The organism is Pedobacter superstes, from assembly GCF_037622515.1.
Lineage (GTDB): Bacteria > Bacteroidota > Bacteroidia > Sphingobacteriales > Sphingobacteriaceae > Paradesertivirga > Paradesertivirga superstes.
On sequence record NZ_JBBJCN010000001.1, the window covers coordinates 1,038,086 to 1,153,428 of the forward strand.

81 protein-coding genes and 3 pseudogenes (2 of these 84 running past the window's edge) are annotated in these 115,343 nt (G+C 39.9%); 10 read left to right on the plus strand and 74 right to left on the minus strand.

Annotated elements, in window-relative coordinates; translation table 11 throughout:
• From WG906_RS04385 to WG906_RS04410, 6 genes are all read right to left on the minus strand, one after another.
• On the minus strand, positions 1–1,191 hold the 5' end (the start) of the coding sequence (locus WG906_RS04385) for a hybrid sensor histidine kinase/response regulator transcription factor (protein WP_339991305.1). Its footprint begins 2,970 nt before the window's first position; only the first 1,191 of its 4,161 coding nucleotides appear in the window; its start codon is at positions 1,189–1,191; the stop codon falls past the left edge of the window.
• 438 nt (positions 1,192–1,629) lie between these two features.
• Complete coding sequence (locus tag WG906_RS04390; protein ID WP_339991306.1) at positions 1,630–3,615, minus strand: retaining alpha-galactosidase; 1,986 nt, start codon at positions 3,613–3,615, stop codon at positions 1,630–1,632.
• Positions 3,616–3,622: 7 nt separating this feature from the next.
• Positions 3,623–4,750 carry a glycoside hydrolase family 26 protein gene (locus WG906_RS04395; RefSeq protein ID WP_339991307.1) on the minus strand — a complete coding sequence of 376 codons (1,128 nt, stop codon included), beginning with the start codon at positions 4,748–4,750 and terminating at the stop codon, positions 3,623–3,625.
• A gap of 429 nt (positions 4,751–5,179) precedes the next feature.
• Complete coding sequence (locus tag WG906_RS04400; RefSeq protein WP_339991308.1) at positions 5,180–6,631, minus strand: glycosyl hydrolase; 1,452 nt, start codon at positions 6,629–6,631, stop codon at positions 5,180–5,182.
• A gap of 320 nt (positions 6,632–6,951) precedes the next feature.
• Positions 6,952–7,104 (minus strand): hypothetical protein, encoded by a 153-nt coding sequence (locus tag WG906_RS04405; RefSeq protein WP_339991309.1) that lies wholly within the window; start codon positions 7,102–7,104, stop codon positions 6,952–6,954.
• Between the two features lie 44 nt (positions 7,105–7,148).
• Positions 7,149–7,853, minus strand: a complete 705-nt coding sequence (locus WG906_RS04410) for a hypothetical protein (RefSeq protein WP_339991310.1) — start codon at positions 7,851–7,853, stop codon at positions 7,149–7,151.
• A gap of 851 nt (positions 7,854–8,704) precedes the next feature.
• Between WG906_RS04410 and WG906_RS04415 the strand changes: the two genes are divergently transcribed.
• Entirely contained in the window at positions 8,705–9,220 is a 516-nt protein-coding gene (locus WG906_RS04415; protein WP_339991311.1) for a hypothetical protein, read from the plus strand.
• Between the two features lie 213 nt (positions 9,221–9,433).
• Here WG906_RS04415 and WG906_RS04420 read toward each other — a convergent pair whose 3' ends face one another.
• Positions 9,434–10,180 carry a hypothetical protein gene (locus WG906_RS04420; protein WP_339991312.1) on the minus strand — a complete coding sequence of 249 codons (747 nt, stop codon included), beginning with the start codon at positions 10,178–10,180 and terminating at the stop codon, positions 9,434–9,436.
• A gap of 74 nt (positions 10,181–10,254) precedes the next feature.
• Positions 10,255–10,719: a hypothetical protein gene (locus WG906_RS04425; RefSeq protein ID WP_339991313.1), complete on the minus strand. Its 465-nt coding sequence runs from the start codon at positions 10,717–10,719 to the stop codon at positions 10,255–10,257.
• Between the two features lie 988 nt (positions 10,720–11,707).
• Here WG906_RS04425 and WG906_RS04430 point away from each other — a divergent pair.
• On the plus strand, positions 11,708–11,881 hold the full coding sequence (locus WG906_RS04430) for a hypothetical protein (RefSeq protein WP_339991314.1): 174 nt from the start codon (positions 11,708–11,710) through the stop codon (positions 11,879–11,881).
• Between the two features lie 9 nt (positions 11,882–11,890).
• Here the strand turns inward: WG906_RS04430 and WG906_RS04435 are convergent.
• The 3 genes and pseudogenes from WG906_RS04435 to WG906_RS04440 all read right to left on the minus strand — a co-directional run bounded on the left by WG906_RS04435 (position 11,891) and on the right by WG906_RS04440 (position 13,552).
• Positions 11,891–12,234 (minus strand): annotated as a pseudogene (locus WG906_RS04435) (DUF6717 family protein).
• Positions 12,235–12,894: 660 nt separating this feature from the next.
• Positions 12,895–13,173 (minus strand): annotated as a pseudogene (locus WG906_RS19420) (hypothetical protein); the annotation flags it as partial.
• Between the two features lie 64 nt (positions 13,174–13,237).
• A complete protein-coding gene (locus WG906_RS04440) occupies positions 13,238–13,552 on the minus strand; it encodes a hypothetical protein (RefSeq protein WP_339991316.1) in 315 nt (104 codons plus the stop codon).
• A gap of 548 nt (positions 13,553–14,100) precedes the next feature.
• On the opposite strand from WG906_RS04440, the gene WG906_RS04445 reads away from it, so the two are divergent.
• The gene (locus WG906_RS04445; RefSeq protein WP_339991317.1) at positions 14,101–14,526 is read left to right on the plus strand and encodes a hypothetical protein; all 426 of its coding nucleotides are present in this window, start codon (positions 14,101–14,103) and stop codon (positions 14,524–14,526) included.
• A gap of 399 nt (positions 14,527–14,925) precedes the next feature.
• Here WG906_RS04445 and WG906_RS04450 read toward each other — a convergent pair whose 3' ends face one another.
• The 3 genes from WG906_RS04450 to WG906_RS04460 form a co-directional block, all read right to left on the minus strand.
• Positions 14,926–16,416 (minus strand): S41 family peptidase, encoded by a 1,491-nt coding sequence (locus WG906_RS04450; RefSeq protein ID WP_339991318.1) that lies wholly within the window; start codon positions 16,414–16,416, stop codon positions 14,926–14,928.
• 654 nt (positions 16,417–17,070) lie between these two features.
• The gene (locus WG906_RS04455) at positions 17,071–17,532 is read right to left on the minus strand and encodes a hypothetical protein (RefSeq protein ID WP_339991319.1); all 462 of its coding nucleotides are present in this window, start codon (positions 17,530–17,532) and stop codon (positions 17,071–17,073) included.
• A 164-nt stretch (positions 17,533–17,696) separates the two neighbouring features.
• Positions 17,697–18,476, minus strand: a complete 780-nt coding sequence (locus WG906_RS04460; protein ID WP_339991320.1) for a hypothetical protein — start codon at positions 18,474–18,476, stop codon at positions 17,697–17,699.
• 213 nt (positions 18,477–18,689) lie between these two features.
• Between WG906_RS04460 and WG906_RS04465 the strand changes: the two are divergent.
• The 3 genes and pseudogenes from WG906_RS04465 (at position 18,690) to WG906_RS04475 (ending at position 20,159) form a co-directional block, all read left to right on the plus strand.
• A pseudogene (locus WG906_RS04465) lies at positions 18,690–19,169 on the plus strand (SOS response-associated peptidase).
• A gap of 68 nt (positions 19,170–19,237) precedes the next feature.
• Positions 19,238–19,711, plus strand: coding sequence for a thermonuclease family protein (locus WG906_RS04470; RefSeq protein WP_339991321.1), 474 nt, complete (start codon positions 19,238–19,240; stop codon positions 19,709–19,711).
• A 196-nt stretch (positions 19,712–19,907) separates the two neighbouring features.
• On the plus strand, positions 19,908–20,159 hold the full coding sequence (locus tag WG906_RS04475) for a hypothetical protein (protein ID WP_339991322.1): 252 nt from the start codon (positions 19,908–19,910) through the stop codon (positions 20,157–20,159).
• 278 nt (positions 20,160–20,437) lie between these two features.
• Here the strand turns inward: WG906_RS04475 and WG906_RS04480 are convergent, their stop codons facing one another.
• Positions 20,438–20,752, minus strand: coding sequence for a hypothetical protein (locus WG906_RS04480; protein WP_339991323.1), 315 nt, complete (start codon positions 20,750–20,752; stop codon positions 20,438–20,440).
• Between the two features lie 872 nt (positions 20,753–21,624).
• On the opposite strand from WG906_RS04480, the gene WG906_RS04485 reads away from it, so the two are divergent.
• Complete coding sequence (locus WG906_RS04485) at positions 21,625–21,855, plus strand: DUF2798 domain-containing protein (RefSeq protein ID WP_339991324.1); 231 nt, start codon at positions 21,625–21,627, stop codon at positions 21,853–21,855.
• Between the two features lie 99 nt (positions 21,856–21,954).
• Here the strand turns inward: WG906_RS04485 and WG906_RS04490 are convergent, their stop codons facing one another.
• The 59 genes from WG906_RS04490 to WG906_RS04775 all read right to left on the minus strand — a co-directional run bounded on the left by WG906_RS04490 (position 21,955) and on the right by WG906_RS04775 (position 112,096).
• Entirely contained in the window at positions 21,955–24,780 is a 2,826-nt protein-coding gene (locus WG906_RS04490) for an endo-acting ulvan lysase-like protein (protein WP_339991325.1), read from the minus strand.
• 13 nt (positions 24,781–24,793) lie between these two features.
• Positions 24,794–26,461, minus strand: coding sequence for a glycoside hydrolase family 43 protein (locus tag WG906_RS04495; RefSeq protein WP_339991326.1), 1,668 nt, complete (start codon positions 26,459–26,461; stop codon positions 24,794–24,796).
• A 605-nt stretch (positions 26,462–27,066) separates the two neighbouring features.
• Positions 27,067–27,948, minus strand: coding sequence for an N-acetylglucosamine kinase (locus tag WG906_RS04500; protein WP_339991327.1), 882 nt, complete (start codon positions 27,946–27,948; stop codon positions 27,067–27,069).
• Positions 27,949–28,043: 95 nt separating this feature from the next.
• Positions 28,044–29,075: a LacI family DNA-binding transcriptional regulator gene (locus WG906_RS04505; protein WP_339991328.1), complete on the minus strand. Its 1,032-nt coding sequence runs from the start codon at positions 29,073–29,075 to the stop codon at positions 28,044–28,046.
• A gap of 377 nt (positions 29,076–29,452) precedes the next feature.
• Positions 29,453–30,304, minus strand: a complete 852-nt coding sequence (locus tag WG906_RS04510) for an Ig-like domain-containing protein (protein WP_339991329.1) — start codon at positions 30,302–30,304, stop codon at positions 29,453–29,455.
• An 87-nt stretch (positions 30,305–30,391) separates the two neighbouring features.
• The gene (locus tag WG906_RS04515; protein ID WP_339991330.1) at positions 30,392–31,348 is read right to left on the minus strand and encodes a DUF5017 domain-containing protein; all 957 of its coding nucleotides are present in this window, start codon (positions 31,346–31,348) and stop codon (positions 30,392–30,394) included.
• A 10-nt stretch (positions 31,349–31,358) separates the two neighbouring features.
• Positions 31,359–33,458 carry a RagB/SusD family nutrient uptake outer membrane protein gene (locus WG906_RS04520; protein WP_339991331.1) on the minus strand — a complete coding sequence of 700 codons (2,100 nt, stop codon included), beginning with the start codon at positions 33,456–33,458 and terminating at the stop codon, positions 31,359–31,361.
• 26 nt (positions 33,459–33,484) lie between these two features.
• Positions 33,485–36,757, minus strand: coding sequence for a SusC/RagA family TonB-linked outer membrane protein (locus WG906_RS04525; protein WP_339991332.1), 3,273 nt, complete (start codon positions 36,755–36,757; stop codon positions 33,485–33,487).
• A gap of 1,492 nt (positions 36,758–38,249) precedes the next feature.
• Positions 38,250–44,072 (minus strand): T9SS type A sorting domain-containing protein, encoded by a 5,823-nt coding sequence (locus WG906_RS04530; RefSeq protein WP_339991333.1) that lies wholly within the window; start codon positions 44,070–44,072, stop codon positions 38,250–38,252.
• Positions 44,073–44,898: 826 nt separating this feature from the next.
• Positions 44,899–45,393, minus strand: coding sequence for a cupin domain-containing protein (locus WG906_RS04535; protein ID WP_339991334.1), 495 nt, complete (start codon positions 45,391–45,393; stop codon positions 44,899–44,901).
• Between the two features lie 4 nt (positions 45,394–45,397).
• Complete coding sequence (locus WG906_RS04540; protein ID WP_339991335.1) at positions 45,398–46,186, minus strand: gluconate 5-dehydrogenase; 789 nt, start codon at positions 46,184–46,186, stop codon at positions 45,398–45,400.
• A gap of 179 nt (positions 46,187–46,365) precedes the next feature.
• The gene (locus WG906_RS04545) at positions 46,366–48,195 is read right to left on the minus strand and encodes a glycoside hydrolase family 97 protein (RefSeq protein ID WP_339991336.1); all 1,830 of its coding nucleotides are present in this window, start codon (positions 48,193–48,195) and stop codon (positions 46,366–46,368) included.
• Positions 48,196–48,641: 446 nt separating this feature from the next.
• Positions 48,642–53,138 (minus strand): fibronectin type III domain-containing protein, encoded by a 4,497-nt coding sequence (locus WG906_RS04550; protein ID WP_339991337.1) that lies wholly within the window; start codon positions 53,136–53,138, stop codon positions 48,642–48,644.
• Between the two features lie 787 nt (positions 53,139–53,925).
• Entirely contained in the window at positions 53,926–54,033 is a 108-nt protein-coding gene (locus tag WG906_RS19425) for a LacI family DNA-binding transcriptional regulator (RefSeq protein WP_431844460.1), read from the minus strand.
• 110 nt (positions 54,034–54,143) lie between these two features.
• The gene (locus tag WG906_RS04555; RefSeq protein WP_339991338.1) at positions 54,144–56,483 is read right to left on the minus strand and encodes a GH92 family glycosyl hydrolase; all 2,340 of its coding nucleotides are present in this window, start codon (positions 56,481–56,483) and stop codon (positions 54,144–54,146) included.
• A 1-nt stretch (position 56,484) separates the two neighbouring features.
• Positions 56,485–57,135, minus strand: coding sequence for a glycoside hydrolase family 3 C-terminal domain-containing protein (locus WG906_RS04560; protein ID WP_339991339.1), 651 nt, complete (start codon positions 57,133–57,135; stop codon positions 56,485–56,487).
• Positions 57,107–58,906: a glycoside hydrolase family 3 protein gene (locus tag WG906_RS04565; protein ID WP_339991340.1), complete on the minus strand. Its 1,800-nt coding sequence runs from the start codon at positions 58,904–58,906 to the stop codon at positions 57,107–57,109. Before WG906_RS04565 ends, WG906_RS04560 begins: the two co-directional genes overlap by 29 nt.
• Positions 58,893–60,044 (minus strand): glycoside hydrolase family 88 protein, encoded by a 1,152-nt coding sequence (locus WG906_RS04570; RefSeq protein WP_339991341.1) that lies wholly within the window; start codon positions 60,042–60,044, stop codon positions 58,893–58,895. The genes WG906_RS04565 and WG906_RS04570 overlap by 14 nt, the downstream gene beginning before the upstream one ends.
• A gap of 61 nt (positions 60,045–60,105) precedes the next feature.
• The gene (locus WG906_RS04575; RefSeq protein ID WP_339991342.1) at positions 60,106–62,022 is read right to left on the minus strand and encodes a glycoside hydrolase family 97 protein; all 1,917 of its coding nucleotides are present in this window, start codon (positions 62,020–62,022) and stop codon (positions 60,106–60,108) included.
• Positions 62,023–62,069: 47 nt separating this feature from the next.
• A complete protein-coding gene (locus WG906_RS04580) occupies positions 62,070–62,381 on the minus strand; it encodes a hypothetical protein (protein ID WP_339991343.1) in 312 nt (103 codons plus the stop codon).
• A gap of 374 nt (positions 62,382–62,755) precedes the next feature.
• Positions 62,756–63,799: a LacI family DNA-binding transcriptional regulator gene (locus WG906_RS04585; RefSeq protein WP_339991344.1), complete on the minus strand. Its 1,044-nt coding sequence runs from the start codon at positions 63,797–63,799 to the stop codon at positions 62,756–62,758.
• Between the two features lie 820 nt (positions 63,800–64,619).
• Positions 64,620–66,380: a RagB/SusD family nutrient uptake outer membrane protein gene (locus tag WG906_RS04590; protein WP_339991345.1), complete on the minus strand. Its 1,761-nt coding sequence runs from the start codon at positions 66,378–66,380 to the stop codon at positions 64,620–64,622.
• 19 nt (positions 66,381–66,399) lie between these two features.
• Positions 66,400–69,678: a SusC/RagA family TonB-linked outer membrane protein gene (locus WG906_RS04595; RefSeq protein ID WP_339991346.1), complete on the minus strand. Its 3,279-nt coding sequence runs from the start codon at positions 69,676–69,678 to the stop codon at positions 66,400–66,402.
• Positions 69,679–70,072: 394 nt separating this feature from the next.
• On the minus strand, positions 70,073–71,350 hold the full coding sequence (locus WG906_RS04600; RefSeq protein ID WP_339991347.1) for a DUF4861 family protein: 1,278 nt from the start codon (positions 71,348–71,350) through the stop codon (positions 70,073–70,075).
• 121 nt (positions 71,351–71,471) lie between these two features.
• Positions 71,472–75,521: a glycosyl hydrolase gene (locus tag WG906_RS04605; protein WP_339991348.1), complete on the minus strand. Its 4,050-nt coding sequence runs from the start codon at positions 75,519–75,521 to the stop codon at positions 71,472–71,474.
• A 131-nt stretch (positions 75,522–75,652) separates the two neighbouring features.
• The gene (locus tag WG906_RS04610; RefSeq protein ID WP_339991349.1) at positions 75,653–76,828 is read right to left on the minus strand and encodes an alginate lyase family protein; all 1,176 of its coding nucleotides are present in this window, start codon (positions 76,826–76,828) and stop codon (positions 75,653–75,655) included.
• Between the two features lie 97 nt (positions 76,829–76,925).
• A complete protein-coding gene (locus WG906_RS04615; RefSeq protein ID WP_339991350.1) occupies positions 76,926–78,536 on the minus strand; it encodes a hypothetical protein in 1,611 nt (536 codons plus the stop codon).
• Between the two features lie 102 nt (positions 78,537–78,638).
• Positions 78,639–80,039 carry a glycosyl hydrolase family 28 protein gene (locus tag WG906_RS04620; protein ID WP_339991351.1) on the minus strand — a complete coding sequence of 467 codons (1,401 nt, stop codon included), beginning with the start codon at positions 80,037–80,039 and terminating at the stop codon, positions 78,639–78,641.
• Between the two features lie 65 nt (positions 80,040–80,104).
• Positions 80,105–82,117, minus strand: a complete 2,013-nt coding sequence (locus WG906_RS04625) for an alginate lyase family protein (protein ID WP_339991352.1) — start codon at positions 82,115–82,117, stop codon at positions 80,105–80,107.
• A 1-nt stretch (position 82,118) separates the two neighbouring features.
• Positions 82,119–84,047 (minus strand): glycoside hydrolase family 127 protein, encoded by a 1,929-nt coding sequence (locus WG906_RS04630; protein WP_339991353.1) that lies wholly within the window; start codon positions 84,045–84,047, stop codon positions 82,119–82,121.
• Between the two features lie 151 nt (positions 84,048–84,198).
• On the minus strand, positions 84,199–85,479 hold the full coding sequence (fucP, locus tag WG906_RS04635; protein ID WP_339991354.1) for an L-fucose:H+ symporter permease: 1,281 nt from the start codon (positions 85,477–85,479) through the stop codon (positions 84,199–84,201).
• A gap of 93 nt (positions 85,480–85,572) precedes the next feature.
• Positions 85,573–85,881 (minus strand): winged helix-turn-helix domain-containing protein, encoded by a 309-nt coding sequence (locus WG906_RS04640; RefSeq protein ID WP_339991355.1) that lies wholly within the window; start codon positions 85,879–85,881, stop codon positions 85,573–85,575.
• A 287-nt stretch (positions 85,882–86,168) separates the two neighbouring features.
• Positions 86,169–88,064 carry a glycoside hydrolase family 97 protein gene (locus WG906_RS04645; protein ID WP_339991356.1) on the minus strand — a complete coding sequence of 632 codons (1,896 nt, stop codon included), beginning with the start codon at positions 88,062–88,064 and terminating at the stop codon, positions 86,169–86,171.
• A 30-nt stretch (positions 88,065–88,094) separates the two neighbouring features.
• The gene (locus WG906_RS04650) at positions 88,095–89,312 is read right to left on the minus strand and encodes a glycoside hydrolase family 88 protein (protein ID WP_339991357.1); all 1,218 of its coding nucleotides are present in this window, start codon (positions 89,310–89,312) and stop codon (positions 88,095–88,097) included.
• 362 nt (positions 89,313–89,674) lie between these two features.
• On the minus strand, positions 89,675–91,180 hold the full coding sequence (locus tag WG906_RS04655) for a glycosyl hydrolase family 28 protein (protein ID WP_339991358.1): 1,506 nt from the start codon (positions 91,178–91,180) through the stop codon (positions 89,675–89,677).
• 1,069 nt (positions 91,181–92,249) lie between these two features.
• Positions 92,250–93,116, minus strand: coding sequence for a hypothetical protein (locus WG906_RS04660; RefSeq protein ID WP_339991359.1), 867 nt, complete (start codon positions 93,114–93,116; stop codon positions 92,250–92,252).
• A 23-nt stretch (positions 93,117–93,139) separates the two neighbouring features.
• Complete coding sequence (locus WG906_RS04665; RefSeq protein ID WP_339991360.1) at positions 93,140–93,778, minus strand: hypothetical protein; 639 nt, start codon at positions 93,776–93,778, stop codon at positions 93,140–93,142.
• The gene (locus tag WG906_RS04670) at positions 93,778–94,572 is read right to left on the minus strand and encodes a DUF4099 domain-containing protein (protein ID WP_339991361.1); all 795 of its coding nucleotides are present in this window, start codon (positions 94,570–94,572) and stop codon (positions 93,778–93,780) included. Before WG906_RS04670 ends, WG906_RS04665 begins: the two co-directional genes overlap by 1 nt.
• 50 nt (positions 94,573–94,622) lie before the next feature.
• Positions 94,623–96,608 (minus strand): type IV secretion system DNA-binding domain-containing protein, encoded by a 1,986-nt coding sequence (locus tag WG906_RS04675; protein WP_339991362.1) that lies wholly within the window; start codon positions 96,606–96,608, stop codon positions 94,623–94,625.
• Positions 96,609–96,630: 22 nt separating this feature from the next.
• A complete protein-coding gene (gene traN, locus WG906_RS04680; protein ID WP_339991363.1) occupies positions 96,631–97,467 on the minus strand; it encodes a conjugative transposon protein TraN in 837 nt (278 codons plus the stop codon).
• Between the two features lie 17 nt (positions 97,468–97,484).
• Positions 97,485–98,669 carry a conjugative transposon protein TraM gene (gene traM / locus WG906_RS04685; protein ID WP_339991364.1) on the minus strand — a complete coding sequence of 395 codons (1,185 nt, stop codon included), beginning with the start codon at positions 98,667–98,669 and terminating at the stop codon, positions 97,485–97,487.
• Between the two features lies 1 nt (position 98,670).
• Positions 98,671–99,087, minus strand: coding sequence for a hypothetical protein (locus tag WG906_RS04690; RefSeq protein WP_339991365.1), 417 nt, complete (start codon positions 99,085–99,087; stop codon positions 98,671–98,673).
• Complete coding sequence (gene traK, locus WG906_RS04695) at positions 99,065–99,685, minus strand: conjugative transposon protein TraK (protein ID WP_339991366.1); 621 nt, start codon at positions 99,683–99,685, stop codon at positions 99,065–99,067. The genes WG906_RS04690 and traK overlap by 23 nt, the downstream gene beginning before the upstream one ends.
• A 68-nt stretch (positions 99,686–99,753) precedes the next feature.
• Positions 99,754–100,893 carry a TraJ family protein gene (locus WG906_RS04700; RefSeq protein ID WP_339991367.1) on the minus strand — a complete coding sequence of 380 codons (1,140 nt, stop codon included), beginning with the start codon at positions 100,891–100,893 and terminating at the stop codon, positions 99,754–99,756.
• 3 nt (positions 100,894–100,896) lie between these two features.
• Positions 100,897–101,673 (minus strand): hypothetical protein, encoded by a 777-nt coding sequence (locus WG906_RS04705; RefSeq protein ID WP_339991368.1) that lies wholly within the window; start codon positions 101,671–101,673, stop codon positions 100,897–100,899.
• Positions 101,674–101,676: 3 nt separating this feature from the next.
• Positions 101,677–102,339, minus strand: a complete 663-nt coding sequence (locus tag WG906_RS04710; RefSeq protein ID WP_339991369.1) for a hypothetical protein — start codon at positions 102,337–102,339, stop codon at positions 101,677–101,679.
• 2 nt (positions 102,340–102,341) lie between these two features.
• Positions 102,342–102,992, minus strand: a complete 651-nt coding sequence (locus tag WG906_RS04715) for a hypothetical protein (protein ID WP_339991370.1) — start codon at positions 102,990–102,992, stop codon at positions 102,342–102,344.
• Positions 102,989–103,651, minus strand: coding sequence for a hypothetical protein (locus WG906_RS04720; RefSeq protein ID WP_339991371.1), 663 nt, complete (start codon positions 103,649–103,651; stop codon positions 102,989–102,991). The genes WG906_RS04715 and WG906_RS04720 overlap by 4 nt, the downstream gene beginning before the upstream one ends.
• A complete protein-coding gene (locus tag WG906_RS04725; protein WP_339991372.1) occupies positions 103,648–106,149 on the minus strand; it encodes a TraG family conjugative transposon ATPase in 2,502 nt (833 codons plus the stop codon). Before WG906_RS04725 ends, WG906_RS04720 begins: the two co-directional genes overlap by 4 nt.
• Entirely contained in the window at positions 106,121–106,429 is a 309-nt protein-coding gene (locus tag WG906_RS04730) for a hypothetical protein (protein ID WP_339991373.1), read from the minus strand. The genes WG906_RS04725 and WG906_RS04730 overlap by 29 nt, the downstream gene beginning before the upstream one ends.
• Positions 106,429–106,740: a DUF4134 domain-containing protein gene (locus WG906_RS04735; RefSeq protein ID WP_339991374.1), complete on the minus strand. Its 312-nt coding sequence runs from the start codon at positions 106,738–106,740 to the stop codon at positions 106,429–106,431. Before WG906_RS04735 ends, WG906_RS04730 begins: the two co-directional genes overlap by 1 nt.
• 39 nt (positions 106,741–106,779) lie before the next feature.
• Positions 106,780–107,106 carry a DUF4134 family protein gene (locus WG906_RS04740; protein WP_339991375.1) on the minus strand — a complete coding sequence of 109 codons (327 nt, stop codon included), beginning with the start codon at positions 107,104–107,106 and terminating at the stop codon, positions 106,780–106,782.
• Entirely contained in the window at positions 107,099–107,443 is a 345-nt protein-coding gene (locus tag WG906_RS04745; RefSeq protein WP_339991376.1) for a hypothetical protein, read from the minus strand. The genes WG906_RS04740 and WG906_RS04745 overlap by 8 nt, the downstream gene beginning before the upstream one ends.
• Positions 107,440–107,781: a hypothetical protein gene (locus tag WG906_RS04750; RefSeq protein WP_339991377.1), complete on the minus strand. Its 342-nt coding sequence runs from the start codon at positions 107,779–107,781 to the stop codon at positions 107,440–107,442. Before WG906_RS04750 ends, WG906_RS04745 begins: the two co-directional genes overlap by 4 nt.
• A complete protein-coding gene (locus WG906_RS04755; RefSeq protein ID WP_339991378.1) occupies positions 107,778–108,413 on the minus strand; it encodes a ParA family protein in 636 nt (211 codons plus the stop codon). The genes WG906_RS04750 and WG906_RS04755 overlap by 4 nt, the downstream gene beginning before the upstream one ends.
• 20 nt (positions 108,414–108,433) lie before the next feature.
• Positions 108,434–109,609, minus strand: coding sequence for a relaxase/mobilization nuclease domain-containing protein (locus WG906_RS04760; RefSeq protein WP_339991379.1), 1,176 nt, complete (start codon positions 109,607–109,609; stop codon positions 108,434–108,436).
• A 3-nt stretch (positions 109,610–109,612) separates the two neighbouring features.
• Complete coding sequence (locus WG906_RS04765; RefSeq protein WP_339991380.1) at positions 109,613–109,978, minus strand: plasmid mobilization protein; 366 nt, start codon at positions 109,976–109,978, stop codon at positions 109,613–109,615.
• Between the two features lie 584 nt (positions 109,979–110,562).
• Complete coding sequence (locus WG906_RS04770; protein ID WP_339991381.1) at positions 110,563–111,528, minus strand: DUF8464 domain-containing protein; 966 nt, start codon at positions 111,526–111,528, stop codon at positions 110,563–110,565.
• A 289-nt stretch (positions 111,529–111,817) separates the two neighbouring features.
• Positions 111,818–112,096 carry a hypothetical protein gene (locus tag WG906_RS04775; RefSeq protein WP_339991382.1) on the minus strand — a complete coding sequence of 93 codons (279 nt, stop codon included), beginning with the start codon at positions 112,094–112,096 and terminating at the stop codon, positions 111,818–111,820.
• 439 nt (positions 112,097–112,535) lie between these two features.
• Between WG906_RS04775 and WG906_RS04780 the strand changes: the two genes are divergently transcribed.
• The 3 genes in view from WG906_RS04780 to WG906_RS04790 are tightly spaced (each overlapping or abutting the next) and all read left to right on the plus strand, a layout consistent with a single transcriptional unit that may run on beyond the window.
• On the plus strand, positions 112,536–113,795 hold the full coding sequence (locus tag WG906_RS04780) for an ABC-three component system protein (RefSeq protein ID WP_339991383.1): 1,260 nt from the start codon (positions 112,536–112,538) through the stop codon (positions 113,793–113,795).
• Entirely contained in the window at positions 113,792–114,502 is a 711-nt protein-coding gene (locus WG906_RS04785) for an ABC-three component system middle component 1 (RefSeq protein WP_339991384.1), read from the plus strand. The genes WG906_RS04780 and WG906_RS04785 overlap by 4 nt, the downstream gene beginning before the upstream one ends.
• A protein-coding gene (locus WG906_RS04790; RefSeq protein ID WP_339991385.1) for an AAA family ATPase crosses the window boundary here: on the plus strand, positions 114,483–115,343 show its start. It continues 1,473 nt past the right edge of the window; 861 of the gene's 2,334 nt are visible here — the first part of the coding sequence; the start codon lies at positions 114,483–114,485; the stop codon falls past the right edge of the window. Before WG906_RS04785 ends, WG906_RS04790 begins: the two co-directional genes overlap by 20 nt.

The window sequence follows — 115,343 nt, forward strand, 5'->3', positions numbered from 1 at the left end:
ATAGGTTGTAAATGTATTTGCCTGTCGATTATAGTATGATAATCCTTTTCCATTGGTAGCAATCCAAAGATTTCCCTCCTTATCTTCTGCAAAGTCATTGATATCATTATAAATCAGGCTATTTGAAGTACTTGAGTGCTTTATTAAACTAAATTTAACAATATCGGGATGAAAATAACTTAAGCCTCTTTTATAGGTACCTACCCACACTGTTCCGAAGTTATCATAGTAAATTGACGAGAGATTATTCTGGCTAATGCCTTTGTCCTTGTCTTCCCGGCTTGATATATAGTCAACTTTCAACTTGTCCTTATCAAGGATATTCAGACCGCCATGATCGGTTGCGATCCATATTTTCTTCTTATCGTCCTGAATAATGCCAGACACAATGTTGGAGCTTAAGCGAAGAGGAGATGAATTTTTATTGAAATTAGTAACTAAACCTTTATGAGGCCGTATGTAAAACACCCCAAGAGAGAACATACTGTCATAAATCCATAAGTCGCCCTGGTTGTCAATAAAAATCTTGTAAGTATCATTTTCAACTCTTACCTGCTTATTTAAGACCTGAATTCTTTGTACCATTTTTCCGGTTTTTCGATCGATTTTTTCCAAAAGACCGTCCGCGTGAATTATCCAAACTTCATTGCGTGGGCCGAATCGCAGATCAATAATAGGGACAGCCGAAATAGAGGCTTCATCTTTAGGAATATGTTTTATATATTTTGTTGTTTCCTTCTCAGGATCATAGTGATAAAGTCCGGTAATAGGAGAAATAAACCAGAATTGTTTCGCCTTATCCTTCCTGACAGCTTTCACCAAACTTTCAGAAATGCCAATTCCCTTTAGATCGTCAATTATTTGTGGGTCAAAGCGATCTATTTTCGGATCATAAATCTGTATTCCGATTCTGCTTTCTACCCATAGCTTTCCAGCGGGACCTTCCGAGATGCTTCGGATATCATTGTCTCCGACAGTTGTTGAGTCGGATGATTTATGTTGATATAACTTGAAAGAATAACCGTCGAAGCGAGCCAGCCCGGCCATGGTACCAAACCACACAAAACCTTTTTCGTCTTTATAAATACAGTTGATCTGATTATGAGGTAATCCATCTCTTACCGTAAGATGTGAAAACTGATACGAAGGTATTTGAGCTAAAACGGGTGTCCCAGCTAAAAAGAGAAGCAAAACAACAATCAATCTTGAAAACATAATTCAGGGTGTACGTCAATTCAAAAATCAGATACTCATCAGATGGAGGTCAAAATTGGTATACGGGAGTTTCTAAAGGTTACTCAATCGCCCTCGCATAGCGAAGGATAAGATAGCAAATTTTCAGTTCACCTGCCACTGGTATTAAACAAAATTAACATACTTTGAGTACCTTTTTGATAAAAAACGAGGCGTCAAATGTTAAGCCCAACATGCGTAGCCGAAAAAATCCCTCCCGTCATTAAACAAAAAAGCAGGACCTTTGGGAGAGGCCTGCTTTATATAACCAATAAAAAAGGGAGGGCATGCAGTAATTATATCTCTTGCAACGGAGAAATTTTAATTTAATTTACGATCAGCTTACAAAGTTATTCAAATGGCCTGATGAGAGCCAAGCAAGATTACCCCACTGGTTTACAATCGTTTTTTAATAATTGCGGTCCAACCACCCCCACTTGACAGATGGATTTTCAGCTTGTCATTTTTTGAAACATCCACGACCTCTAATTTATAATCTTCCGCATTCCGGTCGGCATTCACCCCATCCGCGAATATTTCAGCCTTAAAAACGCCATCTTCAAGAAACGAGCAATCTATCTCAATCTCTCTCGCCGTCCAATTTGTTAATGCGCCCACATACCAAACATTTCCTTTTCTTCTAGCAATAGCAACAAACTCCCCAACTTTTCCTCCCACTGCAACAGTTTCATCGTAGACAGTAGGTATTTGGGTTATATAGCTACAGGTCTCCTGTTCTTTTGCATATGCGGAAGGGCTATCTGCAAGCATCTGCAAAGGCGCTTCGTATACCACATACATCGCTACTTGATGCGCCCGTGTTCCATGACTCATCGGCATAGAGTTCGAAGGGAAGAAATTTCCCTTGGTAGCATTCGTCATTGCTCCAGGGGTATAATCCATCGGACCAGCTAACATTCGAATAAAAGGAATTGTCACGTCATAGAGAGGGACATCATCATTAGGGGTCCATTTGGAGTTTTCCAACCCTTTAACACCCTCGAAATTCAGGACATTGGGAAAAGTACGCTGCAAGCCATCTGGCTTATAAATGCCATGCAGATCAATAAGCAATTTATGTTCAGCTGCCTTTCTCGCGATGGTGTATGTAGATCCAGTCATCAGCTGATCATCTCTATCTAGGAAATCTAACTTAAAACCCTTTACTCCCAGGTTGGAATATTTTTCCAGAACATTATCCAGGTCTTTCCAAATAGCTCGCCAGGAAGCCCAAAGAAAAACCCCAACATTCTTGCCTTTTGCATAATCAATCAATTCCGGAACAGAAATATCAGAGTTTAACTTTCCAAGATCTATCGGATCGCTCCAACCTTCATCCAAAAGAATATATTCGAGTTTATTAGCTGCCGCAAAATCAATGTAATATCGATAAGTAGCATTATTGATCCCTGCAGTAAAATCTACCCCGGTAATATTCCAATCGTTCCACCAGTCCCACGCTACCTTTCCCGGCTTTATCCAGGAAAGATCTTTAACTCTACAAGGTTCAGCAAGCTTTTGTACCATATCACTATTCAGTAACTCCCTGTCGTCTCTGCTAATTATTATAGCTCTCCAAGGAAAATTAACCGGACCCTTCGCTTTCGCAATATACGCGGCTCTTTTCGATGGAACAGAATTGAACAACTTATGACCTCCGGGCTCCTCAGTTACTGGATATCCGGCGAACCGGGCATTTAAAGAGTTACCCGTACCCTTTAGAACGAATAAGCCGGGATAATTTTCGAGATTGACATCAATTATGGCCGCTTTCAATTCATTTCCATAATCTATTAGTAAAGGAAGAAAGGCCAAAGAATCGGGATACAGTTCTGACAATTTTTGTTCATCGTATAATGACTCGAAGGAATTGACATACCTGTCGTTCTTTTCTCTTAGATCATGGACATAGGGTATAAAAACCTTATAATTGGATTCGAAGTTAAAGTCCGCTCTTTCTGAGACGACTTCAAATTCGCGTTGGTCCTTACTTATAAAACGGTAGGCTGCCCCATCGTTGTAAACCCTTACTTGCAGACCGTCTCCGTCGTTGAAGTTCAGGGAAAGAATATTATAGACATCGTCAACACTACTTTTTTTGTACACGGGAGTTGCGAAAGAAGAAACGACTTTCTTAACGGTGGACTTTACAACCCGGACTTCCCTACCCATAATTTTGCCACTACTCAGATGTAATGCAATAACAGAGGGTAAAAGAATAATCTTTCTGTCGGATTTTATACTCCACGTTAATTCATGCCCAACTTTAAGACTTACTACAATCCTTTGATCAGGAGATTTTACCAAATACCCGTTAGTTTTTGAAAATATGGGACCAACGCTGGTCAATAGTAAAGAAACCGCAATAAAAAAACCTTTCATTTTCATCCTACTTATAGATTTTTAATTTCCTCGCATCTTTTTCAAAAAAAGTCTCCGGAGATCTATAAAACCTGACAAAGTCGGGAGCAGAACTGTGGCCCGGGTAAGGCACGTAAAATTCTGTGGATCCGTCATAGGATTTATATCCCGCATTTCGCCACAGGAGTACATAGGCAATCTTGAAATTCCGTAGTGACGGCTGAAGCACCTCAGTAAACCAATGATTATAAGGAATTTGATTAAAACCAATTTCGCCAACTGCAGCAAGTTTATTTCGCTCCCTGGCAACTTCGTCCACTATCGATAAGCACTCCCTCAATTTATTTACAAATGAAGTATCTATCGGTATCTTGCTGTGCTGATAAGTATCAAATGATAAAACATCAACGTAATCATCCCCAGGATAACGATCTAAAAACTCTGCTTTAGACCTAATCTCATTTCCTGTATTATATACGACAATCAGGTTATGCAGCTTTTTTTTGACTCTTAAATAGTCTATAGTAAACCGAAATAATCGTATATATTCTTCGGGGCTGCAGCTTTTCGCTCCCCACCAAAACCAATGACCCGTCAGTTCATGGAAAGGCCTGAAAAGCACGGGAATGGGTTCACCTTTTTTCCCCTTTAAGTCAGCTAAAAAAGCTGCAACCCTGTCTAATTGCTTTAAAAATGTTTCATATTTCGCTCCTCCGGGCAGGATGGATGATACGGTACCAGGAAAAGGATCCCAGGCTGACTTACCAGTGAGAGGATTATCTCCGTGCCAGCTGAGTGAAATAATGCCGCCTTTGGAATACCCTTCCCTGATAAAACTTTTCATCTTATCGAATGGCACGCTATCAAGATTCAAATGAGCACCTGTCTCAAGATGCCCCAGTTCCCATCCATATAATGCAGGGTATTCTCCTACCACCTCTTTTATATCAGATTTTCCTGGAATATACTTCCACTTTACTCCATAAGCCAGGGCATCCTGGTGGCCTACCATATACCCTTTTTCGCGATTTTTTATAAGATTGGAAAAGAGAGCGGCTGTTTTTTTGGTAGCTTCATTATCTGAAAGGCGATGCTGCGCATTCAGTGCTGTACTAATAACCAGCACTGCAATCAATAGTGTGTGTTTTATTTTCATGTTTTTATTTAGGAACTCCGACCTTCGCATTCGAGCCGACACCTACCTGCTGTGGCTAATAGTTCTTTGCTAAAATACAGGCAATCAATAGAGAAAATGTTTAATAGTAGGCATCCAAATGTTAAAAAGAGGGACTGAAGTTTCACATTTTTGGGATTCGATGCATGCACAAAGCTCTCAGCTAGCTGACAAGTCCTAAATACGCGATATAGAGAGTTCTGATACTTTTGGTTACTGATGACATAAATCACCCAGTTTTAAAGGTATGGTCGCGCCTTTTAGAAATAATATTTTTAAATGACTTTGATCAGTCTTGAATGGCTATCGATAAAAATTCATTACGTAAAAACGCCGGTTGTGATCTCACAACCGGCGCAGTTTTTTGACTTACACTCAACCACCACCGTATATGAGTGGATCATAGTTTCTCTATTTCAGAGAAGGCATTTCATCTAGTGTAATAACATATGAATGATTCATGATTGCCTTCCACTGATTTAAAGTATTCCAGGTGGAGTTTCTGGTATATTCACCATCCCAGGTCATAAACCAGGACCACCCAGCGCTATCTGCTACTAATAAGTTGGGATCCGGGTTAGAACCAGTTTCAGTCATTGCAACCATTTTTTTCCCTCCATATAAGCTATTAATATTGTTGAATTCTATAGCTTGAGAAGAGTGATTCCCTTGGCTATAAATGTCTTTTCCAATAATATCAACATAAGCATCTCCGGGATACCATGCTTCATCATTCGGCTCACGCGTCCAAACCCATATAAGGTTCTTAAGTCCATGGTGGTTAACAAGTCGGTCATACATAATCTGCCATAACTTTTTGCATGGTTCAGGCCCTTTCGCTCCCCACCAAAACCAGCCACCTGCTGCCTCATGGAGAGGGCGCCATATGACTGGAACATTTTGTGTTTGCAATGCAGATAATAGTCCTGCCAGATAATCAATGTCTGAAATCATGGCGTTATATTCTGGCGAAGACGGAATCAGAATTTTAGAGACGTCAAATTGCGTATTGGCGGAATAAAATTCCTCTGTTATACGAGAAGGATCTCTCCAATGCCAGGTAAAGGCTGTGATTCCGTTCCGATCCCACCAAGTTTTAGCTTCTTGCACAGGCGTATTATTATCATACCAGGTATAACCTCTGTTAATAAAACCAAAATCATTACCCATCAAAGCTGGCTCTTTGCCTGTTTTCAGTTTTAACCAATCCACCTCAGCCTTGTTCATTACTCCTGAAAGGATCTTCTTACTATAATTATTCCTTAAAAATTGATATAGGTTATTTGCTTGAGACGTTGCGCCGACAGTTACCAACGATGTGTTAATATTAAACCGACTAGCTGGATCGATCGCCTCTAATTTTAAGAGGTCAATCTGAATATAGCCCCAGGAATTATTTATAGCAATGGTATGTGTTCCTGCAGTGAGCTTAATCGACGTTACTATTTTATAGTCAACATAGCTGGCGTTTGCTGGAGTAGTGAAATTAGACGACATGGCGTCAACTGTCACGACATTTGTCTTCTCCCCAAAAGGTGACGCAGCATTAATGTAAATATTGTAAAAAGCGTCTGTAGGGATGCTTACCTGAAAAGATACACTGCCGGAATTTTGTTCAACAAAATAACCTCCCGAGCGGTTCACATCCGCTACTGCTACTGCCCCCCCCGCTAAAGTCCCCATTTCAGCTTCTAAAATTGGTCCGGTAAGGGGTGGCGTTGTAGTTCCTCCGCCTGGTTTTCCAGATATTAGTTGTTCAATTTTTGCTGCAGCTGCTTGTTCTTCTTCCTTCTTACAAGCCGAAAACAAAGTTAGGACAAATAGAAAGGTTAGTAGAAAGTTTTTAAGATTCTGTACTCTCATTGTGTTTATAATTTATAGTTAATTGGTGGTGGTTCTTTTCTGAGCTGCCTGGAGAGACAATTCATTTTTTATCGAAAATTTTGGTTTACTTCTCACAATTTCAGCTATTAGAATTTCGGATAAAAAAGAGGCTCTGCTGAGAGAATCTGAAATCCTTAGGCCTAATTGGTTGTCGAATCAAAGATATATTGACGGGAATGTCCCTTTGTATAAAAAGAGGGGGGATAATGTAAAGGAAGAGTCCAAACGAAGGGCATTTTCAGGATTTAGCCTCCGGGTCTCGGATAGAAATTCGTGTATTAACCTTTAAGAAGTTCTCATTAATTTCTCAATTGTAATTTCATCATTATGTCGATCTGCTCATCATCGCCTAATTTGAAAATATGCTTCTCGAACTCACCCTTTTTATATTGATACTTTCCATTGAGGTTGATCTTAACAACCTCGGCAACTTCGAATAATGTTTGTTCCATAAAAGCCACTGTACAACAGTTGCTATGGTAGAATGAGTCGCGTGTTATATAATAGGTATTTTGTTGAATCTACCCGTAACTTCTGTTCCAGAGCCTCCGCTACCTCCTGCATATGCGCACGTAAACGCCAAGACAAAACTTCCAGAGGCTTTTCCTTCTGATATACTCTCAATTTTTATCCAGGATTTGACTAAAGCGTAGTCAAAGGTTGTCATGTGCTTAATAAGATCATTGTTTTTCTTATGAGTATAAGATACTAGACCACGGGTATTAATCAGGCTGTTCTGAAACATATTCAAGTTATATGTCTTTCCTTGTTGCAGGTTTGCACCGTTAGCAGCACTCGACCAATAAAAATCAATTGCGTACTCATCTTTTCCTTGTAATTGATAGTCCGCATCGCAGAATCTCCATAATGGGAATGATTGATTCTTGATATCTCTACTAGGGCTAAATAGCCAAAAGCATCTAGTTGTGTCTCCACCGCGAGAAGAGACATCTAAACTTCCACTAGTTAGAGGATATGTCCTATACTCAAAATCTTCAGGCGTAGGAAATATGAGATTTCCTAATTGATCTGATTTGCCAACATTAAGAATTATATAAGGGAGGGCTGGGTCTGGTGGAGTTGTTTTATTCTCTTGGGGCTCATCGTTTGGGCCATCATCTGACTTTCCACACATTACCAGAAATAGAGAAAACAACAATACAGAGGATAATGCAATTCGAAGGGTAGCTTTAGTTTTCATAATAGAGGAGTTAAGTAGAACAGATGTCTCAATCGTTATGCATTGTAGAATACCTTAACAATGAGTAGGTTAAATATCTAAATGAGCAACAAAGGGAGTGACTTGAGGTTTGTTAAAAAAAATAAAAGTCTTCCGATGAAGTTGTGTTAAGATAGCTGACCGTTCCTGAGCTAACAGATCGTTGTAAAAGAATGTCCGGGGGCTAATAGAGCTATTCTTTTAAAAGGTTTATTTATAAGCTTAGCCTTTTAAATGCATGTAGTAAATACAACATTTACCTTACCCATAAAAGCCAGTTTTACTTTCATTAAATTGATTTGATGAGATGTCATTCTTAACCGGGACTTCGTACGAACCGTTACTTCTTTTGAAATACATTTCTCGGATTAAAACTATCCATATGAATGGAAGTAGCCAGACCAGGAGGATATGACTGAGCTTCCTGGAGGTTGATAGCAAATCGCTCTTATTAGCTTGAATGAATAAAATCCAGAGAACGCAATACAGGTCAATATGGTGATGAAAATGAATATCTCTTTCATGAACTCTAAGGTACAACCATTAAAACAAACTATGTACTTGATGATCGCATTTCATCATTTCCCTACACTACAGCTCAATTTAGGATCTGTAACCCAAGTTTTACCAGTGTCGGAAAATTATAAAAATCCGTTCAGCCTGCTTTTTTAAAAGCCTGACTTTTAAATAAATGTGTAAATAATTAGATTTAGTTCATTGTTCGTATTCAGCGAACAAGCGCACCCAGCTGCACATCTTTCTACCAGTTCCTGTATCTATATACCCTTGTAAATAAAAATGTGCATGACCTGAAGAATTATATATCTTTAGTTATGAAACAGCCACTTTATCTTCTTCTCTTTCTAATTATTCCATTCCTCTCTTTTGCTCAAGATAAGAATCAAATTATGCAGCAAGCGCTTCTTGTCGCAAAAGCCACGAAAGATAAAGACTATGCTACTGTTGTTAAATATACTCATCCTTCTCTCATTCAAATGATAGGTGGCAACGATGCAATGATGAAACTGTTAGCAACCACAATGAAGACTATCGCTGAACAAGGTATTTCAATCGATTCCGTTAGTCTTGATCCACCAGGAAGTAATTTCAAAGCTGGTGATGAAATACATTGTTTACTTCCCCAAACTGTCATCATGAAGTTTAAAACTGATAAGAAAATTATAGCCAAAGGCTACCTTCTTGCTATAAGTAAAGACAACGGATTGAATTGGAGCTTCTTAAATTTAACAGAAGAACTAAACAACCAAACTATTACAAAGCTTCTGCCAAACTTCAATCAGGCTCTCAAGCTTCCAACTGATAGTAAAATGGAGGTGATCGATAATTGATTTCTATAGAGGCTTATTTGCTACGTTAATTACAAGCCTAGCCTTTTAATTCGACTGCTATAATGCTATAAATGATTCTTACCTCTTAGATATAAAACATACTGTCAAATAATCTCCTCCAGAGGTTGCCATACTTTTGGTCGAGGCCTTGCAGCGGTTCCCGGCTTAACCTTGTCCTATCATAAGTATATGATAACAGGTTCGAATGATAATTTATTCTTTAAACTTCTTCAAAAGCTTTTTAAAATCAATAGGATCAAACTCAAATTCAGGTGGCCTTTCATTGGCTTTATTTACTACCAATGCAAATTTTTTAGCGTTTTCTTTAGGTACAAATAATTTATACCGATATACGCTATCTGAATTCATTTTATATTCCCAGACGGAAATATTATTAATTGTATCTACAATATAAACATTCAATATATCTGGTGAATAAAATTCCCCTGGGATATTATCTTTAGTTTGAATTCTGTACTCATTGGGACTTATTCTTTCAAACTTGTCCATTATAAAATAGATTGGTTCCCACTGATAGTAAATTACAAGGGTATCACTAAGGACTTTTTTGTCATAACCATTTGCTGAATTGTATATATAATATTTGTCTTTATGCTTATATAATGGCACCCATTCATCCGGAAGCATAGAGGTGTCAAAGTGTTTCAAGTGTTTTACGGTATCATTCTCAAAAGCTTCGTTCATGCTTTTACCTTCATAAGAAAAATCCAGAGCCTCGTTATAATAAGTTGACTTTCTATCAGTTTCAATGAAAACTTTGTTCCACACCGGTAATGCCACATTTTCATGATAGAACGTTTTGCTATAATTTCTTAGGAAAATTGTATCTCTGTTACTTTTAAAAGTTTTAAAATTTCTGGAAGGCATAATACAGCCAAAGAGAATGCTGATTGCCAATATTGGAATAAGGCTTTTAACTAATTTTATAATAATGACCATCTAGCAGTTTAACTATGAAGTTATAAAGTTCTTGCTTAATCTTATGTCTATGGGGCTTATCAATTCATCACTCCTTAATGTTGTTCAATCCAAAATTCGATAGCCTGTCCCTGGTCATCTAGCTTTACAACAAGAAAGTTAGGATCAATAGTAGACCAACCAACTGGATACAGCATTAATGTATCTGGTTGTGAGTTGAGGCGCATAAATTCATTTATTTGATTCATAATTCGACCGTTACTGTCAGCCCTAATGTTTTCGGAATTAGTATAGGAGATTGAATCAGGTATCGACATTCCTTTGGGAAGCCGCTGTTCAATTTTATCGCTATATGGTTTACCAAGTAAGGCAATTATAGAGTCTTTGGATAGACCAGTCTTCAAATAATTTTTGAGTAAATCTTCAGTCATATAGGCACGTGGATTTCCTGTGTCATTTACATCGTTATTTTTTAACCAGGATTCTCTTTCAAATTGCTTTGGATGTGAGCAAGATGAAATTAATACAATTGAACATAAGACAAAAAGGTAGCGTAACATAAGTCAATAATATGATGGTGCTGTCAAAGCTAAATGCGCGATCTGGTTGATTATTTAGGTGTGTTTTCTTAACCTGAGCGTTCGATGAGCCTAAGCTTATAAAACTTGATGATCAATGTGAATAATACTGTTTCTAATCTTTGCATGGCGGTATATTCTACTGATGCAATTTTTATAAGCTTTCAATAGATTTTAGTTCCTACACTTCCCTTCATTTTCAAGGTATATATACCCTGAGCCAGGAAATGTCGGAAGTCTTAAACTGATTCTTTACAAGGTAACCTGTTAAACAATAGGCTCAAAGTCTGATTTAGGTTGCACATTTTCGACCAGTTCCTTCATCTACATACCCCTTGTAAATTAAAATGTGCAAATTACTTACTTTTCTATTTTACTTTCGATGTGAGGTATAACTTCTTTATAATCAATCTCTGTTCGTTTACTTTTTTCTAAGGACTCAAGTTCATCTTTTTTGCTCTTCTCATAATCGCTAATTTCATCAGTCCTAAACTTTATAATTGAATCAATCTGCTCCTGTTGAGTTTTTACATATTCATAAGGTATAAGGTTAAGGTGTTGACAATTAACGGATAATCTCCGATATTTCCAATCGTTACGGAAGAGAGAGATGTATTAACTTTAAAATAAATCAGCTCAGGCATCCTTCCAAACAACATGCCTCATTACCACAAATTGAGCTTCTTTATACCCTTTATTCGTAACATATTGATATTTAGATTATCTTAGTATAAACGAACCATGATAAAGAGAAAGCTACCTTTTCCTGGAGGAATTGAATTTTTGATAGCGGCACTTGCATGCCTTATTGCAAGAGAACAAAGTGAAATACCTGAGGTTTATTCAATTCTGATGATATCTGCATTAGTAGCGATAGGGTTGTACTACCTTTTAAAAGGACGAATTTCCTTCACTAACAGAAAATAAACTAAGCAGATCAATAATAGTAACATTTTAATTTAGTAATGCTATGCTAAGCAGAAAACTACCTCTTGTAATGGGCATTGAGCTGCTATTGTTGATGGTTTCCATCGTCATAGCAAAAGATATAAGTGAAATTATTGTAATTGACCTGATGCTAACAGCTATTTTATTGATTGGAGCAGTTTTTCTCTATTTATTTAAAAGAAGGCGGATCGGTTAACATTAAGATTCACTTTACCCTAAAGTAAACAGCTTCAGGCATCCTTCCGAAAATATAGCGTACCCCCTCACAAAGCCACATCTGATGATTGATTTCTCCCCTTGGTAAGTTTCTAAAATATAGTCACCACCACCCTCCTCTCCAGTACATTCTTTTAAAAGCTTTAGATGCTCTGATCCCCCGAAAGGTTCTTCAGAAACAGTCAAAGAAACAATATTTGATTTACCTCCAAGTTTGTCCAGGAAGGTATCAGCGCCTGCAACCATTTGTAAGTCAGCTTTAGGTCCGGGATAATCAGGAAGGTCAACATACCATTCTCCTGTATTTTCTTTATAAAATCTGTAAGTATTCATAAGTATAAAATTAAAAAGTAGTGATTAGCTGTATCGCTGTGCTGGCTATTCATGATTAGAAACATAGGTTACTTATAAGGGGCCTGCGGTATTAATTGTATGAACCGACTAAGCCATTTAAGTAAGAAACATCCATTTGCACTGCTGTTTAGTGCAGGTTATCTATTTATGTGGCTGTGGATTTGTAAAATGTATTATTTCATGCCTACAGATGCACATGTCACACATGGTGAAGCACTTAATTTCTTGATTCTATCCGCTCTTTTCATCTCTGCATGCTGCTTAGTCATTACCATATTACTTGCGTTTTTCTTGAATGATGCTATTTTAAACCTATATATTTCCATTTACATAGCTATTCCGATACTAATTGCTCTTTATTATATGAATGTGTTTTAATGAGTGTGGAAGACACCTTTTACAGATTCATCGATTAAAAATGAAGGGGCATTAGCTCAACCTATTAACGCTAACTTGTGTTAGATAAACTTCACAGTGTTCGATTAAATAAGTAAAGGCTCCATAAGAAGCCTTTTCAATGTTATTAGATAAGCTCGGTTTGCTTAGTTTTCCTTCACAAATCTTAAGGAAAGCAAACCATCAATATTTAATGCGCCAATATCTGACTCAGTATAAGTCGTAGAATTATCTATGTAATTATCAACGTAAAATATATTTACAACAGGTTTGTGATGCAGGCAGATAGGTACTAGTCCAGAAAGATGCGGCTCTCCCTTTATTAAAGAATTCATTATAGAATAAACCTGCGGGATATGCATTAAAACCGCTTGAGTTATTTCCTTGGCTCAGAATCCACGATTCATTAGACATCAGCTTATTAGTAATAACTGCATTGCCTTCTACAGCCCCACCCCAAACATCAGGATTAGAAACAGCTGTGCCACCTAAAGATGTAAGTAGCTTTTCATAATCGCTTTTTGAGGGTAATCTTCAGCCTGAAGGAAGAACAATTGCTTTAGCCTCATCATTGCTCCATGAAATGTCATCGTAAGTTTATTTGTTCTTGATAAGTTCCAATGACATCTATTGCTTCTACGTTATCTGCATAGCCAATTATTAGTTGACCATCTTCGTCAGCTTCCAGTTGCAGATAGATGGAAGGACTTAAGAATTGATGGACTTGATAAGTAGCATCAGGATTGTTTTTGTGATTAACCTGAATAGCTGTTCTGAATTCTGAGTTGAAGCCTTTTGAGATCTCAATTGTTTCTTCAATAATTTGGAAGTAGGCTTTCTCAATTGCATGATTACGAACCTGGCCTTCTAAAGGCAAATTCGCTCCTTGTAAATAATTCATGTGCTTGGAAGAGTAAAAAAGGGTTATTTAAATTGTCAGATCGATGAAAAAAGGTGATTACACAAGGCCAAAGAGATTGTTAGCTTTTAAAAAGGTGGTTGGGAATGGTGGGATTTGAAATGGAAATCAGAAACCTGGAACTTGTCAGGCACTTCTCCTAGAGTGTTTTAGAAGCAATTTGAGATTGCTATTATAGGCGGGAAAATGTGAGAGCTAGGGCCACTCTTACGGTCAATTCATGTAAAATCTTTTCCTTTCATCGGAAGAAAGGTCCGGGGCTTCGTTCTAAGCGCTTTTCTCGCTTAAACAACACACAAAAAATCTCTACAGAAGTTCTAAAATACTTTTGAAGCCTTAATTTAGAATGGGGACGGATCGCAAAGCAGGTTTATTACCTTGTATTTATGTAAAACATAAATATCTTCGCATATATCCTGAATATGTAATTCCATCAGATGAGAACAAGGCAGCTCTTTAGACTATTTTATCATAAAGATTCTTTGATTCTGTTAGCGTCACTAGCTTTCCTTTGGTCAGCAATTAGCCTGTTGTCAGACTCAAACAAATCTGTTACGGATTTTATTGCACATAAAGGTGAGGTTGAAAAGATACGATATGTGTCAGTTCGCAAATTTCTGAGACCAGGTAGGAGAGACGAAGTTAGAGTTAAACTTAAAACTTACCGCTCTTATTTCACGTCAAATAACTCAAAGGACATATTAAGTATTTTGTCTAAAATAGATAGTGGCGATAAGGTCACAATCTATACTAAACCAAAGTTTCTAAATGTCTTTGGAATGAAAAAATTCCTGGATATATGTGAGTTACATAGAGCAAGAGAGACTATCGTCGATTACGAAGAATACAAAAGGTCAATTTATGGCATGGATATAGCCTTTATGACTGCATCTGCCGGGTTCTTTCTTCTATTCTATATCAGAACCAAAAAAAAATACAACGCCGTGCTTATATAGGTAGCGATTATTTACTTTATAGGCTTTACTGTTTTTCTAATTTTTTCAAAGTTTTTGTAAGTCTCCTTATAAAAGTAAAAATTGAAAATTTTTTAGGGTCTAAGGAAATAGCTTATTGATTATAAAGATATTAGGACTACTTTGAGGATTGGTAGAATCAAGCCTCGACCTTTTGCAACGTTTAATAGATATCCCATCATTCTCACTCTTTTAGGAACTAAAGCTTTTGGATCAGAAGGGTTATAATAGAAGATACCCAACTTATAATTGTTTATGTCGTCAATTGGGTCCATAACTGTGTTTTAGCATAAAATATAGTAAAAGCACGTTTTAGCGTTAAAAGTTGCAAATTATGGTTTAGCGGTAAAATGTGCTAGAAGATGGTGAAAAGTTGCGTACTCAATGAGTAGTTTCCCTTATCCACTTTTCAGCAACAAGTAAATCTTCATCCAATTGACTTGCAGAACTAGGAACTAATATGTCTGGATTGATCTTACCTAAGTACTTTGTTTTATTTCTGTCCGCAGCATAGCTCGTGGCGAGCATTAACATGGAGCCATCTGAAAGTTTGAACATGCCATTTGCGGTAGTAAAGCCACCTGACGGTTTACCAATGAACTTAGTATTATTTTTGCCAATAAAAGCAATAGCCGTCATTTCACCACTGCTGCTGGTTTTCGGGCCAATCAGCACTGCTACGGATGTATTTGGTTCTTTTAAAGAATACCGATTTTTCGTGTACATGGAAGAAACCTTGCTTGCGCTTGAGTTATCTTGAGCATTCATCCATGCATTATATTTCCCACTATTGACAAAATAACCTATCGAACCTCCCCCAATAAGCGGACCAAGTCCGGCCACCATTGGCCACATATTGCCTCCTGTATTTCCTCTTAAATCTACAATCCAGCCCTTTACTTTATTCTCAGAATCTAATTTCTTAATCATTAGCTGCACAGAGTTTGAAAAATTCAATGATGCGGTGTCATTTGTAGAAGAAAACCCAGGAATATAGATGTAACCGATATCACTTCCTAGGAGCTTGGAGTGTGGCCTATCGGGATTAAGATTTTTAGAAGCGTATTTCTGAGCAGTTGTTTTTGCTTGTAGAAACGAATGGTTGTCTCCTGCTTTTCGCAGCTCCATTAAGATGAAATCAATTAAAAATCTTGAATCCTCAACAGATTTCACCCCTCTTGAAAGCGATTTTAGATCTAAATCAATTTGCTTCCAGTTTAAGGAATCTCGGAAGATTGATTGTTCCTTAACTATCTCTGTAACTTCACTAATGTATTTCTCTACTTCCTTAGATGGTGGCTCCTTTGTATCATAAGCGTCCAAACTAAAATCATCATACCAGACTGTTCCAGCTCCCTTGAGGTAACCACCTAAGACAAGGCTTTTTGATTGCTCGTCCACGGTTAAGTTGATTGAATATTTAGTCCAGTCGGAAGTTCCATGAATAAAAATATTTTGCATTTGGAGATTAGCAAACCCTATTTGCTTATTGTCCTTATTCCAGACTTGACTCCATAAGCCAGCTTCTCCTTTTATTTCATCCGTTTTAATATATACAGAAATAGAAATTCTCGTTGGTTTAGAAACGATAATAGGTACAACCTGATTGAAAGGTAGGTGGGCTGTTGTATTAGCGTATTGGGTGCTACTTATTGTAAATGACTTATTGTCGGAACGCTTGGTTTTTTCATCAATAGAATATACAAAACCGTCTACCTTTTTAATTGTCCAACTGCCAGGTAATATAAGAAGAGTGTCGCGACTAATTTCGAAGCCAGCGTTTTTTATAGCTCCGATATCGCTTTTAATGATCTGAGCTTCACAGAAAAGCGTATTAGATATAATAGAGATGCAAATAGGCAGGAATTTCATTATACTTATTTTAAAGGTTTCGGTAGACTGGGTCAATAGCAGATAGCTAATATAAAAAAAGTTGGGTAACTGCACATTTTTTTAACCAGGTGTATAAAGATTTAAGAGTAGAATGAATTTTGTGCACCTATGTTGTTACTCAGTTAGCTTGTAAAGAAGTAGTGAAAAACAATGATTTGATCTGAATACTTCCCATCGAACTAGATTCACGTCCCGAGGGCATAATTTAAACTCATATCTGTCTTTATTCTATTTTGCTCCTCGAAATTGCTTCTTCAATGTCCAAATTAAGGCCAATGTCACGGAGATTATTGGTAAGAAAGCGATTATTCCTTGCACGATAATATAACTGTTAGGTAAATCACCCCACCAATAAGTACCAGGCGGTACGAAGGTCTTATAAATTATGAAAGACAAAAGATTTCCCACTAAGGCAGTGATGATCAAGTGTTTTATTGTGATTATAAAAGATATGTACCTGTTTCTTAACGATAAAATAAGCTTTACCAGTCCTACTAGTAAAATTAAAACTGCGAGATATAGTCCAATGATTTTAAAAAGGTCAGCAAGCATAGTAGGTAGAAATTTTATTTAATGGACATAACGAGTCGGATTACGCAGATTTGCAAGCATTTCAAACTCAGCTGCAAAGGTTTATGGGCCGATTTTTTTCAATACAAATTTTGTTTCTGAATCTGTCAATGGCATGTTTAGATAGAGAAGTTTATCTGAAATCCTGAAACTCATTTCGAATGGAGTTTCGTTTCCAAGCGAATTTCTATCTTTTAGGATGATTAGATGACGCTTTTCATCGATTGTATAGGATCTTGATGACGTTTCTAAGTTAGAAGTTTGTGTAACTGCAGTAGAGCTGAATATGAATTTGTTTGGATACATTGTTTTAACTAGCTGAATAAGAAGGTTACTAGATTCGGGGTCTTCTAATCTTTCTTTGAACTCATCAGAAACTGAAACCGAATCTTTTTCCCAATTGTAATAAACCTCTCCATTATCGACGGAAACAACTTTCCATTCACCAAATAATTGTTGTTTGACATCCTGTGAAAATGCGTTTAGCGATATAATAAAAGTGAAAAAAGTAATGAGTGGTTTCATATAGGTCGAAGGGTTTTTAAACTCATTCCTCTAAAGTAATATTTTCAATCGTATTTGGAATAGTTTGCTTTTAAAAGGTATGATGGTAAGTAGCCGTTACAATAGGTCACCCGCCACTTTTGAAAAGCTGGTGTTGGCTGCTGATGTTTTATCATTAATTTCCTTTAACGGTACCAAGCATAATCCCCATTACTAACAAAACTCGGTCTTCCTCCTTCAGCTGAATGGTAGAAGTATGCAAGTACTATTTTTGTCTTTTCGGGAATTACATTTACGTTTTCAGTTTCTATTTTAAGCTTGTCTCGCAGGCGCCCAATTAATTCTTTAGATAGATCTTTGTTGTTGAATCCTTTGAGAGTACGAATGTTTCCAATTGATAAGTCTTGGTTTACAGCTATTTCATACAAAGCAAACCTGTTCCGTTCTGTGTAGCCAGGTAAGCCATCTTGGCTAACATTAAAATCGTTCATCTTTAGATTAAACTGATTAATTGCAGAAATTTTGTACTTTTTCAGAAAAGATAAAACTTCTAATTTCAAGTCTAGGTGTTTTTTGCCTGAGTTTGGATAGGTAATAATCTTGACATCAGGATGAATTTGTTCACTCCCAGAACAAAAACCAAAACTTAGAAATCCTCTGTCATCCTTCGAAGCAAAGATCAGCCAGGTAGTGTTTACAGAAGGAAGAAATGAGCAGGAGCTTCCATACAAACTTCTTACTTTTAGCTTGGTTATAAGTGCTCCCTTATAAACTTTTATCAAATTAATAGTAATGTCATGATAGCCCTCATCATTGCTTTTTTCGACTTTTAGAATTTTCGCAGAGGCTATAAACTCTGAAAGCTGGTAATTTGAAAGTATAGGAATTCTGCCGCATGTGCATGCAATAGTCTCTGCCGAAATAAACATCACAAGACACAATAGCAGCTTTTTAATTGAGGACATAACAGCGTTTTTTTTGATATGGTCAGGTTTGGCTGCAAAATACAATTAAAAGTATATCAGCGAGCATATTGATCTTATTGAACTTTTAAATAGTAAGCTGATTCTTTACAAGCCAACATTTGTTTTTTACTATTTACCAAGCTTTGATAATTCCTCTAACTGCGGAGCGATTTGTTCAAGGAACGTTTCGTCAAGACTATTATCCCCATAGACATGCCAACCGTAATTAATCTTCTATACAAACATATAGTCTTTGCCTTTCGACGGCATTATGTGTATAGCACCTTCAATGCAACTATAGAGAAGTTGGAAGAATCACCTCTGTGGAAACCCTTGATAGGTAAGAAGCACTGTGTTGTGATTACTTCAGGATTTCATGAATGGCAGTATGAAGATCCAATTAAAAAGTAGAACAGCAAACCTCACCTTATAAAGGCAAAGAATAGCTAGTTCACCTATATGGCTGGATTGTGGACTGCCTGGGCTAACAAAGAAACGGGTGAACTGATTCCAAGTTGTACCGTGATCACTCTTCCTGCTAATAGTATGATGGCTAAAATTCATAACACTAAAGGAAGGATGCCAGCCTTTCTAACTGATGAAACTTCGAAGATATGGTTAGATATGGAATTATCGTATCAGGAAGCTTTAGAGCCTGTGCCAAATAAATTACCAGATGTTATCCTGTTATGAAAGTTGGTAATGAAGACGAGTATAAGAATTGATAGAGATTTGCTGAATTCAATTTCTATATTTAGCGTGTGAAAAACCTCGTTTTCAACCTTCTTCTTTTATTCATTACCAGCCTAGCTATTTCTCAAGAGACAATAACGGGAAAGGTCGTTAGAATCGCTGATGGTGATACTTTTACTATCCTTACTGAAGGTAATAAGCAAGTTAAAGTTAGATTTCATGGCATTGATTGTCCTGAGAGTAAACAAGACTTTGGAACTCGGGCAAAGCAGTTTACATCTGAATTAGCATTTTCAAAAACTGTTGATGTTCAAATAAACCATATTGATAGATATGGAAGAACGATTGGTGTTGTGATACTTCCAGATGGTAAAATTCTTAATGAAGAACTGCTTAAAGGTGGTTTAGCCTGGCATTATAAACACTATGATAAATCGGAGAAATATGCGGTTCTTGAAGATTATGCAAAGTCAATTCGTTTAGGTGTGTGGAGTATTAAGAATCAGATTCCACCTTGGGAGTTTAGGAAAGCTGGCAGATGACCAAACCAATTATTTACTTGATTAGAGTTTTACTTACTCTTGCTTCTGTCGCCTCTTTTTTATTTGCAATTGCAGTGCTTGCATCGCCACATAACATTGGATTTGAAATCAGAATAACATTTGCGTTGTTGCCTTTATTGTTATTTGGACTAAAAGTTTTTAGCTTTCTCTTTCCGAAAAGATTTAGAATTGAAATATGACACTATACGAGTTTAATAAACTTAATGAATATGAACAAGCTGAATCTATTTGGCAGAGCCAATTCATTGCTGATAGACCATGTGGAGATTCGACAATCTTGCTTTATTTCTTAGGAGAGTTCTTTGTCGAGGTTATTCTTAACACTAAATTAAATAAGATCACGGGAATCAAACCTTTTAAAACAACAGGATTGCTTGAGCCATACTGGGAAAGTGTTTCTCTTGCAGAAATTGAAGATTTGCTGTAATCCTACTATGAAATTTAAACTATCAACAATCGCAATTATAGCTTTTTTGTTATACTTCTTGTTTTTATCCATCTACTTCTTTGACCCACGAACAAAGTTTTCGACTCCAATAAAACCGCTGTACCTGTTAATTCTCTTTGCTATTATAAACTTGCTCGGATTTTTTAATCTAAAATGGTTCTATACAGCTTATAGTATTGCAATGGGTCTCGTAATTGTTTATTTTCTTATTTATATTATTCATCCGGGGTAAAAGCCCAGCTATTCAAACACGTACGCTATAAACGACTCAAACCTTCAACTTGATTCTTTACAAGTTCACTGGATAAGGGTACATCTTTCTTTTGTAATTTGGCCACAATCGAAGATATGCTGCCCTTAAAAGCCTTTAATGATTCATTCTTTATCTCATGTTCATCATCCAACGTTCTGACTCGGTGGTCCACAGGGTCCCAAGCTTTTAGAGTCACCTGTACTTTAGAGCTTAGAATTAATTTGTCGGTCTTACTAAAGACTACTCGTAAATAAATTGAATACGCTTTCTTTTTCGGATTTGCATCGCGTAAAAAGAACTGATAGGAAACCATCTCCATTGTAATTGGCTTTAGATAGTTTCACTGAAGAAATTGAGAAAACACCTGTGTTTTATCTGTGTTTTAAAACACAGATAAAACACAGATACAACGAAAAAAGCCCTCTATATCACTATAGAAGGCTTGTTCGTGGTACCAGCTGGAATCGAACCAGCGACACAAGGATTTTCAGTCACATTTTCCAGAAATGTATGTTATTAATAATCAACCATTAACAGCATACAAACTTCCTTTCATTAAGTATCTATTAAGGTATTTTCATAAGAGAAACGTACTTCTATGGTTTTTACAGACGATGGCTATTTTTAAAATGGCCAAAGTTTTTATTTGACACTACACTGACCGGGCATCTCCAAAAGATCTCTTGTTGATTAATCTTTGGCGAACGGAGTCCAACTTACCGAGTACATTTTTCTTGCTAAAAGCTTCAGCTCACCCGAACTTAAACTGTTTAGACCATGCCTGTCTTTAACCTTGCTGATGGAGATTATCGAAGACTGCCACTCTCTGATCATTACTTCGCAGCTTCCGGTAAGCAAGTGGCATGAGTAATCGGTGAGGAGAACATGAAAAATATTTTTAAAAGGACAGTATAAATACTCATTAGGATGTGAAATGCGTACTTGTAATCGCAGCAGGTGCGTACCATATTAAAGGAAGGAATTGAAAGTATTTATTGCCCATGGGGTTCAGGACAACACCTTACCGATACATTATGCAAGAGATGCTAAGAAGTATTTAGAAAGTTTTGAAATACGGCTTGATTATCGTGAATATAACATAGGCATCAGATAACTCCGCAAATTTTAGGTGATTTGGACAGGTGGCTAAATGGCTAGTAGCAAAAGAGTAAATTTATTAATTATCAAGATTTGAAAACGAAACGCATAAAACTCATTCAGACCTTCTTTGTAGTGTTACCAATGACGTTAATCATGGCTATGGTTGCAATCGCTCGTAATCATGGATTTGAAAACGGGTGGCTATTAAAAGTTTTTCATTCCTGGTGTGTAATGTCTCCTGTAGCATACCTTGCTGCCTTTTTCATTATTCCCACGGCTGGAAAGGCAACTGTAAAAGTTGTTTCGAAGTTAGAAAAATAGATATTATCAACGGCTGATTGAATAAAACAGCATTTGACAACTCATTAGTTAGAACAAGTCTTAGTATTGGATTTTTACGTCCCTTCTATAACCGTGAGGCTATCGAGATTTTATTATCAAGCTATCTAATTTCATAGGGGGCAGGCTAAATACCACGGTATCGTTTCGCTTATTTCTCTTACCCTTTACAACTAAATCACCATTCTCACCTACAAGTGAAATTTCTTTTACGCTTCTATAATTATCTGGAATAGCAAAAATCACTGGCTTATCGGAAGTAAAGGAAAGGGAATTTCCGTTTATTGTTAAAGATACAGTTGTGGGAGTTATAGACCGAATTGTGTAAGCTCCGCATTCTATTTCTGTCCCATTACCCAAAAACAGTTGCTGCACTCCTTGCTCAGTTACTCTTATCAGACCAAACGTACCCAGTACTTTCAAATCTGCATAAATCATTTTCGTCATTTCAGCTGAAGAAAACAGGTAATCTTTGTTTCCTGAATTATGTTCAACCAGTAAGCCTACTCCAACTTCGCTTGTATTTTCAATAGCAAACGATGCGATAGACTTTATGGATGAGCCCGCTTTATCGGTAGGTTCATAAATTGCTACGAATGGTCGGGTCCAGGCTTCGCCACTTTGGCGAACTACAACTGCCGGCATGGGAAGTTTAGCAATTGAATCTGCTACTAGTCCTCTGCTTACTGCCTTGGATGGAGGAGTTTTAACTTTAAATACTTCCCTGTCAGGGTAACCTTTCATCCACATATTCATGGCCAATGGCTCTTTTCCAGGGAGCTTAAGTTTAAAAATAGCGCTAAAATCATTACTGGTGCTAGCAGAGCTTTTGTCGTAGATATAATCGTAAGCAAAAAGATCGCCATCAGCGAAAGCAAGCTTTTCTGTTGGAGCAAGAGCAAGAGATTTGCCTTGTCTATCATTCAAAATTAATTCCTGGCCGAGATTATGATAAAAATAGTCATGGCGTTTATCTCCTCCCTCTTTTTTTCTTGACCGGAAGATATCCACATAATATCCTGCTGTTGAGTCTATTCTTACGATGCTCATTAAGCGACGTTGATCAGCATTCGTTTCGGGTTCTAAAAAGTAGACGTCCGAATAAGTTACGGTTGGAATTGATACAGACTTCTGACCGCTTGCAGGATATCCACTTTTTAAATCGAATCCATGATTACTTCTCATTTCAGGATAAGAAGAAATGCCATCTACCACAACAGTATTATGAGCAGGAAATTGAGAATAATATTCCTTATAGTCTGGCTGAAAATACGAGGTCCCAATACCTTTCTCAGCTCCCATCACTGTACCTTTTCCGAAAAGTTCCATAGCAATCCCGTTAGCATGTGCGTGATTACCTTCTGATCCGGCCTGAGATATCATTAAACCATAATAAGGGTCAAGGCCACTGCGCTGTACAACGTAACTCACATTAGGCGCATAAAAAGACGAACTTATGAAATCCCCTGGCTTAGCGGCTTTAATATCTTGTTTAAGAACGACAGCTTCGGAAGCAAATAAAGACGTGAAATTACCAGATACCCTATGAGTGCCATTTGAACTCGCTCCACCTAAAGCTTCCATTGTCTTTATAAACTTGGTGTACATTTTTTCCTGTTCTGGTTTATTATTCTTTTGTGCATTGTCAACCAGCTTATAAGCGGATTCTAAAGGAAGCCTGCTGTGATATGTATCACCGAATCCTACCGTATATCCGTTAGGGAACAAATACTCAGGAATAACTAAAACAGCTTTTTTCAAAACAGGCAGCTGCTCAAGCAAATCTATATTCAATACCTGATCAAATAAGGACACGAATTCTATAAAATCTTTCATTACTCCAAAAGCATACCCGGGACTTTCGTTCCAGAAACCAGTATTCATATCATAGCCGTAATTAATAAGTTTGGGCAACGACCACTGCCTGATGGCATTTTTATTGAAGATTTCATTGAGGTAATAGTGAGAGCCTCTTCCGTCTGCATAATTTCCATCATTTTCGAGCACCAAAGCTATAATAGCAACAAAACGTGCTTCGAATAAGTTCCAGTTGTTGAAAGGGACGCCATTCTTAATAATGATATCGGCCCACTTTTTTAAGGTCTCAACATACATACCGTGCTTATCTTTTGCATTCTTTTCAATATAGCTATGCAAGAAATCATACGTACCGGTCAACTCATTCAACACACCTTCATGTATCACTTCAAAAGAAGTTAAGCCCACCAGTGTTTGATTATGGCTATGGTTGAGATCGATAGGCTCTTTTCGGTAATACATCCCGGTCATGTACGTATCAAAAAGATCGAATGCAAATTTCCCGTACTTCTCTTCACCTGTATACCAATATAGAAACGCGGCAGATTGCGCCATTCCCATTATCTGACTATTAATCGATTCAATTATTCTTCCGCTTTTGGACTGTTCGGCCCATTCCATCGGACGACCTGGTTTTGTAGTATTTATCAAATAAATACCTTTAGTGTCGTCCATATACGGTTGCAGATCCTCCAGTTTTGGAGCGGCATAAATCGTTTGATTATCCCTGGTTCCGGTAAAGCGCACGGTAGGAACCGGAGCTTCGCCACTGGCGTGCGAATACACTCCACCTTTAATATAAACATCGGTAGCTTTAGACTTCCAATACATCTGCAAACGGGAAACGATCCATTGCGGATCTGTTTGATGTCGCCTTACGTAAGGATCGATAGTAGATTTAACCTTTTCGAATGTATTTTTCGCCCATTCCTTGTCTGCAATCAGCTTCTCAAGATTTGATTTACCGGTTTTGGCATTCACCAGTAAACGCGGGTGCTCTGAGGACAAAACAGCGGGTATTTTTATTTGCTGCGCGAATGCCGGTGCTGCTAAAAAAAACAAAAAGCCGGTAATTAAAGCCTTACTCATATTATGAAATATTCTATTTTTCTATCCTGAACCAATCCACATCCGCATATCCACCGGTGCGTACATCGGCCTTACTTGTCGCAAACACACCCACTTTCGCTCCGATCCATTTATCCGGTTTCGCCTGAAAGGGAGTACCGAGAGTTTTAAAATTTATTCCATCTTGGCTATAACTGAAGGTACACATAGCATCGGGCGATTTAACGTTTACCCGCAAATACACTTCTTTTTTCGCGAGTTGCGCTTCTGCGATTATTTTTTCTTCCTTATTACTTAATGCTTCCGTACAAACTACATGAGATACCCGGAATCCTTTTTCATTTTTCGATATCGCTAAATATGAGTAATCATTCCCCATAATTAATAAGCCCGCCTTTTTACTTTGCCAGACATCCCATTCAATGTTTAATTCAATTTTTGTTGTCGCGGTAAATTCTGGTGCCGGAAACTTTTGAAGCAATAAGTTTGGTACCGGCCATAGATTAACAGAACCTACAGGTTGCGGAAATGCAAACATGCGTAACACTCCCTCATTTTGAATAGGCATGCTCCATGTTACTTTCGGATTCGCATGCCACTGCCACTGTAATCCCAGGGCATCAGAGTTAAATTCATCACTTTTTATAGGAGTATTTACGGGATATATCTTACCTACGTTTGGCTTTCTAAAGGACAATACCGGCTCACCTTTGCCATCTCCATCTTTATCCATCCCCATTACGGGCCAGCCATTAATCCAGTTTACTGGCTGCAAATGAAGAATTCTTCCGTACGCGCCCCGATCCTGGAAATGCAGGAACCAGGACTCACCAGTCTGGGTGTCAACCAATGCACCCTGATGAGGCCCATTGATCTGGGTACTTCCTTGTTCTAAAACTACCTTTTCTTCGTACGGGCCATAGATGTTTTTAGATCTTAATATTAGTTGCCAACCCGTAGCCACACCACCTGCCGGAGCAAAAATATAGTAGTAGCCGTTCCTCTTATAAATTTTAGGACCTTCAACTGCGTGGTGAAAATCATGACCGCTAAACACATTTCGCCCTTCATCAATTACAGCTGTGCCTCCCGTATTCATCCGGTAAACTGTAAGCAGACTATTTACACCCGCCCGGCTACCTGCCCAGGCTATACTCAAATAAGCTTTGCCGTCTTCATCCCAGTAAGGACTCGGGTCAATAATACCTTTACCCTGAAGCATTAAGAGCGGCTTAGACCACTCCCCTGCCGGGTCTTTAGTTTTGATCATGTAAATCCCATAGTCAGGATCAGGATAATAAATATAAAACTCGCCTTTTTGGAATTTTATAGAAGGCGCCCAAACGCCTTTGCCATGCTGCGGAACATCAAACACATCACTTGGAACTTGCTTCTTGAGTGCATAATTTATGATTCGCCAGTTTACTAAATCTTTGGAATGAAGAATCGGAAGGCCGGGGGTACAGTTAAAACTGGACGAAACTAAATAGTAATCATCGCCAACGCGAATAGCATCAGGGTCAGAATAATCAGCAAATAAAACAGGGTTCTTGTAAGTGCCATCCCCGTTATCTGAAACCCAAACCTGTGATACATAATTTTGGGGAGGGATGAAAGAGTTTTTATGACTAAGAGCACAGGCGTTTAGTAAAACTAGACTAAAAAAACTTAATCTTTTAAAAAAAAGCAATCTGCAAGACATACTTGATATTTGTTATTAGCGACACGAACAAAACCTCTATAGATTCGATAAAAACCCCGACCTATTGTGGGAATACAAAAAGCCGGGGAACTAACCAATTTATAGAGAAAATTTTAATACTATGTCGTTTTATAAAACTCGGTTTACTGAACCAAACATAACAAACTAAATCGATTTAGTAAGATTTATTTTCATTTGAAGGTTTAAAACTTTGACTACCGGCTACCGGAAATAGAAGCTGAAGAAACAAAAGCCTTCTAGAGAATTTTTTCTTAAACTCTTGATCAGTAGGTAAAGCTAAATAAACAAATAGGTTTAGCCGATGTTTCCTGTGTACTGGAAGAAACAAGTCGTGTTACTCGGTGGTTCTGAATAAAGCCACTTCTTCGTTTCACTAAATAAAAACATAGCTCAACAGGCTCAGCCTTTTCACCTATTGTCCCTCGTTTCTCCCCTATTGACCTAAAAGAAACCAACTAATTTAAATACCTGATATTATATAACAATTACATCAAAATTTACTGACTGAGTTGCGATGTCGGACAGGTGCATTAACTCTTGTTTAAAGACACCTTAGAGCCTAAAGTTTCAATTCAAAAACCTCATTAAGAGGCCACATTAGTTCCAAACCCAGTTAGTGACCCTTCAATCATATGATAATTCACCAAATCAGGAAGAGGAGTTTTTATAATTTTTCCTACTTCCATTCCCCACTCTTTCGCGACTTCAGTCAAAATCCCAGAGAAACTATATCCAACAGATCCTACACAGTTAAAAGTATAATCTTCATATTTTGGATATCTTGAGACAATTTTTCTAAAAAAATCATCAAAAGAGCTTTTCACGACATCTCTTACGTAAGTATTACTGAGATTAGCATCATTAATAAACCTACTAAATCCAGCACAATAGCGATTAGCGAGAGGCTTGCTATAAACTGCTTCATGAATATCATCAACTGTTAACTGATAAATTTCCTTAAAGCTAGCAGATATTTCAACAGGCATCTGACCCCGTATATAGTCTATCAATAGTTTTTTACCTATATAAAAACCGCTGCCCTCATCTCCCAGAATATGAGCACCAGAATCGATATGATGTGTTATATTTTTGCCGTTATATAAACATGAATTAGTTCCGGTCCCGAGAATAGCCGCAAACCCTGAATTAACGCCTAATAAAGCTCTGGCTGATGCCAGCAGATCATGTCCAACAAATACAACACTATTAAGAAAGATATCTCCCAGCGCGTCTTTAATCACTTTGGCCTTGCTCTCATTCTGAACTCCTGCACCATAAAAATAAATCCCCCTAATGTCCGACGGGTTCAGTCCGGCAGGCAATTTGCGTGTTAATGAGGCAATGATATATTCGCTGCTTACAAAATAAGGATTATAGCCTTCTGTTTCGAAATAAGATCTTTCTTGAACACTGTCAATCACACACCAACTTGTTTTAGTGGATCCTCCGTCAGCAATTAATATCATGTATGTTAAAATTAAAAAAGTTAAACAAAAATACTAAATCGGTTTAGTTATTTTTGCTAAAAAGCTCCATTATTTTATAAAACCTTTAAAAGCACTTACGCTTCTATGGAAACCTGGCGGGACGAATTTCTTATAATCAAGGACGTAGGAATCACTACTGTGTTTGGCTCTAACGCTTTAGATGGGGAAGAGAGCTTACTTAAAAGAAGTTTTATAATAGTCTCTGATATTTCTTTAATAGGCTGCGATATGGCAGTTATTGAGGGGGTAAATAATCTAAATAGGCGGCAGTCATCAAAAACGATAACACCCAGATCATTAGGAATAGACAGACCCAGATCTCGTATTGCTTCGAGTCCCGCATCGGCAATATAGTTGGTAGCAAAAAAAACCGCGTCAATTCTTTTGTTGGCTTTAAGAAATTCCTCGATTTCATTTACAATCAAACTATGCTCATCATGAAATCCGATCTTCTTAATATAAGCCTTGTCTTTCCTCTCGTTTATCGCTTGCTGATAACCGTTAAGTCGCTCCTTCATCTGTATTTGTTCTGAGGGAAGCGTTACAAAGGCAACATTTTTATAGCCATTAACAAAGAAATGCTGAACAGCATTATAAGATGCCTGGAAATTATCTACCACAATATTGTCTGTTTGCAGATCAGGAAAATATCGGTCGAACAATATTACAGGCAGATTATCATGCATTAACGATTCTATATCTTCCTCAACTCCGGGTGGCGGAGCAATAATATAGCCATCAACCTGCCTGGTGCGATAAATATGGATCAGCGCTTTGGTTCTTTCGGTATCATTTTCTGTACTACTGTAGATAATTCTGTATCCCTTTTTGTCGGCATCTTCCTCAATCATGCGAGCTATACTGGCGAAAAAAGGATCAGAGATATCTTCGACCAACATACCGATAATCTTGGTCTTGCCGGTACGCAACCCCCGTGCAAAGGCATTCGGTTTATAGCCTACTTCTTTAATATAGGTTAAAACCTTCTTCTCAAGACTTTCGCTGATATGCTTCTCGCGAGCTTTTCCATTTAAAACAAACGAAACAGATGTTTTCGAAATATTCAAATGTTTAGCGATATCTCCTATTGAAATCTTTTTTTTCATCTATATTTCTAATTAATAAAACTTTCTAGAATCATATGACACCTGAAAGTGTAAATACTAATCAGCCTTACAATAATAAATAATTCATCTTACATTAATTATTTTTTATCAAATATCTTCAACACGTTTCAAAAAGTCCTTTGGTATTTCGTTCCCCTTTATTAATAATGCAACTGGATCTCATTTTTGTCGTGGATAGATTAAGAATTCCATGATTAATGACCGTAGCACCAGAGAAAGAAATCTGAGGAAATAAACAAGAACTTAAACATGGGTTGGGAGTAACCTTTATTTTTTCGGACTTTTCGATTTAATCTTCAGAGAATTTGATCCCCACATCCTTTTAAGTATGTGGGGAACTTATATTCAAAACATGCTTAAAAGGAACGTACTGCTCTAACAGCAAAATTAAATCTCTCTTTAAATGTATTATTTATCCATACCGTCTGCCCATCATATGCTTTCATGTTTGTAAAATTGGCTGAATCTTTTTTATAGGGATCAAAATATATAAAATATGCATGGCTTATAGGTGTGCCTGAACCAGTATTGTGACTATTATATTCTGTAGAACACCAATAATTAGTTTCCTTAAGCCCTCCAATCTTATCTTTTCTTGAGCGAATTATTGCAAGTTCTTCAACACTTGGAAGATACCAGTCTGTGTATCCTCCGCCATTATATTTTTTGGCCCACCAAGCAGCATAATCACCCTCTCCACCCATTGACGTAATAATCTTATCGGTATTTGCTAACCCTGTTCCAAGTGGAATTGCAGTACCAACAATTACAAGCTTACCGTTACTCCAGGGAGCGTAAGCTACATCCTGATCGGAGATCACCATACCCCCGCCAGTAGCATTTAGATAAAATATTACACCGCCTTGATGCCATTGTCCTATTTCTAACTGTCCTTCAGTAAGTACTTTAAAGGTCGCTTCAACTGCACCAGCGGAAAAACCTCCAGAAGTAGATTGAGTAGCGGTTATAGTTGTTTCTCCAATACCGTTTATCGTGACAGTATTATCTGATATCGAAGCCACTGCCGAATTACTGCTTGTGTAACTGAACGATCCATCACTATCGCTTAGTGGAGGTGTAATAATAAAAGGTGTTTCATTTACCGCCCTGGCATTCACTGTGAACGATAAACTCGGGGGTATCCCTTCTTCTTTTTTACAAGACATTACCCCTAAAATTGAGAGAAATATTAAAGTTAATTTTTTCATATTATTAATATTAAAAATGAAATTGTGATTACACACCTTACTAGGTGCTGAATATAGTCATTGGATTCACTAATGTTAATCCTGACTTTACTCAATAGTAAGTGTCAACCGTTTAACAGTTGACTTTGAACCCCCTTCAACAGTTGAATTCACTGCGACAAAGGTTACATTATAGGTTCCGGGAGAGGTATATTTATACCGGTATGAATTCACAACATCCAATCTCTTCTTTATATAAACTCCCCGATCAAGAATAATACTCGACATCTTAAAAGGCCTTGAAATCAACCAATCCTCATCACTAAGACCATCCACGCCGGTAGGAAAAGTTGAAGTTGCGTCAAGGTTCCATTTTAATGAATCTTTAACAGAACTCCCTTTAAAACTGTATGCATTGAAACCGGCCAACCGGTTATCGTTAGCGGAAGTAACATTATTTGTGGTTATTCCATTGAAGTAAACCAAGCCATTTGAACCTATATTATTGAACTTAAAATTAGACATTTGCCATGCTCTTGCTTTTGAAGTAGCAGATGAAGGACTGCTCTTATATCTGAATGCGACAAAGAACGTATCCCTTGGACTTCGAAAGTCCGAAACGTCGAACAGACTTGTAACAACAGATGTACTTGTTACAGAAGGCCAGGTGACTCTGTTAGAAATGTCGATCCAATTCCCATTCACAACACTGGCGGAATCGTTCCACTTTCCATTAAATTCGTTGGAAACGAATACGCTCAGATTTCTTGGCTGATTGATAGCAGCGTTGGTGAAATTATCATTATACTTAACTGCAAACCCTAGTTGATTTGTGGCTTGAGGATCAGTAATTCTTTCCAACTTATCATATTCCTTTCCTGGCTGCCCTGAATAAAAAGTAATCATATCCGGGTCACCTTTAAGAGTAAATACAATATCTTCTGCCACAGCAAAAGTTGTTTTTTCTACAGTTACATCGAAATCCGGAGCTTCTAGAGCTGCTTCTTTGCAACCATATATTGAAGCCATAAAATAAATTGGTAAAAGAAATTTATAATTTTTCATCTTTTTTAGTCTAATAACCCGGATTTTGTACAATCTTTTTATTTAAGTTGATCTCGCTGGTAGGTATAGGCCAGATAATATTTTGTTCATTAATATTGTCGGATGGCTGCCTCGCAGCCACATCACCTGTCGCATAAATACTTGGGTATGTAGCATTTGAACCTAATACGTCGCTAATTAAACTTCTAACTGTTGCAACTATAATATCCCAGCGTTTTAAATCCTGATATCGCAGACATTCAAAGGCAAGCTCAAGATATCTTTCATTTTGAATAGCCGCTAAAAATTGAGGTTTAGATAAGCCGCTCTGAAGATCAGAAGAGTTAGGTGCAGGGATAAAACGGGTAACTGTAACTCTCGGAGCTTCACCTGAATATAAGAATACTGCACCTGTAGTTGCTGCCGTTGAAGATCCAAAGGTATTGGTGGGTGGCACTGCTGTAGAAGTTCCCGCTGTTGTAACTCTATATAATCTTCCGATCCCTAGAGAAGTAGATGGATCAGGCATAATTACATAATCGCCTATTGCGTAAGCTCTACCAGCAGCCCAATTCCCTCTGCTTATAGTAACTACCGGATTCGAAGTATAATTCATTCCTTGTTCGACAACCGCGATACTAAGCTTATTTGGAAGTAAACCTGTGGGCTCATTAGTTCCCCCAACAAAAGCCCGTAGAACACCGCCGGCGCCTCCTCCTCCCGAAAGCGTTATTAGGGGAATTGCTCCGGTATTGAAAGTAGTTGATGTCGCATTTTCTACAGTGATACTTTCTACCATAGGACTGGTGCTGTAAGCTCTTTTACGGACTAAATTTATTGCATTATACGCAGCAGAAGTAGGACCATTTACATAATTCTCCGCTTCAGCAAACATTAACAAAACGTCTGCATATCTTAATAAAGGAAAATTAGATTCACTATTCCCTCTTTGTCGCCTGCTTATAGGACCCTCTTCCTGTCTTCTCCACTTACCGGGATATCTCCCCCAAACCACCTTATCATCAAAGTAAGTTCTAGCAGGCACAGGAGACGCTGATACTGTAACTGTTGGCCAATGATAATTGGCGACAGTTCTGTTTCTACGCAAATCGCCGGGCAGATATGTTTTATATAAACGTGCATGTACCAGCATATTACCCAGTGCAAATCCAGTATCAATAGCATAAACTCCATTGGCCCCAACGGGCACCGCCTGACCGATCTCGGACGACATTTTAACACCGTTTACATTTCCGACAGGTCCCCCCATATTTTGATTTGCATCAGGACCTGAATACATATAGCCAAGTTCCCAGATAACTTCCGAGTTATATCTGTTTTGTGCCTCGTCAATAAATATCTGCGAAAAATTCCCCAGAGTTGTTGGATAGTTAGTCATTACTTTTAATGCCCAAGCTCTTGCCTCCGCATATCTCGCAACATCATTCACAGGAGCCCCAGCTGCATGTAGGCATACTCTTGCAAGAATACCTTGAACAGCTTCCCTGGTAACTCGCTCTGTATAACCTAATGAGGCACGAGTTTGGTTTTGCAGCAAACCTTCAGCCTCTGTCATATCTGTTATGATCTGATCATACACTTGTTTTGCTGATGCTCGTTCTATTTGACCTTCTTCGACTGTCAGGGGAGGCTCTATTCGTAGGGGAACTCCACCAAACCATTGTACAAGCATGAAATAATAGTAGCCTCGTAAAAACAATGCCTCACCTCTCGCTTTATTTATGTCTTCCTGAGAAACTGATCCACTTGCATTACCAATATTCTTTAAAAAAATATTGATATAATTTATAGATTGATAGCAAGTGTTCCAATGACTATTGACTTGTCCATTCCCTGGAATAGTAGTAAACGCAGTGGGTGAGCTAGCCTGCTGATCTCTGCGATACCCCTCGTCGGTAGGAGCATTAGCAAAGATCATATAATTCTCAGCCAATGCACTACTCCTTAAATTAGAGTAAATAGCTGTAAGAGCATAATCTACCTGCCATTTCTCAGAATAAAACTGACCCGGACTCAGATAATCAACAGGCTGCTGATCTAAATACTTCTTGCATGAACCTAATAGAATGAGGTTACAGATGAAAATCATCAAAATTATATATCGTTTCATAATAATCTTTTAATTTTTAGTTTATACTAAAATGTAATATTTGTCCCGAATACAAGCATCCGTGTTCTTGGATATGGTGAGTAATCGAACCCAGGAGTGGTGGAACTGTTCTGGGTGGAAACCTCAGGATCAGGTCCTGTATAATTGGTCCAAGTTTTTAAATTTTGCGCCGACAGGTATACTCTTGCATTTGCCATTTTAATTTTATTCACCAACCGTTGAGGAAGATTGTATCCTAAATTCACTGTTTTCAAGCGCAGGTATGAAGCATCCTCAATAAATCGTGTACTATAGTTCCTCGGACCAAATGCATTCATCAATGGGCGCCCATATTCAGCGTCATCATTTTCTACTGTATAATAATCTGCATATTGAGCAAACATATTTAATCCCAAATTTCTGTTATCACCTTGGCTCCCTCCCTCCAGTACTGTACGATTTCCATTGTATACCTGGTTTCCGTACATCCATTGTAGAAACACATTCAGATCAAATCCTTTGTAGGTGAAATTATTGGAAACACCACCCATATGCTTTGGGTTAGGATTACCGATGATGGTAAGATCTCCGGCATCCACAACACCGTCATTATTCAAATCTTTAAATTTCATATCACCAGGCTGTACAAGTTGGGTCGCACTGTTAAAAGTCGGCACAGTAGGTTTTAATCTATAATTTGTAAATGCCCCATTCTGACTTACGTCGAAATCTTCCAAACGATATAATCCATCAGATATATACCCAAAGAAACGAGCGATAGGCTGGCCCACTTGAGCTATATATAAAGGATTTGTATACACAGAACTAAATCTTGGAGAAGAACCTAGAACACGTTCATTTCTTGAAAGACTTAAAACTTCATTCCTGGCAAATGTTATATTTAGATTAGTATTCCATGAAAAGTTTTTCTTTTTGATATTAGTTGAATTGAACGATAACTCCAAACCTTCGTTCTGAATATCTCCAATATTTTCAACAATACGCGTAAAGCCTATACTTGTTGGAAGATTTGCATTTAGCAGCAAATCGTAAGTTTTCTTATTATAATAATCGATTTCTAAACTAAAGCGATTATTCAGAAATCCGGCTTCAAGGCCAATATCTAACATTGAAGAAGTCTCCCATTTTAAGAAAGGATTCTCCATGGCTCCTGGTGTTGCACCTGGTAGAATTGAGTTATTAAAAGATGACCGTGTACCACCCACCGTGTTACTAATATTAATAGGTGCAGTGTATTGATAATCACTTACACGATTGTTTCCACCCAGGCCATAACTAGCTCTTAGGCTCGCATTACTCAATACTTTACTTAAACCCTTCATGAAGCGCTCTTCAGAAAGTCTCCATTTAGCTGCTGCGGACGGGAAATACCCCCACCTGTTTTCGGAAGGAAACTTCGATGAGCCATCTGCCCGCATGGTAGCTGTGAGAATATATTTTGATTTATAGTTGTAGTCTAAACGACTAAAAAAGGAAGCCAGATTATTTTGACCTGCAGTAACCGTGGTTGGAAGAGCAATTCCTTCATCAATTCCATTTATACCTAAATTCTCGTTAGGTATAAAGGTCGTTGAAAACAGGTTCCTGTCCGATTTAATAACCTGATTACTAAATCCAACTAGGCCATTAATTGTATGATCTTTACGAATTATTTTCTTGTATGCCAGGGTATTTACATTCTCAAAACTATAAGTTCCGACATCATCAATACTGCCGTTAATCCCGTTTAGCCTGCCCTGAATAGTAAAAGGACTTCCTCCACGTGTATACTGGTTGTTAAATGCGGTAATTTTCCTTGCAACATTGTTAACATTGAAAGTGCTTCGCAATTTAAAATCCTTCAAAAATGTGTATTCCAGAAAAGAATTTGCCTGAAGTGTATTTTCAGCTGTTATATTATTGCTATTTAAAGCCAATAAGTAAGGATTGATCCGATCCTGAGCTCTTGGCGAAGCCTCGTCGGCGTCAGAAAACTCATTCTCGAGTTCACTTAAGTCACCCGAAGCATTCACTGGCCGGGAGCTCCATATCGTAAACATCAAATTAAATTCAGCACTATTCGTGCCTGATCCCGTACCATTGGAAGGAACACCTATTGCTTGTTGGCGCGGAGTATTACCAAACTGCTTGGTTGATGCATAGTTGGCAGTTACACCTGCCTTGAAGTTTTTAGAAACCTGCTGATCAATTGTAACTCGTCCTTGATAGCGTTTAAAGCCACTTTCCACAACAAGTCCGGTCTGGTCCACATAGTTTCCTGATATATAATAATTTGTTTTATCAGCCTGTCCAGATAACGTTAAGTTATGATTCATGAAAGGAGCTGACTGAAACACCTTATCTTGCCAGTTAATACTTGGTGAATTTTTATAGGAATCAAGAGTCCGGCCATTTGTTAAATAAGCAGCCTTTCCATAATCACGATCAATGTCTATCTGCAAGCGAACAAAGTCATATGCGCTCATCACTTTCATTTCTGAAATATTTGATTGAGTGCCCGCATAAACATTGTAGGCAATTTTCGGCGTTCCGCTTGTACCACGTTTTGTTGTAATTACTACAACGCCATTAGCACCTCTTGATCCATAAATAGCTGTCGAAGAAGCATCTTTCAAAACGCTTATGGATTCAATATCATTAGGACTAATTGTATTTAATGCGTTCCCCTCCTGAGCGAAACCATCTACTACGTAAAGAGGGCTTGAACTTTGTGTTATAGACCCTGTCCCACGAACCTGTATGTCCGAAACTGCACCTGGTTGGCCATCTGGTGATATTAACTGAACACCTGCAATTCTACCGGCAAGGGCTTCATCAACCGAAACAACCGGAGCTTTGTTTACATCAGCCATATTAACCACACCGACAGCTCCCGTTAAATCAGGTTTGCGAACAGAGCCATACCCGACAACTACAACTTCAGTAAGAGCTGAAACATTTTCCTTTAAAGCAACAACAACAGTACTCTTTGATCCAACTAAAATTTCTTGGTTAGCAAAACCTATATAAGAAAAAACAAGCACCGAATTATTACCTGTAACCCTGATAGAAAACTTCCCATCACCGGACGTAGTAGTGGCAGTCTGAGTACCTTTCACAACAACCCCAACACCCGGAAGAGTTTCTCCCTTTTCATCTGTCACTGCACCGGTGACCACTTTGGACTGAGCAAAAATTCCATTAGAAAGAATCGTACTCATGATTAACAGTAAGTAGAAACGCCTGCAGGAGCGCTCTAATGACCGCACATAAAAAAACAGCAAGGCATTGCTAGTAGCGCGCGTAGAATTATTCTTCATGCTTCAATTGATTAAATAAGTTAGTTAAGTATTTAGATTTTAATAATTTTTTACTTAGTCGTCATAAGAGGATCGAAAAAGTTCGCAGAGATTCCTGTAATATGTACTCATCAATAATGGTTTAGTTCGTTACCCAAATATAGAATAACTAAACCGATTTAGTAAGTTTTTTTTTCATTTTTTCATTTTTTTCTGACTGCGAAGGCTTTATTAATGAAAATGTTAAGGTTAATTCACTTTTCTTATCAAACTTATTGGGTTCCTCGTGTTTAGACTAATACAAAAGTCCCTTCTTTCTAAATTCTTTTCGCACACTAAAACACCGTTCACACTTGCAAGTGAATCTTTTCTTAAATTTCGTTCTCCAAAATTAAAGGAAGATGTTACTGTATAACAATAGGTGTGTTTCTTTACGAACAGATATGGACTAAGTTTATTAAAACTAAACGTGTATCTAAATGACAATGGATTCCTTATTTCGTTTTCAGTTTCCTCTTCGCTATTAGTTTTTTTGAAGACCACCATCGAAACACGCACTTAATAATAATGAAATTAAATCAAACCCTTTTCTTGTTACTCAAACTTTTTGATAAGGTTATATTATGTCCAAAGCGTCAAAGCACTCATGACTCTAATCTTTTAAAGTAAATGATTATAAATGGAGAAGCAATATAAAGTAGTATTGTAAAAACAGCAAACATTTGCCCCAATTGACTATTTGCAAAAGCATGATCTTTGTACTTCTGGTATATTCGTTCATATCTTTTGTCATATAAAAACAGGCCATAAGTAATAAGCACAGCTCCAAAAATCATTAATAATTTTGTGCCTTTGAATTCGCTACTACCCCGGAGACCCTACAGCGAGATATATAAAAGACGCTCAAGACTCATTAAAACACTAAAAACAACGATTGCAAATTGGGTAAAGCCAGTGAACGCCGGCCTGTCATTTTTATAGTTGCCATGCTTATAATATATATTATAAACCGAATAAAAACATTAAGTCCAGTCTCTCAGTATACTTAAAAACATAACTTCTACTTCAAACTTCGAGTCATATCAGTCCAAGCTTTTAAAATCCGAGCCTCACGGACGAAAGGTATTATAGCCTGGCATCAATTCAGCTTCCCCGTAGTCATACTATTTTTTCAGTTCCAGCAATAGTTACAGGTCCAAAAACCTGATCCAAATAATGGCATTTTATAATCTTTCCTGACTTCATTCTCCATTCCTGTGCCACTTCAATCAGGATCTCGCTAAAGCTATTATAACCAATGGAGCTTATACAATTGAATGTATGCTTTCGATCTTTTTTATTGGAAAATTGGTGATAACAGCTGCCTTTATGATGGCCGAGAAATCACACATCACGTCGATTCAGGCCCCCCTATACTTGCAAGGAGGGAACGGTTTTTATAATAGCAACGGAAGCGGATAGAAACCCTTCCGTTGCTATATGATTGCTTGCGTTATTAAAAAACGATTTCCAATTAATTCTTCACAATTTTCTTAATTACGATTTGTCTGCCGTTCATCACCTTTAAATAATAGAGTCCTGTCGGGAGTTTTTGAACCGGAATAGTTTCAATAAGATTGGTTACTATACCAGAATAGACCAACGTACCATTTGCACTGAACAATTGCATTGTAGCACCGGTTTGAATAGCTGTTACAGAAACTTTTACATTATCAGTGGCAGGATTGGGATAAACAATCACGTTATCTGCAGTCTCTACTTCTACTACGTCTTTAAGCGTTGGATTTTTTGCCGTAGTTGATGGTACACTGCAGAATCCTAATCTGTCTCCATGATTCAAATGTTCCTGTACAGAATTGGAAGCAACGCAGATAACTTTGCCGTTATGACAAATCATCACCTTATCGTTGTTATTTCCGCAGGTTACATCAACTGTCTTAATTGTGATAGATGTCGAAGTACTGCATCCTTTTGCATCGGTTATCACTACCGTATAAGTGCCTGCTGCAGATATAACAATTGCTTGTGTTGTTTCTGTCGTGCTCCATTTGTAAGTATAGGGAGCGGTACCTCCGGTTGGCATTCCTTTAATAGTTAACGTAGCAGGACCATATCCTTTGTAGATGGTATTCTTCTCATCCATGTCAGCATTTACAACATAAACGTCTGGAATGATTACTGTTAGCTGGCGGGGATTGGTATCATCGCAATCATTGTTATTAGCAACACCACAAGCAACAGGAGAACCTGCTCCCAATCCATCCGCATCCATATCTGCATACAAAAGCTTTGTATCATCACAATCAGTATTGTTTTTAGCGTATCCTTCCCGAGCAACCGATGAACAGAACATTACTGTTGTAGTAGAACCAAATCCGTCTTTATCAGCATCCACGTAGAACTGTTGAGGTTCATGTACTGTTACATCATTATCATTGCAATCAGTGTTATTGGTAGAATAACCTTCCGGAGCTTCATTTAGTGGCAATAAAGCGATTGTGTGAGATCCGAATCCATCTTTATCTGCATCTACATAATACTCCTTGTTTACAGTAAGAGATTGGGTGACAGATGCTGCGGCCTTGAAGTGATTGTTGCCTGCTTGTGAAGCAGTAATATTAGTTATTCCTACTCCAACAATATGAATGAGACCATTCACGATAGTTGCTACACTTTCATCAGAGCTTGTGTAGGTTAAGGGTAATCCCGAGGACGTTGACGCACCTGCATTAAAGTCGGCATCCGCTACTTGTTTTGCCGGCAGAGCATTGAACGTAATGTTTTGGTCTTGCTTGGTAACAGTGAGTGTTTGTGTTACAGAAGTAGCAACGTTGTATTTGTTATCTCCTGCTTGTGAAGCTGTAATTAAAACAGTTCCTTCACCAACAATATGAACCTGACCGTTCACAATGGTGGCTACATTCTCATCACCACTTGTATAGGTAATCGGAAGACCTGAAGTGGCTGTGGCACTAAGGTTGAAATCAGCGTCCCCCACCCGCTTTGCTGTCAGTGCATCAAATGTTATTGACTGATTAACCTTTTTTACAACTTGTAATTGAGTTTGGTTAGTAGCTGCCGCGTACGCCGTATCCCCAGCCTGAATAGCTGTAATCGTTGCATTACCCTGTGCAACAATGCGAACCTGGTTACCGTTTACAATGGTTGCTACAGAATTATTAGAACTTGTGTACGTTACAGGCAAACCAGATGAAGCAGTGGCCGTGAGATTGAAGTCAGCATCGCCAACATATTTACTATCTAAAGAATTAAATGTAATAGTCTGACCTGTTTTGACCGTTACCGTTTGTGCGGCAGATGCTGGCAGATAATCGCTGTTACCTGCTTGCGTAGCAGTAATTGTAGAAGTACCTTCTCCAACGATGTGTGCCAGTCCATCAACAATGGTTACAACGGCTGTATTGGAACTTGAATAAGTAATTGGATTGCCTGAAGAAGCAGTTGCTCGTGGATTGAAGTCAGTATCGCCGTTTTGTTTGGTTGTAATGGCAGGGAAAGTAATAGTTTGTGCTAATTGTGGTGCAGCATTCATCACCTTGAAACTACTCACATTTCCAAATTGCGTACTACTTGCACCATTTGCTCCAAAACCCGCATATCTCGTATTCGTTGCGTTAAAGATGTTAACAGTATTCCAGGTGTAAGACACACCATCAAGAACAAAATCGGATATATTGCCGGTTGTTGTATTCACCGTATAGGACATGGTGTGTGTAATCGCATTGTTCCAGGTACCATTGTAAGGCAATATCTGCAATGGCGTTCCTGTGCTGCCTCCGCCGTTCCAAAGACAAAGCTGAACCTGACCCGCTGTAGTCAACGGATTAACAACTACACCACGCATATTTGTTATAGCGTCACCTGAAGCTGAAATAGCCGACCAGAAACCAAGAAATACGCCACGACCAGCACGGGGAGTGGAAGGATTGGTGATATTTCCTAAATCAAACGTATTGGAGATATTGATGTAAGTAGGTTTTATGTACCCAGCTACACTTGCCAAATCAATCATCTCCGCAATATTGGCGTTCATCTTTGCCACGCCATTAATAACTGTTGCAGTGTTAGCAGTAGAAGCAGCAGCAGAGGACTTTTGATAGGTACGGCTGGCAATAGTTGCTACTTCAGGAGTACGGCCTGTAACATTTCCTGTTCCTGATGAAGTGGTAAAATCATCCTGTAATAATAACCTTGTTTCGGTACTTCCATCTTTAGTAACGGTTAGCACACGACTAACAGCAGTTGCCATTTCGTAACTTGTATTACCGGATTGATATGCGGTAATGGTAGCTGTTCCTGGTCCGACAATATGCACTATACCATCGGCAGCAACAGTTGCTACAGATGGCGTAGAGTTTACATATGTTAATGGAAGCCCGGAACTTGCGGAAGCATCAATATTGAAATCGGCATCCCCTATTTTCTTATCGCTAAAGTCAGGAAAATTGATGGTTTGCGAAGTACGAACTACTTCATTCCACACCTTGTTATCTTTTACTTTAAAGCTGCTGATATTACCGTATTGACCTGTGGATGCGCCAGAAGTACCAAAGCCTGCATATTTAGTGTTGGCCTCTGTAAAAATATTTGTCTTGTTCCACAAATAACTGACACCATCCAATACAAAATCGGAAATGTTACCTGTGGTAGTATTGATGGTATAAGAGATGGTATGCTGTGCGGAAGCATCCCAGGTTCCTTCATAAGAAAGTGATTGTACCGGTTTGTCTGTTGAACTACCGCTTCCATTCCAAAGGACTAGTTCACCATCTTCGGGATTTACAAAAACACCTTGCATGTTCTGAAACCCGAACGTAACTGTACTTGAAGCAATGGAAGGCCAAAATCCAAAATAAACACCACGGGCCGGACGAGTCGTCGGTGTATTATTAAGGAGCGTCCCTTCGTTAAAGCTGCCAGAAATGTTAATATAAGTCGGCTTGGTATACCCATCAGCGCTTGAAATATCCACTACCTCCGCCATAACGGTTGATATTTGCGCGCTGCCGTTAACAACGGTGTTGGGAGAAGGCGTTCCTGTAAACGAAGGTTGAAATACACGATTGCCGATGGTTGCAACTTCCGGTGTTCTTCCGGTTACAAGACTACCTAAACCAGTTTCAAAATTATCTTCAACAAGGCTGACAGCATCAGTTGCAGTAGCAGTTGCCTCAGCGGAGTTACCACTTTCTCCCAGCGCATTCACAGCAGAAACGACATAATAATAAGTGTCGCCATTAGATAAACCGATGTTGGTATGAACAGTTGTATCAACGGTGGCAATGGTGATATAAGGCCCACCACTGGTAGTGGCGCGTTTTACTTTATAGCTACCAGCACCGACAGGAGCATTCCAGCTAAGGGCGATTTGACCACTACCGGCTTTTGCCATGAGTAACGAAGGAGCGGCAGGAGCTTGTGTAGGGGCAACTTCAGTGACGCTAATTTTGTTGAGATTAAACGCAGTTTCTGTGCCTCCGACATAAATGCGCATGCTTTGTATACCTGCTTGCAGCGTTACCGTGTTCACAACAAGATCTTTCCAATCATCAGCACCAGTTGAATTGTCGCCGCCAAAAGGTACGGCTACTTCACCGGTTCCATTCACACCATCAAAATCAAATCGTATTTTACCATTTGAATTTATTGAAGAATAGCGAATAGCAATTTTATAAAAGCCGGTTTTTGGAACTGCGACGGTAAAATTCATCCATTCACCGGGCTGCATATTGTTCACAGCATAGCCGCCTTCTGAACAAACAGCAATATCAACGGCCTCGGAAGTTCGATAAGCACCGCCCGTATTTCCATTGTCTAAATCATTATAGGTTTTTCCCTGTCCACCCGAAGTGAAAAAATCATAATTCTCTGCCTCAATTGTAGCAAGAATGTTATTCGTTCCATAAACAGGCTGTCCGTCTACAAACGATTGAACAGGGTCTCCAGGGGACAGCTTTGCTCTGTGAAAGGTGAGGCCACCGTATCCGGGATGATCGGTTTCAAATCCCGGTCCTTCATATCCAAATTCATTTAGTGAAATGTCATAAGCTCTTTGGGTCCATTTGAACTTGTCTGAGGTAAGGCCTATTCTGTCCCGGTAATGAGCAAGTACCATTTCGTGAAAAGGGCTTTGGTCCGATTTAAAAAGTTCCCCTCTTGTCATCCGGGTAAAGTCTCCCTCACTGTACGGATTCATTTTTAATGATGTCCAACGGCCGCTCCGACTTCTCCGGCTTATAAATTCTCCATTTTCTAGCGTCGGTTCCCATGGAGTTGACTGGTCGGGAAAAGAATAATTAAGGGAAACATTATAACGAAACGCATGCTCTAAACCTAAAAGGATACGGTTGTCAAGATAGCTATACATGTCATCCCCCTGGTTCCATGCCATTTCTGCCATTGTGTTTATTATGGATACACCAGTAATGGGATGGCTCTGGTCACGGGAAGCCTCCTCGTTTTGCCCGTTTTCATGAATATAATACTGAATCTGGTCATCATAACCATAATCAGGAATAGTCGTTTGTTGAAATGGAGCTATTGGTGAATACGTGTCAAAATATTGATTTGATGCAGTCTTTGTTTCTGAAACGATAGGCGGGCCGGATACGTAAGGAAGATCGTCTGGACGGTGAGGTTGCGCTGTCAAATATCTATATGCCCTATCATACATAGTGCGGTTATCCATGAAGATACCCATTGCCATAATCCCACGCCAAGCAAAAACACCTTGGTTTCCATGACGCCCGGGGTCTCCATTGTACATATACCAGTAGAAAGTAACGTCAGAACTATTAATAGCTGCCGTTGGCACTAGTGTTGTGGAGTAACCTGGATATACCAGCATTGCTTTAAATTTATCAATATCGGCTTGTTGCCAGCCAGGATACGTGCTTTTAATAATTTCTGCACCTTCAAGCAATTTCCATACAACCCTGCCGGCATTCAATGCAGTGGTACCGTCTGAAACAAATCGCTTGACATTTACCCAAGCATTTAAAATCTCCACCGCTTTTTGTGCATGCCGTACATCGCCGGTGATGTACCACATAAGTGAATTATAGTAAGCAGCTAATCCGTCAAATTTTATTTTACTATACTCGCTGTTTAACGTCTGGTTAATTACAGTATTTGAGCTACTGCCTCTTACTACATAATTGTAGCTTGCCAACGGGCTTAACGCCATGTTGTCAAATGAACTCTTCCACGGTTCTTTACCTGCCCTCACCATCATCTTCATCCTATCCAAATCGGATTGTTTGTGTGAAATACCAGGATGAACAAAAGATTGAGCGTTTGAGGATTGAATTCCCATAAAAAGGAAAATCAAGCAAACCACAAGCAGTTTAACGGGATAAAAACTACAAATTCCAATTGGCATATTGGAAAATCGGAGAACATTTGGCTGTGTAAAAATTTGCATATAATGAAGTAATTAGGTTTATAATTTTTTACCTGAGATCCATAACACTTACACAACCCCGTCTGCTGCATTGAAATGCTTTCCAAGGTCCTAGAAGCCTGGCTTTCAAGATAACTTAACTGTCGACTGCTTAATAGCCTGGTACACCCACGGGTCAAAAATGAAAGCGCAAAAAAAAACTAAAATTTCTCTGTAATTTTTAATTATCGTTCTATAACTAGAATAAAGCCTCCAGCTTCGGTGCATTAGCGCCTACTCAAAATTAGTCACACTAAATCGATTTAGCAATTAATTTTTTAGTTTTTAGGATTTTACAATTTTAGGCTGATTTGTGTATTAAATCTGGAAAAAGCTACCACCTCGTTAATTAAAATCACAAGATTATCTAATTGCCTGTTCAGCAAGCAGCCGCAGCGTTTATACCTGTAATGAAAAATTGTAGTAATTCAATTATAATAAGGAATACCACCAACGCACAGGAACGACTAAAGCAAGCACACAATTTATAGGACTTAACCACACTTAGCCAAGGAACTGTAAGCGACACATACGACTGCATCTATCAGATTATCCACAATTTAACCAAAACAAAACGGGGCAAAATCCTTCTGAAAAGACTTTGCCCCTTAAAGGGTTCTGCCGCACATCGAGCTCCCGTAAAAGACATTTGTCTTTATCAGTCAACAGGATCTAAACATCAACATTTTACAGAACTGAATTATCTTCCAAAATCATCTTGTAGACGTACAATATCCTCCTCGTCAGACGGACTATTTGCATTTGTATGTTGCCATATCTCTGCTATTACGCCCCATTCTTTCAGGCCCACCAATCGATGCCGTTCACCTTGTGTTAGCTCTATCAACTCGCCCGATCCATATTCCTTTAGTTCTGTTTCCTCATCTGTAAGACTTTTTATAACCCCCACTACCCCCTCCAATACTTTCCAAATCTCTGCTCTCCGAAAATGATATTGCCATGAAAGGCGCATTCCAGGTGCAACAAGCAAAATTTTAGGACTTAACTTTCCTGATATATTTAGCTCTTCTATACCCATTCTTGCAAAAAACAATTTGGCAAAGTCAGCGGCCTGGTTTTCGTTTATCACAAAAAAGCCCCCCCACGGTCTGCTTTTATCACTACTGACAATCTCGAAATTCAGTGCTTTTAATTTATTTTCTACCTCGTTGAATATTCTTTCTTTCATTTCCATAATCCTATTCATTTGAAGCTTTTCCCAAAGTTGCTAAGATCCCTCCATCGACATAAAGTATATGACCATTCACAAAGTCGGACGCCTTCGATGATAAGAAGATAGTTGCACCCTGTAAATCCTCCGGTTCCCCCCATCGAGCCGCAGGGGTACGACTTAAAATAAACTCATTGAATGGATGACCATCTACGCGAATCGGTGCTGTTTGGGTAGTGGCAAAATAACCCGGACCAATTCCGTTAACCTGGATATTGAATTTTGCCCACTCTGTAGCCAGATTTTTTGTAAACATTTTTAAACCTCCTTTTGCGGCAGCATAAGCACTTACCGTTTCACGTCCTACTTCGCTCATCATTGAACAGATATTAATCACTTTTCCCGACCTGCGCTCAATCATGTATTTCCCCACATGTTTAGACATAATAAAAGGGCCGGTTAAATCGATTCTTATTACGGCCTCCCAATCGGCTAATTCCATATCAATTACAGGAGTGCGTTTTATTATTCCCGCATTATTTACGAGAATATCAATCGGTCCAACTTCTGACTCCATTTTTCCAATTGCGGCTTTTACAGCCTCTTCGTCGGTAACATCGAACAGGTATCCTTTTACTTCTATTCCATTTTCAGCATACTCCTTCAACGCAAGTTCAAGTTTTTCAGCAGAAATATCATTGATAATAATTTGAGCACCCGCGTTGGCCAAACCTGTAGCCATAGACATTCCCAAACCATGTGTGGCCCCTGTTAAAAGAGCTGTTTTTCCTTTTAAGTCAAAAATTGATAACGACATTATATGTATAGTTTAAATGAAAAAATTTATACGATTCAACCACTAGACTAGTGAATTGTAATTGTCCTTTGGAAATTTTTGCAATTCCCTCGCAGGTAAGAACTTGCCGAGTTCTGCGTTCACGTTATACTCAAGAAAAACTGACATAACACTTCCGGGTCTACCACCAAAATGACCCGTTATTTCCTCTCCCTTAATATTATTGCCTGTCCACCTTTACCCTTAATAATGAATTTAAACACATCTCCTTTTTTCACTTCAAATACTTTTTTTTCGAGGGTGCTATTATTATCTTCATATACAGTAGCAATATATTTTTGCCTAGGCTTTAAAAAATCGAGTTTGATTTGTTCTTTCCAGTCTTCATGCCCGGCTACATTACCTACAAACCATGTTGTCCCACTCCGTCGCGCCACACTTATATTTTTACCTATTTCACCTTTAAGGTAATGCGTATCATCCCACACGGTGGGCACGTATTTAAAAAACTCAATCTCCTCTGAGTTGGTATAGTCTTTAGGCTTCCCATACCAGAATATAGCTTGCAGGGGACTGAAGTAAACAACGGTCAATGCCAACTGCTGACCTTTACTAACCTTTAAATTTTTACTGAAATTATTTTTGGGATTGGGAAAGCAGAAGGTAAAATCTGCTGCACCTGCAAGAAAACGGGTATAGGGTAATGTAGTAGTGTGAAAGGCATCAGGACTATTTTCGTCCCCTCGTATTCCTTCTTGTGATAACAATGCCGGATAAGTTCTGCTTAAACCCGTTGGCTTATAATTATCATGAATATTCAAGACCAAGCCATAATCGTTTACTTTTCTGATTGCAGAGCTAAGCCAGCCGAGTCCTTTTTGACTAAACCCATCTATAAAGCCAAACTTCATTCCGGCAATTCCCCACTTCTTGTATAGTGGTAGAATTTCGTCCAAATGATTCTGCAGGCCAATATAGTTTACATATACGATTACCCCTATACCCTTTTTTTTACCATATTGAATCACCTTAGGCATGTCGATCTGTGGAATAGGAATGCGTGGATCAGACGACTGCGCCCTTTCCGGCCCATACCAGCCTGCATCAAACATAATGTAGCGGAAATTGAGCTTTTCAGCAAGATCGATACAATCAAAACCTGCCTGAGTATTTAACTCCGATCGTATTAATTTGCCAGGCTGGATACTTGAAGGAATCTCTTTGACCGGTGGCGGATTTAACCGTAAAAAAAGATCGCTGAACTGATGCAAGCCTATTGCTGTATTTGAAAAACTGACAGTTCTCCACGGTGTTTGAAACAAACCTGAGAACTTCACTTCTTTATCCCTAGCAAATACCACATTGAGGCTATTTTTCTGGATTCCTTTTCCAAGCTCAGCTTTGGTGTAATCCAAATTTTCTGCTTCGCCTATGCTGATAAAAAATTTTCCGTTTGTTAAAGTAGCTGGAAAATCGCACGTGGTATTTAAGGAATCTATGCGAATTGGACTAAAAACCGTTTCATGATGATACTGAAAAATTCGATAAGAGTGGGATAAGTCGAAAGTCGTTAACTCCTTTTTAATCCGAAAATCATTGCCTTCCGCTTGCTCAGGCACTATATATTTAAATGCGATGCTACCATTAAAAACTCTCGCAAGAAGATTGAAGTTCTGATGATTTGAAGTACAAGATAGATTCAATTCGTTGTAATTATTCTTCACAAACTCCTTTTCTCCAAATTCCCATTTAAAGGTCTCAATATGGCTTTCCCGGGTGGCATTCATGATCCTCGTTTTCTGGCCAAGCGTACCATTGTTCAGTTCTAAGCCTAATGCCGACCAGGCAATTACAGTTTTGTTATTATATTTTACGGTGTATTGAAGATTTCCATGTTTATCAATAGCGAACTTTGCTTCGGTCCGCTTATCTGGAGAGCTGAGTTTTTGAGACCCGAAAGTTTGTGAGATACTTTTCTGGCTTAGAAGCAGCATCGGAATCGCCAATAATATCGTTAATATAAATTTCATTATACAGGTTTTCATTTTATTATCGCTTTACTTTGTTTTTAGGATTCTTATAAACGCCTGTTCTTCCTAATATAGAAAAACGACTTATTTTTAGTAATGAGGCATATTGGATCTCCCGCTGCAGGAATAAAATTACCGTAATCTTCTAGAATGCTGAAATCCTATTAACTGATTAGTCTTAAACAGTAACAGGATAGAAAGTGGTTAATCATAATTTGCATGCGAACTCTTAATTAAATATCCAAGAGGCAAGAATCGAAATCAAATATATAAATACTAAATCGATTTAACAACCCTTAAATGGCTATTTTAATATTTTTAACTGATTTTATCCCCGTAAAAACGTTAGAAAGCGTAGACGCTTGTACGAATAAAATACAAACAGTCTACGCGTTGAGAATAACTCTGGGCATGCACCCAAGTCGGGTGCATAACATCTTAAAAAGTTATTTTTGAATTAAGAGTTTGGATACATATTTATTATTAACTGTAACGATATAAATCCCAGTAGAAATTGAAGCAGGAAAAATAACTTCGATCTGACCCACGGCATCTTTTACGAAATCTCTTAAAAGCATCAATCGTCCGCTCATGTCCATTACTTTGACAGTCAAGTTCTGGTTAAGTAGTTCCGAGCCAACATTGATAAAAAAGCTGCTTCCTGAAACTGGGTTAGGATAAAGACTCATCGGTGTATCAGTATTTTGTTGTGGAAAGTCTAGAATAAGATCAGATTTAAATCTGCTCATTAAGTTTTGAGAACCGCCTCCCCATAACTGAAACCACATATCTTTTCCACTATCACTACTACCCTGAAAATACGTTCCATTCGCGTAGCTATTGCTGCTTGATTTCTCTACGTAAATCGCTTTTCCATTGCTTGCTGAGCACGACATATTAATGTAATAGGTCGTTCCTGCTGTTAGCGGCCCAATAGCAGAAGGAAAAGTTATGGTATACGTCATAAAAGAACTGCCCGAACTGGTATTGGTTATGGCAGAAGGGGAAACAGATACACTGCTTCCGGAAATGGCTCCGCTGTTTCTGCCGGTTCCAATGTTCACCAGAAAATCAGCATTAGGCAGATCGGTTTCCCGTGACAGATGCAAAACCAGCTTTTTAACATAGTAAGCTGCCTGACCTGTTGTTCCGTTCTTAAAGGACTGGGAGCCAGTCTGACCATTTTTAATATCTGCTTTATCGCCCGTTGATGTATTCTGTTGCAGGATAGTAGAAGGTACTGTAGCAACCGGAGTAGCGCTTACCTGGCTGGAGTTTGCTCCTTCGCCTGCAGCACTGACTGCTGATACGACAAAGTAATAAAGCGTTCCGTTGGTTAAACCGGTATTGGTATAACTGGTAGCGGTTACACCGGTAGCTACGGTGGTGTACGGGCCTTCCGTAAAAGTTGCTCTTTTTACATTGTAACTGGTAGCTCCGGAGGATGCTATCCAGCCCAAGGCTACTTCGGCATTGCCTGCTGTAGCTGTAAGGCCGGTTGGCGCTGCCGGTGGCGGAGTTGCCAGTGGTGTGGCACTTACCTGGGCTGAGTTGGTTCCTTCTCCTGCCGCACTTACTGCTGATACGACAAAGTAATAAACCGTTCCATTGGTTAACCCCGTATTGGTATAAGTTGTGGTGGTTACACCGGTCGCTATGGTTGTGTATGGACCGCCTGTAACAGTGGCTCTTTTTACATTATAGCTTGTTGCTCCGGTGGATGCTGTCCAGCTCAAGGCTACCTGGACATTGCCTGCTGTGGCCGTCAGACCGGTTGGTGCTGCCGGTGGCGGGGTTGCCTGTGGTGTAGCACTTACCTGGGCAGAGTTTGCTCCCTCCCCTACTCCATTTACCGCAGATACTACATAATAATAAGGCGTACCATTAGTTAAACCAGTATTGGTATAGTTGGCAGCAGTTACCCCGGTGACTACGGTTGTGTACGGGCCGCCAGTAGTGGTTGCTCTTTTTACATTGTAGCTGGTGGCTCCGGATACGGCCGTCCAGCTTAAGGCTGCCTGGGTATCGCCAGCAGTGGCTGTAAGGCCTGTTGGTGCGGCTGGTAATACAGGTGCTGCGCCATCCCATACTCTGAAGCTACTAATATGTCCTATCTGGCCAGAAGCTGCCCCAGAAACACCGAAACCAGCGAAATTTGTGTTGGCAGTCGAGAATATGGTAGTAGTTGACCAGTCATACGTTACCCCATCTAACAAGAAATCAAAGATATCTCCAGTTGAAGTGTTAATGGTGTATGACATGGAATGTTGTTGTGTTCCTCCAACCCAGGTTCCGTTATACGGAAGAGTTTGAACTGGAGTACCGGTAGTAGAATTGCTGCCGTTCCAAAGTTGAAGCGTACCATCCATGTTAACAAAAACACCTCGCATATTCGCGAATGAATCGCCTGAGGACGCAATTGATGACCAAAAACCGAGATAAACTCCCCGTCCGGGCCGTAAAGGCACATTGTTACCCAGCGTACCTTCATCAAAGGTTGCCGAGATCTTAATCAAAGAGGGCTTAACATAAGCTCCGGCACTGGCAATACTAATAACCTCACCCATATTCATTGTCAAAATGGCTGTGCCACCACTTACGGAATTGACTTGTGTATTCACGGAAGTCGTAACTTGATATACACGCCCCTCTATAGTTGCCTCTTCAGGAGTACGGCCGGTTACGGTAGCAGAACTTGTTGTAAAATTGTCTAAGATTAAACTTACTTCAGTAGTCGGAGTTGCACTCTTTTGGGTAGAGTTGCCTCCTTCACCAGCTGCACTTACTGCTGAAACCACGTAAAAATATGTTGTACCATTAGTCAAACCAGTATTTGTGTAGTTAGTTGCAGTAACACCTGTAGCTATAGAAGTGTATGGTCCACCGCTAACGGCTGAACGCTTTACATTATACGTTGCTGCACCAGTAGATGCTGTCCAATTTAATGTTACCTGCGCATTTCCAGCTGACGATGTTAAACTAACTGGTGCTGCCGGAGGCTGTGCTGCACTCATTGCCAGATTTATTTTATTCAGATTATAAGCACTGGCACTACCTGATACATATACCCGCATGCTTTGTACACCTGCTTCCAAGAGTACTCCCGAAGCTACAGTAAAGTCTTTCCAATCCTGCAAGCCAGTTGAACTGGCACCTCCAAAAGGAACAGCCACATCGCCCGTTTTATTTATACCGGCAAAATCAAACCGTACTGACCCGTTGGCATTAGCAGAACCATATCTGATCGTTATATCATAATTTCCCGTAGTGGGGACGTTAATTGTATAGTTGAGCCATTCTCCAGGCTCCATGACAGCCACGTTAAAACCTCCCTCTGCACAGGTTTCCACATCCACCCCTTCAACAGTTCTGTACTGTGATCCGGTATTGGTTGACGTAAGATCATGGTAAGACTTCGCTTCACCATTACCGGCGAAGTAATCATAATCCTCCGCCTCAATAGTACCAGGCAGTACATTCATCCGAAATACAGGTTTTCCCCCTGAAAAATAACAGGGATCTCCGGCAGACAGAGCCGGCCTGCGGTAAGCTAACCCGCCCCATCCCGGATGATCCATCTCAAAACCGCCCTGTTCATATCCAAATTCTGCTTCTGATATTTCCTGTCCTCTTTTTAGCCATTTTACATCGGTTTCTGCTAATCCTAAACGTCCCTGGTAATGCGCTAGAGCCTGCTCATGTATAGGAGATGTGTTAGACTTCTGATTTTCGCCTCTAGTAAGCCTCGTTAAGTCATTTCCATTCCATGGATTTATCTTCTTAGAAAACCACCGTCCGCTTCGGTCTCTTATCTGAATAAACTCACCAGAGGCTACTGTAGGCTCCCATGGAGCCGGCTGATCCGGAAAAGTATAGTTATAAGACAAATTGTATCTTAATGAATATTCCAATCCCAATAATATTCTATTATTCAAAGTTCCATACAAATCATCGCCCTGATTCCAGGCTATTTCACCTATCGAAGAGAGCAAGCCAACTCCTCCAAATGCATGACTCTGGTCACGGGAGCTTTCCTGGCATTGGCCGTTTTCAAAAACATAATTTGAAATCAATTCATTATAACCATAATCCGGTATAGTAGTGCTTTCCCCGGTACGGGTATATTCATCATAATATTCATTGGATGCTGCAGCATTCGGGGTTGCATTTACAATAGGCGGTCCCGATGGATAGGGAAGATCATCTGCACGGTGCGGCAATCCCTGCAGGTAACGTAGCGCCCGGTCATACATGACTTTATTATCCAGAAATATACCCATTGCCATAAGACTTCTCATGGCAAACAAACCCTGATTGCCGTGGCGTCCCGAATCCCCGTTATACATATACCAATAAAACGTGGCATCCTTGCTAGCGATAGCCGCTGACGGAACAGTGGTGGTTGAATATCCCGGATAAACCAGCATAGCTTTAAAACGATCCATATCTGCCTGAGCCCAGCCCGTATAGGTAGTTTTAATAATCTCGGCTGCCTCCAAGAACTTCCAGATGGCCCTGCCTGCCTGAAGTGCTTTTGTGCCATCATCATTAAACCTGGTAATATTTGACCATGCATTAAAAATCTCAACTGCCTTTTGCGCATGTCGGGTATCTCCGGTGATGTACCACATCAGGGCATTGTAATAAGCTGCAAGTCCATCGAATTTAACTTTATTATACTCGGCTGCAATAACCCCATCAATTACGGTATTGGCGCTTGCGCCTTTCACAATGTAATTATAACTGGCGTATTGATTTGCTGATAAAGTTGTAAACGATGTTTTCCAGGGCTCGATCCCTGCCTGCACCATATATTTCATACGCTCAAGATCAGACTTCTTGTGGGAAATTCCCGGATGAGCAAAATCCTGTGCGGATGAAATCACGGGTACGGCCATTAACATCACTGTTAAAGTTATACAGAGTGTAAAAATCTTTTTCATTTAATTTTAATTAGGATTAATAATTAGTTAGTGCATTCCCTTATGGCATTTAAGGATTCCGGACCTTGTCCGTTCCCGGATATATTTCATACCGCTTAACGTTATCAAACAATCTGCCTTTTTTGCTTTTTCTTTATTTCATTAGAAAAGAATTAATTATGGACTTATTTTTATTAATCCCTGCGGGTAAAGTCGAGCTTTAACAACAGGCGGGGTACGCAGAAAGGAATAGATAGAATGTGTGGAAACTTGAGTTAAGAATATTTGAGAAGTCAAATTGGGTGGACGTAAATATTTCACAAAGCCGCACCGAGGCATTTGCTGAGAACTTAAATAATACAGAGCAAAAACTTCTATGGCCTTTGCAGTGAAATATGAAGTTCTTTTTTCAGAAAAGAAATGGAGTAATCTTTTCATTTGGTTATAATGGCTAACCGACTTAATACTAAATCGATTTAGTAAATGTATTGATTTTTTTGTCACTCTTACAAATAATTTTTATTTTATTTCAGATATTTAAATTTGGGGTAACTGATTAATCACGAAACAATGATGTCAGATCTTTGTCAGTGGACTTTCATAAAAGCCCGCTAGGTGTGACACGAACACTGGAAAACAAAGTTGGATAATATCTTTAAAATAAAGGCAAAGGAGGGGACGCATTAGCGCGTTCAAAAGACAATACGGTACTATGTTGCATTCCATTAAATTAATAGCAATAAGTTGGTTTATTGATAGCAGGCTATTAGAAATTAATGGTAAATAGAAACCTACGCCTAAACCTGTTTTAATCGGGAAACCTCGTTGATATGCTGATCATTGGCTTTACGTTTAGTACAAATGAAACTGTTGCTTTAGAAACATTTAAATGTTTAGCAATATCACCTATCGATATTTTTTATTCATTATCCTTACAAAAACCAGTATTAGCACTGTTTATACAAACCGACAAAACGTATAAAAGCAGGCGGTCTGGTGAAGAAACTATTGTAGCTGATTTCTAAATTATTTTTTTAGACCAGCCCAGGTTCCAGGTGTGCTACCCATATAAAGCTGAAGTGTTTTGCCTGCATTAATATCACTATGGTAGAAATAAAAGTGAATCAGAGGATTCACACCAAGTTTGGCAGATTGTATATATATGTTCCGATCTGATATATTACTTGCCAGTATAGTGAATTGCTTAGATTTATAATACTTTGGGTTCAGATGAATAACTGTTTTACTAAAAATTGGGCTGCCTATTTCATAAACCGGATCCTCCTCGCAACCTCCTGTCATTTGAAACAAGCCTATTTTCATTAATACATTTAACGCCCCCATTAACCCCTGATCTTCGTCCCCGTTATATCCAAATTGCGGAGATAAATCGCTGTAGGCGCTATCCAGAACCTCGCGGCTCCATTGCTGCGTTAGCCAGGGTGCACCTGCATGATTAAATATAAATACCGTCTGCATATTAGGTTGATTTGAATAATTCACCCAAGTACGCCGTTCCTTTCGAATTACATCCAGATTAAGCGGATGCTCACTTGCAAAGCGATAGGCCCGCGAATCAAGGAACTGCTGGTTCAGCTTTTTCACTGCCTGATCTTCACCTCCTAATAAATTAAACAATCCTTTCATATCGTGAGGAACGAACCAAGTATACTGGGCACCACTTGCCTCTTCAAATCCGTTATCATTTAGCAGGGGATCAAAAGGAGACTTCCATTTCCCGTTCCAATCTTTTGGAACCATATAACCCTCCTTTGCATTATAGAGGTTGCTGAAATTGCCAGAACGCTTTTTAAAGTATTGGTAATCTGCCTCCTTTTTAAGCGACTTGGCTAATTGTGCCAGGCACCAATCCTGGTAAGCGTTCTCTAAGGTAATGGCTGCGCCATCCTGATGCATACCATAAACTGTGTCTGATAAAGGATAAGGAACATAACCTCTTGCTATATATTCCTCAATGCCCCCCCCTCTCGCTGTGTTATGTTCATACCCCACTTTTCCCATCATTCCACCCGGCATATGATTTTTCTTTAAACCTTCATAAGCAAGATCGATATCAAACCCTCGAATGCCTTTAAACCATGCACTTACATAAAATGGGGTTGTTTGTGCCCCGGTCATCACAGCAGTATAATTACCGCCGGATGGCCCACGGGGAATAAGCCCTCCGTCTTTATAATACTGCAGAAAAGAGTTGCAAAAATCTTCAACAACTTCCGGGTAAACCAGCGACCATAACGTATTCAGCGTCCACTGAGCTCCCCAGAACGAATCTGAGTTATACATGTTAAACTTCGGCTTACCCTGAGCATTAAGAGCTACCTGTTTAATCAGGCGCTCATTACCTGTAAAGTCAGAATACTTCCCGTCCACATCATTTAACATCCGTCTGCCTTGTATCGCTTTCCAAAGGTCAGTGTAAAAGCGCCTTTGTTGTTTTAAAGTCCCGCCTTCAACGCTAATGCGACTTAACATGCTATTCCAGTGATTCGATGCCTGGGTCTTCACCTGGTCAAAGTTCCAAGCAGGAACTTCTGCTTTCCTGTTCTTTGCTGCCCCCGTTGCACTGGTAAAGGAAAGACCTACATTCATTGACACCTGTCTGCCTTTATTATCCAATTCCACAAGCATGGTCCCCCCTGCGCCTTTCCATTCTTTTAAACCTTCTGTAAGCTTGCCTTCCTGCAACAGGTAAATCTTTTTAACAGGATGATTGAATACAGCACTAAAATATACCGGTGCAACTTTTGGCCGTCTGCCTGTTTTGCCATTAATCATATATCCTCTTATCTCCGAAGCACTTACCTGTACAAATCCACCTTCAATTAATTCTGATGCTCCTAGTACGCCCTTTAATTGAAAAACAATACCTTGCTTTTCTCCTTCAGGAAAAGTATAACGATGTAAACCTACCCTGTTACTTGCTGTCAGTTCTGCTGTGATTCCGTATCGGTTAAGCACTACCGAGTGATATCCGGGTTTTACAACTTCTTTTTCATGTGAAAAGGGGGAAGAAAAATCGGAAAGAAGGGAGGTTAAGTTTGAAGTTTTAAATGTTACCGGCAGCACCGGAACTCCGGAAAGCTGCCATTCGTGGATATGGCTGAAGCACTTAATTGTATCGACATTATAACGATAACCGCCGTTCCAATCCCCATTTATCTGATTATCGGGAAATAAACTTACCATCCCGAAGGGCCTGCTTGCGGACGAGAAATAGAACCACCGGGAATTAGCCGCATCAAGTAAGGGATAAACAAGATCTACAGTTCTTGCAGTTTTAACCTGGCCATAAATATGCATACATGCACTAAGGAGTACAAGTATGAAAAATAAATTTCGTTTCATTTTATTTAATAATAAAGGTTCCTTTTAATCGAATGTCTTCGGATGAGCTTCCAATACGTACTTCAAACTGGCCGGGCTCAACAGTCCAGTTCATGTCTGCATCCAGTAAGCTGAGATGCTCAGGCTCGAGAGTAAACTTTACTACTTTCTTTTCTCCGGGCATTAAAGAGACACGCTCAAAGCCCCGTAATTGAGTGTCATACGTAATAACACTGCTAAGCATGTCTTTAAGATATAGCTGTACAACCTCATCACCCTTAACATTGCCTATATTGGCAATGTCTATGGTAATTACAATATTAGCTTCCGAAGCTTGCTCTTTTGGGGAAATAGTTAAATTACTGTATTGGAACGTAGTATAGCTCAGGCCGAAACCAAACGGGTATAGGGCCCCGTTCACGCTTGTCTTACCGGCTCCATTGGGACCTTCTGAAGGTTGATCCGCATGCGAGCCTGGTTTAAATGGGAAATTATATTCGATTTGCCCTATACTTTTAGGAAAGGTCATGCTTAATTTACCGCCCGGATTATAATCTCCAAACAAAGACTCTGCAATAGCTTTACCACCGGTATGTCCCGGGAACCAGGCTTCCAAAATTGCAGGGATGTTCTGATTTGCCCAATTAATAGTAAGAGGCTGACCATTGATCAAAACCAGTACCAGCGGTTTTCCGGTGGCAAGTTAGCGCTTCCAATAATTGCTGCTGCCGTCCGGGAAGGTCTAAGGAAGTTCGCGACAAACTTTCGCCAACGGTTTTATCATCTTCACCTAAAACAGCTACAATTACATCAGAGGACTTAGCTTTTTTCACTGCCTTTGCAATGCTCTCCTGCTCCTGCTGACTTAAAGCTGCGGGGATGATCTCGGTACTGGGCCATCCGGGATTAACTACGTCGCAACCTTCTTCGTATGTTACATTAACTGTATTCCCAACATAGGCTTGTATACCTTTTAAAACTGTGGTTACAGGATTATTAGATGGTCCGTAACGGCTTATTGCATATTTTTCCTCAGCTGCTAAGGGTCCTGTTACCAGGATATTTTTCAGCTTTCCCTTATTTAGCGGAAGAAGATTATTTTGATTTTTTAAGAGGACCAGAGATTCCCTGTTTATCTGGAGGGACAGCTCTTCGTCTTTAGTTGTATGTACAATCTTGTCCGCCCGTTTAGGATCATTATTTATAGGTGCATCAAAAAGTCCCACCAAAAACTTAACCCTTAACACATCACGAACTCGGTCGTCCACTGTTTTGATTGAAAGCTTTCCTTCTTTAACCAGTTCTCTGATGTTATTGATGTATGATGCCGGTGGATCGAAGTTAGTCCAAACGTTGAGGCCGGCTTTAATGGCTAGCCTTGTTGCGTCTTTAAAATCTTCAGCAACGTGATGCTTTTCATAAATATATTCTACCGCCCGGCTATCAGATACTACATAGCCTTTAAACCCATATTTTTCGCGTAAAAGTCCAGTTAAGAAGTAATGGCTAGCCGAAACCGGTACGCCATCCCAGTCGTTATAGCTGCTCATCACGCCAAGCGGGTGTGCTTCTTGAATTATCCTTTTAAATGGATACAGAAAGAGCTGATGCATTTCTCTCGGCGCAACATGCGGATCGGTACGGGCATTTCCATCACGCCCCCCTTTTGGAACACTGTAAACAGCAAAATGCTTAAGCGTAGAAGCTACTCCTTGACTTTGAACACCCAATGTCATTTGTTTTCCGAGTTCGGCTATATGAAAAGGATCTTCTCCGTAACACTCAACTACCCTGCCCCAGCGTGGATCACGGGCAGGATCAAGAATAGGGACATAAATATTGGTGTAGCCCAGAGCCTTCCCTTCACGACCTACCATTTCCCCGGCCTGCCTTACCAGTTGTTTGTTCCAGGTACTCCCTATTGAAATGGGTGCAGGTAAAGGTGTTGCCCTGTCGTGGCAAAGGCCGTGAATTCCTTCATTGGTAAAATCAACAGGTATCCCCAATCGGGTTTCTTCGATAAACCATTTTTGAAGGGTATTTATAGCGGTTGCATGTTTACTGAAAGGATATGAATATTGACTTTGCGCCCTTTTATTATTTGGCAGGCTGTTTAAACTCTCATCAATATTTGCGATACCATCTTTCCACACTTCCTTTTTCCAGCCCAGGGTTGGCATCTCGTCTTTCAATACCCGACCATACCCATATAAGGTGGCCATTTGGCACGACTTCTCTTCCAGTGTCATCTGGCTAAGAAGGTTCTCTACCCTTTTATCGACGGGCTGCGATGTATCTTCATAAACGTCAGTCTTCCCATTTTTATTAAAGTCGATCCAGCCTTTGTGGTAAATATTTTTTTGCTGTGCCCTTAAGGATATTGAACTTAGACAAAGAGCCAGCGCTATTATATTCATTATCTCTGTGCGTTTATTTTTTTTCATATCGTGACAATGCTTCCAAAAAATAATAATCAGCATAAATAATTGGCACATCCACTTCAGAATTAATGGGCTTATGACCAGTGCTATGCTTCAACAGAAAAAAGTTATTTGTACCTGCCTTAGCCAGATAGGCGTCAGAACAAAGGCTTATGAGATATTCCTTAGCTTTATTTAAGTAATTCTTCGCAGGTGCATACTTACTCAATTCTATCAATGCAGAAGCAGTAATGGCTGCTGCTGAAGCATCCCTCGGAGCATTCGGAATATCAGGGGCCTGAAAGTCCCAGTAAGGAATATGATCAGAAGTTTTATCGGTTTGCATGATAAAATAATCAGCTGCCTTAACCGCCTGATCTAAGTATCTTTTATCATGGGTCTCCCTGTATAAAGTAGTATATCCATAAACTCCCCATGCTTGTCCCCTTGCCCAGCATGACTCATCAGCATAGCCTTGATGGGTTATTCTTTTTAAAAGCTTACCCGTTTGAGGGTCGAAGTCAAGAACATGATAGCTGCTATTATCAGTCCTGAAACGATATTTGAGATCGGTGTCAGCATGCTGAACGGCGATTTTATAAAAAGTGGAGTCGCCGCTTTCTTTAGTTGCCCAAAACAAATATTCGAGATTCATTAAGTTATCTATGATGACCGGATAAGAGAAACTCGGATTATCCCAGGAACGGATAGCCCCTATCTGAGGTTTGAATCTTGAGGAGAGTGAACTTGCTCCTTGCAAGAGTACTTTTTTATAGGCGGGGTTCTGTGTTAATTGATAACCTGGACCATAAGAATCGAACAACATAAAGCCCAGATCATGGGTACGTGTATTCTTTTTTTGCTCTTCCAGACCCGCTGTCCATTTTTCAGCAGCATTTTTCCATTGCTTTTTCCCAGTAAATTCAAATAAACGCCATAGATTTCCTGGAAAAAATCCGCTGGTCCAATCCCTCGCCCCACTAACCCTTAGGCTGCCATCCGCATTAGTGCTCCTGGCAAATTTAGTGCTGTCGGGATACTTCTCCATGTAGGCCTTATAATGCTTTTCCACTATTTTGATCACCTTTTTAACCGGAATCTTATCCTGAGAAAAAGAGAAGTTAAAAGCAAAGGTTAATAAGGAGATTAAAATATATTTCATATATGTTAAAATCGATGTGTTTATGGTTCTTTGGGCAATAATATATAACTTAATTATCAACTCATTTTGCTTTCAATTGAACGGCAAAACCGCCTGATGCCTGTAACAGGAATGGGAGTATAGTTTTTCTATTTACCGTTTTTTTAGAGATCAATACTTTCTGCACATTTTCATTGTCCTGATAAATAGTAGCTTCATATTTCTTATTTCCATCGAGGAAATTCAGATCCAATTGAAGTGTTCTCGGTGTTTTATTGGTGATGCCCCCGATATACCAGTCGTTACCTTTGCGACGTGCGATAACAGCATATTCGCCGATTGCTCCATCCAGCACTTTTGTATCGTCCCAGGCAACTGGTACCTCTTTCCACAAAGCAAGCTCTGGGCGGCCATGGCATTCTTCATTAAGGGGCTCTCCCCAAAATAAAAACTGTCCAGGGCTATAAAAAATAATCGGAAGGGCTAAACGATGAGTCCAAGTGTTTTGCAAAGTGCTTCTGCAATAACCGGGAGTATAGTCCCCTGCCCCGATTGTATAGCGGGTGAAAGGAAGATTGGTATTATGGTTTGCATCAGGAGTATGCTCATTGCCCCTGATGCCTTCCTGCGACAACAAATTCGGATAAGTCCGGCTTAATCCAGTCGGGCGATACGCATCGTGAATATCAACCATTAAATGATGGTCCGCCGCTTTTTTTACCAGTGTGTCAACCCATTGCTGCCACTCCTGGTTTCCGACGTTGATGAATCCCGGTTTTATTCCTTTAATTCCCCATGCCTCGTATATGGGAAATATCTTGTCCATATACCGTTCAAGTCCCTGTCGATTTACATACAGAAAAATCCCTACACCTTTCGATTTACCATATGAAACTAATTCTTTCATATCCAAACCCGTATGGTCAGGTATTGGCCGCCCCGTGCCCGGATTAACTACATTTATAAATGATGGATCAGAATCTTCGCCGTTTGGCGGCCCGTACCAGCCCCAATCCAATATCACGTGATCGATCCCCTGCTTTTGAGCATAGTCAATATATTTTTTACCTCCATTGGTTGATAAAGTAATATCGCGAATCGCTTTACCCGGTTTGATCCATGAGGGATCGGTAATTTTTGAAGGAGCATTTAAGTTTAGCAATAGATAATTTTGCTCGAGCAGACCGCCTGGCTTATCTGCCAGTGTTATCATACGCCATGCAGTAACATAATTACCTTTCCCTTTTGCCTCACCTCTCAGCGTGATAGAAAGCGCATTTGGGTCTCCTCTTCTTCTGTTTCTTAAGGCTATTGACACCGAATCAAAAGGATTAGCTACAACAGTGGAGTTTTGCAGGTATGCCCGGGGATAATCACTGCTTCCTCCTTCCGCAATTGCGGCATAAATATTATCAGGAGTAAGAATGGTTAAGGGAAGCTCACAATCAGGTTTTACCGCAGAAACCAGAACCTTATTATAAAGCCCTTCGTGGCCATGCTCCGCCCAGACGTAAGTATTAGCCGGAAAAGCAAACTCAGTTACTTCCTTAACAATTGTAAAGTCTTTCATCGCCGGCTGGTCGGGAAATTCATACCTGAAAGCTATTCCCTCATTGTACGCCCGAAAAACTACTTTCAGGATCCGGTTAGGAAGGATTTTTTCCTGTAAAGTAATTTCCATCTGGTTATAATCATCCCGGTAAGTATCTCTTTCCCCGTAAACAGGTCTCCAGCTACCTCTTTGCTCTTTTCTTTTTATGTCAGTTACGTTGAAGAGAGAATAAAATGTAGCCTGTCCGGCAATGTGAAAACCCATTGCCGAAGGGCGCAGGAATTGCCTTCCTCTGTAAAACACCTGGTAGGCAGGCAGTGTAGGTTTCAGACTATCTACTGAAAACTGGATCACGATCCGCTTGTCGGGCGAAACCAGTTTCTGAGCTTGGACAGCTGGCAACAGATTGATTAAGACTAAACCAAGCAATAAAAGATGTTTTTCCATATATGTGTGTGGCGTTATTATATTTAATGAGAGAGTTGTATTCGGCGTTATTGCTTTTGCTGGCGAAGGCGGGAAACCACATACTGAGTATCGGTTTTGTGTCTTTCAACAAGTGTCTGCACCTCCCTTTTTATTCCCTCATAAAGGTTTCCAGCCCATGCTGTTGCTTTTATTTTATCAACTAAAAACCCCTTGTCTTTTTCTGCTGTAAAAATTCGCGGATGCAGTTGTGCAGAAAAATGGCTAGAATTAATCCTTTTCTCGTCTTGACAATGGGCCGGCTGAACGGAGACTAAATTAAACGATACGATTACAGGAAAAGAAATTCTATAGCTATTCTTTCTACCAAAGCGGCTCATAAGGTTACAATGTTTAGAACCAAATATATAATTTTCACTAAACCGATTTAGTAAAAATTATATTACAAATACCTGCCTTGCGGAGTACCCTCTCTCCTCGGGCTAACCAGTCCGTCTTCCATGATGTCACTCTTCAGATAACTTCGGATAAGCTTTAGTATGCGCCCGTAAGAAGTTGCGGTATCTCTGGTATTGATAAAAATCTGACCACACATACGGCCGTCACACCTTCGCTACATCAGTGACGCTGAAAACGACGTACCATTGAGACAGTAAGTGAGATGATTGGTCATAAGTCTCTCCGTACAACTCAAATCTATGCGAAGATTACAAAGAAAGAAACGAGCAATAACATGCTAGATCTGCAGGAATAACTATTTACAAGCGGAGGGCTTAGCCTCACCTTTTAGTGTTGAATTACGAATCATTAATTGTGTTGGTATAATAATGGTCTGCTTCTCCTGATGAAGTTCCGGATCAGAGAGATTGGTCAAGAGCAGGTTAATGATATTTTCCGAAATTTCTCTGAGAGGTTGTGCTACTGCCGTAATTGATGGGGTAAATAATCTAAAAAAATTACAATCATCAAATACTATTACACCTAAATCCTTAGGGATTTTTAATTTAAGATTTTGGATTGCTTCAAGTCCGGCTTCTGCGAGATAATTGGTGGAAAAAAAAACTGCATCAAGTTGTTTGTTCATTTTGAGAAACTGCTCTATCTCTTCCACCAATTTGTCTAACTCCTCATGATAGACTATTTTTTTAATAAAGCACTGAGCTTCATGCTCAGCTAAAGCGGTCATATACCCATCTAATCTCTGCTGCATTTGTATCTGCTCGGATGAGAGTGTAACAAACGCTACGTTCCTATGTCCACTATTGAAGAAATGATTAACGGCTCCATAAGTGCCTTTGTAATTATTTACTACGACATTATTGGTAGAAATAGAAGGAAAGAATCTGTCAAATAAAACTACCGGAAGATTAGCTGCTAAAAGTGATTTTATTTCTTCCTCAATCCCCAATGGAGGCGCTATAATATACCCGTCAACGTTTTGGGCACGGTAAATTTTTAAAAGTTCCTTCGTCTTTTTTGTGTCGTTTTCAGTACTGCTATAAATTATCTTGTATCCTTTTTTATGAGCACTCTCCTCAATCATCCTGGCAATACCCGAAAAAAAAGGATCGGAAACATCCTCAATCATTACAACTATGATATTTGATTTACCCGTGCTCAGTGCCCTTGCGAACTCATTTGGCTGATAACCTACTGCCTCTATATAATCAAGTATCCGCCTTTCGACAACGCTGCTTATACGTTTAGCCCGACCTTTGCCATTAATTACAAAGGAGACGGTAGTTTTAGAAACTTTTAAGGCAATCGCAATATCAGTAATAGACAATTTTTTTTCCATATATTTAAAGCTATACTTCACGTGCTCAGTGCTCTCAGAAGCATCTGAATTATTTGCTGATAATCTTATTCCTGAACTATAAATGGCCGTATAAAATCGGCTGAATAAAAAACAAGGAGGAGCTTAGGAAGTAATCATAGGGGGCAGGAACAATTTCGCAACACAATAAACCTAACTGATCAAAACCGCCGCTATTAGCGCCGAAATTACCTCCCCTACCTTCCTGGCTTTACCTTTTCGGCAAACTTCTGTGACCAAGTAGCTTTTACGCTCTTTACTTTTGCATAATGGTTGTAAATTAATTCGCATGATGGACGCAGCTCTCTACGGCCAACAGCCGAAATCGCTGTTTGTGTGATCTGTGCAGCACTGCAATTTGTATAGGAAAAAAAGGTACAGGCATTACTAAATCGGTTTAGTAAAGATAGAAACATTTCCCACTCTTTTGCAAAGTTTTTTTTATTTCAAAATATTTAAAATTGGAGATGACTCATTTCAGTCACCAAGCTATCATGACAGATCTTTTTTTATTGCATTCGAAAAGAGAATCTCCGAGGAGAGATTGAGCAGGGTTAAAACCCTGGCTTTACAATAGTGAGGCAAAAGACAATGAGCATTAACGCTTTCAAGATAATACTGCGCCTCCGTGTTGTTAGTAACATGAGTGTATTAATCAAAATTGAGTGGTATTAATCAAGTTTGAAAAAATGCAGCCTAGAAGAATTTTATAAGAGATGCCTTTTCAAAGAATCAGATGATCTTGGACGAGAAATTGTAAAAGAGTGAAAAGAGAGGGTGTCTTTTCCACACCCTCTCTTTCTTACCAGTTCGGATTATTTGGAACCAAATTTGGATTTAGTTGAATTTGCTGGGTTGGTATAGGTAGCAAGTAATTTTTTTGCTCCCATTTTCTAGAGCTTTCAATGATAAGGTTTCCTTCCGGATCTAAAGCGTAAGGGGCACTACCATTGGGCTGTTTCCACCTTGACTGAAATTCTGTTCCTGTCCATCTGATACCAAGCAGATTCATTGGCATTTCCACTTCAGCAGTTTTCCACCTTTTTAGATCATCAATTCGGAATCCTTCAAGATACAATTCAATATTTCTCTCTCTTCTAATCTCAGATCTCATATCCAAGCCATTGGCTGAAACAAAACCATTACTCAGCTTAGGCATTGTTTTGTTTACCCGGTTACGAACCAAATTTAAAGACTTGTCAAGGTCAGCATCTGAAATCAGCCCATTTCGTTCAAACTTGGCTTCAGCATAATTTAGAAGCACTTCAGCGTATCTAATCACTGGGTAATCATACCCTTCCTGATTATCATCTAAGCGTCTTTCCGTAGCCCATTTCTGATTTCCGTATCCGGTTACCGTATTTGTTGTAACATTATGGCGTCCTCTGGAACTTGCTCGGTCTGCTGCATCTCCCAGCCATGTGCTACGGGCTCCGGGATTTTCATTATCCCAATGGTAATTCCCATCAATTGTCATGTTATAACGCATACGGTTATCTCTGTTCAGAAATTCGGACCGGGCTGTTGCGTACCCCTGGAAAAGTGATGATTTTTCGATAGGCAAGCCATCCTGTAACAGATACATATTCGCGAATTTTCGGGTTAATGATGCTCCGAACATTGTATGGGTAACATTGTTCCTGATTTGACGAGAAGCGAAATCATAGCGATTTGCAAGAATATATTCTTTATTTGCAGATTTTGTTATCCCTGCAGGATTGGATTTCTGGTCCTCCAAAATAAATAAATACTTCTGTGCCGAATCTCCTAAAGCCACCGGAGCGAATAACTGGTAAAGATTACTGGTTATTACCGCATCGCTAGCGGCTATGGCTTTATCCAATAATAAATTATATCTATTGGCATCACCCTGCCGGAACTTAATCCAGGTTCCTTCATAAAGTGCAACTCTTCCTAAAAACGATTGGGCGGCACCTATACTAATCCTACCTTTATCTGCTGCCACTATCGCATTCTCCAGGTTAAGCACAGGAATAGCCTCCTCAAGATCTTTTATGATAAAATCAACCACTTCGTCGCGTGTGTTCCTAGGAGCTTGAAGTTCAGGCGATGTAGTGGTCAAAGGAGTCTTGATAATTGGCACTCCTCCATACTGTTGCAGCAAGTCGAAATACACATATGCCCTAAAAAATTTCGCCTCTGCTACATATTTAGCAATTTCGGAGGGAGCAGCATACTCGGAAGCTTTTACTAGCAGATAATTTATATTCCGGATCCGCGAATAAGAATTATTCCAGTTGTTATCAGAAGCACTTAAGGTATTAGTTCCGTTGCTGAATGCAGATTTATTTGCCTGAGTTAAAAAATCTGCACGTAATTCAGAATGAGGTCGTGTCCCATCGTCGTAAACCACATCTAAAAATGTGCGCTGATACGTATAAAACTCATTTGCAGCGAGTTTGAAATGATCGGCGGTTTTCCAATAATCTACGTCAGAGATCTCATTAATTGGCTCTAAGTCCGTAATTTTATTACAACTATAATTCGATAACACCAGTACAGCTGCAATTAAGGCTATGTTTATATAAAATATCTTTTTCATTGAACTAAGTTTTAGAGAACTAAAAAGTTACGTTTGCACCAAAAGTTATATAGCGATAGAATGGATAACGCCCACTAAAAGTGCCTATGTTATTATTATTAGGATCGCCTTCATTTGCGACTGTTCTAAGCGCTTCCGGATCCCATCCATCTTTTATATGGCTATTTTCCCACAAATCGTTTCCTGAAAAATACATGCGCATCCTTTGGATTTTAGCTTTATCTGTAATGGACTTAGGGATAGTGTATCCTATTACAAGATTCTTTAAACGCAGATATGAGGCATTTTCGATTACCCAGTCGGATGGGTGATAATTGTAGTTGTTTATGGCGCCAGTTGTAGAGATTCGTGGCAGATTAGCGTCTGTTCGAGTTGGTGTCCACCATTCATTATAAAAGGCATTATTTTGTGCCTGAAAGATTACCTGTGCCGGAATCCTCCAATTACCGGTTCTTGCTAATGCGCGTTTACCAACACCCTGAAAAATGATATTGAAGTCAAAACCTTTCCACTCGGCCCCGGCATTAAAAGAGTAAGAGTAACGCGGGTCATCAGTACCTAAAAATTTTGCATCTTCAGGAAAAGTAATTTTTCCGTCGCCATTTATATCGTTAAACATATTATCCCCCAGAGCCAGTCGTGCATTAGCCTGCGCGGTACTTGCACCACTGGGCATTCCGATGTTATTACCGGGTAATAAGAGTTTATATGCATCGAGCTGCTCCTGGGTTTGAATACGACCAGCATGTTCAAGGCCGAAATAAGAGTTAATCGGGTAACCTTCAACAGCACTATTGAAGCCCTGGTTGGCACTGGAAATCAGTTTCTGACCGCCAAAATTCACCAACTCATTTTTCGAATCTGATAAATTACCGCCAACATGATAACTTACTCCTCCAATCTGCTGTCTCCAATTGATTCCCAGCTCCCATCCTTTTGTTTCAAGTTCACCATTATTTCCTCTTGGTGCTGTAGCCCCGATAACCGCCGGAAATGTGCGGGCAATGAGCATGTTTTTATTCTGCTTTACAAAATAATCAAAGGTTCCGTAAAGCCGGTTTTTCAGCAAGCTGTAATCAAGTCCCAAATTTGCAGTTTGAACTTCCTCCCAGGTTCTGTCGAGTGCTACAAGATTTCCCGGAGCAACTCTTACAACCGGAGAAGTACCTATTATGGGGAAACCGCTTGCTGTTTGTCCTGTGGAGAAATTGAAATTTAAAAGCTGCAAATAATCATATAGATCAATGCCGCTTTGATTCCCGACTTTGCCCCAGGACGCCCGTACTTTCAGCTCATCAACAAAACTGATATTTTCCATAAATTTCTCTTCTGAAACTCTCCAGGCGCCTAAAAATCCGTAAAACAATTTCCAACGATCTTCTTTTGCGAATTTTGATGAACCGTCATAACGCGCATTTGTCTCAAAGAGATACTTGTTCTTATAAGAATAATTAAACCTACTGAAATACCCACTTAGGGCATAATGGTTTTGAGCCTCGATTGTTGTTCTTCCCGCAGCATCTGTTGCAGTGCTATTGCTTAATGAAGGTGGCACCCCAGCTACAACATCTAGAGTTCGCCCTAAAAAACGGTTTGTTTCATCCCGTTCATATTGAGCTCCGAGCATTGCTTTGAAATCGTGATCATTTTTAAAGACTTTTGCCCACTCTAAAAAGCCATTCAGATTATAGTAGGATTCTCTTCTAGCCCCACGCTGATAAGCATTTCTGGTGTTGTTTGTAGAAGTAATATTTGAAATAACTTGAGTTCCGCTGTAATCGTAGAAGGTAATCAGGTTTTCCTGAGTTCTATAGTCAGTATTATGAAAGTAATATCCTAGGGATCCAACAGCCTTAAGATTTTTTAAAACATTGTAGGTAAGATTAAAATTAGTATTAATTCTTGAATTATATTCCTTATTCTCACCACCTAAATCTGCAATATTATTAACAGTCGCATTCCCCAGGCCTGAACCCCACACATATGGTTTTCCGTTTATACTGTTTAAAGGAAGTCCAGGTTGAATACCGTTATTTAATATATTCCCTAAGCCGGTTGGCTGAAATATATTATTCATTTCCAGAGACAAATTACTTTCGACTTTGAACTTTGGGGTCACCTGGTAGTCATTAACCAGACGTAAGTTATACCGTTTATTTTCATTGTTTCCTACCTGCAATAAGCTTCCATCGTTTAGATAAGCTAAGGACACGCGATAACCAGCTTTCTCACCCCGCCCAGCAACACTCAATTGATGCTCCGAAGAAGTGGCATTCCCCCATAAAACATCCTGCATCGTTCCGGGAAAAAATACGAAATCTTTTACATCTGTGAAATTTGTACCATAACCCAAGGCCGTTGCTTCGGCTTTCGAAAGCCATGTTTTGTTATTTTGAACGGCATAAATGGCCATGTCTGCATAATTGTTCCAGATATCGGTTGAAGCAAATCCATCGGCAGTTCTGGCCTCTTTCATCATCGGCCCCCATCCGGCTATGTCTACCAGATGCGGTTGGAGGCCAATATTTTTTTTGGATGCAGCAAAGTTATAATCAATAACAGCTTTACCTGTTTTAGCTTTCTTTGTTGTGATTAGAACTACTCCGCCTGCAGCTCTGGCTCCATAAATCGATGCAGATGCATCTTTTAAGAATGATATACTTTCGATATCCGCCGGATTAAAAGAATTTAGTGCACCAAGATTTGGAATAGGTAATCCATCGACGATTACAAGGGGTTCGGTGCCATTTACAGAAGTTGCACCCCTAACCTGAAAATTCCAGTTTTCTCGCCCAGGTTGCGCAGAGCTTCTTGTAACAGTAACACCTGGAGCCTGCCCTTGCAATGCAGCTAAGGGACTGGCAATTGGCCCTCGATTTTCGAATGTTTTGGCACTAACCTGGGATACCGACCCGGTCAAGGTTGCCTTTCTTTGTGTTCCGTAACCTACCACCACAACTTCCTCAAGATTTCTACTATCTGACGTCAAAATTATATTAAGTGGGACTGACGAGGTTACTTCCCTTTCAATAGTAAGGTATCCTATATAAGAAATTTGCAATATTGCTCCATTGGAAGCATTTATACGAAATTCTCCGTTGATGTCCGTGACGGTCCCAATCGTGGAGCCTTTAACTTTTACGGAAGCACCAATAATCGCTTCCCGGGTTTCAGAGTCACTGACTTTCCCTGTTACAATTCCACTTTGCTGAGAATAAACCAAACTGGAAAATAAAGTAAAGCCGATGAACATTAAGGAAAAGATTTTACGTTGATTTAATGCAATAACGAGGTTCATATTTTTTAGGTTTAATTTAAAAATGCCAGGAAATCATTTTTTAAGATACCACCATTAAGTGCCGATTAAAAATGATTTTAAATAACCTGTTTTAAAATTTATAATCAAATATACAGCTCCTAAACCGATTTAGTAAATTTGATAAAACATTTATTTTTCTCTTAAAGAACAAAGGTATTTAGGGTTAATGTGTTATAAAAAAACTCTTTTTTTTATAATAATTTCAACAGATCCTCGATTATAGCAATAACGCTGCTACAGGCATTGAACATTATCAAGGCTATCAAACTACTTCCTTGTGGAAAGAACCTTTTTATTCTGGGAATTTTCACTATACTAATCATTTCTTCTTATACATTGTATCTCTTATTTCTCTTTCAGGAGGCTCTCGTGACTAAATCTTGTGTCTCCACTTGATGATGATTGGGGAACTGTATTTTTTCGATTCATTTATAAGAAATTTTTTAAAATTACTTTCAGTAGTGAACGAAGAATCGCTTTCACTCCAGCCTGCATAAAACCGAAAAGTTGAATTATTCAGCATGTTTAATGTCATCATATAAGTATCTTGAATGTCACCTGCTTTACCAGAACTTAAACCTGCGCTATTAAAATTCTTTTTAGGAACCATTATGGCCATTCCCAGTTCATCATTATTCTCACTTTGTTTGTCATAAGTATACAGAACGTTAGCATCTTCGATATTTAGGATATGGGAGGCAGCACTTTTCAATTTAACTATTCCGGTGACGAGTTTCGCCCCATTGGGTGCATTCTCAATAGTAACATTACTTTCGTAGAAATACTTGCCGGCCCATATCTTAATCTCTTCAGTCAGCTTTAATGGCGCAACTCCCGGAAGAACTTTCCACTCAGGATAAGTCAATTTTAAAATGCCAAGTAGTGGGCCGTCAGCCACGACGTCGAAAATTACTTTACCCATATTTAGTCCCCCCAGACGGATTAATGTGTCTCTTCCCTTATAAGGGAGCGATAAGGCAAGCGAACCCGCTCCCAATGAAGCGCCTACTTTTAATATATCCATGCCCCATACTGCCTGTTCATGATAGTTTATTTTTGGATTGATGCCCACATTATCCATCATCATTTTGGCTGTAGTTTTGCCCCAGATATCCTTTCCGTTACGAATGTCGAAATATAACCTGAAACCAACTTTGTCGTTTTCCCATGCCGGCCCTTCAGTTAAAAATGGAGGTAAAGGTGTTTTAGTAAAATCAGTTCCTAGCTGACCAGCGGGGATAGAATCATTTGTTAACAAAGGGCCAAATGTATCATCCGCATTTTTTCTGCGATGTCTCACGTGGACTCGTGCACCAGAAGGGCTACTACCAATCTTGCCGATAGAAACAGGCAATTTTATCTCCTCTTTACCAGCAAAGGATAAAAGCAAGTACGCCTCGTCCCATTTGCCGTCTTTATTTGTGTCAATATGCTGAACGACATTCACCCCGGCACTAAGGAACTTATCGGCCGGAATGAATCCAAACTTGTCTTCAAGGATAGCTCTGTTTAGTGTTATAAGTTCATCGTCTCGCTGAGAACTGTGCGGATTTTGGAGTATCAGTGTCTTTCTTGACGTGCAGGAGGCTAATCCCATTACAGCAGAAAGAAGCATGAAGGTAAATTTAAATCTTACAGAGATTCTTTTCATTGAGTACGTATATATCTTAGTTTTACTTTATTACAGGTCATCGTTTCTGGAGCAGAACAGGTTAATGGGTTATGAACAAAAAAATCCCTTTCATCTGTAATCCGGTTAAAGGCTTAAAACTTTATATCAGCTTCTCTGCTGCAATAAGTAAGCGCAGCGGGCCTAACAGTCCTGATTCCAGTAAAGGCGAATCTTTATCAAAATTCTTCCATACGGCGAAACCTATTCGTTCTCCTGGCTTGGGTTGATTATTTACATACCAGTCCGGAAGCTTTTTAATGAACCGATGCTCGCTGTATTCGTGCTCGACAGGCAGGTGCTCATCACCAATCAACCGGTTTTGCCAGAGATTGGTAACTTTAATTTCCAATTGGTTTGGACCTCGCTTTACTGCATCGGTAATATCTGCTATAAAGGGCTCCTTCCAGAGAACATCTACTTCCTTGCCGTTTATCTTTAATTCAGCAATAACCTCTACTCTTCCCAGATCTAAAAACAGCCGTTTTCCCGCTTGTAAATCATCGGCAGAAAGCATCATAATTTTAAAGTAAGAAGCGGTTCCCGAAAAGTGCTTCACATTAAAGTCCGGGTGGTCTTTCAGAGAAATGAGTTCAGAGAGCGTTATTTCCGCAGGGGCGCCTGTACCTTTAGGGAATTGCACTTTCCATGAACCTGAGATGCTTCTCGAATTGCATTGAGTGATCAATCCGATTTCTGTAACGGAGTTTGGGCCTTTCAGAGCGTATTTCCCGTTACTCCAGAAAAGGGCCTTTAGCTTGCCGTTGGGATTTACTGCCACTGAAGCTGAGGGAGTATTTATAGAATCTGGCAGTCCCTTCCTGAAAAGTGCTTCGATTTCTGCCCGAGAAAGTGCTTTTGTAAATAATTCCGGCTTAGTATGATTTCCCTCGAAGAAGCTTGTAAAATGGTCTTGAACCACAATAGTTTCTAATCCGGGATGAACGATAAAGGCTGAAGGAGTACCAGTGGATGCAGATTTACCGTTGATGAATAATGAGGGCTTAGCATTCTGGTAAACCACTGCGATATGTGTCCAGCCGCTTAATGGTTTTGAATACGAAAGGACCTCTCTTGCTCCGGTGCTTCTTTCATATACTCTTACCGCATTTTGTCCGGCTGATAAACCAAATGCAGCATGTCCTTTCCCATATACTTCTTCGCCTGCCGGAGGATGGAACAACATGCTCCTGCCATTATGAGCAAAAGTGTCTGGCTTTGCCCATACTGCTACCGTGAATGCATTTTGAACATCACGATATTTATCAGCATCCGGCTCCTTAAAAGGAGCGACGGATAGTACCTCTTTTCCATCTTTCAACAGAGCATTGTAAGCCGGTTTTGCATTCTTTCTAAAGACTATAAAACAGGAACCTGCGGGTTCCATCTCCAACGGAAGTATGGTTCGCCCATCTGATGTTTCATAAATCCCTGCTTCATAACTGCTGCCGTTGTCGCTGCTCCATATTTCCGGCTGTTTTCCGCTCAGGCGAAAGCTGCAGACTATACTCTCCTTACGCCGCCTGTGGTTTGACACGAAGTAGAACTCGATATCGCCAACAGTCTTATGAATATAATGAATTGCTGCATCCTGATTTTCTGAAGTAAAACTAAAATCCGGACTTATACTTAATTCTCCCAAAACTTCCTCTAGCGGTTTCCCCCAAATGATCCTGCCTTTACCAAAACTTCTTTCAGTGACAGATTCACCATCCAGATTACCATACAATTCCTGAACAATTTCTTGCACTTCTGAGTCTTTGGAGGATAAACCAAACGCCTTAGAAGGCTTGCTGCTCACCATTAGAACCATTCCGTCGGCAACTAAATCTTTAATTTTATTTAGAGATGATGGAAGGATTGCCTGCAAAGGCGCCATCAGGCAGAGCTGATAACTCATACCATCCGGCAAAACGATTTTACCGTTGGAAATTTTAAAACGTTTATGCAAAGCATCTGGCCCGCAGACGTCCCCTGAATAGCCTTTAGGTAATAATCTGTAAACATCAGGAACGCCTGACTCAGGGACATCGCCTTTAAAGTAACAGACGTCGGATACGGTTAAGCCCTGCTGCAATAAATATTGCGAGCGTTTTAGATAGCCGGTCCAGGCATGAGCCTGTTCTGTCCAGGTATTGTTCCTGTCGATATGCATACCGAAAGGCCCCATGGTCATGCCCGGCAACCCTGTTGTATACGGCTGATGAACAAAAGTGTGAAATACAAGCCTGTTAACGCCCAGGGTATAAAAGTAATCGCCTTCAGCTTTTAAAGAGTAAGGATAATCGGTCCACTTTGAAGTTGCCGGCATGGCGGTAAAAGCCTCGGCCGCAACGATCTTCTTTCCATATAAATGAGCGGATGACACAGCCTGCTTCGAATAAATATCACTTCCGTAGATATAGCGGGTCCAGAATTCGCACATCATAATATCAAGGTGCTGCCCAACCTGTAAACTGTCAAAATTACCGTCGCCATAAGGTTCTGCATAGAAATCCAGCCCGCGTTCATGGCATTTATCGGCGAAATGGCCGTAAAAGTTCTCAGCTAAAAGGTCGGCATGGATTTTCCTGATGTCCCATAAAAACCGTTCAGTATCTTCCACGCTTCCAACAATCCTGCCCGTCATTGCTGGCATCCATTTCATTAGTTCATAGTTTTTCCGCTGCTTAAATTCTTCCGGAAAGTTGATTGTCCAATTTTGCTTTCCGGCTTCCCAGCTATCTACAGTAATGCCCTTTAAGCCATTCCTCACACTTGTCTTAATCTTTCCGAGTAGTCTATCCAGAAAGGCCTCAAAATGAAGATCAAGTGCTGCTTTTCTAAACTTATCTAATTCCAGCCCTTTACCAGCATCCGGATGTGCTGCATTTTCTTCGCCCGTTGTGGTATGTCCGATTCTAAGGATGGTCCAGTTTCCTTCAGGCGCCTTCCAGCTTAGTCTCCCGTCCTCATTCATGAAGCGGCTGATGTCAAGTACTGTGTCGGGATTAATAATCAGGTCAGGCCCTAACGCGGGGGTATCGCCACTGAAGGTACCGTGTGTATTACTTGTTTTACCTGGCCAGCCGCCTAATCTCGGCCCATTATGTAATTCGATATCCGACAGCCATGTAGAACTTGTAACGCTTAAACGATAATACTTCGCTGAAACGGCGTTGAAGCTCAGGGCAGTTGGGGTATCCATTTCCCTTAATTCGGGGCTGGCTATCCTGCCAATGGGCCTGAAATCTACACCATCATGAGAAGTTTCCAAAAGAAATACCGGGGGATGATCCCGCGGGCCATCGAATAGATCGCGCGGCACTTCTGCCTTTCTTAATATAGTAATTGCACGTGCTTCAAAGGGCTCCGAAAATTCTAATACAATGGAGGCTCGTCCGGAATTTTCGCCTGTCCCGCCGCTATCTTTATCAAAGACTCCCGCCCCGATATTATAAGCCGTTGGGTCGCTACCTGCTGAGGCATTACTCACCTCAAGGCGGATTTTAGTTTCCGGATTTCTATCTGTTATTATGGTTTTATCTGTTTCTTTTCCATCTAACAGCACCCGAACCAGCCTGTCTTTCATCAAAAACTTTTCGGCCGTTAAAGAAGGATAAGCAATAACCCTCGCATCACGGTAGTAATTCTGCTTTGCGTACGGCCTTGGTAGCTGCCGGGTGATTTTGCCCCTACTACTTACCAAAGTTTCGGTCCAAACCAGTTGCTGCATACTCATCTCGGGAGTAATCCATGGTCCGCCGGCACCAGAATATCCCGGGGAATTATGAAGGTTAAATTCTATTCCCAGCCTTTGCGCCTCGGTAATTGCATGCACAGTAGCATCCATCCAATCCTCTTTAGCATAATCCACCGGACCCCGGGGTATACCAACCGCCGAATTAAAACAGATTGCTCCGCCAATACCCATACGCTTCATGGCTTCCAGGTCTTTTGTTATACCTTCTTTTGTGATATTGCCGTTCATCCACATATAAAAAACCCAGGGGCGGGCGGACTCGGGGGGTGATATGAAATGCTTTTCAAGATCCGAAATCGAGATTTCATCCAAGTTGCTTAATGTATCTGCTACTGCTTTTGGAAGCATTGGCATGAACATCATCCCGGCAGAGGTGATAATTGTGTTTTTTAGAAAGTTTCGGCGTTGCATTGAATTTATAAATGAGTATTCTCTTACCTGATAATAACTCATAAAGGCTACTCCTTGCGAAGCATACCCTTTATGAGTTGTATATTAATAATCTCTAACCATGGTTAATATTGAAGTTAAGAGAACATGTGCTATTTTGTATAAAACAATGTTCCAAATCCCGGATGGTCGGTTGCCTGAGCTCCACCTACAGAACCTTCGGGCCTTTTCATATCAGCCACCTGTTTAGTGTAAGGTGATGATATCCCTTTGCTCTTATAATGATTAAAAACCATTTCAAATATGGGGCGGTAAGTAGTACTCCTGGGCGATATCGCCGGATAATTATTGGCTGTAAGACAGGTTTTCCACGGAGTATAAGGTACAGTGTTTCCTAATTGATATTTGCAGAAATATTCAAACCCGGCAAGTAACCAGTTGTTGCCAATAGCAAATAAATCGCTGCCATTATTATATCCAACAATAGCCGCTTCTGCCATATCGCCCAAAGCTAACTGCCAGTGGCCATTGTCCCGACCTGTTTCGGTTTCCTGGCCGCTGCTCATAATATTTCCCAGAATTGAAGCACAACCATTAGTCATCAAACTTACTGCAGAATTAAACCTGGTTTGATCGCTTGCGAAAACTGCGATGGCTAGCTGACACTTAACGGCTGCCATTCCCCAATTCCCATCTAAAGAACCGGTTGGAGCACCACTGGGTTGCAGCCAGGACCACCACTTATTGAGAAACCAGGCCTGAGTTTTAGAAATATCAGCAGCTTTCCACAACAGGGAATTGTCATAACGCATAATTTCGGCGGCATTCACAAATTTAAAACCAGCAAGGCCTATAATCAACTGAGCGTCTTTGCCGGTAAAGGTGGTATTTGCATTAGTCCAGCCCCGTATGATTGCCAGTGCCTTGTCCCGATAAACTCCCTGACCTGTAATTTTCCACATCAGCGCCTGATGATACGCCGCATTACAGTCGTTTTCGAAAGCCGTTCTGTTAACATTGGTAGTTCCCCTGTCTAGCGTAGAAAAATATCCCTTCGGAACATAGGTGGATTTTGAAAAGCCGTCTGCAGAAAACTTGTCGTAACCTGCTTTCCATGGCGCCGCGTTGGCTGCCACTTTCGACTTCATCCGGGATAGATCGGCGGCAGTGTGTAAAATACCCGGATGTACAAAGGCAGCCGCCCTGGCTACTTCTTCTTTTGAGGATTGAACTTCTGCCACTTCCTGCGAAGCAGCGTTGTTATCTTTTTTACATGCTCCGGCAGATACTACTGCCAGACAACATAAAACTTTTAAAATTTTTTTCATTCTTGCTGGTTTATATGGTTATAAGAGGTTAAAAATTTTACTAAATCGATTTATTAAAGATTCGAAAAATATCCGGCGTATGATATTTTTTTGAAAATCATTTGTGTATGTAGAAATTTCTCTCTACAGGTTCAGCTGATTTCAGTTTTACACCTCCCTTATAACCCCATTGCCAGGCCACTATGGTTACTTTAACCGGAAATTTTGTACGTACCGGAATACGATTAAATTTCAGGATATTTCCAGATAGCTCTGCAGGGCCTTCCTTTACATAATAATACACCGGAACACCTGCACTTGAACTTGCATTTAATGTAAGTGATTTAACGCTATGATTTTGATCCGGGATTTGAGGAAAATCGATCGCCTGCTCTGCACCCTCGACGTTTCTTAAAGGGATTTTAATGTTAGCCTGTTGCACCGCAGACTTATACTTCCTGTCACCCGGATGACTTGCCATTAACCAGATATCGCCGGTACGTTTAGAATTGTTTAAACCCATCCGGTAAAAGCGAATAGTAAAAGTGGTGTCGTTTACCTTTTGGATAGGACCGCAAATGCGTGATATCGTTATCTTTCCCTTAGCATGGCTATTTGTCTGGGGACTACTCTGCGCAGAATCTATGAAAGCCGCGTTAACATGAAATGTGAATCCATCTTCAAGAGGTGTAAAAACCGGGCGGTAACCGACAAACGATCCGGCGCCTGGAAGTAGCTTCCCCTGCTGGGTATATCCTATATATTGGGGAACTTTCCCGCGTGATCTGCAGTAGTACTTTTCTGTCGCCCGGGCCATCTCTTTATCAAATGCCCAGAAAGCTTCGTCTCTATTCCCAGAATAGTGATGGAAAGAATTTGCAGAAGCGCTTAACGGCTCATTAAGCCTCCAGCGATCTACCAGCCAACCTTTTTGCGGACTGGCTGCCTTAAGACTAGCCGGGCCCTCCAATGGCATAATCGAGGGAAGCCTCGCCTTTGCTGCTTTTTTTATAAACATGCAAAGAAACTCAACCATCCCGTCCGAATAATCGAAATGACCGCGACCGGCGTCGGCAAGTAAAGCAATGGTAGACTGCGGATTATCTTTCTTAAACTGAATTGCAGGAAGAATCCGGCCTTCAAGCCATTCATATTCACCGATTACTATCAGACCCGGAATTCCGTCGATAGAACGCTTCCCCCAATCAGGATTAGGGCGACCGCTGCCGGTCATATTGGTTAAAGGGGCATCGCCATGGATGGCTAAAACCGCAAGCGTACGCTCCGGATTCCATGCGGCAAAATTCCAGGGATAGCTGGCAGCAGCAGAATGGCCGATAGGAACAATTGGAGCAAATGCCAATTCAGAATATCCCGAAATATCTGCAAGGCTTTTCATCATTTCATTAAAGTGAAGACCCGCTTTCCCGTTAAAATCGAATACAGGATCCAGAAAAGGGCTTACCCAAACTTCCGCGAAGCCGAGTTGCGTTAAGGTTTTGCGAAATTTTGTATGCTCTAAGATTCCCTCTTCCAACATATTATGCTGACCAACAACTACTCCCCTAACCTGCTTGCAATTGGGAGGTATCCATAGAAAGGCCGTTGGATGATCGGTGGTTTCGTTTGAAATTACGCCTTTTACTTCCACAGACCACTGCCAGTCGGCAGCATAGCCGGAACAAGAAATAAATAATACTGCAAAAAACAATGGAATAACCCGCTTCATAATTGAATATTTACCGAAAAAAACTGAACTGGATACAGGAGAGATCCTTCACACATAATTAATTTGCACAGATCTGTACGAGGTATTTGCGATAGAATCTCCCTATCGATTAAATACCACATCCTGAACATGTTCTCCTATCTTAATGTTCCCGGCTTTCGCATCTAAAACCAGCTTATCATTGATTCTTAGATTTTTGAAGCTGATATTTTTAATGCCGTGTGATGAATCCAAGCCGCTGATTATAGAAGCTGCGAGGTTAGTTCCCTGATAAGAGATATTTGTAAACGAGATGTTTTCAATTCCTCGTCCAGGGCCGGTATTGTATTTGGCATTGTTTACTACGCGTAAGTTTAATAATTGCCCCTCCTGAAAGTCGTCTACTCGAATGCTATTAAATCGGATATTTCTTACCAGATTAAAATCGCCGGCACTGATTGACATACAACCCTGGTAGTTCGGATCATCTTCATCCTGTTCGAGAATATCAATATTATCGAACAGAATATCTTCGATCACTTCCCCTGATGTTTTGGTGTTACCATGAAGTCCAATCTGAATAGGGTGAGCTACATCCGCCCAAAGAATGGAGTTTGTAATCTTATAATTACTCGCATCACCATAGAAGTCCCATCGATGGCCATAAATCGCTATACAATCGTCTGAAGTACGCAAAAAGACATCATCGATTAGTACATTACTGCAACTCATCAAATCTATTCCATCACTCCAGGGATTGGCGCTGAACGATTTGATATTCCTGATAATCAGGTTCGTAGAACCTCCCCCATAAATGGTATAATGTTTTGGATTTAGGACAATGATACCATCCACCTCTACATTTTTTGAATGACGTATTTCGACGCCTCTCATCGGTTGGTCGAGAATCCCTCTACCGATAACTTTAACATTTTCTATCCTGTCGCATACAAGTTTTGCCCGAACCACGGCTCCGCCAGCAATATAAACTGTCTTTCCGCTAGGGATATTAAACTCATCACCGGGAAGATCCGTTGGCTGATGGAGACCTGGACCAAAATAAATGACATTAGGGTCGTTCGGGTCCGGCTTAGTTGTTTCTATTGCATTTCCAAATACATGCAAATTATGCAGCCTGTCACCATCAAATTCAACAGATACTTTCTGAGGTTTATCAAGTGTAAAGAAGGCTGTCTTTCCGACGACTCTTACCGGGATACCATATGAAGAGGGACGCACTTTTACTTCATCAAAATCGCCATTATTCTTTCGTACAGCCACTTCAACAGCACCTGAAAAATCAAAATAAACCATAGAGGCATCCTGAAGCTTATCGAGATCTACCTTTACGTTGTACTCGAATAAGTCCTGCCACTCACCACCGGGCTTGCGAACCCGCACCGTATATTCATCGTTATGCTGCGTGTACATCACACCTGTCGGGGCAGGATAGGTAATTAACTCCTGAGCGTCGCTAATCAAGGCTGACATGATTAAAACATTTAAAACAACTACCTTTTTCATTATTTATAAGTTAAATTCTGTCTCTCCAAAACAACAGCATGGATATTCCTAATTTCATACTTCATCTACTTGTAGACTTTTAAATTATCAAAAAAAACAGTTGTTGTTTTTTCTTTGATGCCTGATGAAACCTGAATTCCGACATACAGAGATTTTTTTAAGGGAATAATTTCTTTTCCGCTTTCCGTCCATGTCTTCCCGTCTGCAGAGCCTGATGCTGTAAACGTGTTATCTTTACGTTCCAGTTTTAACCAGTAGTATCCTGTTAACCTGCCATACGTAACTGTTGGTTCTGACAATACAGTGCCCTGATTAATTATAGCTGAAGGACTTCCAGCAGTTTGACGTGTCATAAATCTTAAGTGCCAGCCAAGTGCTTCGATTTGCGATGTTTTGCCCGGGTAAATAATTAGCGAGCTGTAGGCAGAATTATCAGAGAAACCATCCCGTATCATCACCCCAAAACTCGAGAATTGTGAGCTCGGCTGAGGCACAAATCGTAAAACAATACTGCCGTTTCCTTTGAGCGACTGATATGTATAATGGAACTGATCTGCAAGACTATCTAAGCCCATTCCGGCTCCTTCAATAGTAAACTGTTTTCCGTCAAAACCGGTATTTACAGAGAGTTTACCTGTCCCAATGCTCTTTTGGCTCCATCTGTCAGGGGGGCCTGCACTTACTCCTGTTTCCATTGCATCGGAGCTATGACCTTTTTCGTTGGATGCAGAAACTGTATAATAGTAAACCCTGCCTGATTTAATGGCTTTATCGGTATACTTTGCATTGGCTATATTGCTAGCGATTACCTTATAAAGTCCACCACTTTTCGCGGCTCTTTTTACGGTATATGTTTGTGCACCAATGGATTCTACCCAGGTCAGTTGTATATCTTTCTCTGAGCCTGATGCGATAATTGCCCCAGGCGAAGCAGGTTTTACTTCCCGAGCCTCAGAAACTGCATTCTCTTTGGACCTGGTAAAAAACAAAGTTCCGTACCCGGGATGATCTGCTCCAGGACGTCCAGGACCTTCAGGTCGAATTTTTTCTGCTGCCTGCTGTGTGAAAGAGGCAGGCAATCCAATACGATTTACATAATGGTTGTACACTTGCTCATAAACCGCACGAAGCGGACCTCTGTCCTGCCTCGCTATAGTTTGATGAAAGTATTTACCTGTATGGTCCAATGTAGTAACAAAAGGGACTTCATTGCCCAAGTTGAATTTGGCCACGTATTCGAAGCCTTTCAGCAACAGATTATCAGCATAGCCATATAAATTTAATCCCTGGTGCCATGCAATCTCTGAAGATTCGGCAAGCATACCGATTCCTAATTGCGTATGCCCCTGGTCCCGACCGCTTTCTTGGATCTGGCCATCCTGATTGATTATATAATGACTCAATCTTCCATTGCCATGACCATTAACATAGTACCGTAATGCACGTTCATATATTAATCTGTCATTACAAAAAACACCTATAGCCATCACCGTTTTAATCGCCGCTGCATCCCAGTTTCCGTTGGCAAAAGGTGCAAAATCTTTAATTACCGGGTAGATAACCTCTTTAAAATGCTTTTCAGTTTGCTTGATGTCTGCATCAGACCAACTGGCATTTGTATAACGCAAAATCTCCGCAGCATTTACCATTTTAAAAGGTCCTAATCCGGCCATTAATACCGCATCGCGACCGGTTATCGACTTCAATGTTGAGGACCAGGCGTTGACAATTTCCTTTGCTTTTTCTGCATACGCTTTTTCGCCTGTTATGGCCCACATCACCGCATTTTGATGAGCTGCATTTGCATCAGTATCATAAGTGCCCTGACCAACAGTCGGATTCCTGCCTACCATCGCCATTGGCCCCTGCATTTTATAGGTGTTTTTTGAAACCGGGTTTTCTGCGAAAACTTTAAAGCCGCTGTAAATAGGTTCCTGCTTTTCAGCGACAGCTATCTTCATTCGTTCTAAATCTTCTTTACTATGAAGAATTCCAGGATGACTAAAAGATTGACTTGAGGCAACTCGGGTGATGGTACAAATTGCGAGAGCAATACTAAACGAAACTAAGGTTCTCATATTATTTTTTTAAATCCCAATAAACAACATACCGTTCCCTGTGAATATCATAAAGAGGTCTGAGCAGAACACCTTCCTTTATAGTCTTAAAAGTGAGATTCTGACCTGAAACCGGTTTTATAGCAGAATTTAACTTTGTGGTGTCCAATGTTAAAGATTTGGTAATTCCTGCCGGAACATTATAGTTATATGTATAATAGTCGTTGTATAGAAGCGGATTTGAGTAGGGTGCCTTGTGAATAAAATTATCTGTTCCCATCACTCCTGCCAACACAATCGGGCCGTAAGCAAAAGTAACTTTATCATGGTTACCATTTGCTGCAACTGACTGCAAAGCCATTGGGAAATTTACTTCCACCTTATCTCCTCTTTTCCAAATTCTTGACAAAGAGATGTAGTTGCCAGGTTGAGCACTAACTTTTACAGTTTTTCCATTAACTTTTACAAGTGCCCCGTTCTTCGCCCATGAAGGATAACGGATATTTATAAGAGTATTTCCGGAACTGCTGGAAAGAATAGTAAATTTTGAAACTCCTTCTTGTGGGAACCGGGTTTCCTGTTTTATGGAAATCCCTTTCTCCTTCCAGTTTAATTCGGAAGATATAAACTGATTTACATAAACAGCATTGTCGCTGTGATAATATATCGCTTCACCATATTTAGCATGATTTTCAAAGCCGCTGCCTACGCAGCACCAGAAGGAACTGTCGGGTGTGCTATAAACCTTGTGAGCGCCCGGAAGCATTGGAAGAAAATAGGAGATCATCCCTGTTGCAGGGTCCTGTTGACCTAAAATATGATTGAAAAGAGCTTTCTCGTAATAATCAGCATATTTGACATTTGCTGTATGTGTATACAGATGTCGAGTCAGCTTAAGCATGTTGTATACATTGCACGATTCGCCGGTATAACCTGTTAAATGATTTGTAAGATCATCAGCTTTAAAGAACTTTTCCTTATCGCTGTTACTCCCTGTTACAAAGGAGTGGTGATCTGTAACCGTCTGCCAGAAAAAAGAAGCAATTTTATCACCATCTCCTTTGGCTTCCAGTTCATACTCGCGGGCCATCCCTAAAAGCTTGGGAATATATGTATTAGCGTGTTTCTTTTCGAGGATATCTTGTCCCTCTTTAAGAGGATCCAACATTTCATTATGATAGAAAAACTCTGCAACCCATTTGTATTCCGGCTTTCCTGTAATAGCATAGAGATTATAAAACGATTCATTAATACCGCCAAACTCATTCCTTAGCATTATCACTCTTTGTTCAGCCGTTACAGGTTTCAATTTATTGTAAGCCCATGACCCCATTTTTGAGACCACCTCCAATGCCTGCTTATTATTACAGTAAAGGAATTGGTCTATTAAGCCGGAATAAATTTTATGTAATGTATACCATGGCGCCCATACTCTTTTACCTTCAAGATTCCTATTTATCAGTTCCTGAGGATATGCGCTTAAATATCCGTCCTGATTTAATACTTTTTGAACTTCTGCGAGTCCCGACACCAAGCTATCTGCTTTGATTTTATATCTTTCATCACGGGTGGAAGCATACATCAAAGCCAATCCAGAAAGGATATGACCAGTAGAATGCCCTCTAAGCTCACAATCCAATGATTCCCATCCACCAAGCTTTTTCATGGTAAAATAACCACCTTCGTTTCCACTATAAATTCCCGCATTGGTTCTGAAGCTGTGCAGCAGCTGGTTGGCACCAATGGATAAAAGCCATTTTTGCTCGCGCTCCATATTTTCCTTAAAGCGACCGTCGAGTAATTTTACTTCATCCAAATCAAAGCTGGAAACGGCCGGTTTTAATTTATCCTTTATGATGAATTTACCTTTGTGTTGTCCGGGATAATGCGACTGAGCATTTACTCCTAAAGAAATTATTAATATAGGAAGGAAAAAAACGTATCTTTTCATCAGTATTCAATTTATTTATGCTTTGTCCAAGGCCGAATTATATACCAGCCTCCTCATATAGGTAATAATCGCAATTTAAGAATTATCACTAAACCGATTTAGTAAAAATTTAGTTACGGATGATTAGCTCCTGCCACTCCAAGTTTATATTCTAAATACCATTTTTCTGTGCATCTTTAACTTTATAAAACTTTGCACCAAATGAGAAGATCACGATGTAGCAAATGATAGGCAGATAATATGCTTGGGCTACGCCCACGTTATCGGCAACTTTGCCCATAATAAAGGGAAAAAGCGCCCCGCCTACAACGCCCATCGAGATAAAGGAGGATGCCTGTTGAGTATGCCTTCCAAGATTTTTAAGACCCAAACTGAAGATCGTGGGGAACATAATACTGAAAAAGAAATTTATTAATAGCAGAGCTATAAACGAAGGCCATCCAAAGTCCTGAGCGACGATAATACACATCAGTATGTTCGCAAGCGCAAAACTTGCCAGTAAAGTTGCAGGTGCAATAACCCGCATTAAAAAAGTACCAATGAAGCGTCCTGAAAGCATCATAAACATAAACAACACCATATACTTACCTGCAGTGGCTTCACTAAATCCCATTTGTTCATGACCGTAGTTAATGAAAAATGCCCAGGTTCCGCTTTGAGCGGCTACGTTAAAAAACTGAGCTGCTACCGCCCACCTGAAATGAGTATGTTGGAATAGTTTCTTTCCTGGCGCTCGGTCAATATTTACAGCATCTCCATCAGCAGAAACAGCATGAGGATCAGATGTGGGAGGTACCTTTACAAAAGAAAATGAGATTGCGATTAAGGCGATCAGCCCGCCAATAATTAAGTATAAAATTTTGACAGATGTAAGATCCGTGCTGCCTGGTGTATAATTCTGGAATAAAAAATAAGATCCGATTGCAGGTCCGAGCATCGCTCCCACTGCGTTAAAAGATTGGGCAAAATTAACTCTTTGATCGCTGGTTCGCTGATCTCCTAAAGCTGCCATGAATGGGTGTGCCACGGTTTCAAGAGTAGATAAACCGCATCCCAGGATAAATAGAGCTATACCAAAAAAAGTAAATGAAGCTATATTCGCTGCAGGTACAAAAAGAAAGGCGCCAGTGGCAAAGAGGGTCAGCCCCAATAAAACTCCTTTTTTATAGCCAAATCGTTTCATAAATAATCCGGCCGGAATACCCATGACAAAATAGGCGCCAAAGATTGCGAACTGCACAAATGCAGACTGACTTCTGCTTAGGCTCAGAGTGCTTTGAAAGTGTCTGTTTAAAATATCAGCCATCGTAATAGCGATCCCCCAAAACATAAACAAGGATGTGACGAATATTAAAGTAAGCAGGAATTTCTTTTCAGTAAATGCGGGTTTACTTGGTACTGACGGTTCAATTAAAGTTTTTTCTGATATCATAAGGAATTATTTAGGAAAGTTTTTTGCACTTCGAAATGAAAATCAGCTCGTAAGTACATTTGGTTTACAATAAATTAAATGTATAAATATCGACTAACAAATTACAATTGGTTCTTCATTCTTAATGTTCCTGCCTTTTGTTAAGCTCGAAACTCTAATTTTCTTAACCTTTTCAGATGTCACGAAATAACCTGCCCCCTTAATATACGAAACCAAATCTTCTTTCAACAGCTGCCTGTAAGCCCTTTCGATCGTCATAGCTGAGACAGCATATTCCTCACTCAATTCTTTTACTGAAGGTAAGCGAATGTCCGTATTGTAAATTCCACGAAGTATGTCGTCAACCATTTTCAAATACACTTGCTTATGAGGTGGTGTTTCTGATAAAAAATTCACTTTCATTTTAACTATTTGACAATGTAAAAACTCTGTTCAATTGGCTTTGCAGACTTTAATTCAGGTTCGATATTTCTACCCCATTGCCATGCAACAACAGTTACTTTTAGAGGATATTTTGCTCTAGGGGTAACCTTAGTGAATTGCAAAAGATTATTCTGAATCTCTGCAGGGGCCTTCTTTTAAAACGACGCTTTTAACTTTTACAGACCACTGCCATTCAGCGGCCGAGGTATCGCCCCAAACAAGAAACAGCAAACTTAAAAGGCTTGATGTTTCTGATCATCTTTTGGCTATTTTTTTATTGCATTAAGCCATATTGCCTGTCCACCAGAAGGAAGCAACTTAGCATCGACAACAGTTTTATAATCCACCTTCTTTTTGATAATTCCCACTTTAGTTGCCGATTGGGCTGTCGGATCATCCGAATATATAGTAGCGATATACCTTTCACCCTTTGGCAAAAAGCTTAGGGAAACTTTTAGAGTCCGTGCATCGTTATTGGTTAAAGTACCCACAAACCAATCACGACCTTTTCTTCTGGCTGTTGTGATGTATTGTCCGGGAGTTCCCTGGATAACCTGAGTTTCATCCCAGGTGGTAGGAATCTTATCCCAAAACTCAAGTTCAGGTTCATCTTTAGAAAGAGCAGGCTTATCGTACCAATACAAAGTCTGCAAAGGACTGTAATAAACCGCAGCCATCGCCAACTGATGGGCGTGGGTAGTTTTTATCCGTTCATCGTAATAGCAAATTGTATAATCGGCCGCACCCGCAATGTACCTGGTAAAGGGCAACACTGTATTATGTGTTGCATCCGGCATTTCTTCGTTACCACGAATTCCTTCAGAAGTTACCAGATTTGGCCAGGTACGTTGTTCACCCGTCGGGCGCCAGTCATCATGAATGTTCACCATGATTTTTGCATCAGCAGCCTGTTGTATGGCTTTTTCAATCCAGGTTGTCCAGCGATGAGAACCAACCTGCGCAAAACCAAATTTCACTCCCTTGACGCCCCATTTTTGGTAAACTTTAAACAAAGAATCTGATTGTGCAAACAAAGCTTGCTGATTTACGTATAGCCATACGCCAACATTTTTTTCTTTTCCATATTGGATGATTCCCTGCAAATCGAAATCGGGTATTGCAACATTCGTGGCATCAGAACTGAAAGAAAATGCCGGCCCGTACCATTTCCAATCGAATAAAACATATTGCAGGTTGTGCTTTACAGCAAAATCAATATTTGCTTTGGCATCTGCAGTGGTTTGGGTCATTACCCTGATGATTTTACCGGCTTTAAGCCAGCTTTCGTCTTTAATTTTAGAGCCCTCGTTTAAATTAAGAATCAGATGGTTATTTTCTATCAAATCCCCAGCTTTCTCTGCAACCATTATAACCCTCCACGGAGTTCCAAAAGGAGAAATTAAATCGGCCGGTGTATACATGGATGTTACTATTGTATTTGGCTTTACAGAACTTAATTTAAATTTTGTGCGGGCATAATCAACCATCTGCGCTTCTGCAAGGCAGGCATATAATCCATTAGACAATTCTACAGTTAAGGGACGTTCACTTTCATCAGGCCAGTTATTCAATGGCAATAGTTTGTAAGGCGCTTGTGCCCATGATGCATGCCATACCTTGCTGCCTTCGGGCAAAGAAAACTCAGTGTTCTCTGCCATTATCCTGTAATAGGTCCCTTTTTCATTTTCAGGAAAAAAATACCTTAAGGCTACTCCTTCGTTATAAGCCCTGATTTCGATATTTACCGGATAGATGGGATTGTCATCTTTTACAGCATTTACAGTTAGTGCATTATAATTATCTCTTATGCTCGCTTCCTCTCCATGCACAGGAATCCAGGTAGTGTCTTTTGAAGATCTGACAACTTTACTAATCGTTAAATTTTCAAACCATTTAGTATGTTTGTCCACTTTCAGAGCCATCGCTCTTTCCGACAGGTTATTATCTAATTGCAAATCCAACTCAGACTCATTAATCACCTGCTTGTTTTTATAACTCACCTGATAATACATAATCCTGCTTGCCGGTGTCCCTTTTTGATAAAACTTTACAGAAAGGTTTTTATCTGGAGACAGAAGAGTCACTTCGGAGCTAGCAATAAGGCCCTGACCGAAACACGTAAATACACTTAAGATGGCAATAAAAGAGCAATATAATTTCATGTTCGTCTTTATTCAATGAGAGGTTTATAATTATAATGGAGAGTATAGATTTTTTCCGCTTTTAAGCTTTTTAAGTCGTAATAATGCTTCTATATAATAATAATCGGCATAGATAATTGAAGCATCAATCTCAGAATTATTGGGTTTATGGCCTGTTGAATGCAATAGAAACGCTGAATTTTTATCTTTACTTAGATACCTGTCAGATGATAATTCTTCCAGCATCTTTTCCGCTTTAATCTTGTACATGTCAGCTTTAGTTTTATCCTGGACTAAAGTGGATAATTCGAGCAAAGCAGATGCAGTTACTGCTGCTGCTGAAGCATCTCGCGGGGCATTTGGAATATTAGGATCACTAAAATCCCAGTATGGAATGAAATCGGAAGGAAGCCTTTCCAAATAAACGTCAGAAACCTTTTGAGCAAAATCCAGAAATGCAGGATTTTTGGTCTCGCGATAGCACATTGTATAGCCATAAATAGCCCACGACTGCCCCCTGGCCCACATTGTCTCATCTGCATAACCCTGATGAGTTACCGCTTTAATCTTCTTCCCTGTATTCTTATCGTAAACCACTACATGATACGAGGTAAAATCAGGACGAAATTGATTTTTCATCGTGGTTTCGGCGTGCTTAACGGCAATATCATAAAGTCGTTGACTTCCCCCATTCTTTGATGCCCAAAAAAGCAATTCAAGATTAATCATGTTATCCATGATGGTATTATGTTGAGGCCATTCCATGTTTGGGACCGGTCTGGGCCACGACAAAATGGTTCCAACGTTTGGATTAAACAGGGTAGCAAGCGTATCCGCCGTGCGTAGAATAATTGATTTGTATTCCGGGTTGCCGGTTAAACGATAGCCATTACCAAAACTATTAAATATCATAAATCCCAGATCATGATCTATTGCAGGCATCGCTGAAAGAGGAGTCAGCACCCTACTAAATCTATCAGCTTCCAACTTCCATTTCTCACCTTTGGTAGCTTCGTAAAGATACCATAAGGTGCCTGGCCAAAAACCGCTGGTCCAATCTTGATATGAAACATAGCGCCATGTTGCTAGTCCTTTATTTACATTGCGCGGCAAAATCGAATCTCCTGAAGGTGGAATCGACTGAAGTGTTTTAGCAGCCTGATCTTCCAGATAGCTGAAATGCTTGTTATTAATAAACTTTGCACTGCCACAAGCTGTCAGCAACGGTATTAGCAATAATATTAAAAGTTGCTTACTATTTATAGTCATACTCTGTACTCAATTACTTTTCAAAGATTCTTATTTGCTTTTGATGAAATAACTTTCAAAATTAACGATACTAAACCGATTTAGAAACATTATAATCACTTTTGAAGAATTTTCAAGTAAATTTGGTTGTTAGGTAAAACCTAATAAAAAAGCTGCAACTTTTTATATGAAAATACAAAATATAAGCATCATTAACCTACAATTTGTTAATCAATGTTGTTCCGGAATCTAAGCTTTTCAAGTTAGTTTTTGCTCAATTGAAAGGATTATAATCTGTAGATCCAATATCTGCAGTTTTCGAATGCATTGTACATTTACAAAGCCTTGAATCAGAGGTTTCCATCTAAGAGCCAACAGTAAAATTATAGAGCAGGGCCTTTAAATTGAATATTTTTAACATGTTCGCCTACAATCTTCATCCCGGGAGAGTCTTTTGTTAAGGGCTGTCCATAACGAATGACATTTTCGAAGATGATATTCGAAACATCTTTGGTATTAGAGATACCTTGCAGCCATATTGCACCGGGTTCGCGCTTTTTTGCATCCTCTGTTCCCGTTAGTGTAATATTTTTGAAAGTTACATTATGAATATATGGTCCGTCTGCCTTGATAGGGACAAATCCACCATAACCACGGCTTCCCATACCTCGCCTTCCTGGACCTACTTTAATATTATTGGGCCTAGGAACTTCTATGGGGCGAGTACCCACGAGAGGCTGTTGTGTAAGAAGCTTAAACATGTTTACTCTTCCTTCACCATTTATCCGAATATCTTCAAAGGACAAATTCTCCATTGGCATAAAGCCTGTGGGATGGAGGTAAAATACTTGGACTTGTGGCCGGTCAGGAAAGTGTATTACGTCAATGTTTCTCGCGGTAAAGTTTCTAACACCGGGACTACTGCTCTCAGTAGCAATACGGAATATGTTGGCAAAATCAACCCAAAAAGTACAGTTTTCAACCACAATATTCTCACAGGGCCTGGAGCCTGCCTCCCCTCCGACTCTGGTAGTCCCTTTAGGAGAGATGGCATCATCATCTAAGCGAAAAAAACAATTCCGGATGGTCACATTACTGGAATTGCAGGGATCCACGCCATCGTCATTACCAACCCGTGAACCAGCAATACGTACCCTATCTATTAATACCCGATCGCATCTCTGCGGAACAATTGTCCAGTAATATGATCCTTTTAAAATAACATCCTTCATCTGAAAATTATTGCAATCAGTCGCATTAATCATAAAATCATTTGGACCAGCATTATGTGCCCAGTCTGATCCATCCAAAATGCCACGTCCCATAATGCGGATGTTATCGCCGGTTGCATCGACCCCTGCATTTACTACTGCTCCTCCTGCAATATATAAAGTCTGGTTGCTTTTAAGCTTAATTAGCCCGTTCTGCGGATTATGAATACCTGGTCCAAAATAAATAACATTTGGATCGGACTTTTTGGGAATTTCTTGTTCCAACTCGTTACTAAACAACAGTAAGGGACTATTTTGCCCCATTGGTTCGAAAGAGAGATCCACAGGTTTATCCAAACGAAACGTAGCTTCATTACCGTTTATAACCGGCTTTATTCCAAGTCGGGCTGGCAGAATAATAAGATTACTGAGTGGAAATGCAGATTTTATTTTGACGGTTACCGATCCGTTAAAGTCAAAATATGAAATGGAATATTTCTTGTCATCATGCTGAGTAATAGCAGGATAAACTGGCACTTTTTTACCATTTACTTCGATTGAATAGTCCAGTGATATCGGTTCGCCTTTAGGTGCAGGATAATTTTCAACTTGTCCAAAGACCAACAGATTAATTAGACTTAATACTGTCAATATTATTGAGCTTTTACATTTGTTCATAAAATTAATTATTTAAAAGTGAAGAACTTATCGGCAAAGCCGGACTATCGTTTTCTTTATGTAATCGTTACTAACCAATATATAAACCACAAATAACGCCCTACTTGCCTTCCTAATCCAATGCGTCATACAACAAATCTAATAACCTAAATCGATTTAGCAATAACTTTTCGCTTTTTATCTGATATAATTTTTTTCGAATAATTACCAGGCCAGCTACATTGCATTTTTTTCAAGTTTTACTAAAAGATCCGGATTAGATAGAGAATTATATTTGAGAAGATATATTAATGAACGCTTTATGGAAATCTCCTTCGGATAAATCCGCTTGGTTATGACCTAAAGAGTGACATCTACAAAAAGTTTTTTGAAAATCAGGAATCATCCGAGGACTGGATATTTTAAGTAAACAACAATCTGCTAATTTCTCCCCCTTACCATCAAGTAATAGGCTTAGCGCTATCCAGAGTGTAAAAAACTCAATTAGAATCTGACTATCCCTATTCCGATATATAGTGGGCGACTGGCCCCGGGAATTGTCGTTCCCATTAGATTGAATAAATATGATAGTTATCCGCGGCATCAAAACCTAGCTCAATACAAACAACGTTGTGTTGCAAGTTTTAGAGAATAACGAGAATGGAGATAAAACAGACCGAAAAGCTAAACTTAGTAAAAAGAAATTTTGATCCATTTCACTGTTTTCTTATTTTTATAGTAACATTTTAATGTATGAAAAATCTACTCATCTTTTTTTTTACCTGCATTATTGGCACTGGAGCCCTATGGACAGCACTTCAATCACCTCATCCTTTAATATATTATATCATCGGCTTCGGTGTTTGGGTTCTTTTTTTAAGGAGGATTACAACTACTTCTAAACGATCTACCGAACGAAAAAATCAGGAAAGATTATTTAATGAATGGTACCGAAATCACGGCAGATTCAGCAGGAAATATTAAGATAAATACAAAACATTTATATACGGCAAAGCACCCCTGCCCTTAAAAAGCAGGGGTGCTTTACTATTAAACGGGAGAATACCCGCTTAATAGCAATACATAACACTTATCTCCCAACAGTCTTACTTTTTTCTTCTGAATTATTTTGATCCCAAGGCTTACCAGATTGCTCCTGAGTTACCTTTGAAGATTTATTGTTAGCCACCTTTTTTTCAGTGACAGCAGCAGATTCAGTCGCTGTGGTAGTTTGTTTTTTTTCTTTTGCCAGTTCTGGCCAAATATCGTAATCCCGAATCACCTGAAACTTCTTGTCATACAGATCCACACCCTTCATTTCCGGGTTTGCAGCAATGAAAATCTGGGCTTTCTTTCCTTGCATCAGAATCTCTCCTGGAACCATGTCCCCCTTCTTTAATGCACCCATCAGATCCGCTTTCTTATTTGGATCATCCAGTTCTTTAATCGGGTATTTGGATATCGCTTTATCCAGATCGTATCCAAAGTTTGGATAGAAATATCGGGAAGGAAAGTTCCCGCGGGCATCCTTCACGTCCAGATCAAGCTTTGTCCAGATATTGACTTTCTCAGTATTACCCTCTTTTGTTAAATCCTTATTTACGGAACGCCCTGACAAAAGATTATAAGCTTCCCTTGCAGTGATCCAATTATTTTGACTGAGAATAAAAGTGTGGTCCCGCTCTGGAATTCCAGGCTTTTTCAATGTTGCCTGATAATTATTCAGGAAATACATATCGCTATCCTTGCTTTTACTAAAGTTAAGATCATAGCGAACAAAGTCATGGGACTGGATATTCTCTTTAGATACTCCTGACGGGATTACAGAATTGTTTAAGCTTAACTTAAACTGAGGCATTTCCTGCCTGATCGCATTTTCTAAAACAGAGTTCAGCTTATCACCAAAGCCAAGGTACTTCAGACTATTTTTCAGATAGTCCAGATTTTTTTCGTTCATAAGAAATAGATTATTTTTGATGATTAAATAGAATGAATAAAAAGGATATAGAATGAATTGTGATATTTTCCGGGCTTATAAGTCCTAACTCCTAAACGAAGGCCTGTTTGTTTTTGGAAATTGAATAAGGAGAAATCGGCTTGGGAAATCTGATACAAGCGCCCTTGATAACTTATCTTTAGGATTTCTGCCTCATACATGAATGCAGCATCCTTTCCTTTTAACCAAAGGGCCAATTTGCAATCAGCTACTCTCCCAAGGATATCATTATCAAATACCGCACACACTTCCGCATTAGGGTATTTTCCGTCCAAATACTGCACCTGCAATTTACAGGGAACAAGACCAAGACTGGCTACCGCTACATGTTCAGGCTGTCTCAATTTGCCAGGGTAGAAGTAAAAAAAAGCAATCGCATTAATAGCAGAAGAAAAAACATATACCCTTCTTACCAAAGCAGTGATTTCACCTCCAGCTTCCCAGATTTCCGCGGTCTTTGGCACACGATGAGCTTCCGGACAAAGGATCTCTATGTCTTCGGCATTACCGTTGGATTTATAAGGAAATAAAGCCCTACCCAAAGAGTCGGAGAAGAAAGAATTCTCAAAAAACAAAAGAACTTCTTTTTTAAACCCTGCTTTTTGCAGAATATCAGGGAACATTAGCGGGAAACTGTATGCCAGTAACCTCGGGAATACTGATCCTTTTGATGAATGGAATCCTGCGAATTGAACTCCGTCTGAGAGGGACTAGATTTCATCTCCTGGTAAGCTTTTTCATATGCCTGGGTCAAGCCTTCTTTTTGAATTTCATTATTTCCGATCAGGTTTTTGATTCCACGTAACACTAAGTACGACAATCCTCCATCAAGTAAGACAGAAAGCACCAGCGTCTTATTATCGGACAAGATGCCTTTCGGCTCAGATGCCCTGTGCTGAAGCCGTGCTCCGTTTGAAAGCTCTACTATATCACCGTGTCGGTAGCTTTCCATTTGAGCTTTAGTTAGCTTTTCGCCGTTGACTTTTTGAGGAACTAAAACTTCGTCCGGATCATAAGACACAAACTCCCTCGTTTGCGGATCATATTCGACGATATGGGTTTTAGCCTTACCTTCCGGAGTTTTAAAATCCTTTTCAATATGAGTAAAAACTCCTTGTTTAAGGTTCTCGGATTCAAGCTCAGATAACAGTGCATGCTTCCTCGCTTCTTTATAAATAGGATGAATATTTAGCGTTACACGCCCAGATTCATCTTTGCTTAAGGAAAGCTTGGCATCCAAGTTACTGATGCTAAAGTCGTCCGATTTTAAATTCGTCAAACTAATCAGGTCTGTCCGTCTCCCGGAGAGCAATGCGGTTTTGTCCTCTGCTTCAAGTGTGAGTGTTCCCTTATTGAACAGTCCAATTTTTTGAAGTACCTCTACAGGCAATTCATTTTCATTAAATGTTGTTTTCATAACAATTCAGATGAGTTTAATAGGTGTAAATTTTAAATGAATGTATTAATTCAACCAGAGCGGATTATAAATTCAGCTACCAAATGAGCTACCTCCCCATTGATACGATCAAAGTTTTTCCTTAAAACGGTTTCTTTCTTACCTTCGAAGTCATAATAAACTGGCAGAGCCGGATAATTTTGTCCCTCCTTTTTTATAGCCTTTAAATCCAAGTTTACCCGGCAATTAATGGCTGAGGTTTCGTATTTTCCGGTGTACTCCTCTACATCGCCTGCCAACATCCCGACCATTTCACCAGCTTTGAGGGAAGCTATTTTACCCGCTGGAATTAAAGGTTCTAATTTTTCGCTAAGGGATACAGAGGTCTTTGACCGGTCGATGCTCAGACTTTCACCTATTTGCTTTACTTTTCCAAACAGGCGTTCCAGCCATTCCAGGGTTTCCTTATTCCGAACCGAACCCGCCAATACATTTCCAACTACTGAAGTAATAGTTGTGGCCGTATCCTTACCATATTGCTGCTTAAACTGTGGAAGTTCTTGCAAGCCCATAAGCACTGCCACTTTATTGCTTCTGGCTGTAGCGATCAGGTTTTCTATCCGGTGCATAAACAGAGTGGGGACTTCATCAATAATTAATGCGCAAGGCTTATTTCCTTTTGAATTTATCAGCCTTGTCATACGGTTCAATACCACTGAATAGCAGGCAGAATTGATATTTTGAGTACCTGGATCATTGGCAAGGACTAATACCCCGGGCGTTTTAGGATCACTTATTTTGAGGTTAAAATCATCCCCTGAAAAAACCCAGAAAGTCTCCTTTGTCGCCAGTCGGCTGATAAAAATCTTCAGTGTTCCAACCTGTCCCTCCAGCTGGTCGAATGCTTTTGCCCGGTAAGCAGTCATAAAAGGAGATAATAACGAAGTGAGCTCTGGCTCCGAAAACAGCGTAGTGAAGATTTCTTCGTAGGATAAATTCAAAAATGCCAGCACATGTGGTAAGCTGGAGTACCTTCCTTTTTCGTACCGGCTAAAGAAATAAATACAAGAAGCCAGGAAATTTATGGCCGACTGCGTAAAAAATTGATCACTACCTCCTGACTTGTCCCCCTTCTTTAAAGCTTCGACCAAAGCTTCAGCTGTTTCAGAAGCATCGGATAAGGTTTTTATATAATCACTACGCCATGGGTTAATCCTTCTGCTCTTTTCAACCTCGTTCAGGTTCACTACATGGAATTCATAGTTCTTACATTTCCCCTGTTGTTTTGCCAGCAAAAAGTGATAATAGGCAACCTGCGCCAAATCAGGAAATTTGAAATCATATAAGCAGACAGTAAACTCTTTAGCCAGGAGCTGCCGGATAAAAGGATTGACAATGCCAAAGGATTTACCAGAACCAGGTGTCCCGATCAGCAATGTTCCCCTAAAAATATTGTCCAAATTTATCCAGCCATTGCGAACTCTTCCTTTAAAGTAAAATAGCATTGGGATATTCACCGAGAAATCATTCAGCTTAGGTTTTATGGCTTGCATAAAGGACTCCCCCTCCACATTCCATTTATCCTTGCCTAATTTGGAACTGATAATTTTACTCACATTATCCATTGCGACATGGGTCAGAATAGCTCCAAGAAAAGCACTTAGGATATAGATTAAATCATAGTAGCTGGCTCCAAATCCTATCGATTGTTCAATCTTCCCCTGAAAATAGATACCGGAGAAAAGGACTATCAAACCAGCAACTAATGGATAGACAATGTGATTCTTAGGATTCAAATCCTTTTTCTTTCTACTGAGGGTTCCGATTGAAACCAGGCTAATGAGCAGCAAGGTAAAAAGCTTGCTATTATACAGGTTTCGGTAAAATGGAATCCTGATTAACTTAGATGCGAAGGGAAGCAGGCCATATCTGTCTTCATACCGATGACTTGCAATTCCATCCACATAAAAAAACAGGAAAACCTCCAGAAGGATGGAAAAGTAAATACTGCACTGAAGGAAACGGTGCAGGCTCTGTTGCTCTTTCGTTTCTTCCATATATTGGATTTAGTGATGTCATTTATTGAAATGGGATGATATCAGCATCCAGAATATCCTGGTAAGGAATTTTCAGATCAAGGTTCCGCCCCGAGAACTGCTTTTCCGTAAGAGATACATGAAGGAGCTTATTTCCGGGATAACTAAACTTCCTGAAGACATACACGTTCCGGTAATGCTTTTTAAATGATTGCTTATCAAAAAGCGTAAACACCGGCTTAATCTCTACCGACTGTACATTCGTGGCTTTATTAATCTTTTTATCTTCCACTTTAAACCGTACCTCATCGATATCGAACGGAAGATTGGTTTTATTCTGGTAACTGATGTCCAGGAAGATATAATCGCCGCTGATGTAAACATGACTTAAGCTAGCCTCGAGGTTATAGCCTCTCATTTTTCGATCAGCCCTACCCTCCTTTTTAGCTACCAAGTTAAGGCAATAAGCTTTCAACTGGTTGGTTGTTAAAGAGATCCCGAAAACATCAAGTGGACTCATATGCTCAGGAACGATAGCAATCTTCGTTTCTAAGGTATCTGTCCTCCCTCTCGAACTGGACCGAACCTGGTATTGGGCAATATAGCTTTCACCAACAACGGTAATTATTGTCCCCTCGGGATTTCTGCTAAACTTATAAACTGAGTCAGGTAAAAGCTTTAAGCGCAAAATGTTTTTGAGCGGCAAATCGCCGACCAGGGAACTCGAAGCAATATCAACGTAAGTAATAGGTTCAGGCGAAATCAAGTGGATGGTATTTGAAGAACTGATCGTTATTTTTTGCAAGGCGTTCTGCTGGAATTGCGCAAAACCCAGTTTAGCTGTTAAAAGAAAGCTGGTAATAAAAAGCAGGTATTTCATAATATAGGTTTTTAGTGTTAATAATTTCTTTGCTGGTTTTTTAATTCATCAGGATCTATTAAATAGACCTGGGTATTGTATTTGATCTTTGCTTTGTTTTGACGAATCAGTCTGGTTACCGCAGTAGACGTGGATTGAAACATTTTCTGGAGCATACTCATTACCAGCTGGCTGTTATTCTCGGCCTGGTTCTGTAGGTTTATTCCCTGTACAGAACTCCCGCCCAGTTCCCTGGTAAATTCGCGAAAAGCAGAAGCGGGAACATACAAACCGGGCATCCCGTCCGTGTCATAAATATCAAGTTTGACCGGGAGGATTCGATCCCCGTGTAAAATGGAAGAGATGGTCAGATTTACCCTTTGGGCAGAGAATCCAGAAACCTGGGCATACAGATATGTTCCCTTTTTTACGATAAACTTTCCAGCTGCCAGATCCTCCAGTAATCGGATTCTTAGCCGAGAGCCTGAATAACCCGAAATATCCTGATCGATGATGGCGGTAATAAAATCATTCTCATCTTCCGGCCGTACGGTATTAAATAAAAGGGCAGCTTCCGACGATTTTCTAACAGGGAGCTTAATGCGCTCTTTCCTTTCTTTTTCAGCAAGTTCTAATTGCTTTTGCCGGACTTGTTCTGCTTTAAACTCTGGATCATTGGCCTTTCCCATACTATCGATTAAGGACATCTGCTGCCGGAAGACAGTTATTGGATCCATCTCAGGCGAGGCACTGGGAATAGCATCATATTCCTGTTTTGCCTTTCGGTTGACCTTCAGGACTGCTTCTGAAAAAGCCTTATCTTGATCATCAGGATAAGTGGCCTTATAACCCGGAGAGCCCTTAGCAGCTCCACCATATTTAGCTTTGATACCACGCTCAATTGAATCGAGCATCTGCTTCTCCCGCTGATTGTATAGATCCGGGATACTTTGGGCCTTTTGCTCCTCTTCTTCTAATTCGCCGACAGCAGTATATCCGTCACCTTCTTTGTATTGATTGCGGTAAGCATCCAGCTTATCTGCTAATTCTGTATTCTTTACCTGATCGGATACATCAGCAACGTTTTCCTGCAAAGAATTTGAATCCTCTTTTTTCCGCTCTTCCTTCCCGAAATTACTGTTGTATAAATAGAAAAACAGGCATAGAAAGGGCAGCACAATTAACGGCAGCACATACTTAGGGTGTTTGAAATTAATCTTCATGTTATTGAGGTTTTGATTTGATTTGCGACTGGATTGATTCCAGCTGTTTGAAAGCTTGTTTAAGACGAAGGGTATCTGAAGTTGTAAGCGAATCTTTTTGAAGAATGGTGCTAATTTGAGATTGAAGTTCTAAAACATCACTTAGTGCTTCTCCGGTTCGAACTACTGATCCAAAATCGCTATGCACAGAGGGAGGAAGAACCGGGTTTCTCTTTACTTCCTTATAGCGCATAACCGTAAAAGCAAGCACACCGGAGAATAGCATAACGCCTAACATCGCGACGAAAACAACTTTCGGATATTTAATAAGGCACTTTTCAATTCGATTTCCTGCACTTTCAAAATATCTTCCAAACTCTTTTTTAAGTTCCAGCCAGAGCGATGGCCGGTTCTTCTTAGAATGAATTCTTCTGAACATTTTCCAGGTCTTTATTTTCCAATGTTTTCCAACGGGTAATTAGTACTGCATGAGGGTTATTGTCCGAACGGATCTCCAGGTCTTTGAGATAACCTTCAGTAAGAAGGGAACGGGTAATGGTAGAACTCCTCCTGTCAATTTTCTGCTTCCCGTAAAACCGAAAGTACCTTCTTGGCTCATCGAGGTAAATTGAATCTGTGCGAAGCGTAAGCACCGCACTTGAAGAAAGAATAGAATTAAAAAAACCCTTCTCCTTGAGGTTATTGTATTGCAATGCACCACTTTCATCTACAAGGTACATCGCCTTTTTTAACTGGTACTCGATGAACTTGTCATCAGGTGTTAAAGAAAAGAATAAGGTATGAAAGAGGTTGATGTGTGCTTTATACTCCGCAGCCCGATTTATTTGCACGTCTGATTGCCGGGCAAGCAGAGGAACCGTATTGGCATCAAGTACATAGACCGTTTTTCTGGCATCAGCAACTTGCCGGTAAGCAAAAAAGGAAACGCAAAAACTGATCGCCATTGCTAAAAGGAAGCTTCCTCCTGCCAGAAAAGTGGCCAGCTTTACTTTTGATTCTATATTTTTTATAATCATTTTTTGGTGGTAATAGAAAAGGCAGTCCATTATTGAACAGCCTTTCCAGATGAATAAATCCAAGAAACTTAACCCATCATTTTGGTAGCAATACGGGCCATGTTGGACGCCCCTCTTCCAACAGTTGAAGCGGCAGAGGTGATACCAGAGGTAGAAACCACCCAGGTGCTAATACTGGGAACAGTTAACATAGTAAGCCCCCCTATAATAAATGTGCCTATTACCATTCCAAAAGAAAGTAGTCCATTTCCTGCAAAGGCTCCCAGCTTTTCCAGAGTCGCCCCTGAAGTACCCACCAATTCTTTGTATCTACTAATCTCTGCTTCCATAGCATACTGCTGAAATAAGGAGGCAACATATAAAACCAAAAAACCAGTGCCAGAATACAGGTTCACAGAAATAAATCGTGCAATCCAGGTACTAAAAGAGTCCCTGAAAGCAGGCAGGATACTGATGGCTACTGAGAATGGCCCAAGAATAATAAGGATGGTGGAAAAGATAATCTGGATAATAAAGATCAGGTAAACACATCCTCTTAGCATCCACAAGGACAAGGTTTCCAGTAAAGAGGTGGCGAATAATTGCAAACTAATCTGCATCCTGTTCCTTAGGTCAATAATGGGATTCCAAACATCCGAAAATCCTTCCTTGACTGAGGACTTGACCGATTCCCAGGCATTTTCATACCACGTACCTGCTTCGTGTTCGGCAATTTCTGTTTCAGCCTGAACCTTTAAAAGCTGATCTGCCAGATCAGCCATTAGTTTTGCCCGTTCCAGCCGGAGGTTGTTCACTTCTACCTGACTATCAGCGAACATCGCCTCGGTTTTATTAGCTACCAAATCTGTTGGATATGCCACAACCCTGGTGAATGTCCCCCACCAAAGGATAACCATCACTAATCCAAATGGTCGAAGCAATGGCATTACTTCCAGCTGTTTATCTCCCGACATCATTTCATAAGATCGAATGGCAAAAAAGATCAGCATAAAAATCGCTGATAAGGCTTGGGCATCAGCTATAAAAGCATCATAATGCGTCCAGATGGTTGCCTTCATCGCCTTTAGGTAATACATCATTCCTTCTTCATACACCCCGCTCCCTTGCAAAAAAGTAAATGTATCCTTGAATGAATCTGGAACAGAAGCCGCCTGTATGGGCATAAAAAAACCGGCAGTGCCGGTAATCATATTAGTGAGTAACTCCATAGCTTATAGTTTAGACTTGCTTAAAATGTCAAAGGCAATTTGGTGGTCTGTCCTGTAATGATTCCTGGCAATAGGTTCGCCTTTATTACGAATCCCAGCAGTGACTTTAGTTAAAGTCAGGAACTGTTTTGCATTCCTCTTTTTAGTATCCCAAGTGGAATATAGTTTTCGATATTCAGCCAGCAAACGATGATAGGCAATTATGCGTGATCCCCTATCCAGGGTTGTGTTTCTGGCTGCTCTTAACCTTTCTTCTAAAATGGCAGATTCTTCCATAAACCAATTATAAGCACCGTTTTGTATCAGGTAGCTTTTTTCATTATCCTTGACACCCTTCAACTGATCCCTATTCCGAAACTCCAGTAAGGGTTCAAATTCAAACCGGTAATATAAAATCCATAAAGGATCTGCGTCTGATACCATTCCCGAATAATTAACAGCTTCTGAAATAGCGGTATTTCTAAGGGTATCAGAATGTAGCTTGTAGGAATTAGTCATATTTTGCATCGCTGCAACAAGGGCTAAGCGACTCGTCTGCGGCCCAACAGGGCCAAGCGGACGGAGATCTTTTTTGGGATAGTCGGGATGCCATCCCCAGGTTAACCAGTAAAGCGGGTTTAGCCCAAGCCATCCTTTTGTTGGAGTAAATTTCCTCCGATCCCATTGCTTAAATACCATCCGCTCCTGCTGGTTGGCAATATGAATGTCGCGGATTGGGATCTGTGAAAAGGCATATCCGCTAAGCATTAAAAGAATATTTAATACAATTGTCGTCTTCATAGATTAATTTTTTAGTGTTTTATAATTTCTTGTAATTTCATCGATCAGCCTTTTATCACGGTTGATAAAGTGCCTGTAAGGATTGGCTGTTTTTAATACACCGTTCATCTTAGCCCAATAAATAGATTTGTGCATACTAAAGCATAAAGCACGCATCACCTTCAATTCAAGAATTACTTTTCGGAGAAGAAAATCACGCTTTTCAAAATCCATCAGCACATTATCCCCTTCTTTTAATATAAAGTCAGATACTTCGAAAGCTAATCTCAGTCCTCTGCTTTTGAGTTGTCTGGCATTATCTTCGGCAAAAAGTAACAGGTAGGGTTCCGACCTTGCCAAATCAATCATGTCATTACTTTCTTTAAGAATTTCGGAAGTAATCGATCCCACCTGCTTAACAGCCAAACCGCTTTTTAAAACATTGTTTACCTGTGTTAATGATCCTTTTATCATCGATTGAACGAGAATCACTGAATTCATATTCAGATTGATGTCATTAAGCTTATTTTTAATATTGTTCAGGTAATTATTGTGGCTGGTTTCGGCAGAATAGCGCATTAATCCGTTTTCATTCACGATATTAAAATGGTGCCGGTCGAAAATGACCACCTGGGCCTGAGCAAATAGCGTGGTCAGAATCTGCATTAAGAGAAGTAATGTTTTCATAGCTATTGTTTAAGAACCTTCACCTTTTTCATAATATCGTCCACCAGCCGTTTATCTTCATTTATGAACTGAGAAAATGGATTCAGCTTGGTTTTTCGATTGGAGTTTTGCAGACTAACGGCTAGTCCTTTTGACGTTCCGGCGATTACGCGAAGTTCATCCACCACATGAGTAAAAAGCATTTTACGGTCACTTGCTTTCATTTGATTAATATCGCCAATACTGACTACCAGGCCATAGAGATAATTGAGGAGTAAGCGTGATTTATGAACCAGGTCTTTTTCAGCGTCCAGGGCTAATGGAATTAAGAGGGGATTTTTAGTTGCCTGCTGATAAATAATATCCTGCTGCGCTATAATCTCAGAAACGATGGGGCTAGCCTTAATTCCGATCTGTGCAGCATCAATTGCAAGTCCCAACGTGTGAAAGCGACTTTTTAATTGGCGGTATCGGTCTTTAAGCCTGGCCATCTTTGTTCGGTTCACTTGCTCGTTAACCGTAACTTCCGTTTGCTTATCCTTGGCCGTGCTTTGTACTTTGTGTTCGTTTTTACTTTCCCCTACCAGCTGATGCAGGAGCTGGATATTGATCTGGCTATAAGCATTTGACAAAAAGACGCTTACAATGAATAGCGTCGAAAATACTCTTTTCATCTCTTCAGGTATTTGGCGTTTCTTATTATATCATCTGCTATGCGCTTATCCAAATTGATATAGCCAGCATAGGGATTAAGGGAATTAAGAATACCTCGTTGCTTTGCCCAGAACATGGAACGCTGCATGCCGTAAGCTACTCCTCGCAGGATCATCAGGTCTGAACGGATCCGGTTTAATAACTTTGCCCGTTCGCCGGAATCCATCAAATTCTCCTTACCTCCAAGCAGCACAAATGAACTTACTTCCGCTGCCAGTGACGTTGATCTGGTTTTAAACTCCCTTGCTCCTTTCTCGGCAAACAGCAATAAAGTTGGATTGTCTTCAGCAATTGCCAGCCCTTTGTTTACGTCCTGGATAATATCTACACTTATCTCTGCGATATCTTTTATGGCCGATAATGACCTTACTGCACCTGCAACCTCACTCAGGCCTATATAGATCTTGTCCTGCAAATCGTTTACAATAAGCAGTTGACCGGTGACTGCCAGTTGCCCTTTTTGGATGAGGGTAAGATTCGAGTTGGTTTTATTAAGCTGACTGTTGATAATTGCTGCCTGCGCTGCTGTTGCACCTGCAGTTGCCGGATCGGTATAGATTTGAGCGTTTGCAGACAGGTAGATAAAGGTGATTATGAATAAAATGATTGATACTTTCATACAAAATCAGGTTTAAAGAATTCGGTAGCACTAGGGTCTGGAATGCCTGTTTGATTGATCTGCTTTACAAATGAGTTCAGGGGTAGTCCGCTTTTCTCAAAGTCGGAAACAAATTCCTCCAGTCCTTTTTGATAGCCCCCATATTCATTCACATAAACTTCTACTGCACTTTTTTCTGGTTTCTCGGTCGTGTAGGCGAGATACTGAAACAAGGAAACCTCTATTCCATAGACTTCACCCGAGCTACCGCGCCTGATATACACTTCTTTGAATCTGCCTCTGCCTTCTGTATTGTCCAGCTTGTTAATGGTAAAAATCTTCTTTTGCTCGATTTCAGTGATCGCAAGGAGTTTGGCAATCTCTTTATAGTTCTCTTTGAATTTAGATTGATCGAGTAGACAGACTGTATCTGAGTTGTTCAGAATACTATCTTTCACTACGGCATTCCCTAAAATATCAGATAGCTCCTGGGTTATTACAATCGCTTCTCCCCAAAACTTGCGGACTGTCTTATACAAATACAAAATATAGCCTGCCATTAACGGGGAAGCAATGGCTTTCCAGGCTTCTTCCACGATTAAAGCTTTGCGCTGCTCTTTCCGATGCCTCATTTTCTGAATGAACACATCCATAATAATCAGGGTCACTATTGGAAATAAGATCCGATTTTCCTTCACCGCATCAATTTCAAACACAATAAAGCGTTCAGTAAATAAGGATTGGTCAGATGCTTCATTTAAGATACTGTCAAATTCGCCACCCCGGTAATACTTCTTTAATACATACCGGAACTCATCCAAATCAAAAGGAATGCGTTCTTCCTTTTTAATCTGTGGGACTTTGTACAAAGCATAGTCATAAAAGCTGTTGAAGTTTAATTCGGGAATAGTATGTTCTATCTCGTTACCTGGATCAAAGAAGGTCGCATAATAGGAACTGATTAAACTGGCGATTACATCCCGTTCCACATTACTGACCGTTCCTTCCGCACCTTTCCATAATAATCCGATGAGCGTACATAGAAAATCTTTCTTCTCAATATTGTATTCTTCTTCATCAATCTGAAAAGGATTCATAGTGATGGGTTTCTTTTCAGTATACGTGATGTATTTTCCGTTAAAATAAGAACACAAACCAGAATAGGAATGACCTGTATCGACAATCACCACGTCCATATTATACAGCATATATTGCTCAATCAGGGCATTCATAAAGAAACTCTTCCCTGAACCAGAAGGCCCTAATACAAAGCGGTTCCGGTTATTGATCCGGTTGGTATTCATCGGTAAATCGGAAGGATCAATTCCTACCGGGATGCCCTGTCTGTCTGTAAAGCGAATCAGAAAATCAGAAGGTTCATCTTTTAGCAGTTTCTCTTTAAAAAAGAAGCAAAGTGCTGCATCAGCAGTGGTTAAAAACCAGTCATAGGTTTTCAGCTCAACCGCATTTCCGGGCAAAGCGCAACGGAATAATTCTAACTGATTGTATGCATTCCTTGAGGGAATAATGCCTTGCTGAAATAGTGCTGCTTCAATAAAATTGGCTGCCTTATCAATGCTCTTTTCATCCGCAGATATGACAATGGAATAATGTGCATGAACAAGGAGCTGGTTATCTCTCGCCACATCTACCATTAACTGCTTGATGTCTTCTACACATATCAGGTTGGCAGGATCAGGCACCCCTGAATGACGTTTTTTCTTGAGTTCTAATTTATTCAGGGTAACCTGTTGATGGGGAATTTCTATCACCTGGTTATAGAGAATGACCTGACTGCCGGGAACCTGATGAAGAAAGGACAGATTATCTACCGGAAAATCTCGTAAGCTTTTATTATCCTGCTTCAAAATACATGGCCCAACTTCTTCAGGAAGATCGATAGCATCCGTATTAATCAGGCTGATAGTACGAACTGCTTTATTTCCAATCTGTAGATGTTGACTGCCTGCCTTTATGTTATCCAAAGTAAGATGGTCGGATAAAAAGTCCATACTTAAAAGCCTTGTTAGGTAAGTAACTATGTCCTTTTTTGCCAGCAATACGGGATTTAATCCTGCTCCTTTTAACAGATCAAGTATTTTAACTAGGTGCTGATGAAAATCATGGAGCTTTTTTTTATCATATACATAGAAAGCGCCTCGTTTAACCTGCCGGGTAATTATCAAATAGGTTGTAATCGAAGTAAATTCCCTGCCATCAAAATGCTCGACATACTTCTGCTGAAGGAATTCATTGGAACTTTGCCCCTTGTACCTTTTTCGTATAAAGAGATCCTGTTTTTGAAGGATGTAGCCTTCCCCTAAAATCCGGATGATGTTTAATAACAAACTATGAAAACCAGAATAGCTATCCGGGTCTGCGGAATACTGTAAAGCAGGATTCTGTATTTCAAGAATTGCAGAGAAGTCCCCCTGGCTACTGTACAGAATAGCTAAATCATTATCCGTATCAATACCAGCATACGGAATATTAAATACTGTTTTCTTTTGCTGCCACATACCTTAATTTTAGTTGATTAGAATAAATAAAAACCCCTGTATGCCTTGACTTGGAATGCAGTCCTCCTTTTTGGGAATGAAAGGTATAAGTAAGCCCCCCGGCAATGACCGCAAGCATTAACAAGGCTCCTAAGTACATATTTACCAGGGCAACGGTAAGTCCCCCTATAACTAAACCTGCAATTAAGGACGCAATTCCCCATGCAATAAACTTCCCTTTAAAACCTCTGTATATAAGGGGCTTCTGCAGCCCCCTATAAATTGAATACTTGCGGATCATTAAACGCCGAAAAAAGCTTTAATGACCACCGAAACCAGCACAAGAAAAAGGCAGGAGCCTCCCCATGACATAATCTCCTTGTTGATGTCCTGATCTCCGGAATTCCATTTGATGTACACCCGAACTCCTCCGATCAGACCGACCACTGCACCAATTGCTAGTATCAGAGATGATACCGGATCCACATAACTGGAGAGCGAAGATGTGGCAGCGTTGATGCCGGTTGCACCTCCCCCTTGCGCAAAGGCGGAATTTGCTGCTATTTGCGTGAGCACAGCAAGCACGAACAGTTTTTTTAACTTTTCTTTCATTGTGTTTAAGAAATTAAGGGTCAATAGATATAGGGTTTGTTAATGAACTCCGTAAAGTGCTTTAATTGCTGCACTCAGAATGCTTAGAAAAAGACAGGATAAAAACCATCCCGTAACCTGGGCATCAATATGATGTTTTCCCATTTGCCAGTTGTTGTATACGCGTAAACCTCCCAGTAATCCGGAGATTGCACCAATCACTAATACCAGGTCTGAAAAATTAAAATACCAGTTATTTACCTGCCGTTTTACCTGATAAAATTCTGAGATGCCAGGCTGGGCCACAGCGGCAAAACCTAAGGCAAAAAAAAAGACTGCTAGCGCAATCTTCAGGTATCCTTGTATTGGAAAACGGACCCTAGCCATACGGTATCATTCGGGTATGTTCAATGATATTTAATTTGGCAAGAGCAAAAATATCTTTCAGTTTCTCGCCTCCGCTTGATTGAAAATTGAATGTCGGCAGTGCTTCAATAGTTGGCGGAGAAACGGGAGTCATCTTAAATGAAACTGTTTCAAAAGAATCCTCTCCGTCATCCAGGGCTACCAGTTCGGGTTCTACCTTTTCAGCAAAAAACAGCGTATCTGAATCCTCTTTAGGAGAACCGGGACTGCGATTTTTCGCAAAATCGAACAAAATATTTAAAGCATAATACAATAGATAAATGGCTGTGAGATTAAGTAAAAAATGTGTCCAGTTCATAGCTCTAAATTTTTAAGTGAATCTTTAATGTAGGTGGTTAATTCAGGGTTGTTCTCAAGAAAGGCTTTGATACTATAGGAAATGATCTTATTCATATCGATCCCTTTACTCACTTTCAATTGCTTTAGCAGAAAAGTAGTCCGATCGTCCAAACGGATGAGCAGTTTCTCATGACCAGTTAATTGATGAGCATGGATATCATTAAACAGCTTTTCGAGAGTGGGATGGCAAGTTTCTTTCGTTAGGATTTTCTTTCCGGCCTTTTTAGCTTTCGCCCCATCTTCTCCGCTTCGGATCTTCTCTCTTAATTCATCCGCCAGCGATTTTATTTCATTCATACCTCTTCCTCCCTTTTTAAGTATTGATCATAGATTAAATCAAGAACCGGCATCATCACTGGTACCAAACTTAAAGGGGTATTAAAAGTTGACAGCCGTTGAAAATCGATCCTATCTGGTAAGCCTGGAGTAACCACACCAAATTGTTGCAGCACTTTATCTACTTCGAGTTTGGTGTCGTATTTCACAGTAGTTTTAATCCGGTTGGGAATAAAAATTAATGCCGCTTTCACATTGATATTCCGTAATACCATTGCAAACAGCAAGGTAGAATCCACTGAAAACTCATCATAAGAAAACGGACAAACAATCATATTGGCTGCTTCAAAAATGGGGATCAGGCCATCATCGTCCATTTTCCCCGGAAGGTCAATCAGGGTAATCTCCTTTACCTTCGTCCGTATGATACTCATCATCGCCGGGAAATGTGTTAAGTCTGCCGGAACCACTTCATACAAAGGAAGGTTATCCAGGATCTTTGCCTTTTCAGCTTTAGAAGCGATAGACTGCTGATAATCCATATCCAGCACTGTCACTTTTCGCTCTTTAATTTGACTGAGATAGTTCGCAAACAACAAAGTGAGCGTACTTTTCCCTGCACCTCCTTTCTGGTTTCCTATTAATATTATCATATCGATTTTTATAAATATTATTAGCGCTTTCGGTTGCGTCGGCGTTTTCGGCCGTGTACTGCCTCGTCATCAACATCCCCTGAAATATTCAAGTCCGGGAGAAAATCAAAAAGGGAGAATCCTTCTCTTGCTTTTCCTTCAGGAACATCCTTTAAAGTCTCCGTTCCCTCTGCCATAAAGTGACCGGAAGGCTTAGCATCATTACCTATGTCCGCTGGAAATGAAATTGGTTGCCTTCCAGATAGAGAAAGGCTTGATTCATCTTTTCTGATAAAATCAGCCAGGGGCATAATGTCTCCTCCTTTAAATACTATCTTCTTTGCATGGTCAAGAATGGAATAGCCATACGGAGGAAGAACTTCCTTTCCATGAAATAGGATCTGCAAACCAAATTTATCAGATAGAACTTCTGCCAATTTTGAGGAATAATCCGATCCTTTTCCCTTGGCCATGCCTGCGCCAGAATCCGGCTTTAAGTACAATGAAGGATCGTATTGATGCTTGTACTTTTCAATAATGGCCCGTAGCTGAGCAATCCGTTCTTTGTCTTTTTGATAGCTCGCAATACGTTTATCTATCTCACCAAACTTAATATTGCCCTGCTCCTTCCCATATTTACAGACCTGATAATGATCGCCAGATGATACGAGCTTATATCCATGAGATTCCAGGATCATCATAAATTGAGCCCTGGTAGAAAACTGATAATCTAAGGCTTTTTCAATTTTCCGGGCGACTTCAAGCTTTTCATCGGTTTGAAGAATCCTGTTCAACACTTCGTAGGATCTGATCTTTTCAAATGAATCTGAAATCTTTTTCCCGTCCTTCCCTATCCGTGTAGACACCATGTGGATGTGATTGTTTTTCGTATCCTTATGGAAAACCAGCAGGTAAGGATTGTTACCATAGCCCATCCCTTTTAACCATTGCTCTGCCAATTCTGCCAATTTTTCTTTAGTCATTTCTTTTCCTTTGCAGGATATCACCGCATGTAATTGAGGGTACTTGACGTTTTTGTTACCAGCAGAAACCGCTTTCAAATAGTTGATATAATCCTGCGGCCGTAAATTATCCAGGGCTTGCAGCGGGCCAAAATTCCGGACGCTTAATAATTCGCCCTTGTCTTTATCAACCTTGCTGGTATTGTATTTTACGCCATTAAAGCTGGCAGACTTACTTAGAATTTTTACAATCATAGCTTAGCTGCTCATAAGACGGATTACCTGCCGGAGTAATTTTTCTATCTCTCTTTGGGACTTGATATAGCTACGGAACTGTTCCTGAAATTCGATAATCACCGTAGAATTCAATACCCCCTGCTTGTTTAGTACATTGGCGTGCCTCGCTAATTGATTAATATTATTACCGCATCTCCCCAGTTCAGCCCCAAGCGCGTCCAGTTGTTTTAAAAGTTCCTTTGCATCCACCAGCACTTTATTCGTGTTCTTTAATACCCGATGGCGAACAATTTCAGTCCTGCTTTTTCCTAACTCTTTTTCCAGGTTTATGAATGCAATTGCTTCTTCTTCCGTTAAGCGGAGTTCAAAGCGCTTGGTGCGTTTCATAAGAAATGATTATTTGGGTTTAAAAAGAATCTTTATTAAAAAAGCGAGTTGCGATGCTTTTTGCCCTTAGTATGGCCGGATCCTGCGAAGGTCTGGCCAGGCTAAGGCAGGTTTGTTTTTGTTGGTCAGCGACGAGAGGAAGCTGTACGGACAAAAACACAACTTGCAGCTAACAAAACAAAAAAGTCCTCCTATCCTAAAAGAGATATAAAAGGCGATTTCAGATCGCTAGAGGAAAAATTGATTGATATGTCCTGCATTGCATCACAACAGTAAAAGAATAAACCCACATCTATCTATACAGATATTTATTCTAGCCACTAAATGCATATCTGTGCATACATCTATTAATCCATCTCATTATACCAATAGATATCTTACCGAATATATCGATATACAGTCAGGTGTATAAAGAAATAGCTATGGATACGAATAAAGGTATATACAACAAGGCAGATAACCAGATAAGCACTTATTTAACTAAGTAGATGTACAAATAGTTGGATATACTGAAATACTGATAAACAATTATATGAATATTCCTTTATCTGAATAAGTAGATATAGGAATAGCTCAATATAATATTACCTGCTAAAACCCACTTTTAAATTTGGTAGAAACGTAGGCTTAACTGCTGGCTTCAATGTGCATAATTCAGAGATTTCGGTCATTAGCTTTTCATTGTAATCAGTATACCCTGCATAACAACTTGATGAATCTTTAGCCTGAGGAACTGCATTTAAAAATTCTATAGTTGCCTTCCGACCGGCATCATCGTGGTCGAAAAAAACCTCTGCTGCCGGAAAAACACCCGCTCTCTTTATAGCAGCAGCTAAAAAAGAAAGACTGTTTAATACCAATACACTGTCAGTGGTGGACTGATGTTCATACAACCAACTTAAATAATCCAGGAAACCCTCAAAAACGACCAGTTTTTGTTCTTTACCCGGAATAAAAGTCAAGCCCTTCTTTCCCAGACAACCTTTAAAATATTTATTCCGCACTTCCCATCCGCCGTTTTCATTTTGCCAGCCGGCAGCAAAGAACTGTTTCCTCTGCTTCTTTTCGTCTTCCACGTAATAATAAACCTCCTGTAATTGGTTCCGGCCTACACTTAAAACACCCCGGGAATCTAAATAGGAAGTTATCGCCGGATTACTGCCCAGTGGTTTTATGTTTTCAACCTTATAATGAGGGAGCTTTATAAATTTTCGTGGACGTTGCTTATCCTTGTTCCTGGCGTTCGACTCCAGAATAATCAGTGAACCTGAAACATGGTGTAGCTTTAGTAATACTTCGGCAAAACTTAAGCCTTTCCAGTACAATAAGCCAAAATCAATTATGTTCCCTCCCTTACCTGTTCCATGGTCGAACCAGACGTTCAGATCGGGGTTTACGCAAAAAGATGGACTCCTATCTGAATCACGAAGCATGGACAAGTAGAATAACTCCTTACCGGAACGATTTATGGGCTGAAAACCCAATTGAGTTAACAAGTCTGCAATAGAAACCTGCTGCTTAATTTCGTTAGCATTTAATTGTGTTGACATAGAGAAAATTTTAGATGTTTGGTATAAGCGATTGCCTATACTTAAAGACCCAGCTGAACCGGCTTTTTTAAAAACAAAAAAAGGGCTCACGCCCTTTCCATTGGCTTTGAAATAAATTCACCAATGCTGAAATTCGGGACTACTCACGTCGGTTTCTACAAACCGGGCTCTCACCTGCCAATGCGTTTTCGGATTGATGTTATCTCACCTTCGCAAAATTTCCCGTTCCTCACAGGATAATGCTTCATCCCCTAATGTCAAAGAGCCAGCGGAAAGGACGTTTCCTTCCCTATCTTTCTGCCACAGGCAGATAAGTAATTCGGTTGCTGGAATGCGCAATGGCTTCCAGTTTCGAACGATCAATACATTTATGGAGAATTTTTCCGTTGGCAGAATGCAGAACGATCAGCCCTTCCAGAATCCAGCGATCAACATTAGATCTACCGTACTGGCGGTAAGCTTCGGATTTACTTAACTTATCTTCTAATACAGCACTTTGCGCCAGTGCTTTTTGAGCTCCAGTTTCTGTGGCGGCCTTAAGAATAAAGGATAAATCTTTAAGCTTCATAATTCTCCGTCTCGCTGTTGTTGGCAGCGGACGGAGCAAAGGTTGGAAGGATCAGGAAGGGTTTTTGGTGGGTTTGTGGGTGGAACCTGGAAATAAAATTAGGTGTAAAATATATGGATATAAAAGGCATCTTTTGGGTCCTTGGTTCATTGAAAGAAAATCGGGAGGAATCCGTCTGGCCTGGTGATGATCTGAATGTTTTTGAGAGAAAGTAAAACGGTTTTTTGAAAACTTGAGGCAAATAAATATGATTTCATTGATACTATAGGCAATAGGCGCTAAGAAAAAAACTACTAAATAATCTTTAAATTCTACGCCCGAATACTATTAATGTTATAAATTAGCTACGTGATTACCTCTCATATGCAACTGTCGCAACGTCATAGACCGCATAGAATTTTATTTAGTCATGTTTATTGACAGACGAAATCAACCTTAATTGAGCAAAAAAATAGATCCCGAAAATGTTGACTCTGCGATTTCCAGTTGGAGCGGGTTTGTGTACCAGGGAAAAGTAGCACTTTACCATGTCGTAAAGCTGCTAACCCATTCTCTTTCGGTTTCAGCCTATACCCTTCAACTAGACAGTTTGGAAGATTTCGCAGTAATTGAAAAAGGTAAACCAATCTCTATTCACCAGATCAAGGCCCTTAAAAGTGTAAGCTATAGTACATACAAAGGCCCTTTTGAAAAGCTTTGCAAAAAAGGAACTGAATATGGTGGAGTGCCTGCTTTTTTTCATACCGCCAGGCGGATTACCGATAAATCTGTTGGAGATATAGAAGCCTCCCATGCAGGGATGAAGGTATACCTTTACGGAACAGATCCCAATTGTTCACTGGATAAAATTGACGATTTAATCAGTGCTGCGATTTCTGAGTTTCATCGTAAGCATCAACCGGCCTTCCTGAATCCTGACTATGCACGAAAAACACGACATTACTTGGATGCGATCATTCAAAGCCGAGTCATAATTATCCACAGTAAGATCCATCAGGATCTCTATTCGGAAAATGCAGCGGCTTATAAAGAATTGATACCATTTCAGGAATTTCTGGATGTGCTAAATGAAGATACCATCGCTAAAATCTCTGGTCCCGGCTATTATCTCCATCTGACCAAGATGGATCTGAATAGATATTACCAAGAGTATTGTTTGGAACTGCCTGAAGACATTGAAGACGATTGTCGTCTGAAAATGAATAACTTTGCGGCCTTTTTGAATGCACTAAGCGAGGAACAGCTTGTTAAACTGATCTGCAAGATCATTCCTCACCGCAGTTTCGCACTTGACAGCATTAGCGATTATAAAGATAACAACATCCAACGCGATGAAATGAAACAGGCATTTTTTAGGTGTTTGAAAGAGCTAAAAGAAATAGTGCCTCTTGCACATGGCAGCCTTAACTGGGCCATTGCTAAGGAGAAGTTCGTCCCAACATCCATCAATTGGACGCAGGAATACCATCAGGACGCCTGCGTAAAAATCATTGAGAACATTTTAAATACTGATTTAGATCTGCCTTTCGAAACTTCATCGCTTGTCACCGCGAACATAAATGTGCCTTCAGTTTATGATGCAGCGGTTAATATTATGGACATCCCCGAGGATGAAGCGAATCGTGAAGCCGAGAAAATAATGAACTGGAAACGCATTTCACTGACTTCTATTGAAGAAGCAAAAAAGAAGATTGTATGATTGATTTGATTCACGAGTTATTTGAGCAAAATGGTTTTGCCTGGCAATCCGATGAGCGCTTTATGCTATATCATCGGACAGCTGAAGGCCTAAAAAAAGAATTTTGGGTAGTGCTTACCCAAGATTGTGAGGATGTTCTGAGGGAACAGTCGCAATTGTACAAGAGCTGTAAAAAACTGAATGATCAGCCCGAACTGGATAAAAATATTTCTCTTATTATTCCAATGCGAGTCGAGGATGAAGCGCAATGTAAAAGTTTAAAATCTGACACTCTACGAATTGAGGAGGACGTTTATTTTTTTAAAAAACATGTGTTGATTTATTCGAATCGGGAATTGTCTGATTTCAGAGAGCTCCAGGGCGATAAGCAGACGAATGATTATCTAACAAAAGTTATCACGCAACAAAGTTGCTTTGAGGTATATAAAGTCGATCCTCGTAAGTTGCAGTGGCAGTCGTTAGTGTATAGGGTTGCAAATAAGATTCCATTTATCCAGCTCAAAATTAAAGTTACAAAAGATCTCACTTCTTTGTATGACTTAAAATCAGAAAAAGTTAAAGCAAAGCAACTTGTTGATTTTGAGCAAGTTTTTGATGAAGCCATTGGTTCGCGCAGCTATCCGGAACTTTCAAATACCAGCCCGGTTTTATTGCTCAATATTTTAAACGGCATATTTAATAAAGAGGATGGCGCTGAAAATCAATAAATTTCACATTGAAAACTTCAAGATTTTCGAGCGGCATACGTTCGATTTCAGGGACAGGGATTTCTTAATTTTTGACGGACCTAACGGTTTTGGTAAAACGTCCTTCTATGACGCGGTAGAATTGCTGCTTACAGGTAAAATAAGGCGATATAGGAACCTAGCTGACATTATCGTTGATAACCGAGAAATTTTTACTGAAAATCCCTATCTCAATGCAAGTTTCCCATTAGGCGATATACTAATCAAGGCGGAATTACTGGTTGACGGTCATCCCCTAGTTCTAAGCCGCTGTTGTCTGAATAAAGACCTGGAAAATTCTGTGAAGTTCGACAAGTTTTTGCTGTACAGCCATGACAGCTTTGAGGATCGAAACGGTATCTTAATTGATGATGAAAATGCCTTTCTGCAACCTTTTTTGGGAAAGGATTATGTATTGAATTTCCAGTTCTTGAATTATGTAGAGCAGGAGGATAATGCCTACCTGTTGAAGAACAAAGAGGCTGCCAAAAAGAAGGCGATTGATCATTTATTTAACGTAGAGGAATTCCAATCTAAGCTGGATAAGGTTATAGGGGTACGAAAGTCAATTTGGGAGCTTTGCAAACCGCAGGTGAAAAGAGACTTGAAAGCGGATAAAGATGCGCTGAAAGCATTCAAAGAGGAATGGGCTGGAAAGATGCCGGAGGTCCAATATCAGCAAATGTTTGCGACGAAGGCGCTCCCTTGGGATGGGGAGCAGATCTCTTTTGAACCGGGCGTCTACGAATTCCTTCTTGGGCCTACTGGAGAGCTTGTGCTGTTGAAGGAATTAGTTAGAAAAAAAGACTCCTTCCTTGCCACT

Bases quoted from the DNA above. Each gene is read 5' to 3' on its own strand.
- WG906_RS04390 (WP_339991306.1), bottom strand. From the start codon at position 3,615: ATGAAAGGTTTTTTTATTGCGGTTTCTTTACTATTGACCAGCGTTGGT.
- WG906_RS04395 (WP_339991307.1), bottom strand. From the start codon at position 4,750: ATGAAAATAAAACACACACTATTGATTGCAGTGCTGGTTATTAGTACA.
- WG906_RS04400 (WP_339991308.1), bottom strand. From the start codon at position 6,631: ATGAGAGTACAGAATCTTAAAAACTTTCTACTAACCTTTCTATTTGTC.
- WG906_RS04405 (WP_339991309.1), bottom strand. From the start codon at position 7,104: ATGGAACAAACATTATTCGAAGTTGCCGAGGTTGTTAAGATCAACCTC.
- WG906_RS04410 (WP_339991310.1), bottom strand. From the start codon at position 7,853: ATGAAAACTAAAGCTACCCTTCGAATTGCATTATCCTCTGTATTGTTG.
- WG906_RS04415 (WP_339991311.1), top strand. From the start codon at position 8,705: ATGAAACAGCCACTTTATCTTCTTCTCTTTCTAATTATTCCATTCCTC.
- WG906_RS04420 (WP_339991312.1), bottom strand. From the start codon at position 10,180: ATGGTCATTATTATAAAATTAGTTAAAAGCCTTATTCCAATATTGGCA.
- WG906_RS04425 (WP_339991313.1), bottom strand. From the start codon at position 10,719: ATGTTACGCTACCTTTTTGTCTTATGTTCAATTGTATTAATTTCATCT.
- WG906_RS04430 (WP_339991314.1), top strand. From the start codon at position 11,708: ATGCTAAGCAGAAAACTACCTCTTGTAATGGGCATTGAGCTGCTATTG.
- WG906_RS04440 (WP_339991316.1), bottom strand. From the start codon at position 13,552: ATGAATTATTTACAAGGAGCGAATTTGCCTTTAGAAGGCCAGGTTCGT.
- WG906_RS04450 (WP_339991318.1), bottom strand. From the start codon at position 16,416: ATGAAATTCCTGCCTATTTGCATCTCTATTATATCTAATACGCTTTTC.
- WG906_RS04455 (WP_339991319.1), bottom strand. From the start codon at position 17,532: ATGAAACCACTCATTACTTTTTTCACTTTTATTATATCGCTAAACGCA.
- WG906_RS04460 (WP_339991320.1), bottom strand. From the start codon at position 18,476: ATGTCCTCAATTAAAAAGCTGCTATTGTGTCTTGTGATGTTTATTTCG.
- WG906_RS04475 (WP_339991322.1), top strand. From the start codon at position 19,908: ATGACACTATACGAGTTTAATAAACTTAATGAATATGAACAAGCTGAA.
- WG906_RS04480 (WP_339991323.1), bottom strand. From the start codon at position 20,752: ATGGAGATGGTTTCCTATCAGTTCTTTTTACGCGATGCAAATCCGAAA.
- WG906_RS04490 (WP_339991325.1), bottom strand. From the start codon at position 24,780: ATGAGTAAGGCTTTAATTACCGGCTTTTTGTTTTTTTTAGCAGCACCG.
- WG906_RS04495 (WP_339991326.1), bottom strand. From the start codon at position 26,461: ATGTCTTGCAGATTGCTTTTTTTTAAAAGATTAAGTTTTTTTAGTCTA.
- WG906_RS04500 (WP_339991327.1), bottom strand. From the start codon at position 27,948: ATGATATTAATTGCTGACGGAGGATCCACTAAAACAAGTTGGTGTGTG.
- WG906_RS04505 (WP_339991328.1), bottom strand. From the start codon at position 29,075: ATGAAAAAAAAGATTTCAATAGGAGATATCGCTAAACATTTGAATATT.
- WG906_RS04510 (WP_339991329.1), bottom strand. From the start codon at position 30,304: ATGAAAAAATTAACTTTAATATTTCTCTCAATTTTAGGGGTAATGTCT.
- WG906_RS04515 (WP_339991330.1), bottom strand. From the start codon at position 31,348: ATGAAAAATTATAAATTTCTTTTACCAATTTATTTTATGGCTTCAATA.
- WG906_RS04520 (WP_339991331.1), bottom strand. From the start codon at position 33,458: ATGAAACGATATATAATTTTGATGATTTTCATCTGTAACCTCATTCTA.
- WG906_RS04525 (WP_339991332.1), bottom strand. From the start codon at position 36,757: ATGAAGAATAATTCTACGCGCGCTACTAGCAATGCCTTGCTGTTTTTT.
- WG906_RS04530 (WP_339991333.1), bottom strand. From the start codon at position 44,072: ATGGGAATTCAATCCTCAAACGCTCAATCTTTTGTTCATCCTGGTATT.
- WG906_RS04535 (WP_339991334.1), bottom strand. From the start codon at position 45,393: ATGGAAATGAAAGAAAGAATATTCAACGAGGTAGAAAATAAATTAAAA.
- WG906_RS04540 (WP_339991335.1), bottom strand. From the start codon at position 46,186: ATGTCGTTATCAATTTTTGACTTAAAAGGAAAAACAGCTCTTTTAACA.
- WG906_RS04545 (WP_339991336.1), bottom strand. From the start codon at position 48,195: ATGAAATTTATATTAACGATATTATTGGCGATTCCGATGCTGCTTCTA.
- WG906_RS04550 (WP_339991337.1), bottom strand. From the start codon at position 53,138: ATGAAAAAGATTTTTACACTCTGTATAACTTTAACAGTGATGTTAATG.
- WG906_RS04555 (WP_339991338.1), bottom strand. From the start codon at position 56,483: ATGAAACGAAATTTATTTTTCATACTTGTACTCCTTAGTGCATGTATG.
- WG906_RS04565 (WP_339991340.1), bottom strand. From the start codon at position 58,906: ATGAAAAAAAATAAACGCACAGAGATAATGAATATAATAGCGCTGGCT.
- WG906_RS04570 (WP_339991341.1), bottom strand. From the start codon at position 60,044: ATGAAATATATTTTAATCTCCTTATTAACCTTTGCTTTTAACTTCTCT.
- WG906_RS04575 (WP_339991342.1), bottom strand. From the start codon at position 62,022: ATGGAAAAACATCTTTTATTGCTTGGTTTAGTCTTAATCAATCTGTTG.
- WG906_RS04580 (WP_339991343.1), bottom strand. From the start codon at position 62,381: ATGAGCCGCTTTGGTAGAAAGAATAGCTATAGAATTTCTTTTCCTGTA.
- WG906_RS04585 (WP_339991344.1), bottom strand. From the start codon at position 63,799: ATGGAAAAAAAATTGTCTATTACTGATATTGCGATTGCCTTAAAAGTT.
- WG906_RS04590 (WP_339991345.1), bottom strand. From the start codon at position 66,380: ATGAAAAAGATATTTTATATAAACATAGCCTTAATTGCAGCTGTACTG.
- WG906_RS04595 (WP_339991346.1), bottom strand. From the start codon at position 69,678: ATGAACCTCGTTATTGCATTAAATCAACGTAAAATCTTTTCCTTAATG.
- WG906_RS04600 (WP_339991347.1), bottom strand. From the start codon at position 71,350: ATGAAAAGAATCTCTGTAAGATTTAAATTTACCTTCATGCTTCTTTCT.
- WG906_RS04605 (WP_339991348.1), bottom strand. From the start codon at position 75,521: ATGCAACGCCGAAACTTTCTAAAAAACACAATTATCACCTCTGCCGGG.
- WG906_RS04610 (WP_339991349.1), bottom strand. From the start codon at position 76,828: ATGAAAAAAATTTTAAAAGTTTTATGTTGTCTGGCAGTAGTATCTGCC.
- WG906_RS04615 (WP_339991350.1), bottom strand. From the start codon at position 78,536: ATGAAGCGGGTTATTCCATTGTTTTTTGCAGTATTATTTATTTCTTGT.
- WG906_RS04620 (WP_339991351.1), bottom strand. From the start codon at position 80,039: ATGAAAAAGGTAGTTGTTTTAAATGTTTTAATCATGTCAGCCTTGATT.
- WG906_RS04625 (WP_339991352.1), bottom strand. From the start codon at position 82,117: ATGAGAACCTTAGTTTCGTTTAGTATTGCTCTCGCAATTTGTACCATC.
- WG906_RS04630 (WP_339991353.1), bottom strand. From the start codon at position 84,047: ATGAAAAGATACGTTTTTTTCCTTCCTATATTAATAATTTCTTTAGGA.
- fucP (WP_339991354.1), bottom strand. From the start codon at position 85,479: ATGATATCAGAAAAAACTTTAATTGAACCGTCAGTACCAAGTAAACCC.
- WG906_RS04640 (WP_339991355.1), bottom strand. From the start codon at position 85,881: ATGAAAGTGAATTTTTTATCAGAAACACCACCTCATAAGCAAGTGTAT.
- WG906_RS04645 (WP_339991356.1), bottom strand. From the start codon at position 88,064: ATGAAATTATATTGCTCTTTTATTGCCATCTTAAGTGTATTTACGTGT.
- WG906_RS04650 (WP_339991357.1), bottom strand. From the start codon at position 89,312: ATGACTATAAATAGTAAGCAACTTTTAATATTATTGCTAATACCGTTG.
- WG906_RS04655 (WP_339991358.1), bottom strand. From the start codon at position 91,180: ATGAACAAATGTAAAAGCTCAATAATATTGACAGTATTAAGTCTAATT.
- WG906_RS04660 (WP_339991359.1), bottom strand. From the start codon at position 93,116: ATGAACGAAAAAAATCTGGACTATCTGAAAAATAGTCTGAAGTACCTT.
- WG906_RS04665 (WP_339991360.1), bottom strand. From the start codon at position 93,778: ATGTTCCCTGATATTCTGCAAAAAGCAGGGTTTAAAAAAGAAGTTCTT.
- WG906_RS04670 (WP_339991361.1), bottom strand. From the start codon at position 94,572: ATGAAAACAACATTTAATGAAAATGAATTGCCTGTAGAGGTACTTCAA.
- WG906_RS04675 (WP_339991362.1), bottom strand. From the start codon at position 96,608: ATGGAAGAAACGAAAGAGCAACAGAGCCTGCACCGTTTCCTTCAGTGC.
- traN (WP_339991363.1), bottom strand. From the start codon at position 97,467: ATGAAATACCTGCTTTTTATTACCAGCTTTCTTTTAACAGCTAAACTG.
- traM (WP_339991364.1), bottom strand. From the start codon at position 98,669: ATGAAGATTAATTTCAAACACCCTAAGTATGTGCTGCCGTTAATTGTG.
- WG906_RS04690 (WP_339991365.1), bottom strand. From the start codon at position 99,087: ATGTTCAGAAGAATTCATTCTAAGAAGAACCGGCCATCGCTCTGGCTG.
- traK (WP_339991366.1), bottom strand. From the start codon at position 99,685: ATGATTATAAAAAATATAGAATCAAAAGTAAAGCTGGCCACTTTTCTG.
- WG906_RS04700 (WP_339991367.1), bottom strand. From the start codon at position 100,893: ATGGAGTTACTCACTAATATGATTACCGGCACTGCCGGTTTTTTTATG.
- WG906_RS04705 (WP_339991368.1), bottom strand. From the start codon at position 101,673: ATGAAGACGACAATTGTATTAAATATTCTTTTAATGCTTAGCGGATAT.
- WG906_RS04710 (WP_339991369.1), bottom strand. From the start codon at position 102,339: ATGAAAACATTACTTCTCTTAATGCAGATTCTGACCACGCTATTTGCT.
- WG906_RS04715 (WP_339991370.1), bottom strand. From the start codon at position 102,992: ATGAAAAGAGTATTTTCGACGCTATTCATTGTAAGCGTCTTTTTGTCA.
- WG906_RS04720 (WP_339991371.1), bottom strand. From the start codon at position 103,651: ATGAAAGTATCAATCATTTTATTCATAATCACCTTTATCTACCTGTCT.
- WG906_RS04725 (WP_339991372.1), bottom strand. From the start codon at position 106,149: ATGTGGCAGCAAAAGAAAACAGTATTTAATATTCCGTATGCTGGTATT.
- WG906_RS04730 (WP_339991373.1), bottom strand. From the start codon at position 106,429: ATGATCCGCAAGTATTCAATTTATAGGGGGCTGCAGAAGCCCCTTATA.
- WG906_RS04735 (WP_339991374.1), bottom strand. From the start codon at position 106,740: ATGAAAGAAAAGTTAAAAAAACTGTTCGTGCTTGCTGTGCTCACGCAA.
- WG906_RS04740 (WP_339991375.1), bottom strand. From the start codon at position 107,106: ATGGCTAGGGTCCGTTTTCCAATACAAGGATACCTGAAGATTGCGCTA.
- WG906_RS04745 (WP_339991376.1), bottom strand. From the start codon at position 107,443: ATGAACTGGACACATTTTTTACTTAATCTCACAGCCATTTATCTATTG.
- WG906_RS04750 (WP_339991377.1), bottom strand. From the start codon at position 107,781: ATGAATGAAATAAAATCGCTGGCGGATGAATTAAGAGAGAAGATCCGA.
- WG906_RS04755 (WP_339991378.1), bottom strand. From the start codon at position 108,413: ATGATAATATTAATAGGAAACCAGAAAGGAGGTGCAGGGAAAAGTACG.
- WG906_RS04760 (WP_339991379.1), bottom strand. From the start codon at position 109,609: ATGATTGTAAAAATTCTAAGTAAGTCTGCCAGCTTTAATGGCGTAAAA.
- WG906_RS04765 (WP_339991380.1), bottom strand. From the start codon at position 109,978: ATGAAACGCACCAAGCGCTTTGAACTCCGCTTAACGGAAGAAGAAGCA.
- WG906_RS04770 (WP_339991381.1), bottom strand. From the start codon at position 111,528: ATGTCAACACAATTAAATGCTAACGAAATTAAGCAGCAGGTTTCTATT.
- WG906_RS04775 (WP_339991382.1), bottom strand. From the start codon at position 112,096: ATGAAGCTTAAAGATTTATCCTTTATTCTTAAGGCCGCCACAGAAACT.
- WG906_RS04785 (WP_339991384.1), top strand. From the start codon at position 113,792: ATGATTGATTTGATTCACGAGTTATTTGAGCAAAATGGTTTTGCCTGG.